This window comes from Pseudomonas sp. KH_046_1, assembly GCF_057839025.1.
Genome location: NZ_CM174481.1, coordinates 5,845,343 through 5,960,685 on the forward strand (window position 1 = coordinate 5,845,343; position 115,343 = coordinate 5,960,685).

103 protein-coding genes and 1 riboswitch (1 of these 104 cut by a window edge) are annotated in these 115,343 nt (G+C 60.7%); of the genes, 44 read left to right on the forward strand and 59 right to left on the reverse strand.

Annotated elements, in window-relative coordinates; translation table 11 throughout:
• Positions 1–18: 18 nt before the first annotated feature.
• The 3 genes from creC to rloA2 are packed head-to-tail and all read right to left on the reverse strand — an operon-like array spanning position 19 to position 2,683.
• Complete coding sequence (creC, locus tag AC3IT9_RS26835) at positions 19–1,437, reverse strand: two-component system sensor histidine kinase CreC (RefSeq protein ID WP_489271383.1); 1,419 nt, start codon at positions 1,435–1,437, stop codon at positions 19–21.
• Positions 1,437–2,117, reverse strand: a complete 681-nt coding sequence (gene creB / locus AC3IT9_RS26840) for a two-component system response regulator CreB (RefSeq protein WP_353741708.1) — start codon at positions 2,115–2,117, stop codon at positions 1,437–1,439. Before creB ends, creC begins: the two co-directional genes overlap by 1 nt.
• A 59-nt stretch (positions 2,118–2,176) precedes the next feature.
• A complete protein-coding gene (gene rloA2 / locus AC3IT9_RS26845) occupies positions 2,177–2,683 on the reverse strand; it encodes a retropepsin-like aspartic peptidase RloA2 (RefSeq protein ID WP_489271384.1) in 507 nt (168 codons plus the stop codon).
• 164 nt (positions 2,684–2,847) lie between these two features.
• Here rloA2 and yihG point away from each other — a divergent pair, with 164 nt between their 5' ends.
• Positions 2,848–3,735 (forward strand): 1-acylglycerol-3-phosphate O-acyltransferase, YihG family, encoded by an 888-nt coding sequence (gene yihG / locus AC3IT9_RS26850; protein WP_150756167.1) that lies wholly within the window; start codon positions 2,848–2,850, stop codon positions 3,733–3,735.
• A 1-nt stretch (position 3,736) separates the two neighbouring features.
• On the opposite strand, the gene AC3IT9_RS26855 is transcribed toward yihG, so the two are convergent.
• The 9 genes from AC3IT9_RS26855 to AC3IT9_RS26895 all read right to left on the reverse strand — a co-directional run bounded on the left by AC3IT9_RS26855 (position 3,737) and on the right by AC3IT9_RS26895 (position 14,682).
• Positions 3,737–4,291: a DUF2780 domain-containing protein gene (locus tag AC3IT9_RS26855; protein ID WP_489271385.1), complete on the reverse strand. Its 555-nt coding sequence runs from the start codon at positions 4,289–4,291 to the stop codon at positions 3,737–3,739.
• 270 nt (positions 4,292–4,561) lie between these two features.
• Positions 4,562–5,761, reverse strand: a complete 1,200-nt coding sequence (gene fdhA / locus AC3IT9_RS26860; protein ID WP_150725145.1) for a formaldehyde dehydrogenase, glutathione-independent — start codon at positions 5,759–5,761, stop codon at positions 4,562–4,564.
• 203 nt (positions 5,762–5,964) lie between these two features.
• Positions 5,965–6,822, reverse strand: coding sequence for a formyltetrahydrofolate deformylase (gene purU, locus AC3IT9_RS26865; protein ID WP_007981374.1), 858 nt, complete (start codon positions 6,820–6,822; stop codon positions 5,965–5,967).
• Between the two features lie 150 nt (positions 6,823–6,972).
• The gene (locus AC3IT9_RS26870; RefSeq protein ID WP_150725144.1) at positions 6,973–7,605 is read right to left on the reverse strand and encodes a sarcosine oxidase subunit gamma; all 633 of its coding nucleotides are present in this window, start codon (positions 7,603–7,605) and stop codon (positions 6,973–6,975) included.
• A 144-nt stretch (positions 7,606–7,749) separates the two neighbouring features.
• Entirely contained in the window at positions 7,750–10,767 is a 3,018-nt protein-coding gene (locus tag AC3IT9_RS26875; protein ID WP_489271386.1) for a sarcosine oxidase subunit alpha, read from the reverse strand.
• Positions 10,764–11,093, reverse strand: a complete 330-nt coding sequence (locus tag AC3IT9_RS26880; protein ID WP_046039383.1) for a sarcosine oxidase subunit delta — start codon at positions 11,091–11,093, stop codon at positions 10,764–10,766. The genes AC3IT9_RS26875 and AC3IT9_RS26880 overlap by 4 nt, the downstream gene beginning before the upstream one ends.
• A gap of 14 nt (positions 11,094–11,107) precedes the next feature.
• Entirely contained in the window at positions 11,108–12,358 is a 1,251-nt protein-coding gene (locus tag AC3IT9_RS26885; RefSeq protein WP_007947735.1) for a sarcosine oxidase subunit beta, read from the reverse strand.
• A 23-nt stretch (positions 12,359–12,381) separates the two neighbouring features.
• Positions 12,382–13,635 (reverse strand): serine hydroxymethyltransferase, encoded by a 1,254-nt coding sequence (gene glyA / locus AC3IT9_RS26890; protein ID WP_353741711.1) that lies wholly within the window; start codon positions 13,633–13,635, stop codon positions 12,382–12,384.
• 282 nt (positions 13,636–13,917) lie between these two features.
• Positions 13,918–14,682: a TraX family protein gene (locus tag AC3IT9_RS26895; RefSeq protein ID WP_423505309.1), complete on the reverse strand. Its 765-nt coding sequence runs from the start codon at positions 14,680–14,682 to the stop codon at positions 13,918–13,920.
• 132 nt (positions 14,683–14,814) lie between these two features.
• Here AC3IT9_RS26895 and AC3IT9_RS26900 point away from each other — a divergent pair, with 132 nt between their 5' ends.
• Both AC3IT9_RS26900 and AC3IT9_RS26905 read left to right on the forward strand, forming a co-directional pair.
• Positions 14,815–15,855, forward strand: a complete 1,041-nt coding sequence (locus AC3IT9_RS26900; protein ID WP_150725141.1) for a threonine aldolase family protein — start codon at positions 14,815–14,817, stop codon at positions 15,853–15,855.
• A gap of 200 nt (positions 15,856–16,055) precedes the next feature.
• Complete coding sequence (locus AC3IT9_RS26905) at positions 16,056–16,880, forward strand: SDR family oxidoreductase (protein ID WP_423505311.1); 825 nt, start codon at positions 16,056–16,058, stop codon at positions 16,878–16,880.
• Positions 16,881–17,014: 134 nt separating this feature from the next.
• Here the strand turns inward: AC3IT9_RS26905 and gbcB are convergent, their stop codons facing one another.
• On the reverse strand, positions 17,015–18,115 hold the full coding sequence (gbcB, locus tag AC3IT9_RS26910) for a glycine-betaine demethylase subunit GbcB (protein ID WP_150725139.1): 1,101 nt from the start codon (positions 18,113–18,115) through the stop codon (positions 17,015–17,017).
• Between the two features lie 283 nt (positions 18,116–18,398).
• Here gbcB and gbcA point away from each other — a divergent pair, with 283 nt between their 5' ends.
• Positions 18,399–19,694, forward strand: coding sequence for a glycine-betaine demethylase subunit GbcA (gbcA, locus tag AC3IT9_RS26915; protein WP_489271387.1), 1,296 nt, complete (start codon positions 18,399–18,401; stop codon positions 19,692–19,694).
• A gap of 149 nt (positions 19,695–19,843) precedes the next feature.
• Complete coding sequence (locus AC3IT9_RS26920) at positions 19,844–20,212, forward strand: hypothetical protein (protein ID WP_489271388.1); 369 nt, start codon at positions 19,844–19,846, stop codon at positions 20,210–20,212.
• A 261-nt stretch (positions 20,213–20,473) separates the two neighbouring features.
• Here AC3IT9_RS26920 and AC3IT9_RS26925 read toward each other — a convergent pair whose 3' ends face one another.
• The 8 genes from AC3IT9_RS26925 to AC3IT9_RS26960 form a co-directional block, all read right to left on the reverse strand.
• The gene (locus tag AC3IT9_RS26925; RefSeq protein WP_489271389.1) at positions 20,474–21,706 is read right to left on the reverse strand and encodes a retroviral-like aspartic protease family protein; all 1,233 of its coding nucleotides are present in this window, start codon (positions 21,704–21,706) and stop codon (positions 20,474–20,476) included.
• A 170-nt stretch (positions 21,707–21,876) separates the two neighbouring features.
• A complete protein-coding gene (locus AC3IT9_RS26930) occupies positions 21,877–22,443 on the reverse strand; it encodes a GNAT family N-acetyltransferase (protein ID WP_150725134.1) in 567 nt (188 codons plus the stop codon).
• 69 nt (positions 22,444–22,512) lie between these two features.
• A complete protein-coding gene (etfB, locus tag AC3IT9_RS26935; RefSeq protein ID WP_150725133.1) occupies positions 22,513–23,283 on the reverse strand; it encodes an electron transfer flavoprotein subunit beta in 771 nt (256 codons plus the stop codon).
• A 15-nt stretch (positions 23,284–23,298) separates the two neighbouring features.
• Entirely contained in the window at positions 23,299–24,519 is a 1,221-nt protein-coding gene (etfA, locus tag AC3IT9_RS26940; RefSeq protein ID WP_423505312.1) for an electron transfer flavoprotein subunit alpha, read from the reverse strand.
• Positions 24,519–26,465, reverse strand: a complete 1,947-nt coding sequence (dgcB, locus tag AC3IT9_RS26945) for a dimethylglycine demethylation protein DgcB (protein WP_489271390.1) — start codon at positions 26,463–26,465, stop codon at positions 24,519–24,521. Before dgcB ends, etfA begins: the two co-directional genes overlap by 1 nt.
• Positions 26,466–26,639: 174 nt before the next feature.
• On the reverse strand, positions 26,640–28,700 hold the full coding sequence (gene dgcA, locus AC3IT9_RS26950; protein WP_489271391.1) for a dimethylglycine demethylation protein DgcA: 2,061 nt from the start codon (positions 28,698–28,700) through the stop codon (positions 26,640–26,642).
• Positions 28,701–28,715: 15 nt separating this feature from the next.
• Entirely contained in the window at positions 28,716–29,246 is a 531-nt protein-coding gene (locus tag AC3IT9_RS26955) for a DUF5943 domain-containing protein (protein ID WP_489271392.1), read from the reverse strand.
• 213 nt (positions 29,247–29,459) lie between these two features.
• Positions 29,460–30,437, reverse strand: a complete 978-nt coding sequence (locus AC3IT9_RS26960) for a dipeptidase (RefSeq protein WP_150725129.1) — start codon at positions 30,435–30,437, stop codon at positions 29,460–29,462.
• Between the two features lie 235 nt (positions 30,438–30,672).
• Between AC3IT9_RS26960 and AC3IT9_RS26965 the strand changes: the two genes are divergently transcribed.
• The 5 genes from AC3IT9_RS26965 (at position 30,673) to AC3IT9_RS26985 (ending at position 35,198) form a co-directional block, all read left to right on the forward strand.
• Positions 30,673–31,074 (forward strand): lysozyme inhibitor LprI family protein, encoded by a 402-nt coding sequence (locus AC3IT9_RS26965; RefSeq protein WP_150756178.1) that lies wholly within the window; start codon positions 30,673–30,675, stop codon positions 31,072–31,074.
• A gap of 213 nt (positions 31,075–31,287) precedes the next feature.
• The gene (locus AC3IT9_RS26970) at positions 31,288–31,542 is read left to right on the forward strand and encodes a type II toxin-antitoxin system RelE family toxin (protein ID WP_429366804.1); all 255 of its coding nucleotides are present in this window, start codon (positions 31,288–31,290) and stop codon (positions 31,540–31,542) included.
• Entirely contained in the window at positions 31,526–31,849 is a 324-nt protein-coding gene (locus tag AC3IT9_RS26975) for a helix-turn-helix domain-containing protein (RefSeq protein ID WP_489271393.1), read from the forward strand. The genes AC3IT9_RS26970 and AC3IT9_RS26975 overlap by 17 nt, the downstream gene beginning before the upstream one ends.
• Before the next feature lie 33 nt (positions 31,850–31,882).
• On the forward strand, positions 31,883–32,299 hold the full coding sequence (locus AC3IT9_RS26980; protein WP_150725126.1) for a DUF3010 family protein: 417 nt from the start codon (positions 31,883–31,885) through the stop codon (positions 32,297–32,299).
• Positions 32,300–32,462: 163 nt separating this feature from the next.
• Complete coding sequence (locus tag AC3IT9_RS26985; protein WP_489271394.1) at positions 32,463–35,198, forward strand: RHS repeat domain-containing protein; 2,736 nt, start codon at positions 32,463–32,465, stop codon at positions 35,196–35,198.
• A 5-nt stretch (positions 35,199–35,203) separates the two neighbouring features.
• Here the strand turns inward: AC3IT9_RS26985 and AC3IT9_RS26990 are convergent, their stop codons facing one another.
• Complete coding sequence (locus AC3IT9_RS26990) at positions 35,204–36,199, reverse strand: GlxA family transcriptional regulator (protein ID WP_489271395.1); 996 nt, start codon at positions 36,197–36,199, stop codon at positions 35,204–35,206.
• A gap of 224 nt (positions 36,200–36,423) precedes the next feature.
• On the opposite strand from AC3IT9_RS26990, the gene AC3IT9_RS26995 reads away from it, so the two are divergent.
• From AC3IT9_RS26995 to AC3IT9_RS27020, 6 genes are all read left to right on the forward strand, one after another.
• On the forward strand, positions 36,424–37,368 hold the full coding sequence (locus tag AC3IT9_RS26995) for a choline ABC transporter substrate-binding protein (protein WP_489271396.1): 945 nt from the start codon (positions 36,424–36,426) through the stop codon (positions 37,366–37,368).
• 94 nt (positions 37,369–37,462) lie between these two features.
• On the forward strand, positions 37,463–38,350 hold the full coding sequence (gene cdhC, locus AC3IT9_RS27000; RefSeq protein WP_150725122.1) for a 3-dehydrocarnitine:acetyl-CoA trimethylamine transferase CdhC: 888 nt from the start codon (positions 37,463–37,465) through the stop codon (positions 38,348–38,350).
• 142 nt (positions 38,351–38,492) lie between these two features.
• Entirely contained in the window at positions 38,493–39,458 is a 966-nt protein-coding gene (locus tag AC3IT9_RS27005; RefSeq protein ID WP_150725121.1) for an L-carnitine dehydrogenase, read from the forward strand.
• 164 nt (positions 39,459–39,622) lie between these two features.
• Positions 39,623–40,099, forward strand: coding sequence for a thioesterase family protein (locus AC3IT9_RS27010; protein ID WP_150725120.1), 477 nt, complete (start codon positions 39,623–39,625; stop codon positions 40,097–40,099).
• Between the two features lie 13 nt (positions 40,100–40,112).
• Entirely contained in the window at positions 40,113–41,276 is a 1,164-nt protein-coding gene (locus AC3IT9_RS27015) for a gamma-butyrobetaine dioxygenase (protein ID WP_489271397.1), read from the forward strand.
• A 386-nt stretch (positions 41,277–41,662) separates the two neighbouring features.
• Entirely contained in the window at positions 41,663–41,929 is a 267-nt protein-coding gene (locus AC3IT9_RS27020) for a hypothetical protein (protein WP_007995656.1), read from the forward strand.
• A 110-nt stretch (positions 41,930–42,039) separates the two neighbouring features.
• Here AC3IT9_RS27020 and gbdR read toward each other — a convergent pair whose 3' ends face one another.
• Together gbdR and AC3IT9_RS27030 are read right to left on the reverse strand one after the other, a co-directional pair.
• Positions 42,040–43,143, reverse strand: a complete 1,104-nt coding sequence (gbdR, locus tag AC3IT9_RS27025; protein ID WP_007975492.1) for a choline metabolism transcriptional regulator GbdR — start codon at positions 43,141–43,143, stop codon at positions 42,040–42,042.
• A gap of 453 nt (positions 43,144–43,596) precedes the next feature.
• Positions 43,597–44,973: an L-serine ammonia-lyase gene (locus AC3IT9_RS27030; protein WP_489271398.1), complete on the reverse strand. Its 1,377-nt coding sequence runs from the start codon at positions 44,971–44,973 to the stop codon at positions 43,597–43,599.
• Positions 44,974–45,408: 435 nt separating this feature from the next.
• Here AC3IT9_RS27030 and AC3IT9_RS27035 point away from each other — a divergent pair, with 435 nt between their 5' ends.
• From AC3IT9_RS27035 to choV, 3 genes are all read left to right on the forward strand, one after another.
• On the forward strand, positions 45,409–46,356 hold the full coding sequence (locus AC3IT9_RS27035; protein ID WP_056726557.1) for a choline ABC transporter substrate-binding protein: 948 nt from the start codon (positions 45,409–45,411) through the stop codon (positions 46,354–46,356).
• 77 nt (positions 46,357–46,433) lie between these two features.
• On the forward strand, positions 46,434–47,279 hold the full coding sequence (choW, locus tag AC3IT9_RS27040) for a choline ABC transporter permease subunit (protein ID WP_150725116.1): 846 nt from the start codon (positions 46,434–46,436) through the stop codon (positions 47,277–47,279).
• Complete coding sequence (choV, locus tag AC3IT9_RS27045; protein WP_150725115.1) at positions 47,276–48,454, forward strand: choline ABC transporter ATP-binding protein; 1,179 nt, start codon at positions 47,276–47,278, stop codon at positions 48,452–48,454. The genes choW and choV overlap by 4 nt, the downstream gene beginning before the upstream one ends.
• A 197-nt stretch (positions 48,455–48,651) precedes the next feature.
• Here choV and AC3IT9_RS27050 read toward each other — a convergent pair whose 3' ends face one another.
• Positions 48,652–50,607: a BCCT family transporter gene (locus AC3IT9_RS27050; RefSeq protein ID WP_224789678.1), complete on the reverse strand. Its 1,956-nt coding sequence runs from the start codon at positions 50,605–50,607 to the stop codon at positions 48,652–48,654.
• Between the two features lie 381 nt (positions 50,608–50,988).
• On the opposite strand from AC3IT9_RS27050, the gene betI reads away from it, so the two are divergent.
• From betI to yccS, 9 genes are all read left to right on the forward strand, one after another.
• Positions 50,989–51,582: a transcriptional regulator BetI gene (gene betI, locus AC3IT9_RS27055; RefSeq protein WP_150725112.1), complete on the forward strand. Its 594-nt coding sequence runs from the start codon at positions 50,989–50,991 to the stop codon at positions 51,580–51,582.
• A gap of 64 nt (positions 51,583–51,646) precedes the next feature.
• The gene (gene betB / locus AC3IT9_RS27060; RefSeq protein WP_150725111.1) at positions 51,647–53,119 is read left to right on the forward strand and encodes a betaine-aldehyde dehydrogenase; all 1,473 of its coding nucleotides are present in this window, start codon (positions 51,647–51,649) and stop codon (positions 53,117–53,119) included.
• Between the two features lie 182 nt (positions 53,120–53,301).
• On the forward strand, positions 53,302–55,002 hold the full coding sequence (gene betA / locus AC3IT9_RS27065; RefSeq protein ID WP_150725110.1) for a choline dehydrogenase: 1,701 nt from the start codon (positions 53,302–53,304) through the stop codon (positions 55,000–55,002).
• A gap of 267 nt (positions 55,003–55,269) precedes the next feature.
• On the forward strand, positions 55,270–56,712 hold the full coding sequence (locus tag AC3IT9_RS27070) for a TldD/PmbA family protein (protein WP_150725109.1): 1,443 nt from the start codon (positions 55,270–55,272) through the stop codon (positions 56,710–56,712).
• A complete protein-coding gene (locus tag AC3IT9_RS27075; protein WP_489271399.1) occupies positions 56,712–58,049 on the forward strand; it encodes a TldD/PmbA family protein in 1,338 nt (445 codons plus the stop codon). Before AC3IT9_RS27070 ends, AC3IT9_RS27075 begins: the two co-directional genes overlap by 1 nt.
• Positions 58,050–58,218: 169 nt before the next feature.
• Entirely contained in the window at positions 58,219–59,646 is a 1,428-nt protein-coding gene (mdtD, locus tag AC3IT9_RS27080) for a multidrug transporter subunit MdtD (RefSeq protein ID WP_423505689.1), read from the forward strand.
• A 105-nt stretch (positions 59,647–59,751) separates the two neighbouring features.
• Positions 59,752–61,089 (forward strand): ATP-dependent RNA helicase DbpA, encoded by a 1,338-nt coding sequence (gene dbpA, locus AC3IT9_RS27085; protein WP_256589093.1) that lies wholly within the window; start codon positions 59,752–59,754, stop codon positions 61,087–61,089.
• A gap of 152 nt (positions 61,090–61,241) precedes the next feature.
• On the forward strand, positions 61,242–62,420 hold the full coding sequence (locus tag AC3IT9_RS27090; protein ID WP_489271400.1) for a BaiN/RdsA family NAD(P)/FAD-dependent oxidoreductase: 1,179 nt from the start codon (positions 61,242–61,244) through the stop codon (positions 62,418–62,420).
• A gap of 227 nt (positions 62,421–62,647) precedes the next feature.
• Complete coding sequence (gene yccS, locus AC3IT9_RS27095) at positions 62,648–64,831, forward strand: YccS family putative transporter (RefSeq protein WP_150725105.1); 2,184 nt, start codon at positions 62,648–62,650, stop codon at positions 64,829–64,831.
• 155 nt (positions 64,832–64,986) lie between these two features.
• On the opposite strand, the gene AC3IT9_RS27100 is transcribed toward yccS, so the two are convergent.
• Positions 64,987–65,724 carry a substrate-binding periplasmic protein gene (locus AC3IT9_RS27100; protein ID WP_489271401.1) on the reverse strand — a complete coding sequence of 246 codons (738 nt, stop codon included), beginning with the start codon at positions 65,722–65,724 and terminating at the stop codon, positions 64,987–64,989.
• Positions 65,725–65,982: 258 nt separating this feature from the next.
• Between AC3IT9_RS27100 and AC3IT9_RS27105 the strand changes: the two genes are divergently transcribed.
• Positions 65,983–66,435 (forward strand): GNAT family N-acetyltransferase, encoded by a 453-nt coding sequence (locus AC3IT9_RS27105; RefSeq protein ID WP_150759062.1) that lies wholly within the window; start codon positions 65,983–65,985, stop codon positions 66,433–66,435.
• Positions 66,436–66,557: 122 nt separating this feature from the next.
• On the opposite strand, the gene AC3IT9_RS27110 is transcribed toward AC3IT9_RS27105, so the two are convergent.
• From AC3IT9_RS27110 to AC3IT9_RS27120, 3 genes are read right to left on the reverse strand one after another with little or no spacing between them, the layout of a single operon-like run.
• A complete protein-coding gene (locus AC3IT9_RS27110; RefSeq protein ID WP_007894945.1) occupies positions 66,558–66,854 on the reverse strand; it encodes a winged helix-turn-helix domain-containing protein in 297 nt (98 codons plus the stop codon).
• A gap of 37 nt (positions 66,855–66,891) precedes the next feature.
• The gene (locus AC3IT9_RS27115; protein ID WP_102699232.1) at positions 66,892–67,380 is read right to left on the reverse strand and encodes a YgjP-like metallopeptidase domain-containing protein; all 489 of its coding nucleotides are present in this window, start codon (positions 67,378–67,380) and stop codon (positions 66,892–66,894) included.
• A gap of 45 nt (positions 67,381–67,425) precedes the next feature.
• Positions 67,426–69,549 (reverse strand): putative bifunctional diguanylate cyclase/phosphodiesterase, encoded by a 2,124-nt coding sequence (locus AC3IT9_RS27120; protein WP_423505685.1) that lies wholly within the window; start codon positions 69,547–69,549, stop codon positions 67,426–67,428.
• A gap of 322 nt (positions 69,550–69,871) precedes the next feature.
• Here AC3IT9_RS27120 and AC3IT9_RS27125 point away from each other — a divergent pair, with 322 nt between their 5' ends.
• Complete coding sequence (locus tag AC3IT9_RS27125) at positions 69,872–70,540, forward strand: polysaccharide lyase family 7 protein (protein WP_150725100.1); 669 nt, start codon at positions 69,872–69,874, stop codon at positions 70,538–70,540.
• A 94-nt stretch (positions 70,541–70,634) separates the two neighbouring features.
• Here the strand turns inward: AC3IT9_RS27125 and AC3IT9_RS27130 are convergent, their stop codons facing one another.
• The 8 genes from AC3IT9_RS27130 to tkt all read right to left on the reverse strand — a co-directional run bounded on the left by AC3IT9_RS27130 (position 70,635) and on the right by tkt (position 79,562).
• Positions 70,635–71,045, reverse strand: coding sequence for a hypothetical protein (locus tag AC3IT9_RS27130; protein ID WP_489271402.1), 411 nt, complete (start codon positions 71,043–71,045; stop codon positions 70,635–70,637).
• 264 nt (positions 71,046–71,309) lie between these two features.
• The gene (gene ltrA / locus AC3IT9_RS27135; RefSeq protein WP_151213490.1) at positions 71,310–72,731 is read right to left on the reverse strand and encodes a group II intron reverse transcriptase/maturase; all 1,422 of its coding nucleotides are present in this window, start codon (positions 72,729–72,731) and stop codon (positions 71,310–71,312) included.
• 483 nt (positions 72,732–73,214) lie between these two features.
• Positions 73,215–74,279 (reverse strand): class II fructose-bisphosphate aldolase, encoded by a 1,065-nt coding sequence (gene fba / locus AC3IT9_RS27140; RefSeq protein WP_007981624.1) that lies wholly within the window; start codon positions 74,277–74,279, stop codon positions 73,215–73,217.
• 234 nt (positions 74,280–74,513) lie between these two features.
• On the reverse strand, positions 74,514–74,843 hold the full coding sequence (locus tag AC3IT9_RS27145) for an MliC family protein (protein WP_223445441.1): 330 nt from the start codon (positions 74,841–74,843) through the stop codon (positions 74,514–74,516).
• Positions 74,844–74,899: 56 nt separating this feature from the next.
• Complete coding sequence (locus tag AC3IT9_RS27150) at positions 74,900–75,121, reverse strand: hypothetical protein (RefSeq protein ID WP_489271403.1); 222 nt, start codon at positions 75,119–75,121, stop codon at positions 74,900–74,902.
• A 34-nt stretch (positions 75,122–75,155) separates the two neighbouring features.
• A complete protein-coding gene (locus AC3IT9_RS27155) occupies positions 75,156–76,319 on the reverse strand; it encodes a phosphoglycerate kinase (RefSeq protein WP_150755134.1) in 1,164 nt (387 codons plus the stop codon).
• 12 nt (positions 76,320–76,331) lie between these two features.
• Entirely contained in the window at positions 76,332–77,384 is a 1,053-nt protein-coding gene (gene epd / locus AC3IT9_RS27160; protein WP_150725095.1) for an erythrose-4-phosphate dehydrogenase, read from the reverse strand.
• Positions 77,385–77,564: 180 nt separating this feature from the next.
• Entirely contained in the window at positions 77,565–79,562 is a 1,998-nt protein-coding gene (gene tkt, locus AC3IT9_RS27165) for a transketolase (protein ID WP_150725094.1), read from the reverse strand.
• 261 nt (positions 79,563–79,823) lie between these two features.
• Between tkt and AC3IT9_RS27170 the strand changes: the two genes are divergently transcribed.
• The 4 genes from AC3IT9_RS27170 (at position 79,824) to AC3IT9_RS27185 (ending at position 84,479) form a co-directional block, all read left to right on the forward strand.
• Positions 79,824–80,819, forward strand: a complete 996-nt coding sequence (locus tag AC3IT9_RS27170; protein ID WP_150725093.1) for an ArsR/SmtB family transcription factor — start codon at positions 79,824–79,826, stop codon at positions 80,817–80,819.
• 18 nt (positions 80,820–80,837) lie between these two features.
• Positions 80,838–82,028 carry a methionine adenosyltransferase gene (gene metK / locus AC3IT9_RS27175; RefSeq protein WP_008050251.1) on the forward strand — a complete coding sequence of 397 codons (1,191 nt, stop codon included), beginning with the start codon at positions 80,838–80,840 and terminating at the stop codon, positions 82,026–82,028.
• Between the two features lie 279 nt (positions 82,029–82,307).
• Positions 82,308–83,987 carry an NAD-dependent DNA ligase LigB gene (gene ligB, locus AC3IT9_RS27180; RefSeq protein WP_489271404.1) on the forward strand — a complete coding sequence of 560 codons (1,680 nt, stop codon included), beginning with the start codon at positions 82,308–82,310 and terminating at the stop codon, positions 83,985–83,987.
• Between the two features lie 96 nt (positions 83,988–84,083).
• On the forward strand, positions 84,084–84,479 hold the full coding sequence (locus tag AC3IT9_RS27185) for a DUF1090 domain-containing protein (RefSeq protein ID WP_150755132.1): 396 nt from the start codon (positions 84,084–84,086) through the stop codon (positions 84,477–84,479).
• Positions 84,480–84,609: 130 nt separating this feature from the next.
• Here AC3IT9_RS27185 and AC3IT9_RS27190 read toward each other — a convergent pair whose 3' ends face one another.
• Entirely contained in the window at positions 84,610–85,059 is a 450-nt protein-coding gene (locus AC3IT9_RS27190; RefSeq protein WP_150755131.1) for a c-type cytochrome, read from the reverse strand.
• 128 nt (positions 85,060–85,187) lie between these two features.
• Here AC3IT9_RS27190 and mltA point away from each other — a divergent pair, with 128 nt between their 5' ends.
• Complete coding sequence (gene mltA, locus AC3IT9_RS27195) at positions 85,188–86,372, forward strand: murein transglycosylase A (protein WP_489271405.1); 1,185 nt, start codon at positions 85,188–85,190, stop codon at positions 86,370–86,372.
• Positions 86,373–86,486: 114 nt separating this feature from the next.
• On the opposite strand, the gene AC3IT9_RS27200 is transcribed toward mltA, so the two are convergent.
• Together AC3IT9_RS27200 and AC3IT9_RS27205 are read right to left on the reverse strand one after the other, a co-directional pair.
• On the reverse strand, positions 86,487–86,870 hold the full coding sequence (locus AC3IT9_RS27200) for an MAPEG family protein (protein ID WP_008003453.1): 384 nt from the start codon (positions 86,868–86,870) through the stop codon (positions 86,487–86,489).
• A 31-nt stretch (positions 86,871–86,901) separates the two neighbouring features.
• Positions 86,902–87,735, reverse strand: coding sequence for an EamA family transporter (locus AC3IT9_RS27205; RefSeq protein WP_489271406.1), 834 nt, complete (start codon positions 87,733–87,735; stop codon positions 86,902–86,904).
• 315 nt (positions 87,736–88,050) lie between these two features.
• Between AC3IT9_RS27205 and AC3IT9_RS27210 the strand changes: the two genes are divergently transcribed.
• Entirely contained in the window at positions 88,051–89,220 is a 1,170-nt protein-coding gene (locus AC3IT9_RS27210) for an MFS transporter (RefSeq protein WP_150755128.1), read from the forward strand.
• 3 nt (positions 89,221–89,223) lie between these two features.
• Here AC3IT9_RS27210 and AC3IT9_RS27215 read toward each other — a convergent pair whose 3' ends face one another.
• On the reverse strand, positions 89,224–90,120 hold the full coding sequence (locus AC3IT9_RS27215) for a formate/nitrite transporter family protein (protein WP_150755127.1): 897 nt from the start codon (positions 90,118–90,120) through the stop codon (positions 89,224–89,226).
• A gap of 175 nt (positions 90,121–90,295) precedes the next feature.
• A complete protein-coding gene (locus AC3IT9_RS27220; protein WP_046039304.1) occupies positions 90,296–90,700 on the reverse strand; it encodes an acyl-CoA thioesterase in 405 nt (134 codons plus the stop codon).
• 198 nt (positions 90,701–90,898) lie between these two features.
• Positions 90,899–91,001, forward strand: a riboswitch (S-adenosyl-L-homocysteine riboswitch).
• A 23-nt stretch (positions 91,002–91,024) separates the two neighbouring features.
• On the opposite strand from AC3IT9_RS27220, the gene ahcY reads away from it, so the two are divergent.
• The 4 genes from ahcY (at position 91,025) to rhlE2 (ending at position 96,540) form a co-directional block, all read left to right on the forward strand.
• On the forward strand, positions 91,025–92,434 hold the full coding sequence (gene ahcY, locus AC3IT9_RS27225; protein WP_150755126.1) for an adenosylhomocysteinase: 1,410 nt from the start codon (positions 91,025–91,027) through the stop codon (positions 92,432–92,434).
• A gap of 159 nt (positions 92,435–92,593) precedes the next feature.
• A complete protein-coding gene (metF, locus tag AC3IT9_RS27230; protein ID WP_150672063.1) occupies positions 92,594–93,439 on the forward strand; it encodes a methylenetetrahydrofolate reductase [NAD(P)H] in 846 nt (281 codons plus the stop codon).
• A gap of 193 nt (positions 93,440–93,632) precedes the next feature.
• A complete protein-coding gene (locus tag AC3IT9_RS27235) occupies positions 93,633–94,448 on the forward strand; it encodes a substrate-binding periplasmic protein (protein WP_150755125.1) in 816 nt (271 codons plus the stop codon).
• Between the two features lie 223 nt (positions 94,449–94,671).
• Entirely contained in the window at positions 94,672–96,540 is a 1,869-nt protein-coding gene (gene rhlE2, locus AC3IT9_RS27240; RefSeq protein ID WP_150755124.1) for an RNA helicase RhlE2, read from the forward strand.
• Between the two features lie 177 nt (positions 96,541–96,717).
• Here rhlE2 and AC3IT9_RS27245 read toward each other — a convergent pair whose 3' ends face one another.
• From AC3IT9_RS27245 to AC3IT9_RS27255, 3 genes are all read right to left on the reverse strand, one after another.
• On the reverse strand, positions 96,718–97,305 hold the full coding sequence (locus AC3IT9_RS27245; RefSeq protein ID WP_150725083.1) for a YceI family protein: 588 nt from the start codon (positions 97,303–97,305) through the stop codon (positions 96,718–96,720).
• A gap of 32 nt (positions 97,306–97,337) precedes the next feature.
• Positions 97,338–97,889, reverse strand: a complete 552-nt coding sequence (locus AC3IT9_RS27250; protein WP_150725082.1) for a cytochrome b — start codon at positions 97,887–97,889, stop codon at positions 97,338–97,340.
• A 262-nt stretch (positions 97,890–98,151) separates the two neighbouring features.
• Positions 98,152–99,888, reverse strand: coding sequence for a flavin monoamine oxidase family protein (locus tag AC3IT9_RS27255; protein ID WP_489271407.1), 1,737 nt, complete (start codon positions 99,886–99,888; stop codon positions 98,152–98,154).
• Positions 99,889–100,112: 224 nt separating this feature from the next.
• Between AC3IT9_RS27255 and AC3IT9_RS27260 the strand changes: the two genes are divergently transcribed.
• Complete coding sequence (locus tag AC3IT9_RS27260) at positions 100,113–101,519, forward strand: adenosylmethionine--8-amino-7-oxononanoate transaminase (protein WP_489271408.1); 1,407 nt, start codon at positions 100,113–100,115, stop codon at positions 101,517–101,519.
• Between the two features lie 142 nt (positions 101,520–101,661).
• The gene (locus AC3IT9_RS27265) at positions 101,662–102,381 is read left to right on the forward strand and encodes a 16S rRNA (uracil(1498)-N(3))-methyltransferase (protein ID WP_489271409.1); all 720 of its coding nucleotides are present in this window, start codon (positions 101,662–101,664) and stop codon (positions 102,379–102,381) included.
• A gap of 122 nt (positions 102,382–102,503) precedes the next feature.
• Here the strand turns inward: AC3IT9_RS27265 and AC3IT9_RS27270 are convergent, their stop codons facing one another.
• From AC3IT9_RS27270 to AC3IT9_RS27280, 3 genes are read right to left on the reverse strand one after another with little or no spacing between them, the layout of a single operon-like run.
• On the reverse strand, positions 102,504–103,406 hold the full coding sequence (locus AC3IT9_RS27270; RefSeq protein ID WP_489271410.1) for a transporter substrate-binding domain-containing protein: 903 nt from the start codon (positions 103,404–103,406) through the stop codon (positions 102,504–102,506).
• A 29-nt stretch (positions 103,407–103,435) separates the two neighbouring features.
• A complete protein-coding gene (locus tag AC3IT9_RS27275) occupies positions 103,436–103,786 on the reverse strand; it encodes a RidA family protein (RefSeq protein ID WP_150755117.1) in 351 nt (116 codons plus the stop codon).
• Between the two features lie 27 nt (positions 103,787–103,813).
• A complete protein-coding gene (locus AC3IT9_RS27280) occupies positions 103,814–105,055 on the reverse strand; it encodes a D-amino acid dehydrogenase (protein ID WP_150725077.1) in 1,242 nt (413 codons plus the stop codon).
• A 109-nt stretch (positions 105,056–105,164) separates the two neighbouring features.
• Here AC3IT9_RS27280 and AC3IT9_RS27285 point away from each other — a divergent pair, with 109 nt between their 5' ends.
• On the forward strand, positions 105,165–106,082 hold the full coding sequence (locus AC3IT9_RS27285) for a LysR family transcriptional regulator (protein WP_150725076.1): 918 nt from the start codon (positions 105,165–105,167) through the stop codon (positions 106,080–106,082).
• Here the strand turns inward: AC3IT9_RS27285 and trhA are convergent.
• Positions 106,079–106,696 carry a PAQR family membrane homeostasis protein TrhA gene (gene trhA, locus AC3IT9_RS27290; RefSeq protein ID WP_150725075.1) on the reverse strand — a complete coding sequence of 206 codons (618 nt, stop codon included), beginning with the start codon at positions 106,694–106,696 and terminating at the stop codon, positions 106,079–106,081. The two genes, AC3IT9_RS27285 and trhA, sit on opposite strands and share 4 nt — an antisense overlap.
• Before the next feature lie 131 nt (positions 106,697–106,827).
• On the opposite strand from trhA, the gene AC3IT9_RS27295 reads away from it, so the two are divergent.
• Positions 106,828–107,742, forward strand: coding sequence for a LysR family transcriptional regulator (locus AC3IT9_RS27295; RefSeq protein ID WP_489271411.1), 915 nt, complete (start codon positions 106,828–106,830; stop codon positions 107,740–107,742).
• A gap of 111 nt (positions 107,743–107,853) precedes the next feature.
• On the opposite strand, the gene madM is transcribed toward AC3IT9_RS27295, so the two are convergent.
• The 10 genes from madM to AC3IT9_RS27345 form a co-directional block, all read right to left on the reverse strand.
• On the reverse strand, positions 107,854–108,618 hold the full coding sequence (gene madM / locus AC3IT9_RS27300) for a malonate transporter subunit MadM (protein WP_489271412.1): 765 nt from the start codon (positions 108,616–108,618) through the stop codon (positions 107,854–107,856).
• A 1-nt stretch (position 108,619) separates the two neighbouring features.
• Complete coding sequence (gene madL / locus AC3IT9_RS27305; RefSeq protein ID WP_489271413.1) at positions 108,620–109,036, reverse strand: malonate transporter subunit MadL; 417 nt, start codon at positions 109,034–109,036, stop codon at positions 108,620–108,622.
• 65 nt (positions 109,037–109,101) lie between these two features.
• Entirely contained in the window at positions 109,102–110,013 is a 912-nt protein-coding gene (mdcH, locus tag AC3IT9_RS27310; RefSeq protein WP_489271414.1) for a malonate decarboxylase subunit epsilon, read from the reverse strand.
• Positions 110,010–110,630 (reverse strand): malonate decarboxylase holo-ACP synthase, encoded by a 621-nt coding sequence (locus AC3IT9_RS27315; protein ID WP_489271415.1) that lies wholly within the window; start codon positions 110,628–110,630, stop codon positions 110,010–110,012. The genes mdcH and AC3IT9_RS27315 overlap by 4 nt, the downstream gene beginning before the upstream one ends.
• Complete coding sequence (gene mdcE / locus AC3IT9_RS27320; protein ID WP_489271416.1) at positions 110,624–111,427, reverse strand: biotin-independent malonate decarboxylase subunit gamma; 804 nt, start codon at positions 111,425–111,427, stop codon at positions 110,624–110,626. The genes AC3IT9_RS27315 and mdcE overlap by 7 nt, the downstream gene beginning before the upstream one ends.
• Entirely contained in the window at positions 111,424–112,275 is an 852-nt protein-coding gene (locus AC3IT9_RS27325) for a biotin-independent malonate decarboxylase subunit beta (protein WP_489271417.1), read from the reverse strand. Before AC3IT9_RS27325 ends, mdcE begins: the two co-directional genes overlap by 4 nt.
• Positions 112,268–112,567 carry a malonate decarboxylase subunit delta gene (locus AC3IT9_RS27330; protein WP_007975424.1) on the reverse strand — a complete coding sequence of 100 codons (300 nt, stop codon included), beginning with the start codon at positions 112,565–112,567 and terminating at the stop codon, positions 112,268–112,270. Before AC3IT9_RS27330 ends, AC3IT9_RS27325 begins: the two co-directional genes overlap by 8 nt.
• Complete coding sequence (locus AC3IT9_RS27335) at positions 112,567–113,442, reverse strand: triphosphoribosyl-dephospho-CoA synthase (RefSeq protein WP_150725067.1); 876 nt, start codon at positions 113,440–113,442, stop codon at positions 112,567–112,569. Before AC3IT9_RS27335 ends, AC3IT9_RS27330 begins: the two co-directional genes overlap by 1 nt.
• Positions 113,442–115,112: a malonate decarboxylase subunit alpha gene (gene mdcA, locus AC3IT9_RS27340; protein ID WP_489271418.1), complete on the reverse strand. Its 1,671-nt coding sequence runs from the start codon at positions 115,110–115,112 to the stop codon at positions 113,442–113,444. The genes AC3IT9_RS27335 and mdcA overlap by 1 nt, the downstream gene beginning before the upstream one ends.
• Positions 115,113–115,329: 217 nt before the next feature.
• On the reverse strand, positions 115,330–115,343 hold the final stretch of the coding sequence (locus tag AC3IT9_RS27345; protein WP_489271419.1) for a chemotaxis protein CheW. The gene runs 445 nt beyond the window's last position; only the last 14 of its 459 coding nucleotides appear in the window; the start codon falls outside the window, past its right edge; it ends in the stop codon at positions 115,330–115,332.

The window sequence follows — 115,343 nt, forward strand, 5'->3', positions numbered from 1 at the left end:
GTGGAGACTGGGCCGGTCCTAAGGTAAGTGCAATGTCACTTCCACACCGCCATCGACATTCCCGATGCTCATCGTACCGCCATGCAGCTTGACCACTTCCTCGACAAAATTAAGCCCAAGCCCGGTGCTTTTGCGCCCGCTGTCCGGTCTCGGCAACGAATAGAAACGCTCGCTCAACCGTGGCAACGCATAGTCGGGAATCGGCTCTGCCTGATTGAAAAGCTTGAACTCGACCTGCTCGCCTGCCCGTTCGGCGGTGAATCGCAGCCCCCCCTCAACAGGGGTGAAATCCAGCGCATTGTCCAGCAGATTGCCCAGTGCCTGACGCAGCAAAAACGGCTCACCGATCAGCGCCAGGTCCGATGGAATCGTTTGCTCTACGCGCAACTGTTTGCCTTCGATCCGCGCCGCTTGCGCGTTCAGCAGGCCATTCACCAACGCCGCCAATGGCACCGCCACCCGCTCCTCCAGCCCCTGGCGCTGCTCGACCTGAGCCAGATTCAGCAAGCGCTCGATCAACTGCTGCATGCGCGCACTTTCGCTGTCGATGTTGCCGACAAACCGCTGCCGTTGGGCCAACGGCATCTCGCCTTGCAGCAACTCCGCCGCACCACGAATCGCCGCCAGCGGACTCTTCAGTTCATGGGTCAAGGTGTGCACGTATCGCTCGACGTAAGCCTTGCCTTCAAGCTGCGTGCGCATCTGCTCCACCGCCGTGGCCAACTGCTCCAGTTCACCGCCGCGATAATGCGGCACTTCAACCCGCCGGCCTTCACTGACGCCTTGGGCGTACGCCGTCAATCTTCGCAGGGCACGGCTCAGCCACCAGGACAACAACGCGCCGAACAGCAAACCGAGGCCGATCAACCCGGTGCCATAAGCCAGCAACCGGCGCTCAGTACGATCCACATAAGGCTGCAACGAGCTGTTGGGCTTGGCCACGGTGACCACGCCGATGATCTGGCCGTTGTCGCGAATCGGCGCGCCGACGTGCATCACCGAAGACCCCGGATCGTTCGGGTCATTGCGCGTGGAGCGAGCGCCGTATTCGTCACGCAGGGTCAGGTAGACGTCATTCCAGCGCGAGTAATCCTGCCCCACCGCCGCCCCGCTGGAATCCAGCACGACGATGCCTCTGGCGTCGGTGACGTAGATGCGGTGGTTGACCTGATTCTTTGGCAAACCCCAGATTTTCGCTCCGGGCTGTCGCTCACCATAGGCCTCGAGCAACTCCGGCCAGCGGTTCTGGTTGAGGCTGCCGACCTTGAAATCGTCGCGCAGGATCTCGGCCATCAGGTTGGCGGTATCGACCAGGGTTTCTTCGGTGGACTGGCGAACGCCGGGGCGGATCTCTTGCATGACCGTGTTGAGCACAAAGTAGCCGGTCAGGCCGATGAACAGTGCGTAGACCAGGAAAATCCGGATTCCCAACGGCATCAGCTTTGTCCCGGGCTGTAGCTGTAGCCGAGGCCGCGGTGGGTCTGGATCGGCTCGGCGTCAGCTTTCACCAGTCGCAATTTGGCGCGCACGCTCTTGATGTGGCTGTCGATGCTGCGCTCGTAACCGGCGTCGGCGGCCACGCCCAGGGCATCGAGCAACTGCTCGCGACTGAAAACGCGCTCGGGCTGCTCCAGCAGGCATTGCAACAGACGGAATTCATGGCGGGTCAGGGTCAGCAGTTGACCGCGATAACTGATTTGCACACGTTCGCTATCGATGTGAAACAGCGTCGTCGACGGTTCGCTCATCGTGCGCGGCGCCATGCGTTTGAGAATCGCCCGGACCCGCGCCGCCACCTCCCGAGGGCTGAACGGCTTGACCACGTAATCGTCGGCGCCGATTTCCAGGCCCACGACGCGATCGATCTCGCCATCCCGGGCGCTGAGGAACATCACCGGCACTTCGCTGAAGCGTCGCAGTTGCTTGCAGGTTTCGAAGCCGCTGATGTCCGGCAGGCCGATATCGAGAATGATCAGATCCGCCGGGCTCTGGCGCTGATACTCCAGCGCCGCCGCGCCGAGGCTCAGCCATGTGGTGGTGAAGCCCTCGCCTTGCAGGGCGAATACCAGGGTGTCGGCAATGGCCGCTTCGTCTTCGACAATCAGGATATGAGGCATGGCGTCCGAGCCCGGCAGGGATGTGGGCGAACGGTGCCCCAAGCCTCACACCCCGTCAATCAGCAATCGGGCTTGTCCGCGGTAAAACGCCGCGCCGGGTTCACCGCCGCCCCGAACTCGCGCAATGCCTTGGCGCCGATCAGCAACGGATAGTTGAAGCTGCTGCGGTCAGTCAGGTTGACCTCGACCGTGCGCTTGACGTTACCCAGGCACAGTTCCAGATCGACCACCGGACGTTTGGTGGGTGCGATCACTTCGCTGTCATCCTCTTCCTCTTCGGAACGGGTCTTGATCTTGCTGATGCGCGCGATCTTGTGCTCGTAGACCTGGTTGCCAGCATCTTTGGTGGCGAGGCGGAAACGCACCCATTCTTCGCCATCGCGGGTAAAGGTTTCGATGTCCTTGGCCGACAGCGACGCGGTCAGGGCGCCGGTGTCCATCTTCGCCTTGAGGACCTTCCCGCCGATTTCCGGCAGGGCGATATATTCGTAACGCCCATAGAGGGTCGGCTCGGCGGCCATGACCGGCAGGGCAATGAGGGAGAGCACTGCAAGGAGGGATTTCACGTAATGGGTTTCCATGAGAGTGAGCAGTCGGATTTTAGACCGTCGTTCGCTTGATCGTTCCCACAAGGTTACCGACCCAAAAGTGAAACATTCGTCAGCACCGAATTGGCCTGCCGCTCGAAGCTGCTTATCATGGCGCGCCCAACCGCTTCCACGAGTGACTTATGCGCCGCCTGCTCACCGGCTGTTTCGTGACCCTGCTGCTTGTGCTCAATACCCTGGTCCTGATCGGACCGTTGATGGTGTTTGCCCTGCTCAAACTGGTTCTGCCCGGCCGCTTTCGCGATTACGCCTCTTGGTCGGTGATGTGGATCGCCGAGACCTGGTCCGAGATCGACAAGCTGATCTTCCGTGTCTGTATCCCTACCCAATGGGACATCCGTGGCGGTGACGATCTGCGTCGCGACACTTCATATCTGGTGATCAGCAACCATCAATCCTGGGTCGACATCCCGGCCCTGATCCAGACGCTGAACCGGCGTACGCCGTTCTTCAAATTCTTCCTCAAGAAAGAACTGATCTGGGTGCCCTTCCTGGGCCTGGCGTGGTGGGCGCTGGATTACCCGTTCATGAAACGCTACAGCAAAGCCTTCCTGGCCAAACACCCGGAACTGGCTGGCAAGGATCTGGAGATCACCAAACAAGCTTGCGAGCTGTTCAAGCGCCAACCGGTGACGGTGGTCAATTACCTCGAAGGCACTCGCTTCACGGCAGCTAAATCTGCCCGGCAACAGTCACCGTTCAATCGCCTGCTCAAGCCCAAGGCCGGCGGCGTGGCGTTTGTGCTGGCGGCGATGGGCGAACAGCTGGACGCGATTCTCGATGTGACGGTGGTTTACCCGCAGCAGAAGATTCCGGGGTTCTGGGACTTGATCAGCGGCAATGTGCCGAGAGTTATCATCGATATCCAGACCCGCGAACTTGACCCGGCGTTGTGGCAGGGCGATTACGAAAACGATCCGCTGTTTCGCGAAAAAACCCAGAACTGGGTCAACCAGCTCTGGATCGAGAAGGATCAGCGCATCGACGCCTTGCGCGTCGGGCGCCGCTGAATCAACTGCCGGTGCCAGCACCCCAGATCCCGCCCAGGCTGCTCAGCAGCGAACCGCCGACGCCCTGCTGGCCGAGGTATTGCAGGAGCACCGGGGTAAACAGGCCGATCATGCCGCTGTCCATGCCCAGAGCACTGAAGGCGTTGTTCAGGTCGTTGGTGTTCTTGACGTTACCCAGGGCATTGTCCAGTCCTGCAGCTTTGCCGCTGGAGCCGAGCAGACCGGCCAGTGCACCCAACTCACCGCCGCCCGAGAGCATGTCGATGCCCGGTACGCTTTTGGCCAGTTCCGAGTAGTCGGTCGAACTCAACTGGTTCTTCGCCAGCCCCAGCATTGCACCGGCGCCGCCGATGGCTTGTTGTGGGGTGATGTTCAATTCACTGAGGGTGCTTAGCAGGTCGGCTGTCGGCGGCGTCGGTTCGGCAGTCGCGGCTGCGTCACCGCCCTTCATGCCCGAAATCGCATTGGCCGCGTCGTTCAGGCTGAACTGTGCAAAAGCCGGGCTGGCGGACAGTGCCAACAGCGAAGCCAGTGCAATACCGCGTGAAATCTTCATCCAGACATCCTCTTGTGCCATGAAACCATCCGAAAACCGGCGGTAAAACTCCCGGTTTGACCGGGCATCCTCAATCATGTTCCTTGCCGCGCATCCGTTTTTACACAGGTCAGGTAGATGAAACGTGAAACACCGGATGCCACGCGATGAATGGCACGACCGGGCCGCCGACGGGGCCGGTATTGAACCAGGAACCTTGGCAGCCGTTTGAAAAAGATATCCAAACAAAAACGGCGACCCGAAGGTCGCCGTTTTGTATTACGCAAAGACTTACGCCGCGCTGAACATCTTGTGCGGATCGATCACAAACTTCTTCGGCACGCCGGCATCGAACTCGCCATAACCCTGCGGCGCCTGATCCAGGCTGATCACCTGAACGCCCACCACTTCGGCGATGTTGATGCGGTCCCACATGATCGCCTGCATCAACTGGCGGTTGTACTTCATCACCGGGGTCTGGCCGGTGTGGAAGCTATGGGACTTGGCCCAGCCCAGACCGAAGCGGATGCTCAGGCTGCCCATTTTCGCGGCAGCGTCGACAGCGCCTGGGTCTTCGGTCACGTAGAGGCCGGGGATGCCGATCTTGCCTGCCACACGCACCACGCCCATCAGCGAGTTGAGTACGGTGGCCGGGGCTTCGTGTTTCACGCCGTCATGGCCATGGCCACGGGCTTCGAAGCCGACGGCGTCGATGGCGCAATCCACTTCCGGCTCGCCGAGCAGTGCGGCGATCTGTTCGTGCAGCGGTGTGTCCAGGGACAGGTCGGCGATCTCGAAGCCCTGAGCCTTGGCGTGGGCCAGGCGAACGGTGTTGACGTCACCGATGATCACCACCGCCGCACCCAGCAGGCGAGCGGATGCGGCCGCCGCCAGACCGACCGGACCGGCACCGGCGATGTACACGGTGCTGCCCGGGCCAACGCCAGCGGTCACTGCGCCGTGATAGCCGGTCGGCAGGATGTCGGAGAGGCAGGTCAGGTCGCGGATTTTTTCCATCGCCCGGTCGCGATCCGGCAGTTTCAGCAGGTTGAAGTCAGCGTACGGCACCATGGCGTATTCGGCCTGGCCGCCGGTCCAGTCGCCCATGTCGACATAACCATAAGCGCCGCCCGGACGCGCCGGGTTGACGCTCAGGCAAACACCGGTGTGCATTTCTTTGCAGGAACGGCAGCGCCCGCAAGCCACGTTGAACGGTACGGACACCAGGTCGCCGATATTCAGGTTCTCGACGTCGCTGCCCTTCTCGATCACTTCACCGGTGATCTCATGGCCCAGCACCAGGCCGGTTTGTGCCGTGGTACGGCCGCGCACCATGTGCTGGTCGGAACCACAGATGTTGGTGGACACCACACGCAGGATGACAGCGTGTTCAATCTTCCTGCCGCGCGGGTCCTGCATTTTCGGATAGTCAATATTCTGCACTTCGACCTTGCCAGCGCCGAGATACACCACACCACGATTGCCAGACATGCTTTCACCTCGCTGTTGTTTTTATGGAACCGCGTTGCCCAGGCAGGCAGCGCGTTAAGTGCTCGGGTTATTGCCTGTGTCTTTTGTGTTGCTTGTAAGGGCCTCATCGCGAGCAAGCTCGCTCCCACAGGGTTTTGTGTCGTTCACAAATCTTGTGTCCGCCCCCGATCCACTGTGGGAGCGAGCTTGCTCGCGATGGCGATTTAAAGAACGACTGTACGATTGGCGTTCAAAAACACTCTTCTCTCAATGTGATACCCAACGGCCCGCGCCAGCGTCAGCCCTTCGATATCCCGCCCCTTGGCGATCAAATCTTCCGGGTAATGACTGTGGTCCACAGCCTCCACGCCCTGGGCAATGATCGGACCTTCATCGAGGTCGTTGTTGATGTAATGCGCCGTGGCGCCCACCAGTTTCACGCCCTTGTTGTAGGCCTGGTGATAGGGCTTGGCCCCCTTGAATCCGGGCAGCAGGGAGTGGTGAATGTTGATCGCCTTGCCATCGAGCTTGCGGCACAGCTCCGGCGACAGCACTTGCATGTAGCGCGCAAGGATCACCAGTTCGGCGCCGGACTCTTCGATGACCTGCCATACCTGACGTTCCTGGGACGGCTTGTCGTTCGGATCCAGCGGGAAGTGGTAGTACGGAATCTGGTGCCAGTCGGCCAGTGGCTTGAGGTCCGGGTGGTTGGAGACCACGGCGGCGACGTCCATCGACAACTGGCCGATGCGCTGGCGATAGAGCAAGTCGTTGAGGCAGTGATCGGCCTTGGAAACCATGATCACCACTTTCGGCCGGTAGTTCGGCGCGGTCAGTTCGAAGATCATGCCGAAGGCTTCACCGCGCTCGGCGAGGCCCGCGCGGAAGGACTGCTCGTCGAAACCGTCAGGCTGGCGGAACTCCACACGAATGAAGAAACGGCCCGAGAGCCGGTCGTCGAAGGAGTGATGCTCGGTGACGTAGCAGCCCTGCTCGAACAGAAAGCGGGTCACCGCGTCCACGGTGCCGAGCACGCTGGGGCAGTCGGCGGTCAGAATCCATGTGTCTGGGGCGCGGCTCATAGGGCGGTGACTCCTGAGAAATCGGTGGATGCCTACCGTAGGAGCGAGCCCTGCTCGCGATGGAGGCCAACGATGACGCGTACTTTCTGATTCAACGCGTTGCCTTGAAGTCCATCGCGAGCAGGCTCGCTCCTACAGTGACGGTGGTGATCAGGCCTGTACGCTCAGGCCATACTCGGCAGAAGCATCCTGCAACCACAGCCACCAGTAATCCGAGAAGCTGCGACGAATCAGCAGTTCCCAGGTGTCTTCGGCGGTGTGACGGATCATCAATTGCGATTTGGCGAACACCGTGCCGACGGCTTTGCCCACCGGGAAGTTGTTCGGGTGCACGTCGTAGCTGGTGGACTTCATCAGCACCTGGCGCACGTTCGGGCCGCTCAGTTCGAGGACCTGCTGGCCGCCGCTGACGTTGACGATTGCAATGTGCAAATCGCCCAGCGCTTTGCGCAGTTTTTGCTCCGCGGCCAGTTCTTCACCGGTCGGCACGATCAGCAGCCACTCATCCGGCCCCATCCATTGCAGGCTGGTTTCACCTTTGACGATCACGCTCAACGCGCCCGGTAACTCGATGCCCAGGGCCTTGTGCACGCCCGCGGCGAATGCGGCGTCGTGGCCATCGCCACGAATGGTCAGGTGGCCGAGGAGTTTTTTCTCACGCACGGTCACGCCGGCGTTCTTGCGGCCCTTGCCCACCAGGCTGGCAAGGTCGGCGTGATGCAGCGACGACTCGGCCTTGGCCCCGGAGGTTGGGCGTTGTTGGTAAACATTGGCTGCGGTCATAAAGCACCTTTCCTGAATTCTGTTGGTTCCTGTGGTGGCTGTTCTGCCGCTTTCGCGAGCAGGCTCGCTCCCACATTCGACCGCGTTCCCCTGTGGGAGCGAGCCTGCTCGCGAATGGCAGCCCGCCCACAGATCTCGAGGCCATTAGATGTTCTGGCGTTCGCCCTTCGGATCGAAGAACACCGAAGAAACAATTTCCGCCTCGATCACGCTGCCGTCGGCCAGCGGTGCGAACACTCGCTCGCCCATCCGCTGCAATCCGCCCTTGACCACACCCATGGCGAACGAATAGCCCAGGGAGTTGTGCAGGTAACTGGAAGTCACGTGACCAACCATGGTCATCGGGATGGCTTGCTTGGTGTTGAACACCAGTTGCGCGCCTTCCGGCAGCCATTTGTTCGGATCGATCGGCTTCAGGCCAACCAGTTGCTTGCGCTGATCACGCACGCAGTCTTCACGGTTCATGCCACGCCAGCCGATCCACGAGAACGGTTTGGTGCGACCGACACACCAGCCCATGTTCAGGTCGTCCGGGGTCATCGAGCTGTCAGTGTCCTGACCGACGATGATGAAGCCCTTCTCGGCCCGCAGCACGTGCATGGTTTCAGTGCCGTACGGGGTCAGGTTGTACTTCTTGCCGGCGTCGACGATTTTTTCCAGCACGCCCATGGCGTAGTCGGCTTGCACGTTGACTTCGTACGACAGTTCACCGGTAAACGAAATCCGGAATACCCGCGCCGGCACACCACCCACCAGACCTTCTTTCCAGGTCATGAACGGGAAGGCTTCGTTGCTCAGGTCGATGTCGGTGACTTCAGCGAGCAATTTGCGGCTGTTCGGCCCGGACAGGGTCATGGTCGCCCAGTGGTCGGTGACGGAGGTGAAGTACACCTTCATGTCCGGCCATTCGGTTTGGTGGTACAGCTCCAGCCACTGAAGTACGCGAGCCGCGCCGCCGGTGGTGGTGGTCATGACGAAATGGTTGTCGGCCAGGCAAGCCGTCACACCGTCGTCGAAGACCATGCCGTCTTCTTTGCACATCAGGCCGTAACGGGCCTTGCCCACATCGAGCTTGGTCCAGGCGTTGGTGTAGACGCGGTTGAGGAACTCGCGCGCATCCGGGCCCTGGATGTCGATCTTGCCCAGGGTCGAAGCATCCAGCAGGCCGACGCTGTCGCGCACGGCTTTGCATTCGCGCTTAACGGCGGCATGCAGGTCTTCACCGGATTTCGGGAAGTACCAAGGACGTTTCCACTGGCCGACGTCTTCGAACTCGGCGCCGTTTTTCAGGTGCCATTGATGCAGTGCGGTGTAACGCACCGGCTCGAAGATGTGCCCACAGTGACGACCGGCCACGGCGCCAAAGGTCACCGGCGTGTAGTTCGGACGGAACATGGTGGTGCCCATCTGCGGGATGGTCACGTTCAACGAGCGGGCAGCGATGGCCAGGCCGTTGACGTTGCCGAGCTTGCCCTGATCGGTGCCGAAGCCCAGGGCGGTGTAGCGCTTGACGTGCTCGACCGACTCGAAGCCCTCGCGGGTCGCCAGTTCGATGGCGGCGGCGGTGACGTCGTTTTGCAGGTCGACGAATTGCTTCGGCGCCCGTGCGGTGTTCTTTTCATGGGGCACCTGGAACAGCGCCAGGGTCGGTTCTTCGAGACGGCTCAGGGCTTTTGGCAACACGCCTTCAACCGATTGGAAGCCGGCTTCGGCAGCAGCGCGAACGCCACCTTCAAAACCGTCGGCCAGGGAATCGCCAAGGCCATAGACGCCGTTGATGCCACCGACACACACACGTTTCTGCGGTGCTTCGCCCGGTACGAAACCGAGGATGTCTTCGCGCCAGATCGGCTTGCCACCCAGGTGCGAAGCCAGGTGAACCACGGGGCTGTAGCCACCGGAACTGGCTACAACGTCGCATTCAAGCCATTCACCAGGACTGGTCACGGTGTGGGCTTTGACATCGATGGCGGCCACGCGGGCAGCGGTCACGTGCTTGCTGCCACGGGCCTCGATCACGGCGCTGCCGGTGAGGATGCGGATGCCTTTGGCGCGGGCTTCTTCCACCAGCGCTCCACGTGGATTGCTGCGGGCGTCGGCGATGGCCACCACTTGCAGGCTGGCATCGAGCCAATCCAGGGCAACGCGGTAGGCGTGGTCGTTGTTGGTCGACAGCACCAGCTTCTTGCCCGGTGCCACGCCGTAGCGGCGAACGTAAGTCGAGATGGCGCCGGCGAGCATGTTGCCCGGTACGTCGTTGTTGCCGTAGACCAGTGGACGCTCGTGAGCGCCGGTCGCCAATACCACGCGATTGGCGCGGACCCGGTGGATGCGCTGACGCACCTGGCCAATCGGTGCGCGGTCGCCGAGGTGATCGGTCAGGCGCTCGTGAATGGTCAGGAAGTTATGGTCGTGGTAGCCGTTGACGGTGGCGCGCGGCAACAGCAGCACGTCCGGGGTGTTCTTCAGTTCGTCGATGACGCTGGCCACCCACTCCATCGCAGGCTTGCCGTCGAGGCTTTCGCGGGAGTCGAGCAGGCTGCCGCCGAACTCTTCCTGTTCGTCAGCCAGAATTACACGGGCACCGCTGCGCGCAGCCGCCAGTGCAGCGGCCAGGCCAGCAGGGCCGGCGCCGACGATCAGCACGTCGCAGTGCTGGTTCATGTAGTCGTAGGTGTCCGGATCGTTCTCGGTCGGCGAGCGGCCCAGGCCGGCAGCCTTGCGGATGTACTTCTCGTAGGTCATCCAGAACGATTGCGGGTACATGAAGGTTTTGTAGTAGAAGCCCGGTGGCATCAGCTTGCCGCCGACCTTGCCGAGAATCCCCATCATGTCGTTGTTCACGCTCGGCCAGCCGTTGGTGCTGGTGGCGACCAGGCCTTGATACAGCGCCTGTTGCGTGGCGCGCACGTTCGGGATCTGCGTGGCTTCGGTGGCGCCGATCTGCAGCACCGCGTTCGGCTCTTCAGCGCCCGCAGCGAAGATGCCGCGGGGACGGGAATACTTGAAGCTGCGACCGATGATGTCGACGCCGTTGGCCAGCAGTGCAGCGGCCAGGGAATCGCCTTCGAAGCCTTTGTAGTTCTGGCCGTTGAAGGTGAAGGTCAAGACTTTGTTGCGGTCGATCCGTCCGCCATTGGACAGGCGATTGATCTGGCTCATACCTTCTCTCCCAGAGCCGTGCTGGCCGCTTTCGGGCTATCGGTCTTGTCGGTGAATTGTGGCTTGGTGCCGATCTTGTAGGTTTCGAGAATCTCGTAGGTCACGGTGTCGCGGGTGACGTTGAAGTACTGACGGCAACCGGCGACGTGATCCCACAGCTCGTGGTGCAGACCGCGTGGGTTATCGCGGAAGAACATATAGTCGCCCCACTCCTCGTCGGTGCAGGTGTTCGGATCCAGTGGACGCGGGATGTGCGCCTGGCCGGATGCGTGGAATTCCTCTTCGGAGCGCAACTCGCCGCAGTGAGGACAGAAGATATGCAACATGGGGATTTCTCCTGTTAGTGGGCAACCGCAGCAGCGCCGTGTTCATCGATCAACGCACCGTTGTGGAAACGGTCGATGGAGAAAGGTGCAGCCAATGGGTGCATTTCACCCTTGGCCAGGCTCGCGGCAAACACGTTGCCCGAGCCAGGTGTCGCCTTGAAGCCACCGGTGCCCCAACCGCAGTTGAAGAACATGTTCGGTACCGGGGTTTTCGAAATGATCGGGCAGGCGTCCGGCGTGGTGTCGACGATGCCGCCCCACTGACGGTTCATGCGTACCCGCGACAGCACCGGGAACATCTCGACGATGGCCTGGATGGTGTGCTCGATCACCGGGTACGAACCACGCTGGCCGTAGCCGTTGTAGCCGTCGATACCGGCACCGATCACCAGGTCGCCCTTGTCGGACTGGCTGATGTAGCCGTGTACGGCGTTGGACATGATCACGCTGTCGATAATCGGCTTGATCGGCTCGGACACCAGCGCTTGCAACGGGTGGGATTCGATCGGCAGGCGGAAACCGGCGAGCTTGGCCATGTGCCCGGAGTTACCGGCGGTCACTACACCGACGCGCTTGGCGCCGATGAAGCCCTTGTTGGTTTCAACGCCGATGCACACGCCGTTTTCCTTGCGGAAGCCAATCACTTCGGTCTGCTGGATCAGGTCCACGCCGAGGGCGTCGGCGGCACGGGCAAAGCCCCAGGCCACGGCATCGTGACGAGCCACGCCGCCGCGACGCTGGACGGTAGCGCCCATCACCGGGTAGCGAGTGTTCTTGGAGCAGTCGAGGTACGGAATCTCGTCGGCAACCTGTTTGGCATCGAGCAGTTCACCGTCGACGCCGTTGAGGCGGTTGGCGCTGACCCGACGCTCGGAATCACGGATGTCCTGCAGGGTGTGGCACAGGTTGTAGACGCCGCGCTGGGAGAACATCACGTTGTAGTTGAGGTCCTGGGACAGGCCTTCCCACAGTTTCATCGCGTGTTCGTACAGGTGCGCCGACTCGTCCCACAGGTAGTTGGAGCGAACGATGGTGGTGTTGCGCGCGGTGTTACCGCCGCCCAGCCAGCCTTTCTCGACCACGGCCACGTTGGTGATGCCGTGTTCCTTGGCCAGGTAGTAAGCCGTGGCGAGACCATGCCCGCCACCACCGACGATGACCACGTCGTAGACCTTTTTAGGGGTCGGCGTGCGCCACATTTTCTGCCAGTTTTCATGATGGCTGAGAGAGTGTTTGAAGAGGCCGAAGCCCGAGTAGCGTTGCATAGTCATTTACTCCAAAACCGCACTCAGCGATAAACCGGGAAGTCCGCGCACAGGGCTGCCACTTGCTCGGCGACATTGGCCTCGACATCGGCGTCGCCGAGGTTGTCGAGGATGTCGCAGATCCAGCCGGCCAGCGTGACGCACTGGGTCACCTTGAAGCCGCGAGTGGTGACCGCCGGGGTGCCGATGCGCAGGCCGGAGGTCACGAACGGCGACTGTGGATCGTTCGGGACAGCGTTTTTGTTCACAGTGATGTGGGCGCGACCGAGGGCTGCGTCCGCCTCTTTGCCGGTCAGGCCCTGACGGATCAGGCTGACGAGGAACAGGTGGTTGTCGGTACCGCCGGACACTACATCGTAGCCGCGTTTGATAAACACGCCGGCCATGGCCTGGGCGTTGTCGATCACTTGCTGCTGGTAAGCCTTGAAGCCAGGCTCCAGCGCTTCCTTGAAGCACACCGCCTTGCCGGCGATCACGTGCATCAGCGGGCCGCCCTGGGCACCCGGGAAAACTGCCGCGTTGAGCTTCTTCTCGATTTCTTCGTTGGACCTGGCCAGGATCAGACCGCCACGCGGACCGCGCAGGGTCTTGTGGGTGGTGGTGGTGACCACATCAGCGTAAGGCAGCGGGTTCGGGTACAGACCAGCTGCGACCAGACCGGCAACGTGGGCCATGTCGACGAACAGCAACGCACCGACCTTGTCGGCAATCTGGCGGAAGCGCGGGAAGTCGAGGGTCTTGGAATAGGCCGAGAAGCCGGCAACGATCATCTTCGGCTTGCACTCGACGGCCAGGCGCTCGACTTCGTCGTAATCGATCAGACCGGTCTTGGTGTCGATGCCGTACTGCACGGCGTTGTACAGCTTGCCCGAGGACGACACTTTGGCGCCGTGGGTCAGGTGACCGCCGTGGGCCAGGCTCATGCCGAGAATGGTGTCGCCGGCTTGCAGCAGGGCCAGGTACACGGCGCTGTTGGCCGAAGAACCGGAGTGCGGCTGGACGTTGGCGTAATCGGCGCCGAACAATTGCTTGGCGCGCTCGATGGCCAGCGCCTCAACCTTGTCGACGTGCTCGCAGCCACCGTAGTAGCGCTTGCCCGGATAACCTTCGGCGTATTTGTTGGTCAGGCCGCTGCCTTGCGCTTCCATCACGCGCTTGCTGGTGTAGTTCTCCGACGCGATCAGCTCGATGTGATCTTCCTGACGTTGCTCCTCGGCATTCATCGCCGCCAGCAGTGCATCGTCGTAACCCTGGATCTGGTCTTGCTTGCTGAACATCGCGTCTCTCCCAGCGGCGGTGGTGCGCCATTCGTCTCGGTGAGGCACTGGCGTTTCGGCAGTGCCCTTTGGTAGCGATGGTATGACTGGCTTGGAGTCGTCAAATGCCTACGGGCGCCACGCAAAGGTGCGTTTACGACATGACGGGAAATGGCATGCCGAACACAAACCTCAAATCAGCATGGATCCCTTGTGGGAGCGGGCTTGCTCGCGAAGAACGATTACGCGGTCTGTCTGAAATACCGCAGTGCCTTCTTCGCGAGCAAGCCCGCTCCCACAGGGTCAGGCGATGACCTGTCGCACTGCGAGCAACACCAGGAAATGCAAGGGATACAGCGCATACGCCCAGCGCCGCATCGGTGGTGGATTTACGTCCTTTGCATGTCGCAACAAGAACAGCCCGAGCCATGGCGCAATCAGGCACATGACGATGGCCGGAATCGCCGCGACATTGCCCAGGCGAGCCGCGTAATACAGCACCTGCCACTGATTGCCCGCCAGGCACACCAACCCCGCCAACAGCGCGAAGTACCAGGGCCGTTGCAGTACCAGCAGCATCGCCAGCGGCAACAGCACGCCAAAGAACCCGAACATCAATCGCTGGGAGAAAAACCCTGCCAGCAGCAATGCGCCCACCGCCAGCAGGCGCGACGCTAGCACCGGCTGCTGCCAGCCACGAATCACCAGCAAGCCCAGGGCAAGGGTGGGCAACACGTTCAAGGTGTCGGGATTGGGAATGTACATCCGGTAAGGAACTTCACTCACTGCGCTAAACAGCAACAACCAGCCCAGATAGCGCCATTGCCCACCGCTCACCACAACAGGCTTGCGCGCCAGATTGGCCGCCATCGCCAGGCAGAACCATGGAAACGCCAAACGCCCCGGCACATACAACAGATCGGCGGAATAACCGACATATCGCAGGTGATCGAGCACCATACTCAACAGCGCCAGCCACTTGAGCAGATCCAGTGCCCCGTCGCGCTGCTTTAAGTGCATGGCCTTGTGCATGCTCTTGTGCATGCTCTTGTGCATAGTCACGTGCATAATTGCCCTTCGACACTGTATTTTCCCGACAGCGACATCCTGTGCGCTCCACCTGACGATCTTGGGTACAGTGCGCACCCTCATTGACCACGGGACGCTTCACCATAGGCATCTCGACCACGGAAGCAGGCCATGACCGATAAGAGCCAACAATTCGCCAGCGACAACTATTCCGGCATCTGCCCTGAAGCCTGGGCGGCCATGGAACAGGCCAACCACGGCCACCAGCGCGCATACGGCGACGACGAGTGGACCGCTCGTGCCTCCGACGGATTCCGCAAACTGTTCGAAACCGACTGCGAAGTGTTTTTTGCCTTCAACGGCACCGCCGCCAACTCGCTGGCGCTGTCGTCGCTGTGCCAGAGTTACCACAGCGTGATCTGCTCGGAAACCGCCCACGTCGAAACCGACGAATGCGGCGCCCCGGAATTCTTCTCCAACGGCTCCAAACTGCTGATCGCCCGCACTGAAAACGGCAAGCTGACCCCGGAATCGATCCGCGAGGTCGCGCTCAAGCGCCAGGACATCCACTACCCGAAACCCCGCGTCGTGACCCTGACCCAGGCCACCGAAGTCGGCAGCGTCTACACCCCGGACGAAATCCGCGCCATCAGCGCCACCTGCAAAGAGCTGGGCCTGAACCTGCACATGGACGGCGCACGCTTCTCCAACGCCTGCGCCTTCCTCGGCTGCACCCCGGCTGACCTGACCTGGAAGGCCGGCGTCGACGTGTTGTGTTTTGGCGGCACGAAAAACGGCATGGCGGTGGGTGAGGCGATTCTGTTCTTCAACCACAAACTGGCCGAAGACTTCGATTACCGCTGCAAGCAGGCCGGGCAGCTGGCTTCAAAGATGCGCTTCCTGTCGGCGCCGTGGGTCGGGATCCTGGAAAACGACGCCTGGCTCAAATACGCCAACCACGCCAACCACTGCGCGCAATTGCTCGCAGAGCTGGTCAGCGACATTCCCGGCGTGGAACTGATGTTCCCGGTACAGGCCAACGGCGTGTTCCTGCAACTGTCGGAACCGGCCATCGCCGCACTGACCGCCAAGGGTTGGCGCTTCTACACCTTCATCGGCAACGGCGGCGCACGCTTCATGTGCTCGTGGGACACCGAGCAAGAGCGCGTGCGTGAATTGGCGCGGGATATCCGTGAAGTGATGTCCCACTAACGCCACAAACCCTGTGGGAGCGGGCTTGCCCGCGATGAGGCCCGATCATTCACCAGATCTGTTGGATGAAAGACCGCTATCGCGAGCAGGCTCACTCCTACAAAAGCCATCCGCATCCCCTGACAGTCCGCACCTGAAGACTTCGTCTACATTGTTTGTCGAGCCACCCCGCTCACATAACAACAATCAGGAGCGTCAGCATGTCATTGCAAGGCAAAACCCTGTTCATCACCGGTGCCAGCCGCGGCATCGGCCGCGAGATTGCGCTGCGGGCCGCACGCGATGGGGCCAACATTGTGATCGCCGCCAAAAGTGCCGAACCCCACCCCAAGCTGCCGGGCACGATTTTCAGCGTGGCCCGGGAAGTGGAAGCCGCAGGCGGCAAGGCGCTGGCCTTGCAGGTGGATGTGCGCGAAGAGGATGCCGTACGTGAGGCGCTGGCCCAGGCCAACGAACATTTCGGTGGCATCGATGCATTGATCAACAACGCCGGAGCGATCAAGCTCACCGGGGTCCAGCACCTCGAACTCAAGCGCTTCGACCTGATGCACCAGATCAACACCCGCGCCGTCCTGCTGTGCAGCCAGGCTGCGTTGCCGTACCTGAAGAAGTCCGGCGGCCACATCCTCAACCTGTCACCGCCGCTGAACCTGGCCACCAAGTGGTTCGCCCAGTACAGCCCCTACACCGTCACCAAGTACGGCATGAGCATGCTGACTTTGGGCATGAGTGAGGAATTCAAGAACTACGGCATCAGCGTCAACTCGCTGTGGCCACAGACAATGATCGCCACCGCTGCCATCGAGTTTCAGTTGGGGTCGAGGGAGTCGTTCAAGCATGCGCGCCTGCCTGCGATCATGGCCGATGCCGCCCATGTGATTCTGAGCAGCGCAAACCGCAGCCTGACCGGGCGTTTGCTGATTGATGAGGAGATTCTGCGGGAAAACGGTGTAACGGAGTTCGAACACTATCGGTTCGCGCCGGACAGCAGCGACAAGTTGATGACGGATCTGTTTATTGACTAAAAACCTGTGGGAGCGAGCCTGCTCGCGATGGCGGTGTGTCAGTAACATTGATGTTGACTGACACCCCCTCTTCGCGAGCAGGCTCGCTCCCACAAGTGAACAACACTGCTTTCAGAGATATATTCCCACCCGAATCAATATTCGATCCGCACATCGCCTTTCGGCACGCTGCAGCACGACAGGATGAACCCATCCGCTTCGTCTTCCTCGGTGATCCCGCCGTTGTGATCCATCTCCACCTCACCACCCAGCTTCAACACCTTGCAGGTCCCGCAAATCCCCATGCCGCACGCTTTCGGAATCATCAGGCCGACCTTGGCCGCCGCCGCATGCACGGTCTCGCCCGGGGCCACACGAATGCTCTTGCCGGACGCCGTGAACTCCACCTGGTGCAGATCCGCCACGTCGACTTCCGGTGCCTCGGCCGCTTGTTCGGCGTGTTCCACTGCGTCAGCGCGCGCCTCTGGCGGGGTCGCACCGAAGGATTCTTCGTGGTAACGCGACATGTCGAAGCCAGCGGCTTCCAGCAAGCGCTTGACCGCATTCATATACGGTGTCGGGCCGCAGCAGAATACTTCGCGCTCAAGGAAGTCCGGCGCCATCAATTCAAGCATTCTGTGGTTCAGGTAACCGCGATAACCGGCCCAGGGCTCACCCATACCGTGCTTCTCGCAGATCAGGTGCAGGCTGAAGTTGTCGATCCGCGACGCCATGTGTTCCAGCTCACGGTGGTAAATGATGTCTTTAGGCGAACGGGCGCTGTGGATAAACACCATGTCGACATTGCCGTTGGTGTCATAGAACCAGCGCGCCATGGACATGACCGGCGTGATACCAACGCCGCCGCTGAGGTAGAGCACCTTCGGCGCGGTAAAGTCCATGGCATTGAACAGCCCGACCGGCCCGTGCACCGCCAGCTCCTGGCCTTCGTGCAGGGTGTCGTGCAGCCAGTTGGACACCTTGCCGCCCGGCACGCGCTTGATGGTCACCGAAAAGCTGTACGGCACCGATGGCGAGCTGGAAATGGTGTACGAACGCATGATCGGCTGGCCTTCAATCTCCAGCTCCAGGGTGACAAACTGCCCCGGTTTGAAGAAGAACAGGATCGGCTGGTCGGCCATGAAGCAAAAGGTGCGCACATCCCAGGTTTCCTGGATGACTTTGACGCAACGGACGATGTGTCGACCATTGGCCCAGGTCTGGGTGGTTACCGGGTTCAGGAAGCTGTTGGACATGCTGATCTCCACGGCCGACTGCCGGCCTTCATGTTGGCGATTCTGCGTATAGCGCGAACCACCCATTTACCTATCTGCGACATTGACATGCTTATCGCGACCAGCCCCCAGCTACCGGGGCTTGCGCGTCGGGAACAGATTGCACCATGTCGCCCATGGATAAGGTTCCGGCCAGCGCCGGCCCCACACTCGCTTCAACAGATAACTGCTGTTTTTTGTCTTGCGTCGCACAACCGTAGCCACATTTCGCCGGCCACACAGAATGGCCATGAGGACTAAATCGATGGACGTCACTACTACCCTGAGCCTGGGCGATCCGCTGGAACCCGCACGCAAGGCCACCGCACAGATGCTGCAAGAGCGCGAGCGCACGTTCTCGCTGCCGCAGCCGTTTTACTCCGACGACCGCCTGTTTGATATCGACATGCAGGAAATCTTTCAGAAAGAGTGGTTGATCGCCGGCATGACCTGCGAGATCCCGACCAAGGGCAACTACCTGACCCTGCAGATCGGCAAGAACCCGATCATCGTGATCCGCGGCGCCGAAGGCGTGGTGCATGCGTTCCATAACGTCTGCCGCCACCGTGGCTCGCGTCTGTGCACCAGCGACAAGGGCAAGGTTGCCAAGCTGGTTTGCCACTACCACCAGTGGACCTACGAACTCGACGGCCGCCTGCTGTTCGCCGGCACCGAAATGGGCGCTGACTTCGACATGAAAGAGTACGGCCTCAAACCGGTGAACGTGAAGACCGCCGGCGGCTACATCTTCATCAGCCTGGCGGAGAACCCACCAGCCATCGATGACTTCCTGTCGACGCTTAACCACTACATGGAACCGTACGACATGGAGAACACCAAGGTGGCGATCACCACCACCTTGATGGAAAAGGCCAACTGGAAGCTGGTGCTGGAAAACAACCGCGAGTGCTACCACTGCAACGCGTCGCACCCGGAACTGTTGAAAACCCTGCTGGAATGGGACGACGTCACCGACCCGCGCGCCGACCAGGCCTTCAAGGACCACGTAGCCGCCTCCGCCGCTGCCTGGGAAGCAGAGAAGATCCCTTATGCCCACGCCAGCTTCGGCCTGCGTAACCGCATCGTGCGCATGCCGCTGCTCAAGGGCACCGTGTCGATGACCATGGACGGCAAGCAGGGCTGCGCCAAGCTGATGGGCCGCATCCAGAACCCGGACCTGGGCTCGATGCGCATCCTGCACCTGCCGCACTCGTGGAACCACTGCATGGGCGACCACATCATCGTGTTCACCGTATGGCCGATCAGCGCCCAGGAAACCATGGTCACCACCAAGTGGATCGTGCACAAGGACGCGGTCGAAGGCGTGGACTACGACGTGGAGCGCATGCGCCAGGTCTGGGACGCCACCAACGATCAGGACCGTCGCCTGGCCGAAGAGAACCAGCGCGGCATCAACTCCACCGCGTACCAGCCTGGGCCGTACTCCAAGACCTATGAGTTCGGCGTGGTGAACTTCGTGGACTGGTACAGCGAGCGTCTGCTGAGCAACCTGGGGGCCGAGCCTGCGCCGTACCTCAAGGGTGTCCCGGTTAGCGGCTAAACATCAAAAGCATCGCGAGCAAGCTCGCTCCCACACTCGATCTGTGTCGTTCACAAATCCACTGTAGGAGCGAGCCTGCTCGCGATGGCGCCCTCAGCATCAACACAGTCCTCTCGGTAATTCCTCTCTTCATTAGAACTGTACGAAATATGACCTATCTCGTTCAGGCCTATGCCCGCCGCACCTCCCAGCCTTCCGCGAACAAGTTATCCACATCTCCACCCACAGCTATTGGGGACAACTGTGGAAAGGCTGCAAAATTTCTCCACAAAACCCAAAGAAAAACCGTGACTTATCCAGAAGCATGCTTCCACGATCGAACTGATCATTTTTTGATCAGAAGCCTGGAAGGCACGGAATACAAGGCTTTCAGAGGATGGCAAACACCTTATCCACAGAAGCGCCAACAGACTTTGGGGTTAACTTCGAAGGTTCTGTGGAAAACCGCTACAACCCGCAAAAAACCGGTGTTTGCGTGGAATTCCATGGCTCAAATACACCAATTGATCACTTTTTGATCAAACCCATGAAAGCCGCTGTTTATAAGGCCTACAGCCGATAGCAAACATCTTATCCACAGAAACGCCAACAGAGATTGGGGGCAAGTCTGCATCCACAGCAGCACTTATCCCCTTGAAAAAGCTTGAAAAAACCACGAGCAAGTCTGGTTGTTTTTTGAACGACGCCTCGCAAGGCTTGATTTGTATGGGGTGTAGCGAGGGGCGAACATGTTATCCACAGAACCACCAACAGGGATTGTGGGTAAACACCGAAGTTGTTCAGATTTTATTGAGGCATGAGCGACCTGAATCCAGATCCAGGTTCAATTCAAAGTCTTTGAAAGCGCGCCATCCGAGCAATATCGACGGGACGTATTGCCCTGCTATCAGCGACGGCGGGATGGTAAAGCCCGGGTAGTATTTGTAGGTGACCGCCATGGTGTTGCCTTGCAGGGCCAATACGCCGTCGAAGCGTTGGAAACGCTTGTTGTCGTTGGTGGAAACGCTCGAGCTTCCGGGTGTCAGCGCCTGCACAACGCTGAGCTGCCTGCCGGGCGACGAGGCCGTCAGGTAATCGACATTTCCGGTATCGATGATGGCCTGCGTTGCCCGACGATCCAGCTGTGCGGCCACCACCAACCGTTGATTGAGATCCAGGCGGCTAATGACAATCGACGCATCACAGCGTGTGGCAGGCGGCGGATTCAGCTCCAGTGTTCCGCTGGTTATCTTCAAGCGCCCCAGCTTGCTGATCAGATCCAGCCCCAACAGATTGTCCCGGTCGCTGACAAAGACCAGGATGTTCCTGAACTCGCGGGTGCCGACTTTCAACGACCGGAGAATTCCCAGCCTCGCGGCCAAGCCCTTTTCGCCATAAAACGTGCTGTAGCGATAAAAAGCATCGGGCAACAACTTGATGCCCATCTGTTTCGCAGTGTCGATGTTGACCCTGGTTTGCGGTGCGCCGGTGTCCAGTACAAAACGCGCCGAGACACCATTGGCCGCGCCGACCTCGATAAATGGCAGCACTTGTTCAGCGAGGTAGAAGTCGTCGGCATACGGATGGAGCGGCAGCACCTCATGCCGCACCGAACCGCTGACCGAGAAATCGCCGGTCGCCGCCAGGACAGCCAGTGATTTGCTGCCAAAGGTGGAGAACAGGGGCTTCAGATAGGCGTTGGCCGCAATCGCCTGGGCATGCCTGGCCTTGATCGCCAGATAGTATTCGGGGAGTTGGTTGGCGACCTTGGCTTCGAGCATTCTGGCGAAGACCGTCACTGAACAGCTGAGGTGTCTATCGGCATCCAGTACCTTGTCGCACTGTAGCCGCAGTTGCGCCAGGGACGCGCTGCGCCCCTGTTCGGAATCTATCCAGCGATAAAAATCCTGATCAGCCTCAGCCGGTGCCATGGGCACTTTTGTCTGGGCAGCAGAGATCAATCCTGTGTATAGCCACATGGCCAATGTAAGGAGCGCCAAAAGAGCGATAGTCTTCATATTCAGGCCAGTCATAAAAATCAGGTTTTATGAGTCAGCGCTGAATGTCTGAAAGCTCCCGAAAGCGTGCCGCACCCTTGATCAGCGCATAGGAAACTGTAGTTCACCGCCCTCGTCAGCGTGGGACGAGAGTTAGGGTTCGTGGCGTTGTGGATAACCGTCGCCGGCCGAGCGCTCGAGCAAGCTCAGGGCCTGTGCATAAGATAGGCGTCACCGATGACGCGAATCATTGGATGGGGGGTGACCTGGCAGGTCTTGATGATCCCGAAACCGTGCCGCTCGTAAAAACGCCGGGCGCCAGTGTTGGCGGCATAGTCGATCAGGCTCAGGCCATTGAGCCCCAGTTGGTCGGCACGTTCTTGAGCATGGGCGAGAAACTGCACGCCCAGCCCCCGGTTGCGCCAGCCTTCATGCAGGGCCAGGCTGGAGATGTACAGGGTATCGGGTACCTCCATGTCGGCGTAAGGCGCCAGTACCGGGTCGGTCGTCGGCACCGCCAGTGGATCGTGGCGCATCACGTAGCTGTGCATCATGCCAATGACCTGACCACCGGCCTCGGCAATCAGGCAGTTCTGGTAGGAGAAATCCACGTCGTCCCGGGCGTATCGAATGGCACCTACATCCAGCAAGTCCTGACCGGGCTCGGCCAACTGGCTCCAGATGTAATCCGAAGCGCCCTCTGAGGAAATCTGGAACAGACGCGCAATCGCGCGCGCGTCTGCACGCACTGCCGAACGAAATTCAACTGCCATTGTTTTTTCTCTGCCAGATTTATCCAGTCCACATGAAGGAGCAGCCTGCGGCAGCTCCTACAGAAAGCGTTAGCGGACCACACCTTCTTCAATCAGCAATTTGAGGATGGCCTCGGCCCCGGCTTGCGCCGTGACACCCTTGAGCACCTGCCCGCCTCCACCACTGGCCTTGGCCGTCGCGGCTTTCATGCGGTCGGCACCGCTCTTGGCCTTGATCACCTTCAGGCGCTTGGGCCGTGGCTTGGCCGGTTGCAGGGTGGCGACCGCGAGCAGTTCATCGTCGACGACCTCGACGTCCTGCGCTTGCAGCACGCCGCGTCGGGCCGGGCCGTAAGCGCTCTGTCGAGGCTTGGGGGCGGCGTTATCCACCGTCGCCAGAAATGGCAGACGCACCTTCAGCCGACGGCGTTGACCGCGGGGCAAGGCTTGCAGCACCAGCGCCGAACCGCCATCGATGGACTCGACCTGCGCCAGTCCCACCACCAGCGGCCAGCCCAGGCTTTCGGCCAGCAGGAAGGGCAACATGCCCGAGCCTTCACCGGTTTCCGCCTGGCTGCCGGTCAACACCACCTGCGCCCCGGCATCGCGCAAATAGTCGGTCAACGCCGGCAGTGCGTCGGCGCCTTGCGGTTGTTCCAGCACATGCAGTTGCTCAAGCCCCATACCCAGGTAAGCGCGCAAGGCAGGCTCGGCGATGTCGCCGGCATGCAGCACTTGCAGGTTATCCCCAGCCAGTTGCAGGCCCAGTTCAACCGCCCGCGCATCCTGCTCCGCGCGACGCGGCCGACCGGAGGTCGGGTGGGCGCCAATGGACACCAGGCTGATGATTTTCGTGCTCATAACCCTTTCCTTCCCTTAAGCCGCATCGCGCTTGGCTTCGTTGCGGTAAGCCTCTACCGCCTCGATCAAGGCTTGAAGAATCTCCGCGCTCTCACCGATCACCGAGAGGTCCGCACGCTTGATCATGTCGCAGCCGGGGTCAAGGTTGATCGCCACCACCTTGTCGCAGGCACCAATGCCCTGCAGGTGCTGGATCGCCCCGGAAATCCCCACCGCCACATAGACCCGTGCGGTGACCCAGGTGCCGGACGCGCCGACCTGACGGTCGCGGGCCATGAAGCCGTCGTCCACCGCCACCCGCGAGGCGCCTTCGGTCGCGCCAAGGGCTTCGGCTGTCCTGTGGAAAAGTCCCCAGTCCTTGACCCCGTTGCCGCCGGAGAAAATGAACTCGGCTTCGGCCATGGGAATTGCCGCCGGATCGACGGCCACCGCGCCCAGATCTTCGATCCGCGACAGGCTGCGCGCCACGGTTGTGGATAACTCCACCGGCAAGGCTTCGTGACGGGTTTCGCTGACTGGTTCGGCGCACTCGGCAGCCGCCAGAATCAATCGCGCCAGCGGACGGGCAAGGTCTTGCAGACCCGCGCCAGCGCGGCCGATGCACTCCTGATCCTTGACCTGCCAGACCCGTGTGGCCGGGCGCTCGCCCAGTGCTGCGGCAAAACGTCGGCCGAGTTCACCACCGCCACTGCGGCTGTCCGGCAGCAACCAGTGACGCGGGCTGAACTGGTTATCCACAGCCCGCAGGCCCTGGACCCGTTGTTCCGGTGCATAACCGTTGAATTCTTCACCTTCCAGCACCAGCAGGCGATCGACGCCCGCCGTGGCGAAAGCGTTTTCCTTGTGTTCGCCGAACACCACGGCCAGCACTGCGCCGTCCTTGCCGGCCAATTGATGGGCCAGACCCAGCAGGTCGCGGTCGTGACTGCTCAAGCGACCACCGACCATGTCCGGCACCACGCTGATGTAAAACGCCGGCGCGGCCACCTGATGCAGCGGCAATTGCACTTCGACGGCCGCCGAGCGCTTGGTCGCCCCGCCCTGCTGGGCGCCACTGCGGTCGATGCGCTTGATGCCGTTGGGGCCAATGAACCCGATGCCATGAGGATTCTTGCGGATGACGCCGTTCGGCCCCATCCAGCTGTGTTGCGCCGGCTGCATGGCCGCGTGCAGCGGGTGCAGACGGTTGCGGGCAATCCATTCGGCCCGAGGGTCGCGGCGGATAATGTCGCTCATCAGTGCACCTCCGCGGGTTCACGTTGGGCCGGTGTAGAGGGTTTGGACGCGGCTTCTTCCAGCAACGCGTCGGCCACCAGCTCGGCAATGTCCTTGATCATCGGCCGGGGTTCGACCACGCCTTCGAGCATCGCGGTGCATTGTGGGCAACCCACGGCCACCAGTTCGGCGCCGGTTTCGCGGATGTCTTCCATGCGCATGTCGGGAATGCGCTGCTTGCCGGGAATGTCGGTGATCGGCGCGCCGCCACCACCGCCACAGCAGCGCGAGCGGAAGCCGGAACGTTGCATTTCTTTCACTTCGATCCCGAGGGCGCGTAACACCTGACGCGGTGCCTCGTATTCGCCGTTGTAGCGACCGAGGTAGCACGGGTCGTGGTAGGTCACGCTGTCGCCTTTGTGCTGACCGAGGTTGAGCGCGCCAGCATCGATGATTTCTGCCATGTAGGTGCTGTGGTGCTGCACCAGGTAGTTGCCATCGAAGGCGCCATATTCGTTTTTCAGCACGTGGAAACTGTGCGGATCGCAGGTGACGATGCGGTTGAAGCTGTACTTGGCCAGGGTCTGGATGTTGCGCTTGGCCAACAGCTGGAAGGTCGCTTCGTCACCCAGGCGCCGGGCCACGTCACCGCTGTCGCGCTCTTCGAGGCCGAGCACGGCGAAGTCGATTTTCGCCGCCTTGAGCACTTTGACGAACGCGCGCAGGGTGCGCTGGTTGCGCATGTCGAAGGCGCCGTCGCCGACCCAGAACAGCACGTCGGTGGATTTCTTTTCGCTGAGCAAATTGAGGTTCAAATCCGCCGCCCAGTTCATCCGCCCGCCCGGCGCGAAACCGCCCGGGTTGTCGGTGGCGATCAGGTTTTCCAGGACTTCCGCGCCCTTGTTCGGGGTCGCACCCTTTTCCAGGGTCAGATGGCGGCGCATGTCGACGATGGCATCGACGTGCTCGATCATCATCGGGCATTCCTCGACGCAGGCACGGCAGGTGGTGCACGACCACAGGGTCTCGGCATCCACCAGACCATTGACGATCGGTTGATGCGGATTGCCCGCGTGCTCGCCAATCGGTTTGCCGGGATACGGGCTGCCAGCGAACTTGGCATCGGTGCCACCGGCCAGGCCGACGACCATGTCCTGAATCAGTTTTTTCGGGTTCAGCGGCTGGCCGGCAGCGAAAGCCGGGCACGCTGCTTCGCATTTACCGCACTGCACGCAGGCGTCGAAGCCGAGCAATTGGTTCCAGGTGAAATCCTTGGGTTTTTCCACGCCCAGTGGCGCGGTCGGGTCGTTCAAGTCCAGAGGCTTGAGGCCCGTGGAACGACCACCGCCAAAGCGTTCGGCGCGACGGTGCCAGGCCAGGTGCAGCGCACCGGCGAAGGCGTGCTTCATCGGCCCGCCCCAGGTCATGCCGAAGAACAGTTCCGACACGCCCCACAACACGCCAACCCCGAGAACCGCCGCCAGCAGCCAGCCCCCGAAGTTTTCCGGCAGGATCCCGGCCACCGGCAGGGTCAACAGGAAGAACGAGGCCGAGAACGCCAGCAGGCTTTTCGGCAGGCGCATCCACGGGCCTTTCGACAGGCGCGACGGCGGGTTGCGCCGACGCAGGTAAACAAAGATCGCACCAACGAACATGATCGCCGTCATCAGCAACAGCGCATAGCCGAGGAAGCGGTTATGCAGGCCGAAACCATGCACCAGAATCGCCAGCACGATGGACGCCACCGCACCACCCGCCGTGGCGACGTGGGTGTTGGCAATGTATTTGTCCCGCGCGACCACATGGTGCAAGTCGACCATGTAGCGCTTGGGCATGGCGAACAGGCCGCCGATCAGGTCGACTTTCGAAGCCCGGCCCCGGCGCCACATGGCCACCCGCCGCAACGCGCCCAGGACACCTAGGCCAAGGGCGGCGAACAACAGGATTGGAAGAAGGGTGTTCAACATAGGTGAAGCTCCCAAAGACATCGGGCTTAACTATCTGGATGCCTTGCTTGATCCCTTGTAGGAGCGAGCCTGCTCGCGAAAAACCTGAGAACACCGCGTTGAATCAGACTCCCCGCGTTATCGTTCACGTCCATCGCGAGCAAGCTCGCTCCTACAAGGGTTATCCACAAGCTCTTAGAAATCCTTGCACAACCGCAGCGCGTCATAGATCGCAGCATGTGTATTGCGCTGGGCCACGCAGTCGCCGATACGGAACAGCAAGTAGCCGTCGCCCGTGGTGCTCAGCGAAGGTTGCGGCTTGATCGCGAACAAGGCTTCGATGTCCATCTGGCCTTTGTTGCGCGAGCCTTCCTTCAGCGAGTAGTAGATTTCTTCGTCCGGACGCACGCCGTTTTCCACCACCACCTGGTCGACCACCCGCTCCTCTTTGGCGCCGGTGTATTCGTTCTCCAGCACCGCCACCAGCTTGTCGCCTTCGCGGTAGACCTTCTCCAGCATCATGTCGCCGGTCATGATCACTTCTTTGGGGTACATGCTGCGGTAGTAAGTCGGGAACGACGTACCGCCGATGGCCACACCCGGCTTGATGTCGTCGGTGACGATCTCGACCTGGCTGCCTTTGTCCGCCAGGTAGTCGGCGACCGACATCCCGGTGAACTCGCAAATGGTGTCGTAGACCAGCACGTTCTTGCCCGGCGCAACCTTGCCATCGAGCACGTCCCAGCTGCTGACCACCAGGCCTTCAGCCGCGCCCCAGTGTTCGTTCTGCTCCAGGAACGGATGACCGCCGACGGCGAGCACCACCACGTCCGGACGCAGGTCCATGATGGTCGCCGCATCCGCCGCCACGCCCAGGCGCAGGTCCACTTTCAAACGCGCCAGTTCCAGCTGGAACCAACGAGTGATACCGGCGATCTGATCCCGCTGTGGAGCTTTCGAAGCGGTAGTGATCTGCCCGCCGATGAATTCTTTCTTCTCGAACAGGGTCACGTCGTGGCCACGTTCGGCCGACACGCGAGCCGCTTCCATCCCGGCAGGACCGGCACCGACCACCACGACTTTGCGCTTCACACCGGTCGACTTCTCGATGATGTGCGGCACGCCCATGTATTCACGGGAGGTCGCGGCGTTCTGGATGCACAGCACGTCCAGGCCCTGGTACTGACGGTCGATGCAGTAGTTGGCGCCGACGCACTGCTTGATCTGGTCGACCTGGCCCATCTTGATCTTGGCGATCAGGTGCGGGTCGGCGATGTGGGCGCGGGTCATGCCGACCATGTCGACGTAGCCGCCCTCCAGAATACGGGTCGCCTGGTTCGGGTCCTTGATGTTCTGCGCGTGCAGCACAGGTGCCTTGACCACTTCCTTGATACCGGCCGCCAGGTGCAGGAACGGCTCCGGTGGATAACTCATGTTGGGGATAACGTTGGCCAGGGTGTTGTGGGTGTCGCACCCTGAACCCACGACACCAATAAAATCGATCATGCCGGTGTCGTCGTAGTACTTGGCGATCTGCTTCATGTCCTCATGGGACAAGCCATCCGGGTGGAATTCATCACCGCACAGACGGATGCCGACGCAGAAATCCGGACCGACTTCCTTGCGCACAGCCTTGATCACTTCCAGGCCGAAACGCATGCGGTTCTCGAAGCTGCCGCCCCATTCGTCGGTACGCTTGTTGACCCGCGGGCTCCAGAACTGGTCGATCATGTGCTGGTGCACGGCCGACAGTTCGACGCCGTCCAGGCCACCAGCCTTGGCCCGCGCCGCAGCGCTGGCGTAGTTGCCGATCACCCGCCAGATTTCTTCCGGCTCGATGGTCTTGCAGGTTGCACGGTGCACCGGTTCACGGATGCCCGACGGCGACAGCAGGGTTGGCCAGTGCTCGCCGTCCCAACGGGATCGACGGCCCATGTGGGTAATCTGGATCATGATCTTGGCGCCATGCTTGTGCATGGCATCGGCCAGGTTCTGGAAGTGCGGAATGATCCGGTCATCCGCCAGGTTCACCGACTTCCACCAGCCTTGCGGGCTGTCGATGGCCACGCTGGAGGAGCCGCCGCAAATCGCCAGGCCGATCCCGCCCTTGGCTTTCTCTTCGTAATACTTGACGTACCGGTCGGTGGTCATGCCGCCGTCGGTGGCATAGACCTCGGCGTGCGCGGTGCTGAGCACGCGGTTGCGGATGGTCAGTTTGCCGATCTGGATCGGCTGGAACATTGCTTCGAAAGCCATGGCGGGTTCCTCGACTTACAACGGCTTGACGGTGAACAAGCCGTCTTCGTGGCCCTCTTCGGAGCCACCGTAGACTTGTTCGGCCACGGTGCGGATCTTGCTGCCGCGAGCGGCGAGGATCTGATCCATGGCCCCTGCAAACCAGCCAGTGAACATGTAGTCGACCTTGCGCCCGACCTTGCCGTACACATAGACGAATGCCGAGTGTTCGAGCTTGACGTTGGCGGTGCCTTTGTCGAGGTCGATGTCCTGGATCTTGAACAGGCCCCAGCCGCGCTGCGACAGGCGCTTCATGTAGTGCTCGAACACCGCGACGCCTTCCAGGCCATGGCATTCGGCTTCTTTTTCACACCAGTGCCAGGCGGACTTGTAGCCGGCCTTGTAGAGGATTTCGGCATAGGCTTCAGCGCCCAGCACTTCCTCGATGCCCATGTGGTTGTTGACGAAGAAATGCCGTGGCACATACAGCATCGGCAGGGCGTCGGAGGTCCAGACACCGGTTTCGCTGTCGACTTCGATTGGCAATTGCGGGGCGATCTTAGCCATGGAAACTTAACTCCAGAAAATTCGTGGTCAGTGCTTAGCAAAGCTTTTGCTTTGCTCTTATAAACAAGCCGTGTGAATGACTTTGGAGCCGTAGCGAGCACGTCGAGAGCAAGGAAGGACCGGAGCGACAAGCGAGACAGTACGGGACGTACGGCGAGCTTGGCGCGAGGACCTGACGCAGCTATCGGCGAGCGGAGTAGGCTCCAGAGTTATTCACTCGCCCCAGACGTCTTTCAGGACGCTTACCCAGTTCTCGCCCATGATCTTGCGCACCACGCGCTCGGAGTGGCCGCGCTTGAGCAGGGTCTCGGTCAGGTTCGGGAACTCGCCCACGGTGCGGATGCCCAGCGGGTTGATGATCTTGCCGAAGCTGGTCAGACGGCGGGCGTAGCCCTTGTCGTGGGTCAGGTATTCGAAGAAGTCCTGGCCGTGGCCCTGGGTGAAGTCGGTGCCGATGCCGATGGCGTCTTCGCCGACGATGTTCATCACGTACTCGATGGCTTCGGCGTAGTCGTCGATGGTCGAATCGATGCCCTTGGCCAGGAACGGCGCGAACATGGTCACGCCGACAAAGCCGCCGTGGTCGGCAATGAACTTGAGCTCTTCATCGGACTTGTTGCGCGGGTGCTCCTTGAGCCCCGACGGCAGGCAGTGGGAGTAGCAGACCGGCTTCTTCGATTCGAGGATGACTTCTTCGGAAGTCTTGGAACCGACGTGGGACAGGTCGCACATCACGCCAACCCGGTTCATCTCGGCGACGATTTCGCGACCGAAGCCCGACAGGCCGCCGTCACGCTCGTAGCAACCGGTGCCCACCAGGTTCTGGGTGTTGTAGCACATCTGCACGATGCCGACGCCGAGCTGCTTGAACACCTCGACATAGCCGATCTGGTCTTCAAAGGCGTGGGCATTCTGGAAGCCGAAAAGGATACCGGTCTTGCCCTGCTCCTTGGCCTTGCGGATGTCGGCGGTGGTGCGGACCGGAATTACCAGATCGCTGTTCTCGCGGATCAGCTTCTGGCTCGCGGCGATGTTGTTGACGGTGGCCTGAAAGCCCTCCCACACCGACACGGTGCAGTTGGCTGCCGTCAGACCGCCCTTGCGCATGTCTTCGAACAGCTCACGGTTCCATTTGGCAATGATCAGACCGTCGATAACGATGCTGTCGGCGTGTAATTCGGCTGGGCTCATCAGGCTGTCCCCTATTAGCGATTCATGCGCCGAATCGTCTGCCGGCGCTTTGGGGCCAGCATATGCCTCGGTGCGGGGGCAGCCGGGTGCAAAAACGACAGGGGGTTTGCCGAAAGCGTCAATCCGCGACAAAGGGTCGTCGCCAGGCACAATCACCGACCTGTTCAAGGCCTTCGGCTTGGGCCAGAATTCGCCGCATCACTGGATGCTTCACTGGACAAGAGCGGCGACGATAATGAAATCGATCATTCTGGCAATGGCACTGATTGCGACCGGCGTACACGCAGCGGAGGTGTCCGACGACAACCCGTGCGACAAAGTCGAAAACGACGTCCAGACACTGGAATGCTCGGCCTTCAGCAAAACCTCCGCCGAAGACCTGCTCAAGGAGAACCTCCAGGGCCTGACCGAGCGCATGCAGTCGCAGTACGGCAAAACCCCGTCGCAACTGGCCGACATCACCGCCAAGATCAAAGCCGCCCAACAGCAATGGCTGAAGACCCGCGACGCAGACTGCGCCGTCGAAGCCTTCCCGGCCACCGCCGGCAGCAAGGCGCTCACCATTGCCCAGAACGATTGTGTGGCGCGGATGAGTGATGAACGGTCGGAGTTTTTGGAGTCGATTGGGCAGGAATAGTCCTGAATGTCCCGCTGAAAGCTGGCACTACCACCAGCTTTCAATCGCCAAAAAACCCTTTTCCCACAAAGCACTCTGATCTGACCTACAGCTTCTTTCCATAGCCGCTGCTCTGCGGACTTTTCACGCAACATGCCGACAAATGTTGTTGGTAGTCGCCCGAGAAAATATAAGCAAAGATTCGCAAATCTTATAAAAGACTTATATTCTTCCATGAACAGCATTCACTGGACTCGAAAGGCCGTTAAGCAACTCTTGCGATTGCATTCCGTTCACCAGATTCAGGTTCGTGATGCCATCACCGCGCTCGCTGACATGCCTGATGTGAGTCAGGTCAAGGCACTCGTTGGTCATGACTACGCTTATCGACTGCGCGTCGGTAACTACAGGGTCATGTTCAACTGGGATGGCGCGATCAAAGTGGTCAGTATTCAAGAGGTCAAAAAACGCGATGAACGCACCTACTGACGTTCAAATCATCAACGACGAAAACGGCAACCCCGCATTCGTGGTCATCCCCTATGCGCAATATGTCGCGCAAAGGATTGAGCCAGGCCTGATCCCCCACGAGGTGGTCAGCCGTATCGTCGATGGAGCCACTCCCATCCGCGCCTGGCGCGAACACTTGAACCTTACCCAGGATGAAGTAGCCAAACGCATGGGTATTTCTCAACCCGCATTCGCCCAACAGGAAACAGTCGCCAAGCCCCGTAAAGCCACTCGCGAAAAAATCGCCTCGGCGTTTGGCATCACCGCCGGTCAACTCGAGCTGTAAGCTGCATGCCATCAGCCAGTAAAGGGATTCAACATGAAAGTCTGCGGCATCGAAATCAAAGGCAGCGAAGCGATCATCGCCGTGGCCATGCTGGACGGTCAGGCGCTGGGCCATGTCGCGCTCGCCACCAAGAAAATTGCCCTGGACGATGACGACGAGGCCGCTAACGTCAAACTGTTCGCCGCTCAGGTCGCTTCGTTTGTCCGTGAGAATTCCATCGACCGCATTGCGATCAAGAAGCGCAGCAAGAAAGGCGAGTTCGCCGGCGGGCCGACGACGTTCAAGATCGAAGGGGTTTTCCAGTTGCTGGAGAATTGCGAGGTGATCTTGCTGTCGCCGCAGACCATCAATGCCCAGGCCAAAAAGCACAATTTTGAGCTCCCAGGGACACTGAACAAGTATCAGCATGAGGCGTTCAAGGCGGCGTGTTCGGCGTTGATGAAGAAGTAAGCAGACTCAAAAAAATCCATCCGGCGCCAGATCCACGCTGGCGCCCTCTTGTACCGTCCCCCACCGCTGCTCTTAAACAGACGCAACCCTGTCATTTATGATAGTTAGCAGGCTAAAAACCAAGCGCATACATTGGAACTTTCCATGAGCGCTCGACAATCACATGACTGACCTCCTGCAGACCAACATTCACCACGCCACCCCAACCCTGATGGCACAGGACCCACGCCGCCAGTCGATTCGTAGCGTGGCCTACTACCGTGCCCACCTGGAACAAACGCCTGAACCGCGAATCAATCGCCAGGCTTACAACCCGAACGGGCACCTGAGCGCCGGCTGGGACCCACGACTATGGCCGACGCAAGGCCAACCTAATCTGACCATGGTGTACGGCCTCTCCGGCGAGCCATTACTGAGCAGCAGCGTTGATGCCGGCTGGAGAGCAAGACTGCCGGGAGCCAGAGGCGAGCTTCGATTCGAGTGGGATGGTCGACAGAATCAACGTCAGATCGAGTACGACAACCTGCTACGCCCGATCGCCATCTCAGAGCAAGCTGTCAACGCTGCCCCTGCCACGACTGAGCGGATGGTCTATGCCGACAGCCACGCCGAGTACAGCTCACATAATCAGTGCGGACGCCTGATTCGCCACGACGACACGGCTGGCTGCCTGCATCTCAATGAATACAACCTTGCGGGCACCCGGCTAAGCGAATCCCGGCAATTCATGAACGACCTGTCAGTTGCCAATTGGCCAGAGCGCTTGACTGACCGCGACAACAAACTCGAAGCCGAAAATGAAACCACCCAATGGCGCTTCAACACCCTGGGCGACCTGTTGACCCAGACCGATGCACGGGAGAACCAAAGACGATTGGACTATGACGTCGCAGGCCTGCTCACACAGATAATCCTCAAACGCAGGCATCTGCCGGCCAAAACGCTACTCAGGAACAGGCGCTACAGCGTCAGTGGTCAGATCGAACACGAAACTGCGGGTAATGGTGTGACGACAACCCGCCGTTATGACGCTCTAAGCGATCGCCTGCTGCAACTCACCTCAAGTCGTCCAGGCCATGCGCTCCAGGACCTTGCCTACGCCTACGACCCTGTCGGCAATATCACCCGTATCCGGGACTCGGCCACAGCTATACGCTTCTTCAGGAACCAGCGTACTGACCCCGCCAACCACTATCGATATGACACGCTCTCTCAATTGATAGAGGCAAGCGGTCGAGAATCCGTTGCCACAAGCCAGGGTCCCTTAACGCGCCCGTCGCAATCGACAGTGACAAATAGCTACAAACAGACATTCTCATATGATCCCGCAGGAAACCTACAAACCCTCATCCATGAAGGTCTTCGAAGTTACACCCGTGAGATGGTGACCGAATCTTCAAGTAACCGCAGCTTGCCAAAACCGCAGGCAGGTGAGCCGGACTTCATCAAGAGCTTCGACAGCAACGGCAACTTGCTGGTCCTGTCAGCCGGCTTACAGGCCATGCATTGGGATAGCCGCAACCAATTGAGCAAGGTCATCCAAGTCATCAGAGATGGGGCACCGAATGACGATGAATGCTATCGCTACGATGCCCACGGCCAGCGGCTACGCAAGGTGCTCCATCGCAAAGCAAAATCTGTGACCTTGGCCAGCGAAGTACGTTATCTGCCCGGGTTGGAGATCCATTACAACGGTCGCGAAGAAGTACGATATGTCATGAATGCTGACGCCGGAGATTGCAACGCGCGGGTTTTACATTGGCACGAAGATCCGCCCGAAGGCATTGCCAATGGCCAGATCCGTTACAGTTTGGGCGATCACCTCGGCTCCTGCACGCTGGAACTGGACGAGGATGCCGCGCTGATAAGCCAGGAAGGTTACTACGCCTTCGGTGGTACTGCCTGGTGGATTGCTCGAAGTGACGCCGAGGCCAGTTACAAGACCATTCGGTATTCAGGAAAGGAACGGGACGCTACCGGACTTTATTACTATGGACTTCGTTATTACGCACCCTGGTTACAGCGCTGGATCAACCCGGATCCGGCGGGTGATATCGATGGGCTCAACCACTACAGGATGGTTCGAAACAATCCGCTGCGATTCAAGGACAGCCAGGGGCTTTCGCCGGTTGAGCCTATCAATGAATCGGAACAGGAAATGATCGCCTCTGGGCAGACAATACTTTATCGACGTGCCGATGAATTGCCGAAAAAACAGAAGCGGGAATTCGAGCAAGATTTCTCGGCTGCTATAGACCTCACGAATAATGCGATTTCGTCTCTCAGCGAACCCAACCTATCCGCAGAGACAATACTCAAGCTAAGAAATGTTTATGGTCAAAGGGGCAGCAGACAATATCTAGAGCTGGCGGCAAACGCTGCTAAAGAGAAACTCGAGAAAATTCTATCTGGTGCATTGGAGGATTATGTCAGCGGTACCCGCTTTGTCTTCACTGCGAACAACCCACACGCCCCTGATGAGCGGGCATTTTCATTCCCGTCGGAATCTAAAGCGAACAAGTTTATTTACTTGAATGCCAAGGCCCGCGAACAGTCAGCTATATACCGGTCAGGGACGATATTTCACGAACTCAGTCACGTATATGCAGATACGCGTGATTATTGGGATTTGTTTGCCAGTACCTCGCGTAACGACACAGAGGCGGTCAATGAAGCCAACTTCAATGAGGACATCGAGGCCTCCTTCCAGATTGCCAAGGATGGCCCGAATCTTTCAGGGATACCCGATAGGCACAAACTCGCCGTACAGGAACATATTCGCCAGGCAATGCGTACGCATCAAACAACAGAACATCAACAGTGGGCTGCGCAAATAACTATAACCACTGACAACGCTGACAGCCTGACTGCACTGGCCCTCCAGTTCAGGTCCCGGTAGGAACACTAAATAACCGGTGCCTCTGTGGGCGGGGGTTGCGGCACACCGGCACCTTGCCGACCGCCAACACTGCGCCGATCCTCCCGCGGGCACCGATCATACTTCGCCCGATAACTGCGGGTGAAGTACGACGGCGATTCAAATCCGCAGGCAATGCTCACCTCCAGCACGCTCATGTCCGTCTGGCGCAACAACTGCCGGGCCTTTTCCAGCCGTAAGCGCAGGTAGAAATTACTCGGTGTGTCGTTCAGATGCAGGCGAAACAGGCGCTCCAGCTGTCGCCGCGTCACCTTGATCGATTCCGCCAGTTCCAGCGTGCTCAGCGGCGGTTCGCTGTGCTGTTCCATCTCACCGATCACATGCACCAGTTTCTTGTTGCTGATGCCGTAACGCGTGGCGACTTCCATGCGCTGGTGGTCTTTGCGCGGGCGGATGCGGCCGAGCACGAATTGCTCGCTGACCTGGATCGCCAGATCGGGGCCGTGGGCCTGGGCGATCAGATCCAGCATCAGATCAATAGAGGCGGTGCCGCCGGCGGAGGTGATGCGACGGCGGTCGATCTCGAACAGCTCCTGGGTGACGCTGAGCTGTGGATAGGATTCCTTGAAGGCGTCAATGGCTTCCCAGTGCAGGGTCAGGCGATGGCCATCGAGCAGGCCGGCTTCCGCGAGGATGAAACTGCCGGTGTCGATGGCGCCGAGGGTCACGCCTTCGTTGTCCAGCCGGCGCAGCCAGTGTTCCAGTGCTGGGGTGGTGAACTTCAGGGGTTCGAAACCGGCGACCACCAGCAGTGTCGCGCCTTTCTTGAGCGGCTCCAGCGCCGCATCGGCGTTGACCGACATGCCGTTACTGGCCAGCACCGCCCCGCCATCCGCGCTCAGCACATGCCAGCGATACAGCTCGCCGCGAAAGCGATTGGCGACCCGCAACGGCTCGATGGCCGAGATAAATCCGATGGCCGAGAAACCCGGCATCAACAAGAAGTAGAAATCCTGGGACATGGAGCGCACTCGCTTAGCAGGTAACAAGAGGCAAGGTAACGAGAGGGCGGGCAGCGTAGAGATGTTGATACGCCAGTTGCGAGCGGCATTCAAGAGCACAGGTCGCTGCAGTGCAAGAGCTGGTCGCCGCAGTGCGCTTCCATCGGTGCTTTGCTGCGTAACTTGGCATCACCGGCGCACCAGACACCGGAACTCACAATAAACGAACTGCCGAGGAACCTGAGATGAAACGACTGATCAGCAGCTGTGTTCTTGCACTCAGTGGTACCGCTTTGCTGAGCGCCAGTGTCATGGCCGCCGAACCCGCCGCATGCCAGAACGTGCGCATGGGTGTAGTGAACTGGACCGACGTGATCGCCACCAGTGCCATGACCCAGGTATTGCTCGATGGCCTCGGCTACAACACCAAACAAACCAGCGCCTCCCAGCAAATCATCTTCGCCGGGATCCGCGACCAGCGTCTGGACCTGTTCCTCGGCTACTGGAACCCGCTGATGACCCAGACCATCACCCCGTTCGTCGACGCCAAACAGGTCAAGGTGCTTGAAGCGCCAAGCCTGCAGGACGCCCGCGCGACCCTCGCCGTGCCGACCTACCTCGCCGACAAGGGCCTGAAAACCTTCGCGGACATCGCCAAGTTTGAAAAAGAACTGGGTGGCAAGATCTACGGCATCGAGCCTGGCTCGGGCGCCAACACCCAGATCAAGGCGATGATCTCCAAGAACCAGTTCGGCCTCGGCAAGTTCCAGCTGGTCGAATCCAGCGAAGCCGGCATGCTTGCCGCCGTGGATCGCGCCGTACGTCGCAACGAAGCCGTGGTGTTCTTCGGCTGGGCGCCGCACCCGATGAACGTCAACGTCAAGATGACCTACCTCACCGGCAGCGACGACGCCCTCGGCCCGAACGAAGGCAAGGCCACCGTGTGGACCGTCACCGCGCCGACATACACCGAACAATGTCCGAACATCGGTCGTCTGCTGAGCAACCTGACATTCACCGCCGAAGACGAGAGCCGGATGATGCAGCCGCTGCTGGATCACAAGGACGCTTTCGAGTCGGCCAAGCAATGGATCAAGGATCACCCGCAGGACAAAAAACGCTGGCTTGAAGGCGTCACCACCTTCGATGGCAAACCGGCCGCTGAAAACCTGAAACTGACCAGTAAATAAACCGAACGAACCACCGACTCGCAGCCCCAACGGGCTGCGAACGGGACCACCACGCCTGGCCAAAGCCAAAAACTCGCCTGTAAGGAACCGCCAAATGAACCACGACGTCATCATCACCTGCGCACTCACCGGTGCTGGCGACACGACCAGCAAGAGCCCCCACGTGCCGGTCACCCCGAAACAAATCGCCGCTGCCGCCGTGGAAGCCGCCAAGGCCGGTGCCACCGTGGTTCACTGCCATGTGCGCGACCCGCAAACCGGCAAGTTCAGCCGTGACGTGGCGCTGTACCGCGAAGTGATGGAGCGCATCCGCGAGGCGGACGTCGACATCATCGTCAACCTCACCGCCGGCATGGGCGGCGACCTGGAAATCGGTGCCGGTGAAAATCCGATGGAGTTCGGCCCGAACACCGACCTGGTCGGCCCGTTGACCCGCCTGGCCCACGTCGAAGAACTGCTGCCGGAAATCTGCACCCTCGACTGCGGCACCCTGAACTTCGGCGACGGTGACACCATTTACGTCTCCACCCCGGCCCAGCTGCGCGCTGGCGCCAAACGCATCCAGGAACTGGGCGTGAAAGCCGAGCTGGAAATCTTCGACACCGGCCACCTGTGGTTCGCCAAGCAGATGATCAAGGAAGGCCTGCTGGATAACCCGTTGTTCCAGCTGTGCCTGGGTATCCCTTGGGGCGCTCCGGCGGACACCACCACCATGAAAGCCATGGTCGACAACCTGCCGGCCGACGCGGTTTGGGCCGGCTTCGGTATCGGTCGCATGCAGATGCCGATGGCGGCGCAAGCGGTGTTGCTCGGCGGCAACGTACGGGTCGGGCTGGAAGACAACCTGTGGCTGGACAAGGGCGTGCTGGCGACCAACGGCCAACTGGTCGAACGTGCTGGCGAAATCCTTAGCCGGCTCGGCGCCCGCGTCCTGACCCCGGCTGAAGGCCGGGCAAAAATGGGCCTGACCAAGCGCGGTTGACCCTTACACACTTTCCCCCTGTGGGAGCGAGCCCGCTCGCGATAGCGGTTTACCTGCCTCAATTGATGCATCGGATGTACCGACGTCATCGCGAGCAGGCTCGCTCCCACAGTTTTTTCCGAGCCAAATTCAGGAAATTGCCATGAGCTTTATCACCGAAATCAAAACCTTCGCAGCGTTAGGCAGCGGTGTCATCGGCAGCGGTTGGGTGTCCCGCGCCCTCGCCCATGGCCTGGATGTAGTGGCCTGGGACCCGGCCCCCGGCGCCGAAGCCGCCTTGCGCAAACGCGTCGCCAGTGCCTGGGGCGCGTTGGAGAAACAAGGCCTGGCGCCGGGTGCATCGCAGGATCGCCTGCGCTTTGTCGCGACCATCGAAGAGTGCGTGCGCGATGCCGATTTCATCCAGGAGAGCGCCCCGGAACGGCTGGAGCTGAAACTGGACCTGCACAGTAAAATCAGCGCGGCGGCCAAGCCCAATGCATTGATCGGTTCCAGCACCTCTGGCCTGCTGCCGAGCGAGTTCTACGAGAGTGCCACGCACCCGGAACGTTGCGTGGTCGGTCACCCGTTCAACCCGGTTTACCTGCTGCCGTTGGTGGAAGTGGTCGGCGGCAAAAACACCGCCCCTGAAGCAGTGCAAGCGGCGATGAAGGTCTATGAATCCCTGGGGATGCGCCCGCTGCACGTGCGCAAGGAAGTACCGGGTTTCATCGCCGACCGCCTGCTCGAAGCGCTGTGGCGTGAGGCGCTGCACCTGGTCAACGACGGCGTGGCGACCACCGGCGAAATCGACGATGCGATCCGCTTCGGCGCGGGCTTGCGCTGGTCGTTCATGGGCACGTTCCTGACCTACACCCTGGCCGGTGGCGATGCCGGCATGCGCCACTTCATGGCCCAGTTCGGCCCGGCGTTGCAGTTGCCGTGGACCTACTTGCCGGCGCCGGAGCTGACCGACAAACTGATCGACGATGTGGTCGATGGCACCAGCGATCAACTGGGCAAACACAGCATTTCGGCGCTGGAGCGCTATCGTGATGACTGCCTGCTGGCGGTGCTGGAAGCGGTGAAGACCACCAAAGAGAAGCATGGGATGGCTTTCGCCGAGTAACCCCCAGGCTTTGGGCCAGCAGCACTGGCCCCATCGCGAGCAAGCTCGCTCCCACAGGGGATCTGCTGAGTGACATAGATTGTATTCACACTGCAAATCACTGTGGGAGCGAGCTTGCTCGCGATAGCGGCAGTCCAGTCACCACACAAATTGGATCAGAAACCATGCCCACCCTCACCACCTACCAAACCACCATCATCCCCGACTGGGTCGACTACAACGGCCACCTGCGCGACGCCTTCTACTTGCTGATTTTCAGCTACGCCACCGATGCCCTGATGGATCGCCTGGGCCTGGACAGCAACAGCCGCGAGGCCAGCGGCAACTCGCTGTTCACCCTCGAACTGCACCTCAATTACCTGCACGAAGTGAAGCTCGACGCCCAGGTCGAAGTGCACACCCAAATCATCGCCCACGACAGCAAACGCGTGCACCTCTATCACAGCCTGCACCTGGTCGGTGATGCCCAGGAACTTGCTGGCAACGAACAGATGCTGCTGCACGTGGATCTCGCCGGGCCGCGTTCGGCGCCGTTCAGCGAACTGTCCTTGAGCCGACTGCAAGCCATCATCGCCGAACAGGCGGACCTGCCAATGCCCGACTATATTGGCCGAGTGATCGCATTACCGCCAAAAAAATAACAAGGAGATCACCATGAACACCGCCGCTGCATTTGCCGACTTTCGTACCTATCCGTTGATCAGCGCGTTGACTGGCGTGCAGACCCTGGCGGACCGTGTTCTGGTGAAGTGGGCCGACAATCGTGTCAGCCCTTTCCACCATCAATGGCTGCGGGATAACTGCCCGTGCCCGCAGTGCGTCTACACCGTGACCCGCGAACAAGTGCTGGAAATCGTCGATGTGGCTCAAGACCTGACGCCTGAACAAGTGCACATCGACACCGAAGGTTGCCTGTCGGTTGACTGGCAGGACGGTCACAGCAGCCGCTTCGACCCCGGCTGGCTGCGCGCCCACGCCTATGACGACGAGTCCCGCGCCGAGCGTCAGGCACGCAAGCCAAAAGCCAGGCTCTGGCACAGCGATTTACAGCTGCCAGTGTTCGAGTATCAAGCACTGATGAACGACTCCGACGCCTTGTTGCAATGGTTATTGGCAGTACGGGATGTCGGATTGACCCAGGTCCGAGGCGTGCCCACCGAACCCGGTTCTCTGAAGCTGATCGCCCAACGCATTTCCTTCATCCGCGAGAGCAATTTCGGCGTGCTGTTCAATGTGCAATCCAAGGCCGACGCCGACAGCAACGCCTACACCGCCTTCAACCTGCCGCTGCACAGCGATTTGCCGACCCGGGAGTTGCAACCGGGGCTGCAATTCCTGCATTGCCTGGTCAATGACGCCGAGGGTGGCGAGAGCGTTTTTGTCGATGGTTTTGCCATTGCCGACGCCTTGCGCCGGGAAGATCCGGAGGCTTTCAAAAGCCTCTGCGAAATCCCCGTGGAGTTTCGCAACAAGGACCGTCACAGCGACTACCGCTGCCTGGCACCGATCATTGCCCTGGATGCCTTGGGGCAGGTGTCGGAAATCCGCATGGCGAACTTTCTGCGCGGGCCGTTCGATGCCTCGGCGGAGCAAATGCCCAAGCTCTACCACGCCTATCGGCGCTTTATCGCGATGACCCGCGAGCCTCGATTCAGGTTGATGCAGCGGCTCAATCCCGGGGAGCTGTGGTGCTTCGACAACCGCCGCACCCTGCATGCCCGCAACGCCTTCGACCCCGCCACCGGGGCACGGCATTTCCAGGGCTGCTATGTGGACCGGGATGAGTTGTTGTCGCGGATTCTGGTGTTACAGCGCTAGACCGCATCATCGTTCATCGCGAGCAGGCTCGCTCCCACAGTTGATCGGGTTCTCCCATGGGAACGCGGTTGAATGGGGGAGCGAGCCTGCTCGCGAAGGCGTCGGCCCAGTCACTGCATAACTCACCGATTCACAAGCAAAAAAAAGCCCCGATCAAGCCGTGACAGGATCGAGGCAGAGGGTACTGTTGAGGAGCTGCCGTGCGAGGGTGACCAAACCTTCGTGAAGCGAGCTGAGTCCAGTGTGCCCACTCCCCCGCGAACCAGGTTAGCCGAAAACGACATGTTCATAACCAATTGAGCCATTGCGACAATTCGCCCTTGCCGACACCCGGCACCCCCACCAGAATCGAACCACGACACCGTTCCCTGAAGAAGGATTGCGTCATGATGCACGCCGATTTGATAGACCAGGAAGACCTGTTGGGCCAGCTCAAGTCGTTGGGATTCGAAGTGCCCACCGGCGCCACCGCCGAGCAAGCTTGCGAATGCGCGGTACGGGGTTTGAACGATGTGCGGGCGATGACGCTGCGGACCATGGTCAAGCAGATGTACACCAGCAGCGCGACCATTTTGCCGGCGGTACGCCAGGCGATCGACAAGCAGTTGTTGCCTGCGTTGGCGGAGTATCAGCAGAGCCACACAGGCCGATAAAAAGCCTTCGCGAGCAAGTCGGATCGCCGCACCGCCGCTCCCACATTGGTTCTGTGAACGACACAGATCAAATGTGGGAGCGGGCTTGCTCGCGAATGCAGCGCCTCGGTCTAGAGCCTTACACTGGCAAACGTCGACTCATTGCGCGCCTGGCTCAGCGCCGACAACGGGCCGGACAACGGTGACAGCACCAGCGCCTGTGGCAAAGGCATCATTGCCACTTGCTGGGTGGTGTTGGACCCTACGCGCTCGTCACGCGGCGGAATGCCGAAGTATTCGCGGTAGCACTTGGAGAAGTGCGGCGTGGACACGAAGCCACAGACCGACGCCACTTCGATGATCGACATCGGCGTTTGCTTGAGCAGCTGGCGCGCACGGATCAGGCGCAGCTTGAGGTAGTAACGCGACGGCGAGCAGTGCAGGTATTTCTGGAACAGCCGCTCGAGCTGACGACGGGACACCGCGACATACACTGCCAGTTCGTCCAGATCGATCGGTTCTTCGAGGTTGGCCTCCATCAACGCGACGATTTCCTGCAACTTCGGCTGGTTGGTGCCGAGCATGTGCTTGAGCGGCACACGCTGGTGATCCTGCTCGTTGCGGATGCGCTCGTAGACGAACATTTCCGAAATGGCCGCCGATAGCTCACGACCGTGATCGCGGCTGATCAAGTGCAGCATCATGTCCAGCGGCGCGGTGCCGCCGGAGCTGGTGAAACGGTTACGGTCGAGGGTGAACAAGCGGGTGCTCATCGCTACACGCGGGAAAGCTTCCTGCATCGCTGCCAGACATTCCCAGTGCACACTGCAATCAAAACCATCGAGCAGGCCGGCGCAGGCCAGGGCCCAGCTGCCGGTGCACACCGCGCCGAGGCGGCGGGACTGGCGGGCCTGGCTTTGCAGCCATGACACGTGTTCGCGGGTAACAGTGCGCTGGATGCCGATACCGCCGCAGACGATGACGGTGTCCATTGGCGGGGCTTTGTGCATGGAGGCGTCGGGGGTGATCTGCAGGCCGTCACTGGCCCAGACCTGGCCGCCATCGACGGTGAGGGTGGTCCAGCGATACAGCTCGCGACCGGACAATTGGTTGGCCATGCGCAGGGGTTCCACTGCGGAGGCCAGAGAAATCAGCGTGAAATTGTCCAGCAGCAGAAAGCCGATGGATTGAGGCGCACGGTTCTGGGGTTGGGCCCCGGAGTTGAACGTCGTCATCGCGGTATCTCCTCACACAAAGCGGGTGATGGCCTCAGGCGGAGGCTCTTTTTATTGCCATCGTTCTCGCGTGGGAGACGGGCTTTGTAATGACAGAGCAATTGCCATGCCTAAATTTGAATGCGCGTTCAATAACTCCTAAAAACGACGTCGGAATGTGTCTACATATGTCTTGCAAGGCAGGGGGATTTAAATGGCCATCAGGACTGGCAAGCGCCCCGGCCCACAAGCCGTGAGCAATTCGGTAGCACTTGTGGGAACGGCGTTGCGCCGCGATGGAAAGGAGTGTCACCGCAGGCACGGGTGACAGGCGGTCGAAGGCCGGTTGGCCCCCGATCAGTGGCAAGACGATTTATCTGTGAGCGACGCGCCAAAAGGTGGCGCGTTTTCGAGCGGATGTTCACTTAGCGCGCAGTTTTGACTGGTCTGCTGTGGCGAGGGGTCGATGCGATCTCAACACTCCACCGCACTCACCGCCAACCCACCCCGCGATGTCTCCTTATATTTGTCATGCATGTCGGCACCGGTATCGCGCATGGTGCGGATCACCCGATCCAGCGAAATAAAGTGCTGGCCATCACCGCGCAATGCCATTTGCGCGGCGTTGATCGCCTTCACCGCGGCAATCGCGTTGCGCTCGATGCACGGCACCTGGACCAGCCCGCCCACCGGGTCGCAGGTCAGGCCGAGGTTGTGCTCCAGACCGATCTCCGCCGCGTTGCACAACTGCTCTGGTGTGGCGCCAAGGATTTCCGCCAGCCCCGCCGCCGCCATCGCGCAGGCCGAACCGACTTCGCCCTGGCAACCGACTTCGGCACCGGAGATCGAGGCGTTCTTCTTGCACAGGATTCCCACCGCCGCCGCGCCGAGGAAGTAGTCGACGACATTGGCGTCGGTCACGGCCTCGCTGAATTTCATGAAGTAGTGCAGCACCGCCGGAATGATCCCCGCCGCGCCGTTGGTCGGTGCCGTAACCATGCGCCCGCCGGCGGCATTTTCTTCGTTGACCGCCAGGGCGAACAGGTTGACCCATTCCATGGCGCTCAAGGTCGAGCCGATCACGTTGGGTTTGTTCAGTTCCTGCAGGCTGCGATGCAGCTTGGCCGCGCGGCGGCGTACGTTCAGCCCACCGGGCAGGATGCCTTCGTGTTTGAGGCCCTGTTCGACGCAATCCTGCATGGCGCGCCAGAGCTTCATCAGGCCGCTGCGGATTTCGTCCTCGCTGCGCCACACCCTCTCGTTAGCCATCATTAATTCAGCTACGCGCAGATTGTGCTTTTTACATAGCTCCAGCAGCTCGGCAGCGCTGGAAAAGTCATAAGGCAACACAGTGCGGTCGAGGTCGACGACACCGCTGGAGGCCTGAGCCTCATCGACGACAAAACCGCCGCCGACCGAATAGTAGGTGTCGCGATACAACTCGCCGTCATCACCCTCGACAATCAGGGTCATGGCGTTGGGGTGGAATGGCAGGTTCTCGTCGATCAGGCGCATGTCCCGGGCCCAGATGAAGGGCACCGGCAAGCGACTGTCGAGCAGCAGCGTATCGGTCTCGCGCAGGGTGGCGATACGAATGCCGATTTGCGACGGATCGATCGCATCCGGCCACTCGCCCATCAGGCCCATGATCACGGCATTGTCGCTGCCGTGGCCGATACCGGTGGCCGACAACGAGCCAAACAGCTGGACTTCGACACGCCGCACCTGCTCAAGCAGCCCGCGCTCGCGCAGGCCCTGCACAAACAACGCCGCCGCCCGCATGGGCCCCACGGTGTGTGAACTGGAAGGGCCGATGCCGATTTTGAACAGGTCGAAAACACTGATAGCCATTACTGCCGAACTCCTGGATGGGCCCACTGCGCACGCGAAAGCGCACGGTGACGGAGCTGCTACGCTCAAGCTGCAATCCGCCGAGATGACCGCATCATCAAGCTTTTATCCAGTTGTTCGACGTCTCTAACCGACGCACTCATGCCCACCAGCGCCGCGTGTCTTTTACGCCGTGTTTTCGCCGTTTTTTTGCGGTTCAGAGGGAGAAAACGGGCTGAAAAAATCTGTAAACGACGTCACCGACACTGGATGCGACCATCCCTGTACTGGATACGACGCACCCTGTAGGCGTCAGATTTTCACTGGTACATGATCATATCGACTCGATTGCAAGGCGCCGCGGTAGAGCTGTCTCCAGAACGCCATCCAACCGCAACCTATAAGTGCGGTGGTCCAGTCGGAACACTGCCAAAAAAAACACCAAGGAGTCCATCCATGAAAGGTTCCCCGTCGTTGTTGTTGGCCGCCATGCTTAGTCTGCCGGTTCTGGCGCAAGCCGCAGAACCGGCCCAATGCAGCACCGTAAACTTCTCCGATGTCGGCTGGACCGACATCACCGCGACTACCGCGACCACCAGCGTCGTGCTCAACGCCCTCGGCTACAAGACCAAGACCACCATGATTTCCGTGCCCGTGACCTACAAGTCCCTGGCCGACGGCAAGAACATGGACGTGTTCCTGGGCAACTGGATGCCGACCATGGAAAACGACATCAAGGCCTACCGCGATGCCGGCACCGTGGAAACCGTGCGCACCAACCTCAAGGGCGCCAAGTACACCCTCGCCGTCCCTCAGGCGCTGTACGACAAGGGCCTGCATGACTTCGCCGATATCGCCAAATTCAAGAAAGAGCTCGACGGCAAGATCTACGGCATCGAGCCTGGCAACGACGGCAATCGCCTGATCCAGAGCATGATCGACAAGGATGCCTTCGGCCTGAAGACCGCCGGTTTCAAAGTCGTCGAATCCTCCGAAGCCGGCATGCTGTCGCAGGTCGACCGTGCACAGAAACGCGACACCGCCGTGGTATTCCTCGGCTGGGCGCCGCACCCGATGAACAAGCGCTTCAAGATTCAATACCTGACCGGTGGTGATGACTTCTTCGGCCCGGATTTCGGTGCCGCCACCGTGGCGACCAACACCCGCAAGGGCTATGCGCAGGAGTGCAGCAACGTCGGCCAGTTGCTCAAGAACCTGGAGTTCACCGTCGACATGGAAAGCGAACTGATGGGCAACATCCTGGACGACAAGATGAAGCCTGACGCGGCCGCCAAGGCCTGGCTGAAAAAGAATCCACAGGTGCTCGATACCTGGCTCGCTGGCGTGACCACCATTGACGGTAAACCTGGCCTGGAGGCCGTGAAAGCCAAACTGACGCCTTGAATTAGGGAGCATCGTTTATGCCGGGCAGGTTCGCCTGTCCGGGCTGTTAATTACCTTGCATGCGGACGTTCACTACCATGCTGATTGATCAGAAAATACCCTTAGGCCAGTACATCGCAGGCTTCGTTGAATGGTTGACGCAACACGGCGCCAACACCTTCGACGCCATCGCCGTGACACTGGAAACGATGATCCACGGCGTGACGTTTGCGCTGACCTGGTTCAACCCGCTGGCATTGATCGGCCTGATCGCACTACTGGCACACTTCATTCAACGCAAATGGGGTCTGACCGCATTTGTCGTTGCCTCCTTTCTGCTGATCCTCAATCTGGGGTACTGGCAGGAAACCATGGAAACCCTCGCCCAGGTGCTGTTCGCCACCCTGGTCTGCGTGCTCATCGGTGTGCCATTGGGCATCGTCGCCGCGCACAAGCCGATGTTCTATACTGTAATGCGTCCGGTACTCGATCTGATGCAGACCGTACCGACCTTCGTGTACCTCATTCCTACCCTCACCCTCTTCGGACTGGGTGTGGTCCCGGGCCTGATCTCCACGGTGGTGTTCGCGATTGCCGCGCCTATCCGCCTGACCTACCTGGGTATCCGCGATGTTCCGGAAGAATTGATGGACGCCGGCAAGGCCTTTGGCTGCTCGCGACATCAGCTGCTCTCGCGAATCGAACTGCCCCACGCCATGCCAAGCATCGCGGCCGGTATCACCCAGTGCATCATGCTGTCCCTTTCGATGGTGGTGATTGCGGCACTGGTGGGCGCCGATGGCCTGGGCAAACCGGTGGTCAACGCACTGAACACTGCTGATATCGCCTTGGGCTTCGAAGCAGGCCTGGCGATCGTACTGCTGGCGATCATGCTCGACCGTATCTGCAAACAACCCGACGCCAAAGTAGGGGGTGACGCATGAGCATTATTCGCTTCGAGAACGTTGACGTTATCTTCTCCAAGGATCCACGCGAGGCGCTCAAGCTGCTGGATCAAGGCATGACCCGTAACGAGATCCTGAAAAAGACCGGGCAGATCGTGGGGGTCGAAAAGGCCAGCCTGGATATCGAAAAAGGTGAAATCTGCGTACTGATGGGCCTGTCCGGCTCCGGCAAGTCCAGCCTGCTGCGCTGCATCAACGGCCTCAACACCGTCAGCCGCGGCAAGCTGTTCGTCGAGCACGAAGGCAAGCAGATCGACATTGCCTCGTGCACGCCGGCAGAACTGAAAATGATGCGCACCAAGCGCATCGCGATGGTGTTCCAGAAGTTCGCCCTGATGCCCTGGTTAACCGTTCGCGAAAACATCAGCTTCGGCCTGGAGATGCAGGGTCGTCCCGAGAAAGAACGGCGCAAACTGGTGGATGACAAGCTTGAGCTGGTGGGCCTGACCCAGTGGCGCAACAAGAAACCCAACGAGCTGTCCGGTGGTATGCAACAACGCGTGGGCCTGGCTCGCGCACTGGCGATGGACGCCGACATTCTGCTGATGGACGAACCGTTCTCGGCACTCGACCCGCTGATCCGCCAGGGCCTGCAAGACGAACTGCTGGAACTGCAACGCAAGCTGCACAAGACCATCGTCTTCGTGAGCCACGACCTTGATGAAGCGCTGAAACTTGGCAGCCGTATCGCGATCATGAAGGACGGCCGGATCATCCAGTACAGCAAACCGGAAGAAATCGTCCTCAACCCGGCGGACGACTACGTGCGGACCTTCGTAGCCCACACCAACCCGCTGAACGTGCTGTGCGGCCGCAGCCTGATGCGCAGCCTGGACAACTGCAAACGCATCAACGGTTCGGTATGCCTCGATCCGGGCGGCGATTCGTGGCTGGACCTGGCTGAAGGCAACACCATCAAAGGCGCACGCAAGAACGGTTCGAACATGGACCTGCAGAACTGGATGCCGGGGCAAGCCGTTGAAGGCCTGGAACGCAAGCCGACTCTGGTGGACTCCAGCATCGGCATGCGCGACGCGTTGCAGATTCGTTATCAGACCGGCAACAAACTGGTGCTGCACGATAACAACAAGGTGGTGGGGATCCTTGGCGACAGCGAGCTGTATCACGCACTGCTCGGCAAGAACCTGGGGTAAGGCAACAGATGCAAAAACGCCGCGAGAGAATCGCGGCGTTTTTGTTTATGGGATATCGGGTAATGCAGCTTTGATGCTGATGACCCCTTCGCGAGCAGGCTCGCTCCCACCTTGGAATGCATTCCCCTGTGGGAGCGAGCCTGCTCGCGAAGAATGCGACGCGGTGCTTCTGACTGAAACACCGCGCCACTCACACCTTAGCTATAAACCCGGCCGAGGAGCTGCCGATGGCTTTCAAACTGATCGAGCACGTCACGGGTGATCTGATCCTGGGTGAAACCCATCAAGTCGTAGTCCTGGCTGCCGTTGTGCAGGTACACCTCGGCGCGATAGAAACGCTGACGCGCTTCATCGGCCCGCACCTCATCGACCTGCGCCGACTCGGTCGGCGTGGCCAGGTAGCCGTCCAGGCTCACTTCGTAGACGAAAGGGTTGCCCTCTTCCATCTCCACCCGTACGCCCATGCAGCGCTTGGACTTACCCAGCAGTGTCTGCACTTGCAAACCTTGAGCACGCATTTGCGCCGTCGCATCTTCCAGCGCCGGGCTCACGTGCTTGTCCATGAAGCGCTGCACCACCGACTGGCTCGGTTGCAGGTCCAGTTGGGTCAAGCGCTCGCTGAAACCACGGCGACCGCGTGCCGCCAGTTCCGCTTGCTCCTGTTCGATCTGCACGTCCTGGCGCATGGCCTTGTGCAGGCCGAACATGAAGAACACCAGCACCACCGAGAACGGCAGACCGGCCAGCACCACCATGGTTTGCATGGCTTCGAAGTTGCCGGCGAACAGCAGGCCGATGGTCACCAGGGTGATCACCGCCGACCAGAAGATCCGCAGCCAGTGCGGCGCATCCTCATCGACATTGCCACCCTTGCACGAAAGGTTGGCCATCATCACCGCGCCGGAGTCCGCCGGGGTCAGGAACAGCACAAAACCGACAAAGATCGACACGCCGATCACAACCTTCGACGCCGGGTAATGCTCAAGCAACTGGTAGATCGCCATGGACGGCTGTTCCAGCGCCGTCTTCCCGAGCTCCACCGCCCCATGGTTCATCACCAGGTCCAAAGCCGAGTTACCGAAGATCGACAGCCACGCCAGGGTGAAACCCAGCGGAATCAGCAGCACGCCGGCTACCAGTTCGCGCACGCTGCGACCACGGGAAATACGCGCGATGAACATGCCCACGAATGGCGCCCAGGAAATCCACCAGGCCCAGTAGAACAGGGTCCACAGGCCCAGCCAGCGGTCGGACTTCTCACTGTCGCCTTCGTACACATAGAGGTCGAAAGTCTTCAGCACCACGCCATTCAGGTAGTCACCGACGTTCTGTACGAAGCCGTTGAGCAGGTGCAGGGTCGGGCCGAACAGCAGGACGAAAATCAGCAGGCCGCTGAACAGCACGATGTTGAGGTTGGACAGGCGACGGATGCCGTTTTCCACGCCCGACACGGCAGCGATGGTCGCCACGGTGCTCATCACGATGATCACGATCAGCAGGTTGGTGTTGCTGTGTTCCATACCGAACAGGTTTTCCAGCCCCGACGACACTTGCAGCGAACCAATCCCCAGGTTCGTCACCAGCCCCAGCAGGGTCACGAACATGCCGAAGCCGTCCACCGCATGCCCGGCCGCGCCCTTGACCCAACGCTCGCCCACCAGCGGATACAACGCCGAACGCAACGCCAGCGGCTGGTTATGCCGGTAGGCAAAGTACGCCACGGCCAACCCCACCAGCGCGTAGATCGCCCAGCCATGCAGGCCCCAGTGCAGGAACGTCAGCTGAACCGCCTGACGTGCCGCGAGGTTGCTGCCTGCCACGCCTTCCGGCGGATTGAAGTAGTGGTCCAGCGGCTCCGACGCGCCGAAGTACAGCAGCGAGATGCCGATACCCGACGAGAACAGCATCCCCGCCCAGGCGCCGTAGCTGAAGTCCGGGGTGTCGTCCTTGCTGCCCAGTTTCAATTTGCCGTAGGACGAAAACGCCAAGCCGACGACAAAAATCAGGTAGGCGGCGATCACCACCATGTAGTACCAGCCGAAGCTGCGGGACAACCAGGCTTGCGCCGTACCCAGCATTCTGCCGGCCTCTTGCGGGGCGATGATCAGAATGGCGGTCAACAACAGAATCAACGCGGTAGAGGTGTAAAACACCCAACCGTTGACCGTCACCTTCTCGGGTGGGGTCTTTATTAGCGAGGCAGAACTCATGGCACGGATGCTCCGGGCAGTGCGAGAGAAGAACGCAAGGCAAACGAGTTACCCGACCAATCGGTTAGTGGGCAGCCGACCGGCGGGTGATATAAAGACAGCCCGAAAAAAGCCCGAAACCCCTGGAGCGCCGCAGCGCGTAGGTTTCGAGCAGTTTCGGAAGTCGTTTTTTCCGCCGCTACATGTAGGAAAAATCTGTAGGCAGCGACGATTTGTCGCAGATCTTATTCTTTGTTGATTGAACGTTCAATCAAAACAAAATAGACTGGCCTTCAACCCGGTAGCCGTTCCACGTCCACCGGAAGGCCTAAGGAGATGTGCAAGATGCCCAAGGTCGGTATGCAACCCATCCGCCGCCAGCAATTGATCGAAGCCACTTTGCAGGCCGTCGATCAGGTCGGAATGGGGGACGCCAGCATTGCGCTGATCGCCCGTTTGGCCGGTGTCTCGAATGGCATCATCAGTCACTACTTTCAGGACAAGAACGGCCTGATCGCTGCCACGGCGCAGTACCTGATGAGTGTCCTGAGCGAGAACGTCACCCTGCGCCGTCAGGCGCTGAAAGATGAAAGCCCCCGGGCGCATCTGCAGGTGATTATCGAAGGCAACTTCGACGCCAGCCAGGTCAATGGCCCGGCAATGAAAACCTGGCTGGCCTTCTGGGCCACCAGCATGCACCACCCGTCTTTGCACAGGTTGCAGCGGATCAACGATCACCGTCTGTATTCCAACCTGTGCTGTCAGTTCCGCCGTGTGCTGCCGCTCGATGACGCGCGCAGCGCCGCCCGGGGCCTGGCCGCATTGATTGACGGTTTGTGGTTGCGCGGCGCGCTGTCGGGAGATGCTTTCGACACCGGGCAAGCGCACCAGATTGCTTACGAATACATGGATTTCCAACTGGCCAAGCGGGTGAGTTAGAGCACACATAGAAACGCTCAACCCACGAACCGCGCCAACCACTTAATGCACTTGCGAGGACTTTATGGCCCGTTTCGAACTGCAAAAACTCTACATCGATGGCGCGTACAGCGACGCCAGCAGCGACGCCACTTTCGAAGCCATCAACCCGGCTAACGGTGAAGTCCTCGCAAAAGTGCAACGTGCGACCCAGTCAGACGTCGAACGCGCCGTCGTCAGCGCCGAAAAGGGCCAGAAGATCTGGGCCGCCATGACCGCCATGGAGCGTTCGCGCATCCTGCGTCGCGCCGTGGAAATCCTGCGTGAGCGCAACGACGAACTGGCCGCCCTGGAAACCCTGGACACCGGCAAGGCCTACTCCGAAACCCGCTACGTAGACATCGTTACCGGCGCCGACGTGCTGGAGTACTACGCAGGCCTGGTACCGGCCATCGAAGGCGAGCAGATTCCGCTGCGCACCACTTCGTTCGTCTACACCCGTCGCGAGCCGCTGGGCGTCGTGGCCGGTATCGGCGCGTGGAACTACCCGATCCAGATCGCCCTGTGGAAATCCGCACCAGCCCTGGCGGCCGGTAACGCGATGATCTTCAAGCCAAGCGAAGTCACCTCGCTGACCACCCTGAAACTGGCCGAGATCTACACCGAAGCCGGCGTGCCAAACGGTGTGTTCAACGTCCTGACCGGCAGCGGCCGTGAAGTCGGCACCTGGCTGACCGAACACCCGCGCATCGAGAAAGTCTCGTTCACCGGCGGCACCGACACCGGCAAGAAAGTCATGGCCAGCGCTTCGAGCTCTTCGCTCAAGGACGTGACCATGGAACTGGGCGGCAAGTCGCCGCTGATCATCTGCGACGACGCCGACCTCGATCGCGCCGCCGACACCGCGATGATGGCCAACTTCTACAGCTCCGGTCAGGTTTGCACCAACGGCACCCGCGTGTTCGTACCGGCCCACCTGAAAGCCGCTTTCGAAGCCAAGATCGCCGAACGCGTTGCACGCATCCGCATCGGCAACCCGCAAGACGAAAACACCAACTTCGGTCCGCTGGTCAGCTTTGCGCACATGGAAAGCGTGCTGGGCTACATCGCCAAGGGCAAGGAAGAAGGTGCCCGCCTGCTGTGCGGCGGTGAGCGCCTGACCGACGGCGAGTTCGCCAAAGGTGCGTTCGTAGCGCCGACCGTGTTCACCGACTGCACCGACGACATGACCATCGTCCGTGAGGAAATCTTTGGCCCGGTGATGGCGATCCTGTCCTACGAAACCGAGGAAGAAGTGATCCGCCGCGCCAACGACACCGACTTCGGCCTGGCCGCCGGTATCGTCACCAAGGACCTGAACCGCGCCCACCGCGTGATTCATCAGCTGGAAGCCGGTATCTGCTGGATCAACGCCTGGGGCGAGTCCGATGCGAAGATGCCGGTTGGCGGCTACAAGCAGTCGGGTGTCGGCCGTGAGAACGGGATCAGCTCGCTGAACAACTTCACCCGCATCAAATCGGTACAGGTCGAGCTGGGCGATTACGTCTCGGTGTTCTAAGACCCGAGACCTGTATTGCTCGCGAGGGCCTCTTCGCGAGCAAGCCCGCTCCCACAAGGGACCAGTGGCGGACACAGATCCTGTGTACACCAGAGATCAAATGTGGGAGCGAGCCTGCTCGCGAATCGAGTGCGCAGCACTCGCCAGGCCTGACCTGACCAACATCAAAGAGGGTGCATTCAATGTCCCAAGAATTCGACTACATCATCATCGGTGCCGGCTCCGCCGGTAACACCCTGGCGACCCGTCTGACCGAAGACGCAGGCGTCACTGTCCTGCTGCTCGAAGCGGGCGGCCCGGACTACCGTTTCGACTTCCGCACGCAAATGCCGGCCGCTTTGGCGTTCCCGCTGCAAGGCCGTCGCTACAACTGGGCCTACGAAACCGATGCTGAGCCACACATGGACGGTCGTCGCATGGAATGCGGTCGCGGCAAGGGCCTGGGTGGTTCCTCGCTGATCAACGGCATGTGCTACATCCGCGGCAACGCCATGGACTACGACGGCTGGGCGAAACTGCCAGGCCTGGAAGACTGGTCGTACCTGGACTGCCTGCCGTATTTCCGTAAAGCGGAAACCCGTGACATCGGCCCGAACGACTACCACGGCGGTGACGGCCCGGTCAGCGTGACCACGCCGAAAGCCGGCAACAACCCGCTGTTCCATGCCATGGTTGAAGCCGGCGTACAGGCCGGTTACCCGCGTACCGAAGACTTGAACGGCTACCAGCAGGAAGGCTTCGGCCCGATGGACCGCACCGTGACCCCGAAAGGTCGTCGTGCCTCCACCGCCCGCGGTTACCTGGACGTGGCCAAGAAGCGTTCGACCCTGACCATCGTCACCCACGCCCTGACCGACAAGATCCTGTTCGAAGGCAAGCGTGCGGTCGGCGTGCGTTACCTGATCGGCTCCGCTGAAGAGCGCGTTGAGGTCAAGGCACGCAAGGAAGTGCTGCTGTGCTCCGGCGCCATCGCTTCGCCGCAGATCCTGCAACGCTCTGGCGTCGGCCCGGCCGAGCTGCTGAACAAGCTCGACATTCCGGTGGTTCACGACCTGCCGGGCGTCGGTGAAAACCTGCAGGATCACCTTGAGCTGTACCTGCAATACGCCTGCACCCAACCGGTGTCGCTGTACCCTTCGCTGCTCCTGCACAACCAGCCGGCCATCGGTGCCGAGTGGCTGTTCAACGGCACCGGCATCGGCGCCAGCAACCAGTTCGAAGCCGGCGGTTTCATCCGTACCCGTCCGGAATTCGAATGGCCGAACATCCAGTACCACTTCCTGCCGGTAGCGATTAACTACAACGGCAGCAACGGTGTGAAAGAGCACGGTTTCCAGGCGCACATGGGCTCCATGCGCTCGCCAAGCCGCGGGCGCATCCAGGCCAAGTCCAAGGACCCGCGCCAGCACCCGAGCATCCTGTTCAACTACATGGCCACCGAGCAGGACTGGCAGGAATTCCGCGACGGCATCCGCCTGACCCGTGAAATCATGCAGCAACCTGCACTGGATGCCTTCCGTGGTCGCGAGATCAGCCCGGGCATCGATGTGCAGAGCGACGAGCAACTGGACAAGTTCATCCGCGAGCACGCCGAAACCGCGTTCCATCCGTCCTGCTCGTGCAAGATGGGCACCGACGAAATGGCCGTGGTCGATGGCGAAGGTCGCGTGCATGGCATGCAAGGCCTGCGTGTGGTCGATGCGTCGATCATGCCGATCATCACCACCGGTAACCTCAACGCACCAACGATCATGATGGCCGAGAAAATCGCCGACAAGATCCGTGGCCGCAAGCCGTTGCCGCGCAGCACCGCCACTTACTATGTGGCGGGTGAAGCGCCGGTGAAAGGCAAGCCAGTGCGCGAAGTGAGCCAGATCGCTTAAGGCGTTACACCGCGTTACGGCTATTCGCGAGCAAGCCCGCTCCTACAGTTGATCGCGCTCCCTCATGGGAATGCGGTTGAATGTAGGAGCGAGCCTGCTCGCGATGAGGCCAGACCAGACACCACCCCTCCCAAAGTATCTCCGCTCTAGACCGCTCCACCCTTGATCCTCCCCCCCTCGCAGGCCTAATCTAGCGCCACGCAATCGTTTCACCCCTCCCCCTCGCAGCACCGCTCCACCACCACTCCATACTCAGGAGGTTCACGAATGTTCGATTTCTACCCCCAGCTCAAGCAGCGCTTCGCTGCCTTGCGCACGGGTGCTGAATTCTTTTCCCTGCGTTATGTGCGCGAATCCGGGCAGTACCTGTCGGTGCGCAAGAACGTCGCCGAACCGCCGAGCCTGAGCCGTGACGAAGGGGCGATGCTGACCGTGCGGGTCAATGGCGTCGAGGCCTATGCGGCCACCAACGATTTGTCGCAACAAGGCCTGCAAGCCGCCCTCGAACGCGCCGAACTCCAGGCCCGTCGACTCAAGCCCCACGCCTTGCTGGACCTGCGCGAGCAGGCTGTTTCCAGCGACCGCGCCGATTACTTTTCACCCAACCTCGACCAAGCCTTCCCGTCCCTGAGCGACTGCTACCAGTTGCTCGGCGCCGAATCCGCCGCCGTACCCAAGGACGACCGCCTGGTGAACTGGCAGGTCAGCCTCGGTATCACTCACGTCGAGCAGATCTACCTCAACAGCGCCGGTGCCGAACTGCGCCAGGCCCAACGCTTTGTGTACCCCGGACTGGACGTCACGGCCTACGACGGCAACGACAGCCAGACCCGCAGCCTTGGCCGCGAGAACTTCGGCCAGCAAGGCGCGGCGGACGTCATCAGCCGCTGCGGCCTGATCGGTGCCGGTGCCCAGGTGGCCGATCAGGCCCTGCAATTGCTCCTGGCGCCGAACACCCCGCAAGGCAAGCGCGACCTGCTGCTGATGCCCGACCAGATGATGCTGCAAATCCACGAGTCCATCGGCCATCCGCTGGAGCTGGACCGCATCCTCGGCGACGAGCGCAATTACGCGGGCACCAGTTTCGTCAAAGCCAGTGATTTCGGCCGCCTGCAATACGGCTCCGGCCTGCTCAACGTGACCTTCGACCCGGACATCCCCGAGGAGCTCGCCAGCTACGGCCATGACGACGACGGCACGCCCGCCAGCAAACAGTTCCTGATCCGTGAAGGCCTGTTGCTGCGTCCGCTGGGCGGTGCGTTGTCGCAATTCCGTGCTGGCATGGACGGCGTCGCCAACAGTCGTGCCTGTGGCTGGAACCGCCCGCCGATCGACCGCATGGCCAACCTCAACATCGAACCGGGCGATCAGTCCATCGAGCAGTTGATCGGCGGTATCGAACACGGCGTGCTGATGTCGACCAACCGTTCTTGGTCGATCGACGATGCGCGCAACAAATTCCAGTTCGGCTGCGAGTGGGGCCAACTGATCGAAAACGGCGAACTCAAGGGCGTGGTGAAGAATCCCAATTACAGGGGCATCTCCGCGCAGTTCTGGAAAAGCCTCAGCGCCGTCGGCGATGCCAGTACCCTCAAGGTCCTCGGCACACCGAACTGCGGCAAGGGCGAACCGAACCAGGTGATCCGCGTCGGCCACGCATCACCGGCCTGTGTGTTCAGCAACGTTGATGTATTCGGAGGAGACGCCTGATGAATCCTTCAAACAGCCAGTCCGCGTCGTTCAAGGCGCTGGTCAACAGCCTGCGTGAAGCCCTGCGCGAGCCCGAGCAGTTCACCCTCAGCTACGCCGCAGAATCGTCGGCCTTCGTACGTTTCAACCATGCCAAGGTGCGTCAGGCCGGTCAGGTGCAGCAGGCGAGCATCGGCCTGAAACTGATCAACGAAGGCCGGCATGCCGACCTGAACATTACCCTGGCCGGCGATCCCCAGGTTGATCTGCGACGTTTGACCGAAGGCCTGCAACAGCTGCGGGAAACCTTGCCGCTGCTGCCTCAGGATCCTTATTTGCTGCTCAACCACAATGGCTGGCAGAGCAACAACGTGCAGTCGCATCCGCTGCCGGACACTGAAGAGGTGGTCGCGCAAATCACCCAGGCCGCCGAAGGCCTGGATCTTGTCGGTTTCTACGCTGCCGGCCCGATCAGTCGTGGCTTTGCCAGCTCTTCGGGCGCCTTCGGCTGGCATCAGGCCAACAGCTTCAACTTCGACTTCAGCCTGTTCCACGAGAACGGCCAGGCCGTGAAAGCCAGCTACGCCGGGCACGACTGGAACAGCGAAGGCTTTGCCAAACGCTTCCAGCAAGCTCGCGAGCAGCTTGAGTTTCTGGGCCGGCCGCTGCGCACTTTGCCGCCCGGCCAGTACCGCGCCTACCTGGCACCGGCGGCGCTGGAAGAAATCATGGGCATGCTGTGCTGGGGTGGTTTCTCGGCACAGTCGATTGCCAGCAAAAGCAGCCCGCTGCAAAAGCTCTACGGTGGCGACAGCGCGTTCAGCCCGCTGGTCTCGCTGGATGAAAAAGTCAGCGGTTCGCTGAGTCCGGCGTTTTCCGATGAAGGTTATCCGCGCAGCGATCTTAAGTTGATCGTCGACGGCAAGGCCGGGGCACGACTGGTCAGTTCGCGCAGCGCCGCCGAATACGGCTTGACCGCCAATGGCGCCAGCGGCGGTGAATCGCCGAGCGCGCTGAATATGAAAGCCGGGGCATTGCCTGACGCGGACATCCTCAAGCAACTGGGCACGGGGTTGTACATCAGCAACCTGTGGTACCTGAACTTCTCGGACCAACCGGCCGCACGCCTGACCGGCATGACCCGGTTTGCCACGTTCTGGGTCGAGAACGGCGAGATTCAGGCTCCGGTCAGCACCATGCGTTTTGATGACAGTGCTTTCAGCCTGCTCGGTTCGCAACTGGAAGCGTTGACCGAGGAGCGGGAGTTGCTGTTGTCGGCGAGCACTTACAGCCAGCGGGCGACGGCTTCGGCGTTGTTGCCGGGGGCGTTGGTCAGCCGATTGACTCTGACGCTGTAAACACAAGTCTCAAGTGCACAGCAAACCTGTGGGAGCGGGCTTGCTCGCGAATGCAATCTTTCAACTGATCTATTTGGTGACTGATACACCGCTTTCGCGAGCAAGCCCGCTCCCACATGAATCTCGACCCACCATGACCTTGCATTAACTTCATCAATCCAGAGGTCCCATGCCCAACCGCCCACCTCTCGACGCTGTAACCGCCCGCTGGATTCCCTGGGTTGTCGCCATTGCCTTCTTCATGCAGTCCCTCGACGGGACGATCCTCAACACCGCCCTGCCCGCCATGGCCCGGGACCTGGCCGAAGATCCATTGCGCATGCAGGGCGTGATCATCGCCTACATGCTCACCGTCGCCTTGCTGATTCCCGCGTCCGGCTGGATCGCCGATCGCTTCGGCACCAGGAAGATCTTCTTCAGTGCGATTCTGCTGTTCAGCCTCGGCTCGCTGCTCTGCGCATTGTCGACCAGCCTGACCCAGTTGATCGGCGCCCGGGTGATTCAAGGCCTGGGCGGGGCATTGATGTTGCCGGTCGGGCGGCTGGTGGTGTTGCGTGCCTACCCGCGCTCGGAACTGGTGCGGATCATGGGCTTCATCACCATTCCCGGGCTGCTTGGCCCCTTGATCGGCCCAACGATGGGCGGCTGGATGGTGCAATACCTGACCTGGCACTGGATCTTCCTGATCAACCTGCCGGTGGGGCTGGTCGGTTGCTACGCCGTGTGGAAATTCATCCCCGACCTGCGCGGTTCCGAGCGCACGCGCTTCGATAGCCTGGGCTTCGTGCTGTTCGGCGCGGCGATGATTCTGATCACCATCGCCATGGAAGGCCTGGGCGAACTGCACCTGCCGCACCTGCGGGTGATGTTGCTGCTGTTCGGTGGCATGGCGTGCCTGGCGGCGTACTGGTTGCGCGCCGGGCATATCGAGAACCCGTTGTTTGCGCCGTCGCTGTTCAAGACCCGGACCTTTGCCGTGGGCATTCTCGGCAACCTGTTCGCTCGCCTCGGCAGCGGCGCCCTGCCCTTCCTGGTGCCATTGCTGCTGCAAGTGGCGCTGGGCTATTCGCCGTCCCAGGCCGGGATGAGCATGCTGCCGCTGGCGGCGGCGGCGATGATCGCCAAGTGGGTGGCGCGGCCGCTGATCGAGCGTCTGGGTTACCGCATCGTGCTCACCGGCAACACCCTGGCGCTGGGGATCATGCTGGCGAGCATGGGACTGGTCAGCGAGCAAACGCCGTACTGGCTGCTGCTGTGCTTGCTGGCGATCCTTGGCGCGATCAACTCCTTGCAGTTCACCGCGATGAACACCGTGACCCTGATCGACCTCGACGATGCCAGCGCCAGCAGCGGCAACAGCCTGCTGTCGGTGGTCGCGCAATTGTCCCTGAGTCTGGGGGTTGCGTGCGCGGGGGCATTGCTCGGTGGCTTTACAGCGGAGATTGGCAATGATGGCGTGGACACTGTTTTGGGGGCATTCCAATTGACCTTCGTGACCGTAGGAATCATGGCGATGCTGGCCGCTACGATCTTCTCGCAACTGTCAAAAAATGACGGACGGCGAGTTAAGCGTCCGGAAGAACACATAGAGCCTTAGGGCGAATGGCCACCGGACTGGTACACTGCGCGACATTTTGTTTTGCAGGCCAGTCCCGTGACCACCATCGCCACCGAATTTAATACTTTGCCGCTGTCCGCCGCCATGCTGGCTAACCTCGACTCCCTCGGTTATGCCCAGATGACGCCGATCCAGGCGCAAAGCTTGCCGGTGATCCTCAAGGGGATGGACCTGATCGCCCAGGCCAAGACCGGCAGCGGCAAGACCGCCGCGTTCGGCATCGGCCTGCTGAACCCGATCAATCCGCGCTACTTCGGTTGCCAGGCGCTGATCCTGTGCCCGACCCGCGAGCTGGCTGACCAGGTCGCCAAGGAAATCCGTCGCCTGGCCCGTGCCGAAGACAACATCAAGGTCCTGACCTTGTGCGGCGGCGTGTCCCTCGGCCCGCAGATCGCTTCGCTGGAACACGGCGCGCACATCATCGTCGGCACCCCAGGGCGCATCCAGCAGCACCTGCGCAAGGGTTCGCTGGTGCTCCACGGCCTGAACACCCTGATCCTCGACGAAGCCGACCGCATGCTCGACATGGGTTTCTACGACTCCATCGAAGAAATCATCATGCAGGCCCCGGAGCGTCGCCAGACCTTGCTGTTCTCCGCCACCTACCCGGTAGGCATCAAGCAGTTGGCCTCCAAATTCATGCGCAACCCGCAGCAGGTGAAGGCCGAGGCGTTCCACGACGACACGCAGATCGAGCAGCGCTTCTACGAGATTTCCCCGGATGACCGCATGAGTGCGGTGACCAAGGTTCTTGGCCACTTCCGCCCGGCCTCCTGCGTGGCCTTCTGCTACACCAAGCAGCAGGTTCAGGAAACCGTCGACCACCTGACCGCCAAAGGCATTTCCGCCGTCGGCCTGCATGGCGATCTGGAACAGCGTGACCGCGACCAGGTGCTGGCGATGTTCGCCAACCGCAGTACTTCGGTGCTGGTAGCGACCGACGTCGCAGCACGCGGCCTCGATATCGATTCCCTGGACATGGTGATCAACGTCGAACTGGCCCGTGATTCGGAAATCCACATCCACCGCGTCGGCCGTACTGGCCGCGCCGGTGAGAAAGGCCTTGCGATCAGCCTGGTGGCGCCGTCCGAAGCACAGCGCGCCCAGGCCATCGAGCAATTGCAGAAGACCCCATTGACCTGGGATCAGGTGGACAACCTCACCTCCAAGGGTGGTGGCCCACTGTTGCCGCAGATGAGCACCCTGTGCATCGCTGCCGGCCGTAAGGACAAGGTTCGTCCGGGCGACATTCTTGGCGCACTGACCGGTGACGCCGGCATCCCCGGTGCCCAGGTCGGCAAGATCGCGATTTTCGACTTCCAGGCCTATGTGGCCGTGGAGCGCGGCGTCGCCAAGCAGGCCTTGCAGCGTTTGAACGACGGCAAGATCAAGGGCCGTTCGTTGCGCGTACGTATTTTGTAAGCGATCTTCGACCCGAAGAAGATCCCCTGTGGGAGCGAGCCTGCTCGCGATAGCGGACTGTCAAACAACATCTATGTTGAATGTGCAGCCCCATCGCGAGCAGGCTCGCTCCCACAGTTTGTTTTGTGGTGGAACACTAAGAGGACACCGTTTTGCGCTCTACCGAAGTCGTGATCATTGGCGCTGGCGCCGCAGGGTTGATGTGTGCACTGACCGCCGCCGGGCGCGGGCGCAAGGTGTTGTTGCTCGACCATGCCAACAAGGCCGGCAAGAAAATCCTGATGTCGGGCGGTGGCCGCTGCAATTTCACCAACATGTACACCGAACCGGGCAATTTTCTCTCGCAGAACGCGCACTTCTGCAAATCCGCCCTGGCCCGCTACACCCAGTGGGATTTCATCGGCATGGTGGCCAAGCACGGCGTGCCGTACCACGAGAAAAAACTCGGCCAGTTGTTCTGCGATAACAAATCCAGCGACATCCTTGAGATGCTGCTCAACGAGTGCGATCAGGTCGGCGTCAGCCTGCACCTGGACACCTCGATCCAGACCATCGAGAAGCTCGAAAGCGGCTACCTGCTGGACACCACGCTCGACCAAATCACCTGCGAATCCCTGGTGATCGCCACCGGCGGCCTGTCGATCCCGACCCTCGGTGCCACCGGTTTCGGCTATCAAGTGGCCAGGCAATTCGGCCACGAACTGCTGCCGACCCGCGCCGGCCTGGTGCCGTTCACCATCACCGATCAGCTCAAGGCCTTGTGCACTGAGCTGTCCGGTACATCGGTGGATTGCCTGGTGAGCTGCAACGACCAGAGCTTCCGCGAGAACATCCTGTTCACCCACCGCGGCCTCAGCGGCCCGGCGATTTTGCAGATTTCGTCGTTCTGGGAGTCCGGCGATACCGTGGAGATCAACCTGTTGCCGGATCACGACGTGCCGGGCTGGCTGCAACAGCAACAAGCCGAACGCCCCAACAGCGAGCTGAAAACCCTGCTCGGTGAAATCTTCACCAAGAAGATGGCCAACCTGCTGGCGGACGACTGGTTCGTCTCCAAACCGATGAAGCAGTACACCCACGCGGAACTGGCCGATATCGCGGAAAAACTGGCGAGCTGGAAAGTCGTGCCCGCCGGCACCGAAGGCTATCGCACCGCCGAGGTGACCCTGGGCGGCGTCAACACCAATGAAGTGTCGTCCAAGACCATGGAATCGCTGAAAAGCCCGGGGTTGTACTTCATCGGCGAAGTGCTGGACGTGACCGGGCATCTGGGCGGGTTCAATTTCCAGTGGGCGTGGGCTTCGGGCTACGCGGCTGCGCAGTACGTCTGATTCAAAAATCAACACCCCCCCTGTGGGAGCGAGCCTGCTCGCGAAAGCGGTGTGTCAGTCAACTTAAAGGCTAACTGACAGATTGCATTCGCGAGCAGGCTCGCTCCCACATTGACCGCGTGTGGCATCAAGGAACAGATTTTGCTGTCTGATGTGATCGACGCCATTGCGTCGGCGTCATTAGTGGCTCAATTTAGCGTCATTGCCTCGGAAGGCCTTCGCATTTCATGTCATCGACTTCGTTCCGCCAGTCTCTGCGTCGCCTTTGGGCGCTGGATAAATTCAGCTACAGCGTGCGGGTATTCATTGCCCTGACCGGCACCATGGCGCTGTGTTGGTATCAGGATGAAATGGGCCTGCTGATCCCGTTGTTCCTGGGGATTATCGCCAGTGCCCTGGCCGAAACCGACGACAGCTGGCAGGGCCGTATCAACGCGCTGGCCGTGACGCTGGTGTGTTTCGCGGTTGCCGCCCTGTCTGTCGAACTGCTCTTCCCCTACCCCTCGCTGTTTATCATCGCCTTCGCCCTGGCCGCGTTCTGCCTGACCATGCTCGGTGCCCTCGGCGAACGCTATGGCGCGATTGCCTCAGCGACGCTGATTCTGTCGGTCTACACCATGATCGGCGTGGACCAGCGTGGCGGTGCGGTCAGCGACGTCTGGCACGAGCCGTTGCTGCTGGTGGCCGGTGCTGCCTGGTACGGCTTGCTGTCGGTGCTGTGGCAGGCGCTGTTTTCCAATCAGCCGGTGCAGCAGAGCCTGGCGCGGTTGTTCCGTGAGCTGGGCTTTTACCTGAAGCTGAAATCCTCGCTGTTCGAGCCGATCCGGCAGATGGACGTGGAGGCGCGGCGCCTGGAACTGGCCCAGCAGAACGGTCGGGTGGTGGCGGCACTGAACGCCGCCAAGGAGATCATCCTGCACCGGGTCGGCAACGGTCGCCCGGGGTCGAAAGTCAGCCGCTACCTCAAGCTGTACTTCCTCGCCCAGGACATCCACGAACGCGCCAGTTCTTCGCACTACCCTTACAACGCCCTGGCCGACGCCTTCTTTCACAGCGATGTACTGTTCCGCTGCCAACGCCTGTTGCGTCAGCAAGGCAAGGCCTGCCGGGCCCTGGCCGAATCGATCCAGATGCGCCAGCCGTTCACCTATGACGCCAGTTTCGCCGAGGCCCTGAGCGACCTGGATGCCTCCCTCGAACACCTGCGCATCCAGAGCAACCCGGCCTGGCGCGGCTTGCTGCGTTCACTGCGGGCACTGGCGGCCAACCTCGGTACTCTCGACCGCCTGCTCAGCGATGCCAGTAACCCCGACGCCCTGGCCGACGCCACCGACAGCAGCCTGCTCGACCGTTCGCCGCGCAGCCTCAAGGACGTGTGGCTGCGCTTGCGCACGCAGCTGACGCCGACCTCGCTGCTGTTCCGCCATGCCCTGCGATTACCCCTGGCCTTGAGCATCGGCTACGCCATGGTGCATTTGATTCATCCGTCCCAAGGCTACTGGATCATCCTCACTACGCTGTTCGTCTGCCAACCGAACTACGGCGCCACTCGCCGCAAACTCGGTCAACGGATCATCGGCACCGCCATCGGCCTGACCTTGGCCTGGGCGCTGTTCGACCTGTTCCCGAACCCGCTGATCCAATCGTGTTTCGCCATTGCCGCCGGGGTGGTGTTCTTTACCAACCGCACCACCCGCTACACCCTGGCGACGGCGGCAATCACCCTGATGGTGCTGTTCTGCTTCAACCAGGTGGGTGACGGTTACGGGCTGTTCCTGCCACGGCTGTTCGATACCTTGCTCGGCAGCCTGATCGCCGGGCTGGCGGTGTTCCTGTTCCTCCCGGACTGGCAGGGCCGACGCCTGAACAAAGTGCTGGCCAATACCCTGGCCTGCAACAGCATTTACTTGCGCCAGATCATGCAGCAATACGCCGCGGGCAAAAGCGACGACCTGGCTTACCGCCTGGCCCGCCGCAACGCGCACAACGCCGACGCGGCGCTGTCGACCACGCTGGCCAACATGCTGATGGAGCCGGGGCATTTCCGAAAAGAGGCGGACGTTGGCTTCCGCTTCCTGGTGCTGTCGCACACGCTGCTCAGTTACCTGTCGGGCCTGGGCGCGCACCGGGAAACCCAACTTCCGGCGGACGTGCGCGAGCATTTGATCGATGGGGCCGGGGTGAAACTGGCCGCCAGCATCGACGCGATCGCCCAAGGGCTGGCGAGCAAGTCTTCGATCGAGATTCAGAGCGATGAAGAAGAAGCACTGGCCAATGAACTGGAACAGATGCCTGATGAAATCGATGAGGGGCAGCGGTTGGTGCAGACACAACTGGCGCTGATCTGCCGGCAGTTGGGGCCGTTGAGGACGCTGGCGGCGCATCTCATCAAGGACACCAGCGAGGATTGAGATCCCGGCTGAATGTACCGGCCCCTTCGCGGGCAAGCCCGCTCCCACAGTGGGCGAAGGTGAACACAAATCTTGTGACCATCAGATAACCCTGTAGGAGCGGGCTTGCCCGCGAAGAGGCCATCACTAACAGCACAGTATCTGGATCAACTCACTTACATCCCATGCTGCCTCATCAACTTGTCATAACTCCCGTCCGCCTTCATCGCCGCGATCTCGCGGTCGAAACCGGCAACGATCCGTGCATGCTCAGGATTCTTCAGGCTGACCATGATATGCAGGCTGTTCTCGCTTAATGGCTTGGGCAGGAACTCCACGGCGTTTCGCACCTTGGGCGACTCACGAGCCAGGTAGTAGCGGGCGACGAACTCATCTTCCAGCGTCAGCTTGACCCGATCGGCCGCGAGCATGCGCACCGCCATGGCAAAGCTGTGCACAGGGATTTTCTGCAACGACTCGTCGTTGTCGAACGGAGGCGAATACGCGTATCCACGTACGATGGCGATCGGATAAGTGTGCAATTGCTGCAGGTTATTGAATTCGATGGGCGCGTCTTTGCGCTTGAGAAAGCGCACGCGATTGAGCAGGTACTCGCCGGAAAACTGGCCAAGCCTGGTCCGCTCCTCGGTGTACCAAGCGTTGACCAGCACGTCGTATCGGCCCTCGCCCAACCCCATCAAGGCCCGTGCCCAGGGTACCTGCTCGAACTCACTGGCATAGCCGGCCCTGGCAAGCGCGGTACTGACAATGTCCGTGGCCAAACCACCGTTTACAAGCGTGGCGTCGGTAAAGGGCGGCCAGGCATCAGCGACCAAGCGCAGTTTTTCTGCCGCCGCCCCCTGAACCAGCAACAGCAATCCAATCAAGGCCAAAGCTCGATGCAATCGCGGCATGCCAGGAAATCCTTAGCGGGCGGGTTGCCCGACGTGTTTTCAGCCAAAACCCCAAGGTCCCTGTACCGGCAAGACCCGGGTACTCAACATTAGCTCATCGACGCCACAGCACAGCGCTTCGATCCAGATTACACAAAGAAGACATCCGCGCGAGAAATGAATGATGGCATTTTGGCCTATGTCACAGATTCTTCCGCCATAAAGACTTCTGGCGTGAGTGCGCTTAGTATCGGAACGACGTTTTCAGGGAATCAAAACATGACAGTCGATTGGATCTGCAAACACCACAGCGACCTGGGCAAGGAGCAGCTGTACGCCATTTTGCAGTTGCGTGCGCAAGTGTTCGTCGTTGAGCAGCAATGCGCTTATCAAGACGTGGATGGCCAGGACCTGGAAGGTGACACTTGTCACTTGATGGCCTGGGACAGCAATCAACTGGTGGCCTATCTGCGGCTGCTCGACCCGGAACTGCAAGGCGGGGACGTAGTGATCGGTCGGGTGATCATTGCTCCACACGCACGAGGCGCCGGGCTTGGACATGAGTTGATGGACCAGGCGTTGAAGCAGATTGAAGAACGCTGGCCGGAAACGCCGATCTACCTCTCGGCCCAGACGCATTTGCAGGGGTATTACGGGCGGTACGGGTTTGTCGTGACGGGCGAGGAGTTTATCGAGGATGGCATTCCACACATTGGCATGCGTCGTTCCTGAAGGCCCTATCGCGAGCAGGCTCGCTCCCACACTGGATTGTGTTAACAACTCAAATCAACTGTGGGAGCGAGCCTGCTCCGGGCGGCGTTCCGACGATGGCGTCAGCTCCGGCAATGCAGATCTCAGGGATACTCCAGCACCGCCTTGATCTGCCGCAGATTACGCTCGATCCACCCGCGATCGATCGCCCCCCACTCGCGAATCCGATAGCGCCCCGCATGGTTGCGCGCGCCCTCTTCCTGCTCGAACTCACAAACGATATCCAGATCCGCCAACGCCGCGATGGTGTCCTGCGCCGTGCGCCGGGGCATGCCGGTGACCTCGGTCAGCGCCGGGACACTGCTGGCCAGCCCGCTGTCGATCAGGTACGCCACGTACAACCGGCGATAGAAGCTGCTCTTGGTCTTGCTCACGTCCATCCAATGCTCCTTAAAAGATCGCAGCCTGCGGCAGCTCCTACAGATCCCGCCACGTCAGGTACACCCGCACATCAAATTCCACCTGGTGATAACCCGGCAGCATGTGCTCGCACAGTTTGTAGAATGCCTTGTTGTGGTCCGATTCCTTGAAGTGCGCCAGCTCATGCACCACGATCATTTTCAGGAACTCGCAAGGCGCTTCCTTGAACAGCGACGCGATGCGGATTTCCTTCTTGGACTTGAGCTTGCCACCCTGCACCCGGGAAATCGTGGTGTGCAGGCCAAGGGCACGGTGGGTCAGGTCCAGGCGGTTGTCGAACAGCACCTTGTCGATGGCCGGGGCATTACGCAGGTATTCCTGCTTGAGGTCCAGGGCATAGGTGTACAGCGCCTTGTCGCTCTGCACCCCGTGCTTTTGCGGGTAACGCTGGCTCAGGTAATCGCCCAGCCGACCGTCGGCGATCAGCTGGCGCACCTGATCCTGCAAGGTAGCGGGATAAGCCTGGAGATATTTCAACACGGTCATCGGGGCGGCAATACAGGTCACTAAAAGGTCGCCAGTGTAGCGAATTCAGCGGGCCAGCGCGCTCCAGTCAAACGGCTGGACAAAGACCCCGGTGTCTTCGGCCATCATCGGCCGGGCCACCAGAAAGCCTTGCACATATTCACAGCCATTGGCTTGCAGCCATTCATACTGCGCGACGGTTTCAACCCCTTCGGCAATCACCAGCATCCCGAACTGTTTGCACAGGTCGATCACACTGCGCACCAGCGCCGCATCCCGTACCGACTCCGGCAACCGGGCGATCAAATGGCGGTCGATCTTGAGGGTATCCAGCTCCAGGTCGCGCAAGAGCGACAGCGAGCAGCGTCCGGCCCCGAAGTCATCCAATGCCACTCGTACGCCCAGATTGTGCAGCAGGCGCAATTGCTTACGGGTTTTTTCGGGGTTGTGCATCAAGGCCTCTTCCGTGACCTCGACTTCCAGATGACGCGGTTGCAAGCCATGGCGCTCCAGCACCTGGCGCAACTCGGTGACCAGGTTGGGCATGCCGAACTGCGTACTGCTCAAGCTGACGCCGAGCACCAGGTCCTCGGTAAACAGAGACCCCCAGGCTTTGCGTTGCCCGATGCTGCGATGGTAGATCCAGCTGCCCAGGCGACTGATCAGCCGCGCCTCCTCCAGCAATGGCAAAAACAGCCCCGGGGGGACATCGCCAACGCTCGGATGCTGCCAGCGCAACAAGGCCTCGAAGCCACGAAGCCGCCCGTCGGCAATCGCCACCTGAGGCTGATACACCAGATTGAAATCCCGGTTCTCGATGGCTGTGCGCACACTTTCTTCCAGCATCAGCCGCGTGCGCGCCCGGCCGTTCATTTCATGATCGTAGAAGCGATATTGCTGGCGGCCGGCACGCTTGGCTTCGTACATGGCGATGTCGGCCGCCCGCAGCATACCGTCGAGATTGGCGCCACAATCAGGGAACGTGGCGATGCCAATGCTGGCACCCAGCACGATATCGAGGCCATCGACCTGCTGACAGATCGACACTCGCTCGATGAGTTTCTCGGCAATCTTCGCCGCCTGCTCGGGGAACTCCAGATCCAGCAGCACAGTGAATTCGTCGCCGCCCATCCGCGCCAGAATGTCGAAGGGCCGCAGGCAAGCCTTCAACTGTTCGCAGACCCAGCGCAGCACCCGATCGCCGGCATCGTGCCCGAGCGAATCATTGACTCGCTTGAAGCCGTCGAGGTCCAGGTACATCAAGACCCAGGAACTGTCGGAACGCTCACCGCGCAACAGCAGGTTCTCTACTGTCTGATAGAGCCCCCGGCGGTTGAGCAATCCGGTCAGCGGATCGGTGACCGCCTGAAACTCCAGTTGCTGATGCAGATGGCGCACCACCGACATGTCCAGCACGGTCACTACCATCGCCTGTTGCTCGGCGGGCAATGGCGCGCAGGACAAGGCCACCGGCACCTGCTGGCCGGGCGCCGTTCGTAGCAGGGCATCGTGCAGGCGCAGGGTTTCGCCGCGTTTGTATCCGGCCAGCAACTCGGAATCGGCCCAGATCGGGATATGCGGTTTTTGCAGGTAGTCCACAAACTCCTTGCCTTGCAGTTCCTGCACCGTGGCATTGAGCAACCGTGACATCGCCGGATTGGCAAAACGAATCAGACCGTCCTCCCCCAATACCAGAATGCCTTCGGCAGCGTTATCCAGCACCGACGCATTAAAGGCACGAGCCGCTTCCAGATCATGACTCAGGCGCTGCAAGGCTCGGCGGTTACGCTGGTGTTCGAGCAACACCTGGACCCTGGGCGTGAAGATCTGCGGGTCGAACGGCTTGAACAGGTAATCCACCGCACCACTGGCATAGCCCTTGATCATGGCGTCCCGGGACTGTTCGTTGGCGGTCAGGAAAATGATCGGCGTGAGACGGGTCCGCTGGCTACCGCGCATCAGGCGCGCCACTTCATAGCCGTCCATGCCCGGCATCTGCACATCCAGCAGCACCAGGTCGATGTCGTGTTCAAGTAACAAGCCGAGGGCCTCGAAACCCGAGGCGGCAGTAATGACCCGCCAGTCCTGGCGCTGTAACAACGCGCGCATGCTGATCAGGTTCTCAGGGTAATCGTCGACGACTAAAAGGGTTGAGCCGCCGTCTACTGGCGTGGGTTGCGCGCATTCCATGCTGCTTCTCTAATTGCGGGGTGTCAGGCCGGCTTCTCGTGAAAACCGGACAAATACGGTGCCATCACTCTAGACCCGGTTCTGCAAAAGCAGAAGGTGTCAGTAGGCCACCATCTAATCATTGTGTCTTTTTACCGACTAACGGTCGATGGTTCAGCTCCATGAAAACCGGGAAGATGGCATTTCGACAGGATGTTGACGTCAACCACCCGTCAGGCGGGCGTTAACAAAATCTCCCGCTACGCTTATAAAGGCCGCCCCAAAGGCGCGGCCTAGAGCTTCTTGCACGCCCGTGCAGCATCAATCAAGTGGAAGAACCGACATGATCGATCTCGCAACCTGGAACCTCAGCGTTCCCGTCGGCAGCCCGCCGTACACCGTCGAAACCGCCAAACTGGTGGATGGCTTCAAGGATCAATACTTCCATTCAGATACTGGCACATTGTTTTTCTGGACGCCCGTGACCGGCTCCCGTACCGAAAACGCGATTTATCCGCGCACCGAATTGCGTGAAACCTACAGCAACGGCACGTTGAAAAACTGGTATTACCCGGAGGCCGACAATTTGTTGTATGCCACTCTGGCAGTGAACCAGGTGCCGAGTTCCGGGAAGATCGTCATCGGCCAGATCCATGCCTATCAAAGCCAGAAACCAATGGTGAAGGTCGAATACCAATACAAAACCAGTACAGGCACCGGCAATATCGTTGCCAAGGTCCGGATGCATCCCGATGACGATACAGGGCGGGTGATCACCGTTGCGACGGGGGTGAAACTCGACCAGGAGTTCAACTACCTCATTCACCTCAGCCCCGGTGGCGCCTTGGGCATCAGCGCGGCAGGTTATCAGTGGGATACGCAAATCAGCACAACCTGGCGCGACAAACCGCTGTACTTCAAGGCCGGGGTGTATGTGCAGGACAACACCGGGTACACCACTGAAGGCGGCAAAGTGACCTTCAGCAAGCTGGATATCGATCACAACCAGTAGGCCCTTGAGCGCCTCCGCTACATTTGACTTCCAAAAAGAAAAACCGTCCACGACGGTTTTTCAAGTCAACTTAGCTCATTGGCAACGCGTAAAATCACCTCATACACATCAACATAAAACTCTTCGAAGGGTCATAATCCTTCTCCGCACTACCAACCAAATGAGTAATAACTTTTACGCCGCCAGAACTTGGCGTACCGGCCAACTTTGCATGAGCATAAAAAATATCATCAAATGTATCAACATCCGTTACAGAGACAGCACAAAATGCCGGAGCACTTTTAAAAACCCCTGTTTTGAAAACGACCTTATAAATGGAATAATATCCTGTACGAGGATCGACCTTTACAGCAGAAATCCATTCTGATGATTTTGCCAGTACCTTACCCCGGCTATCGATCGAAGCAGTAAAAATGCCATCCTCCGATGCAGCTGAGCCCATGCTCGGCAAAATCAGCAGAAAAACACTGCTACAGAAACACCTTAATATTTTACTTAATAACATCAGCATCTCCTTTCATCCATGAAGTTATGCACGACTCACGTACGAATTAATTTAAATATCAAAACCCCACAGCAATCAACCAAGCAACAAAAATAAAGAATAACACTTCGCACACACTCTATTTTTCCTACAGAAACCCGAACCACAAAGAACTCTCAAACGCCTTATTTCTCACAATAATAAATATTACAGAATCGAGTAGGAGGCGGCTTCACAGCCGCCGTCCTCTCACACCACCGTACGTACGGGTCCGTATACGGCGGTTCAGGTTATGCGGTTAAGCCGTTTTATCGTATCCAGTATTGGGACCAGCCCCAGGCTGTCCCACAGCTTCTTCGGCAGCGCGTGATTCATATGTGACGCTCCCGAATTCCACCATGGCCCGCGCCCGTTGAACGCTGATTTGCAGGCGCGTGCTTCGCTGATCCCCAGACGTATCAGGTTGCGCGCCCTCGTTGGGCGCTGCTTCCATTGACGCCAAATGACACAGCGAAGTTTACGGCGCATCCAGCCATCCAACTCCTCAAGGGGGCGGTTGCTCTGGCTGAGCTTGAAGTAACCCGCCCAACCACGTAGCACCGGGTTAATCCGTTCAATGACGCTTGCCATCTTGTGGCCCCGCGCTCCGCGCAGCAGTTCTCTGAGCCGATCGCGCAAGCGATTCAGGCTCATCGTAGCTACTTTCAGCCTCGGCTGTTTATGCAGGCTCATCCCGTAACCCAAGTAATCACACGCCCACGGCCGTGCTACTCGGCTCTTTTCTTGATTCAACGTCAGTTTCAGGCGTTGATTCAGGAAGCGCTCAACCCTGACCAGCACTCGCTCGCCAGCACGACGACTGCGCACATAAATGTTGGCGTCGTCGGCATAGCGTACAAAACGATGGCCCCGCCGTTCCAGTTCGCGGTCGAGTTCATTGAGCAGGATGTTCGACAACAACGGTGAGAGCGGGCCGCCTTGCGGCGTCCCTTCCTGCCGTCGGCTGGCGATCCCGCCCGACATCATTCCCGCCTCGAGATAACGACGGATCAGCATAAGCACACGTTTATCTTCGATTTGACGCTCGATGTAGGCCATCAATACATCGTGGTTGACCCGATCAAAGAACTTCTCCAGATCGAGTTCCACGCACCAGCGGTGGCCCGCCGCCACATGGGCGCGGGCGGTTTCGATGGCTTGATGAGCGCTTCTGCCCGGACGAAAGCCGTAGCTGTAGTCCGAAAACAGCGGATCGAAGATTGGCGTGAGCTGTTGCAGCAGCGCCTGCTGGATCAGGCGATCCACGACGCTGGGGATACCCAGCTGTCTTGTACCGCCTTTGGGTTTGGGGATATCGACGGCGCGTACACCTTGCGGGTGGTATTCGCCGGCCAACAGCCGAGTCTTGAGGATCGGCCAATACTGTTTCACGTAGCCCGCCAGCTGGTCGACCGTCATGCCATCGGCACCCGGTGCGCCCTTGTTGCTGACCACGCGTTGATACGCACGCTTGAGGTTGGCGGGTGCAAGCACCCGCACCATCAGCGTGTCCGGCTCCGCGTTCGTCCACGCCACAGACGCCGTCGATGTTTGCGCCCTGTCAGCCTTCATCCTCGGATACCGTCCAGGACCTGGGGTAACAGTTTTCTCTTGGAGAATATTCTGCGTTTCAACATTCGACGAGACTCTGACGCCTACTGGCGGCATAACCTGTTCGGCCCTTGGTGACGCGGTAATCCGCCACTTACTACGGCCTCAGCTGACTTCTGTGGGCTCATCCCGTCGCCTCTCGACGCTCGGTAGCACAGTGGCAAACCCACAGATCTCCCAGGGTAATTCGCGCGACCTTCCTGCTTATGCCTGTCGGATCTACGTCACAGCGTTCCGTGCAAGTATTGGGCTTTGAAGATATTGGCCTTCTTACCCCGCTGCGCCGCCTCTATCCGCTTCCTGTTCGTCAGGCCAGCATTTTGCCTCGGGCTTCCTTCAGATTCGCAGTCGCCCGCGACACCCTTGCCTCTGGCTAACACTTCCCCTTGCCGGGTGTGTAGAGGACTTACACCTCCAAGTCACCAGCGAGGCCACCACAGCCAAGCTGGTTGCGCTTCGCGCAACGCGCCATGCCTGGCGCACCAATAAAAAACCCGCATCGCTGCGGGCTTTTTAATTCAACATTAACGCGCTGAAAACTTAGTTGACCTTGGCGTTCAACTCACCCTTCAGGTAACGCTGGTACATCCCTTCCAACGAGATCGCCTTGATCTTCGAAGCATTGCCGGCAGTGCCGAAGGCTTCGTAGCGAGCGATACACACGTCGCGCATGGCAGTGACGGTCGCGCCAAAGAATTTACGCGGGTCGAACTCGCTCGGGTTGGTAGCCATCAGGCGACGCATTGCGCCAGTGGATGCCAGACGCAGGTCGGTGTCGATGTTGACCTTGCGCACGCCGTGCTTGATGCCTTCGACGATTTCTTCAACCGGTACGCCGTAGGTTTCCTTGATGTCGCCGCCGTACTGGTTGATGATCGCCAGCCACTCTTGCGGAACCGAAGACGAACCGTGCATCACCAGGTGAGTGTTCGGAATGCGCTTGTGGATTTCCTTGATGCGGTCGATGGCCAGCACGTCGCCGGTAGGCGGCTTGGTGAACTTGTACGCGCCGTGGCTGGTACCGATGGCGATGGCCAGGGCATCCACCTGAGTGCGTTTTACGAAGTCAGCGGCTTCTTCCGGGTCGGTCAGCATCTGGCTGTGATCCAGAACGCCTTCGGCGCCGATGCCGTCTTCTTCACCGGCCATGCCGGTTTCCAGCGAACCCAGACAGCCCAGCTCGCCTTCTACCGAAACGCCGCAGGCGTGAGCCATGGCCACGGTTTGTTGGGTAACACGCACGTTGTAGTCGTAGTCGGTCGGGGTCTTGCCGTCTTCGCCCAGGGAGCCGTCCATCATCACCGAGCTGAAGCCCAGTTGGATGGAGCGTTGGCAGACGTCAGGGCTGGTGCCGTGGTCCTGGTGCATGCACACCGGGATGTGCGGGAACTCTTCGATGGCTGCCAGGATCAGGTGACGCAGGAACGGTGCGCCGGCGTATTTGCGAGCACCGGCCGAAGCCTGGACGATCACCGGGGAGTCAGTCTTGTCAGCGGCTTCCATGATGGCGCGCATCTGCTCAAGGTTGTTGACGTTGAAGGCTGGAACGCCGTAGCCGAACTCGGCTGCGTGGTCCAGCATCTGGCGCATGCTGATAAGTGCCATTGTGTATATCTCTCCCGGTTGAGGGTCGTTAATCGTGCCAGCCTGCCGTAGCGGCGGCGGCTATTCAAGTTTTTGCAGATCGGGGGTTGGCCCGGGCTGCGGATTCGGTGTTGCATCAACTCTAAAACGTCGGTCCCTCTGTGGGAGCGAGCTTGCTCGCGATGGTGGCCCAGACAACGCGGGCATTCAGGCACCCAGCGTCATCGTTAACGACCATCGCGAGCAAGCTCGCTCCTACAGGTGACAACCACGGCCAATCAAATCATTGGTGGCGACCCAGTAAACCAGGCCTTCCTCACCTTTTATGTGAAACGCCAGCATGTCATTGCTGTACAGCGAACCCGATGCACCCGGTTCCTGCTTCAAGCGGTAGACCTGATCGGCACCGCCCAGGCGCACGTCGACTTCCCTAAGGCTGTCGTCGGTGTAGCGCCACAGCACTTTGGCCTGGCTGTCGCAGGTCCAGGTGGTCCAGTTATCCACAGGCGCGGACGACTGGAACAGGTTCAACTGAGCACAACCCGCCAACAACGCCAATGCCGCAACTGCGATAAAACCTTTCATCCGTGCCCCTCGACTGACGGCGCACGCCGCCAGCCCTGAGTAAAGAGTCAGACCCGTCAAGGACAGCCATGTTCCTTGGCGGGTGCCTGGGTCTCGTATTTGTCCAGGCCCTCGGGACCTGCGCGCTTGTTGAGCACCGGATTGGTTTCCGCCTGCCAGTCGGCCTGGTAGCAACCGCTCTGTGGCGCAGACGGCGCAGGTTCCGGCGTGGCTTTCGGGTTACTCCCGCAAGCCGTCAGTGAACCCGCGACGATCAATAGCGCTAGCGTCTTGACCATTTCAACACTCCCTGCCTGGTCAAACGGGCAGCCCTCAGGCCTTGGCCCGGCTTTCCAGGACTTCAACGGCTGGCAGCACTTTGCCTTCGACGAATTCGAGGAACGCGCCACCGCCGGTAGAAATGTAGGAGATCTGCTCGGCAACGCCATATTTGTCGATGGCCGCCAGGGTGTCGCCGCCGCCAGCGATGGAGAACGCCGCGCTGTCCGCGATGGCCTGGGCCAGGACTTTGGTGCCGTTACCGAACTGATCGAATTCGAACACGCCGACCGGACCGTTCCACAGGATGGTTTGCGACGACTTCAGCAGCTCGGCGAAATTCGCCGCGGTCTGCGGACCGATGTCCAGGATCATGTCGTCGGCAGCAACGTCAGCGATCAGCTTGACGGTCGCAGCGGCGCTTTCAGCGAACTCCTTGGCAACCACCACGTCCACTGGCAGCGGTACGCTGACCTTGGCGGCGATGGCGCGAGCAGTGTCGAGCAGGTCCGGCTCGTACAGCGACTTGCCGACCGGGTGACCGGCAGCGGCCAGGAAGGTGTTGGCAATGCCGCCGCCAACGATCAACTGGTTGCAGATCTGGCTCAGGCTGTTCAGCACGTCGAGTTTGGTCGACACCTTGGAGCCGGCGACGATGGCCGCCATTGGCTGGGCCGGGGCGCCCAGGGCTTTGCCCAGTGCGTCCAGTTCAGCGGCCAGCAGCGGGCCGGCAGCAGCGACTTTGGCGAACTTGGCCACGCCGTGGGTCGAACCCTCGGCACGGTGAGCGGTGCCGAAGGCGTCCATCACGAACACGTCGCACAGGGCGGCGTATTGCTGGGCCAGTTCGTCGGCGTTCTTTTTCTCGCCTTTGTTGAAGCGCACGTTTTCGAACAGCACGATGTCGCCCGCTTTCACGTCAACACCGCCCAGGTAATCGGCCACCAGCGGCACTTCACGCCCCAGAGCACGGCTCAAGTAGTCAGCGACTGGCTTGAGGCTGTTCTCGGCCGAGAACTCGCCTTCGGTCGGACGGCCAAGGTGCGAGCAGACCATCACGGCCGCGCCTTTTTCCAGGGCCAGCTTGATGGTCGGCAGCGAGGCCAGGATACGCGCATCGCTGGTGACAACACCGTCCTTGACTGGGACGTTGAGGTCTTCGCGGATCAATACGCGCTTACCTTGCAGATCGAGGTCGGACATCTTCAACACGGTCATGGGTCGCACTTCCTACGGTTTTTTTGAAATTGCTGTTTGCAGATAGTGTTCTGCAACGTCCAGCATTCGGTTGGCAAAACCCCATTCGTTGTCGAACCAGGCCAGGATGTTCACCAGCCGTGGGCCGGAAACGCGGGTCTGACTGGCATCGACGATGGCCGAATGTGGGTCATGGTTGAAATCACAGCTTGCGTGGGGTAGCTCGGTGTAGGCCAGCAGGCCTTTGAGCGGGCCGCTGGTGGCGGCTTCGCGCAGGATACGGTTGACCTCGGTGGCGTCGGTCGCGGTGGCGGTCTGCATCGTGATATCGAGGCAGGACACGTTGACCGTCGGCACCCTCACGGCTTTGGCCTGAATTCGTCCGGCAAGTTCCGGCAGCAGGCGTTCGATACCACGCGCCAGACCGGTGGACACCGGAATCACCGACTGGAACGCCGAACGGGTGCGGCGCAGGTCTTCGTGGTGATAGGCATCGATGACCGGCTGATCGTTCATCGCCGAGTGAATGGTGGTGATCGACACGTAGTCCAGGCCAATGGCCTGATTCAGCAGGCGCAACAGCGGCACGCCGCAGTTGGTGGTGCAGGACGCGTTGGACACCAGCAACTCGTCGCCGGTCAGGCAATCCTGGTTCACGCCATAGACGATGGTCGCGTCGACGTCCGTCTCGCTGGCCATCGGCTGGGAAAACAGCACACGCGGGGCGCCGGCGTCGAGGAAACGCTGGCCATCTTCGCGGGTGTGGTAAGCGCCGGAGCACTCCAGCACCAGATCGACGCCCAGGGACGCCCAATCGATGCCTTCGGGGGTGGCACTGCGCAGGACCTTCACGCAGTCGCCATTGATATGCAGACAATCGCCGTCGACCTTCACTTCGCCGGGGAACCGGCCATGGGTGGAGTCGAAGCGTGTCAGGTATTCGATGCTGGCCATGTCCGCCAGATCGTTGATCGCGACAATCTCGAACCCGGCCTTGTCGCCTCGCTCGAACAACGCACGCAAGACGCAACGACCAATCCGGCCGTAGCCGTTGAGTGCAACTTTGTAAGGACGCGGTTGAGGCATGGGGTTCTCGATTACCGTGGTGAATCCGTTAGTGCGATGGCGCCTGGACCATCGCTTTCGCGAGCAAGCCCGCTCCCACAGGGGATTTGTTGTGAGACACAAATAGTGCTCACAACATTGACCCCATGTGGGAGCGGGCTTGCTCGCGAAGACGTCAGTCCAGTCGACATCTTTTCGGGATCAGTCTTCCAGCAGCTCTTCAGCCTGACCCAGGATGTTTTCCAGGGTGAAGCCGAACTCTTCGAACAAGGCCGGCGCAGGCGCCGACTCGCCGTAGGTGGTCATGCCGATCACGCGACCTTCCAGGCCCACGTACTTGTACCAGTAGTCCGCATGGGAAGCCTCGATGGCGATACGGGCGCTGACCTGCAACGGCAGGACCGATTGCTTGTAGCCGGCTTCCTGGGCATCGAACACGCTGGTGCACGGCATGGAAACCACGCGAACCTTGCGGCCCTGCTCGGTCAGTTTGTCGAAGGCCTGAACAGCCAGACCAACTTCGGAACCAGTGGCAATCAGGATCAGCTCAGGCTCGCCCGCACAGTCCTTGAGCACATAGCCACCACGGCTGATGTCGGCGATCTGGCCGGCGTCGCGGGTTTGGTGCTGCAGGTTTTGACGGGAGAAGATCAGGGCCGAAGGACCGTCCTTGCGCTCCAGCGCGTACTTCCAGCTCACCGCCGATTCAACGGCGTCGGCTGGGCGCCAGGTATCGAGGTTCGGCGTGCAGCGCAGGCTGGCCAGTTGCTCGATTGGCTGGTGAGTCGGGCCGTCTTCGCCCAGACCGATGGAGTCGTGGGTGTAGACGTGGATCACCCGCTGCTTCATCAGGGCCGACATGCGCACTGCGTTGCGAGCGTATTCCATGAACATCAGGAAGGTCGCGCCGTAAGGCACCAGGCCGCCGTGCAGGGCGACGCCGTTCATGATCGCGGTCATGCCGAACTCGCGCACGCCGTAGTACATGTAGTTGCCGCTGGCGTCTTCGGCGGTGACGCCTTTGCAGCCTTTCCACAGGGTCAGGTTGGAACCGGCCAGGTCAGCCGAACCGCCGAGGAACTCAGGCAGCAACGGGCCGAACGCGTTCAGGGCATTCTGGCTGGCTTTACGGCTGGCGATGGTTTCGCCCTTGGCGGCCACTTCGGCGATGTAGGCCGAGGCTTTTTCCGAGAAGTCAGCCGGCAGGTCGCCGCTCAGACGACGTACCAGTTCGCTGGCTTCGGCAGGGAATGCTGCGGAGTAGGCAGCGAAACGCTGGTCCCACTCGGCTTCCACGGCTTTACCTGCTTCCTTGGCGTCCCACTCGGCGTAGATATCGGCCGGGATTTCGAACGGGCCGTGATTCCATTTCAGCGCTGCACGGGTCAGGGCGATTTCCGCGTCACCCAGTGGGGCGCCGTGGCAATCTTCCTTGCCTTGCTTGTTCGGCGAACCGAAGCCGATGGTGGTCTTGCAGCAGATCAGGGTTGGCTGATCGCTTTTGCGCGCAGTGTCGATCGCCGTCTTGATCTCTTCCGGGTCGTGACCGTCGACGTTGCGGATCACTTGCCAGTTGTAGGACTCAAAACGCTTCGGCGTGTCGTCGGTGAACCAGCCTTCGACTTCGCCATCGATGGAGATGCCGTTGTCATCGTAGAAGGCGATCAGCTTGCCCAGGCCCAGGGTACCGGCCAGGGAAGCGACTTCGTGGGAAATGCCTTCCATCATGCAGCCATCACCCAGGAACACATAGGTGTGGTGGTCGACAATGTTGTGGCCAGGACGGTTGAACTGCGCTGCCATGACTTTTTCAGCCAGGGCAAAACCCACGGCGTTGGCCAGGCCTTGGCCCAGTGGGCCGGTGGTGGTTTCTACGCCCGGGGTGTAGCCGAGTTCCGGGTGGCCCGGGGTGCGGCTGTGCAGTTGACGGAACTGCTTCAGGTCGTCGATCGACAGGTCGTAGCCGGTCAGGTGCAGCAGCGAGTAGATCAGCATCGAGCCATGGCCGTTGGACAGCACGAAGCGGTCACGGTCGGCGAACGATGGATTGCTCGGGTTGTGCTTGAGGTAGTCGCGCCAAAGTACCTCGGCGATATCCGCCATACCCATCGGGGCACCGGGATGGCCGCTGTTGGCTTTTTGCACGGCATCCATGCTGAGGGCACGAATGGCGTTGGCACGCTCACGACGGCTAGGCATCGCTGTTCTCCTGGGGGCTTGAATAAAACGAATCGGAAAAAAGGCGAGCATTTTCCCTCACCGGGCCGCCTCGGGGCAATGACAGATAGTCATCTGGAGGCGTTTTTCCAATGGATAACGACGTATTAACGTGATGAAACCTTTCTGCTCTGGCTTTGTTGACTGAACCTAACGTCAAGAAGTGCCACCTATCGAGCAATATCAAAACTTTTTGATATTGCTCTTGCGATGCTTTCGGCTCGTGACTAGACTGCCGGCCTTATGAATTTACGCGTGCCCTCCATTCAACATGACGATTGCGATGAGCTGGCGGCCTTGTGCAAGGCTGGTGGCGATCCCCTGCGTTTGAATGTTTTGCGCGCACTGGCCAACGATTCGTTCGGTGTGCTGGAGCTGGCGCAGATCTTCGGTATCGGCCAGTCAGGCATGAGCCACCACCTCAAGGTACTGGCCCAGGCCGACCTGGTGGCGACGCGCCGCGAAGGCAATGCGATTTTCTACCGTCGCGCCCTGCCCCACACCGAACTGCTGGGCGGCAAATTGCACGCAGCCCTGCTCGAAGAAGTGGACAACCTGACGCTACCGGCCGACGTACAGTCGCGTATCGCCCAGGTCCATGGGCAACGGGCGGCCGCCAGCCAGGACTTTTTCTCACGGGTTGCGGAGAAGTTTCGCGCCCAGCAAGACTTGATCGCCGGCCTGCCGCAATACCGCGAAAGCGTGGTGGCCCTGCTCGACAAGCTGAGCTTCGACAAAGACGCCACGGCCATTGAAGTCGGCCCCGGCGATGGCGCATTCCTGCCAGAACTGGCGCGCCGCTTCGCGCAGGTCACGGCGCTGGATAACAGCAGCGCAATGCTCGAACTGGCGCGCCAGGTCTGCGAACGCGACAAGCTGACTAACGTTAGCCTGCAACTGGCCGATGCATTGAACGGCGTCAGCCTCAAGGCCGATTGCGTGGTACTGAACATGGTGCTGCACCATTTTGCCGCGCCGGCCGATGCGCTCAAGCACATGGCCAATTTGCTGCAATCAGGCGGTAGCCTGCTAGTGACAGAGTTATGTAGCCACAACCAGAGTTGGGCCAAGGAGGCCTGCGGTGATCTCTGGTTGGGGTTTGAACAGGACGATCTGGCCCGTTGGGCCACCGCTGCGGGACTCGTTCCCGGGGAAAGCCTCTATGTAGGCTTACGTAATGGTTTCCAGATCCAGGTCCGCCATTTTCAGCGGCCGGCTGGCGACACTCACCATCGGTAATTTCAGGAAAACATCGAGATGAGCGAATACTCCCTTTTCACCTCCGAGTCCGTGTCTGAAGGGCATCCGGACAAAATCGCCGACCAGATTTCTGATGCGGTGCTGGACGCCATCATTGCTGAAGACAAGTTCGCCCGTGTGGCGTGCGAGACTCTGGTGAAAACGGGCGTGGCGATCATCGCCGGCGAAGTCACCACTTCCGCCTGGGTTGATCTGGAGCAGATCGTTCGTGACGTGATCACCAACATCGGCTACACCAGCTCCGACGTCGGCTTCGACGGCGCGACCTGCGGCGTGATGAACATCATCGGCAAGCAGTCCCCTGACATCAACCAGGGTGTCGACCGTGCCAAGCCTGAAGATCAGGGCGCCGGCGACCAGGGCCTGATGTTCGGCTACGCCAGCAATGAAACCGACGTGCTGATGCCTGCACCGATCACTTTCTCGCACCAGCTTGTACAAAGGCAAGCCGAAGCCCGTAAATCCGGCCTGCTGCCTTGGCTGCGTCCGGACGCCAAGTCGCAAGTGACCTGCCGTTACGAAAACGGCAAGGTTGTCGGTATCGACGCCGTCGTTCTGTCGACCCAGCACAACCCTGAAGTGTCGTACAACGACCTGCGCGAAGGCGTGATGGAGCTGATCGTCAAGCACGTGCTGCCTGCCGAACTGCTGAGCAAGGACACCCAGTTCCACATCAACCCGACCGGCCAGTTCATCATCGGCGGCCCGGTGGGTGACTGCGGTCTGACCGGTCGCAAGATCATCGTCGACAGCTACGGCGGCATGGCCCGTCACGGCGGTGGCGCGTTCTCCGGCAAGGATCCATCGAAGGTTGACCGTTCGGCGGCCTACGCCGGTCGTTACGTGGCCAAGAACATCGTCGCTGCCGGCCTGGCCGAGCGCTGCGAGATTCAGGTGTCCTACGCCATCGGCGTTGCCCAGCCGACGTCGATCTCGCTGAACACCTTCGGCACCGGCAAGATCAGCGATGACAAGATCGTCAAACTGGTCCGCGAAGTGTTCGACCTGCGTCCATATGCAATCACCACCATGCTCGACCTGCTGCACCCGATGTATCAGGAAACCGCAGCGTACGGCCACTTCGGTCGCACCCCGGCAACCAAGACCGTGGGTGACGACACCTTCACCACGTTCACCTGGGAAAAAACCGACCGCGCCGACGCTCTGCGTTCTGCTGCTGGCCTGTAAGACTTCCCCGCAACACCCGAAGCCCCGCACGGTTCGCGCCTTGCGGGGCTTTTTATTGCCTTGCTTGAGACCGCGTAGCCGCAATCGCGAGCAGGCTCGCTCCCACAGTTGATCTTTGGCGTGACTGATACCTGTGGGCAAACGCAAATCCCTGTGGGAGCGAGCCTGCTCGCGAAGAGGCCCGCCCAGTCACCAGAAACACTCGGTAAAAACCCCACCCGCTACGCCAACTGATACTGACCTAGCCTTCACGCACCTCACCGAGCAAGGACGCTCAAGATGCTTCCCGACCTGCGCCTGTTTTTCGCCGTTCTACTGACCTTTGCCCACCTGACCGCCAACGCCACCGAGTGCCCGGACTGGTCATCCGAACGCGCCCAGAACGAAGTCGGCAAACTGCAACAACAAATCGACCTCTGGGACGACAGCTATCACCGTCAGGGACGCTCACTGGTTGCCGATGAACTCTACGACCAGTCCCGCGCGCGACTCACCCAATGGCGCCACTGCTTCAATCTGAGCCCGTCCGCAGACCCCTTGCGCACTGCGCGTGGCACGCTGCCCCACCCCATCGTCCACACCGGCCTGGACAAACTGCACGATCGGCCCGCCGTGGAAAAATGGCTGCGTGACCGGGTGGACGTCTGGGTCCAGCCTAAAATCGATGGTGTGGCGGTGACCCTGGTTTACCGCAACGGTCTGTTGGCCCAGGCAATCAGCCGCGGCGACGGCGAGAGCGGTCAGGACTGGACGGTTCCTGCGCGGCAGATTCCGGCCATCCCGCAACGGCTATCGCAGGCCCGGGACTTGATCGTGCAAGGCGAACTGTATTGGCGACTGACCGATCATGTGCAGGCCCGGGCCGGTAGCCTCAATGCTCGTGGCTCGGTAGCCGGCCTGATGGCGCGCAAGATCTTGAGCACCGAACAGGCCACCAACATCGACTTGTTTGTCTGGGACTGGCCCCAAGGGCCGGCGAGCGTGCCCGCGCGTGCCGTGGCGCTGACTGCGCTGGGCTTCCCGAGTACCACGGCATACAGCCAGCCAATCGCCTCCGTCGTCGATGCCGAACGCTGGCGCGAACACTGGTATAACTCCGCCCTGCCCTTTGCCAGCGACGGCGTGGTCCTGCGCCAGAACCAGCGCCCAGCCGCCGAACGCTGGCAGGCCAGGTCACCCTACTGGGCCATCGCCTGGAAATACCCCTTCGCCCAGGCACTGGCCAATGTCCGCAAGGTTCATTTCAGGATCGGCCGGACCGGGCGAATCACTCCGGTACTTGAACTGACCCCGATAAAGCTCGATGACCGGCAGATCAAACACGTCAGCGTCGGTTCGTTGCAGCGCTGGCAGGCGCTGGACATCCGTCCGGGTGATCAGGTCGCCATCAGCCTGGCCGGGCTGACCATTCCCAGGCTCGATAGCGTTGTATTACGCAGCAGCGAGCGCGCCGAATTGAACGTGCCGCTGGCAGCAGACTTCCATTTATTGAGTTGCTGGCAACCGACTCCGGGCTGCGAGAGCCAGTTTCTCGCGCGCCTGACCTGGCTCAGCAGCAAACAGGGTCTGGCGCTGCCCAATGTGGGTCCGGGTACCTGGGAAAAACTTCTTGCAACAGGTCGCCTGAACAGTCTGCTGGATTGGTTGACCCTCGACGCCCAAGAGCTTGCTACCATTGACGGTTTCGGCGAGCGCAGCGCGGCTCGCCTTGCAGACAGCTTCAACCGAGCCCGGCAACGCCCGTTCGCGCACTGGCTCAAAGCCCTGGGATTGCCGCCGACAGGCCAGGCGCATCTCGGCGATTCATGGCAGGTACTGGCGCAGCGAGACATCGAACAATGGCGGGCCGAGGCCGATATCGGGCCAGGACGCGCGGCGCAACTCAACGCATTTTTCCGCGATCCGCAGGTTCTGGCCTTGAGTGAAACGTTACGTGATGCGGGGATTGACGGCTTTTAGCTGTCGGCCCTGCGCCCACCGGGAACCCCAAGGGACCGCTGGGCTCCAACAAGCCATTGCCACACCGGCTTGCTTGCTTTCCTACATGGAGCTTTTATGAAATTTCTTTCACCGCTCGCCCTGTTGACCCTTTGCAGCGTGCTGGCCACCCCGTTGATGGCGGACGAGGAAGCGCCGGGGCTGACCGGTTGCGCCGCCAAGAAGCAAGGTATCGTCAACCAGATCGAATTGGCCAAGGTCCACGGCAATGCCGACCAGCAGGCCGGCCTGGAAAAGGCCCTGAGCGAAGTCGAAGCCAACTGCACCGACGCCTCGCTGAAGAAGGAACGGGAAAACAAGGTGCTCGACGCCAAGCACGAAGTCAGCAAGCGTCAGGCGGACCTCGACAAGGCCATGAGCAAAGGCGACGCTGACAAGATCAACAAGCGCAAGGACAAACTCGCCGATGCCCGCAAGGAATTGCAGAACGCATTGGATGAGCTGGATAAATAAAAACAGATAACGAACATAGATTTCGGTGTTGCCGAAGCAGTCTTCGCGAGCAGACTCGCTCCTACAGGGTCATGCGGTCTCCTGTGGGAGCGAGCCTGCTCGCGAAGACGTCAGACCGGGCACCGCTGGGTCAATGATCCCGAAACGCCTTATGACAAGCACTGCAAGCATCTTCGACTTTCTGCACCGCCGGCCCCAGGTTGCTGGCCTTGTAGGGTTGAACCTGGCTGGCGATCACCAATTCACCGGTGGCGCTTTCAAGGTCGCGGGCCATTGCCTGAAAGCGTGTCTGCTGCTCCCAGACATCGCTCTTGGCGCTGGTGTGATCTTCCTCGCGCACTTGCGGAAAATGCTGCCACGGCTCACGGGACAACGCATCGAGTTTCACCGCGCCTTCGGCGAACTTCGGGCCATCGAACGCAATGCGCCCACGCAACATGCCGCCCAGGTCTTCGCCAGTATTGAGCATCTGCTTGAAAATGGCCTTGCGCTGGCCGAGCGGCGAGTTGGGGTCGATGCCGCCACAAGCGGACAACGTCAGGCAGGCCAGCAATACAACAGAAAGTCTTTTAAGAGTCATGGTGGTTTCAGGTCACGGGAAACGGCGGCCAGTATCCTCGCGTCATCGGCAAAGACCAATAGCCCTATTATCAACAAGGGTTGTTTGAACGCATGGAGCGCTCAGGCAACCGGCAAAGGAATCACTCCATGAACAGCCGTTTCAAGGCATGGCGTCACAGCCTGGCCTGGACCCTGCCGATGGTGGCCCTGCTCGCAGGCTGCACCGGTGGTGACAACCAACAACCGAAAACCCACGCCTTGGCCACCTACTCCAGTGCCACATGGGAAGCGCTGCCGGCGGTGTCCGACAGCGACCTGGTCGCCGGCTTCGGTTCGTGGCGCAGCGCCTGCACCCGACTCAAGGCCGACCCGGTCTGGGGTGGTACCTGCGCCGCGGCCGCCAACGTGCCGCAAACCGCCAGCGACATTCGCGGTTTTCTCAAACAGAACCTCGATGTCTATGGCCTGCGCGCCGCCAACGACAGCCCCAACGGCCTGATTACCGGCTACTACGAACCGGTCTATCCCGGGAGCCTGACCCAGACCGGCGTTGCCAGTGTCCCGGTCTATGGCGTCCCCGAGGACATGATCATCGTCGCCCTCGACAGCATTTACCCGGAACTCAAGGGCAAACGCCTGCGCGGTCGACTCGAAGGTCGCGTACTCAAGCCGTACGACGATGCGGCAACCATCGAAACCAAAGGGGTCAAGGCGCCGGTCGTGGCCTGGCTGACCGATCCGATGAACCTGCAGTTCCTGCAAATCCAGGGTTCGGGTCGTATCCAGCTCGACAATGGTCGCCAGTTGCGCATTGCCTACGCCGATCAGAACGGCCATCCGTATCGACCGATCGGCCGCTGGCTGGTGGAACAGGGCGAGTTGAAAAAAGAAGACGTGACCATGGGCGCCATCAGCACCTGGGCCAAGGCCAATCCGTCGCGGATTCCCGAACTGCTCGGCAGCAACCCCAGCTACGTGTTCTTCACCCGCAACCCGGATAGCAACGAAGGTCCGCGCGGCTCGCTGAACGTACCCTTGACCGCCGGTTACAGCGCGGCGGTGGATCGCAAGGTGATTCCGCTGGGCAGCCTGTTGTGGCTGTCCACCACCAGACCGGACGGCACGGCCCTGGTTCGCCCCGTGGCAGCACAGGACACCGGCGGCGCCATTGCCGGCGAGGTTCGGGCGGATCTGTTCTGGGGCACCGGCGATGCGGCCGGGCAACTGGCCGGGGACATGAAACAGCAGGGGCAGATCTGGATGCTCTGGCCCAAAGGTGCTGCGCTGCCACAAGTGCCGCAGGTGGCCGATGCAGAGAAGACAAAACCCTAAACCAGCGGTGGCTGCCAGATAGCTATCGCGAGCAGGCTCGCTCCCACATTGGAACGCACACTCCTGTGGGAGCGAGCCTGCTCGCGATGAGGCCCGCAAATACCCTGAAGATTTTTAGACCGACACCACAAAAAAACTCACAATCAACGCCATCCCCACGAACCACACCAGCGACCGCAGTGTCGCCCAGTCCGCCAGGTAGCAAATGATGTAGAGCAGGCGGCTGGTAATGAACAGCACGGCCAGCACATTGATCGTCACCAGTTCGGCATTGCCGGCCAGGTGCGCCACGATCACCGCCGCAGCGAACGCCGGGGTCACTTCAAAGCTGTTCAATTGCGCCGCATTCGCGCGCCTGCCCAAGCCGTCCAGCGAATCGAGAAAATCCCGGGGATCATGGTTGTCTCTCAACCTGAACCCGCCACTGATCTTGGCCACGCCCACACACACATACGGCAGGAAGATCGCGATCAAAATGCACCACAGAGCAACCGTCATAAAGCAGTCCCTTCTTCAAATTTCACAGCAGTCAGAATTTCATCACCAGTATGCCGACCAGCACCAGCCCACAGGCTAAGAGGCGCGGCCCGCCAAAAGGTTCTTTGAGGTAACGCATACCAAACAGCACCACCAGGATCACACTGATCTCGCGCAACGCCGCTGCCTCTGCAATCGAGCCCAATTGCATCGCCCACAGCACCAGAGCGTAGCTGAACAACACGCAGAACCCGACGGCCAGGCCCAGTCGCCACTGCTCGCGCCAGAACAACATGAACGCGGGCCGTTTGCGCACCAACGCCAACAGCGGAAACGGCCAGGCACTGAGCAAGGTGACCCAGACCAGGTAATCCAGTGGATGGGACCAGCGCCGTAATGCCTGCCCGTCGATATAGGTGTAGCAACCGATGCACAGGCCGATCAATACCACCACCGGTAGCATCGACCATGGAAGGCGCGCTCCGCCGCCGCCCTGCCAGAGCAGGCACAGCATGCCGAACGGGATCAGCAGGATGCCGAAAATCTGCTGATGGGTCAGTACTTCCCCGGCAAAGATCAGCGTCAGCGCCAGCACCACCAACGGTGACAGGCCGCGCATCAATGGATAGACCAGCCCGAGGTCGCCGACCCGATAGGCCTGGATCAGCAAATAGCGATAGAGCAACTCGAATGCCGCCGATGCCAGGATCCATGGCCAGATCTCCAGTGGCGGCACGCTCAGGAACGGCAACATCAGCACGACAAAGAGCAGCGCCACGCTGTCCATGCAGGCCACCACCAACAACCGCTCCGCACTGAACTTGATCAGGGTATTCCACGCCGCATGCAACAGCGCTGCCACCAACACCAACGCCGTCGCAAGCACGGCCTACTCCTTTTTTTGACCCTACCCTTTGTAGGAGCGAGCTTGCTCGCGAAAAACGTGAGGGCACCGCAGCCAACCAGTGAATACACGTCTTCGTTCACGTCCATCGCGAGCAAGCTCGCTCCTACAGGGGCCAGGTACAGAATTGATTCGCCATATTTCAGTGGCTGTTTATACTGCAAGCGACCACGCCGCACTCAGTTGCGCACAGACTAATTCCTATAAAAATTCTGCCCGGCCCGCTCTCGTCGAGAACGGTCGTCGGCCTGCGTATGCCTGATCACAGCGTCAAGACTACCGACAGAGACCTTGCGCATGCCACTCGCTTTGCTTGCCCTCGCTGTTGCCGCCTTCGGCATCGGCACCACTGAATTCGTCATCATGGGTCTTTTGCCCGATGTCGCCCGCGACCTCAGCGTGAGCATTCCCGATGCCGGATTGCTGATCACCGGCTACGCCCTGGGCGTGGTGTTCGGTGCACCGATCCTCGCGGTCGGCACCGCCAACATGCCACGCAAGGCCACGCTGTTGGGCATGACGCTGATGTTCATCCTCGGCAACATGCTTTGCGCACTGGCGCCGAACTACGCCACGCTGATGGCCGCGCGAGTGATCACGGCACTGTGCCACGGCGCATTTTTCGGCATCGGTTCGGTGGTGGCTGCCGGGCTGGTGGCCCCCAACAAACGGGCTCAGGCGATTGCCATGATGTTCACCGGCCTGACCCTGGCCAACGTGCTCGGCGTGCCACTGGGCACCGCGCTCGGGCAATACGCGGGCTGGCGCTCGACCTTCTGGGCGGTGTCGGTGATCGGGGTTCTGGCGGCGATTGCGCAATGGGTCTGGCTGCCGAAAAACATCGCGATGGATAAAGCCAACCTGGCCAGCGAGTTCAAGGTGCTGGGCAAGGCCAACGTGCTGCTGGCCCTGGGCATGAGCGTGCTGGCCTCGACCAGCCTGTTCAGTGTGTTCACTTACATTGCGCCGATCCTGCAGGACATCACCGGTGTCAGCCCCCACGGCGTCACCATCATGCTGCTGTTGTTCGGCGTTGGCTTGACCGCCGGCAGCATGCTCGGTGGTCGTCTGGCGGACAGCCGCTTGCTGCCTTCGCTGGTGGGCATGGCACTGGCGGTGCTGGTGGTACTGGCGGCATTCACGCAAACCAGCCATTCGGTGATCCCGGCGGCAATCACGCTGGTGTTGTGGGGGACGTTTGCCTTCGCCCTGTGCCCGATCCTGCAACTGCTGATCATCGATCAGGCCCACGAAGCACCGAACCTGGGTTCGACCCTGAACCAGAGCGCCTTCAACCTCGGCAACGCCGCCGGGGCATGGATTGGCGGCCTGGTGGTGGCCAGCGGCGCGGACCTGGCGGACTTGCCGTGGACCGGTGCACTGGTCAGCGGACTGACCGTGTTGACTGCACTGTTCTTTATCTATCGCCAGCGTCGCGGTGCGGCTGCACTTGATGTGACGGGATGAGGATCAGCTTGATTGTTTTTTGATCACCTGCGGATCGGGCGCTTCGCTCTGATCCGCTGATTTCTTCGGCGGCCCACTTTCGCTGCGAATCTGCGCATGGCTGATCAGCGCGAAAATAAAACTGCCACCGATGATGTTCCCCGCCAGTGTCGGACCGGCGAACACCAGCCAGAAATCACTCCACGGTAACTCGCCGGCAAATACCAGATACGAAACCTCCAGCGAACCGACCACGATGTGGGTGAAATCCCCCAGTGCCATGAGGTAGGTGATGAGGATGATGATCCACATCTTGGCGCTCTCCATGGACGGGATCATCCAGACCATGGTGGCGATCATCCATCCGGAAATGATGCCCTTGGCGAACATCTGGCTGGCGTGGTTTTCCATGACCTTGCGGCCGATATCGAGGAAGGCGACATCGGTCTTGCTGTCGAAAATCGGCAGCTCCAGCATCACGTACGCCACCAGCAAGGTGCCACAGAGGTTGCCGACCAGCACCACCGTCCACAGCCGTAGCAGCCGGCCGAAGTTGGTCAGCGTCGGTTTGGTCATCACCGGCAGCACGGCGGTCAGGGTGTTTTCGGTGAACAGTTGCTGACGGGCCAGGATCACGGCGAGAAAACCGGCGCAGTAACCGAAACTCGCGATCACCTTGAATCCTTCGCCATCCGGCAGACGCGAATTGAGCAACCCCATGCCCATCAGCGACAGGCCCATGGTCAACCCCGCCGCCAGCGCCGACCACCACAACGCGGCAATGCTGCGCTCCAGTTCCTGGTCGCCCTGGGTACGGATGATCTCGTGCAGCACCGCGGCGCGGGGCGGCTGGCTCTTTTCGACTTCGTGCTCTTCTTGCGCCGAAAGGTTCGGGGTCTTGCCGTCTTGTGCCGAGTTCATGGGATGCGCAACCGGTGGCGGGCTATTTAGCTACGACACGCGGGGTTCACAGCTGTTCAGTGCCCAGACAAATCTCCGGGATCAGCAGATCGCCTTCGCGAGCAAGCCCGCTCCCACATATGAAACGCATTCCAATGTGGGAGCGGGCTTGCTCGCGAAGAAAGCGACGCCGATCTCACTGACCGGCGTCATCATCCTTGAACTGGTCCTTGACGTATTTGATCTCGGTCCGGCCGTGAGGCGCCGGCAAGCCGTCTTCACCGAGGTTCACGAACACCATCTTTTCAACGGTGAGGATGCTCTTGCGGGTGATCTTGTTGCGCACTTCGCACGTCAGCGTGATCGAGGTGCGGCCGAATTCGGTCGCCGTGATGCCCAGTTCGATGATGTCGCCCTGGCGCGAGGCGCTGACGAAGTTGATTTCGGAAATGTACTTGGTGACCACACGCTGGTTGCCCAACTGAACGATGGCGTAGATCGCCGCCTCTTCGTCGATCCAGCGCAGAAGGCTGCCGCCAAACAGCGTGCCGTTGGGGTTGAGGTCTTCGGGTTTTACCCATTTGCGGGTGTGGAAGTTCATGTTCACTCCTGAGCGTCTTGCCGAATGATGCTGACCATCATGGCAGAGCCCGACCTAGAGCTCTATTGAGCATCGTCTATGGTCTCGATTACCGTTCGGACATTGACCGACAGAAACGCTTTGGAAGATCGGCATAGCCCGCTATAATCGCCACCGTTTCAAAACGGTAACCTCTACTTGATACCGTTTTCCCGCCACCTGTCCGAGGGGCGCTGCAGCAGGTTCGACCTGTCAGGCTCGGATGGGGCGTTACCTGGCCTTCACTGGCTGGACACTAAACGCACAACGGCGCCCATTCGCATACATTACGAATGGAGGCTCTTCATGAGCGCTGTTATCACGCCTGCAGATTTTAACGATTACAAAGTCGCCGACATGTCCCTGGCTGCCTGGGGCCGTCGCGAAACCATCATCGCCGAATCCGAAATGCCAGCCCTGATGGGTCTGCGTCGCAAGTACTCCGAAGAGCAACCGCTCAAGGGCGCGAAGATCCTCGGCTGCATCCACATGACCATTCAGACTGCCGTGCTGATCGAGACCCTGGTTGCCCTGGGTGCCGAAGTGCGCTGGTCGTCCTGCAACATTTTCTCGACTCAGGACCAGGCCGCCGCTTCCATCGCCGCTGCCGGCATCCCGGTTTTCGCCTGGAAAGGCGAGACTGAACAAGAGTACGAGTGGTGCCTGGAGCAGACCATCCTGAAGGATGGCCAGCCATGGGACGCCAACATGATCCTCGACGACGGCGGCGACCTGACCGAGCTGCTGCACAAGAAGTACCCACAGGTTCTGGATCGCGTCCACGGCGTGACCGAAGAAACCACCACCGGCGTTCACCGCCTGCTGGACATGCTGGCCAAGGGCGAGCTGAAAATCCCGGCCATCAACGTCAACGACTCGGTGACCAAGAGCAAGAACGACAATAAGTACGGCTGCCGTCACAGCCTGAACGATGCGATCAAGCGCGGTACCGACCACCTGCTGTCCGGCAAGCAAGCGCTGGTTATCGGCTACGGCGACGTGGGCAAGGGTTCCGCTCAGTCCCTGCGTCAGGAAGGCATGATCGTCAAGGTTTCCGAAGTCGACCCGATCTGCGCCATGCAAGCCTGCATGGACGGTTTCGAACTGGTTTCGCCGTTCATCGACGGTATCAACACCGGTACCGAAGCAAGCATCGACAAGGCGCTGCTGGGCAAGATCGACCTGATCGTGACCACCACCGGCAACGTCAATGTTTGCGACTCGAACATGCTCAAAGCCCTGAAGAAGCGTGCTGTTGTCTGCAACATCGGTCACTTCGACAACGAAATCGACACCGCTTTCATGCGCAAGAACTGGGCATGGGAAGAAGTGAAGCCGCAGGTTCACAAGATCCACCGTACCGGCGCTGGCGATTTCGATCCGCACAACGACGACTACCTGATCCTGCTGGCCGAAGGCCGTCTGGTTAACCTGGGTAACGCAACCGGCCACCCGAGCCGCATCATGGACGGTTCGTTCGCCAACCAGGTTCTGGCTCAGATCTTCCTGTTTGGCCAGAAGTACGCCGACCTGTCGCCAGCCCAGAAGGCCGAGCGCCTGACCGTTGAAGTACTGCCGAAGAAACTCGACGAAGAAGTGGCCCTGGAAATGGTCCGCGGCTTCGGCGGCGTCGTGACTCAACTGACCAAGACCCAGGCCGACTACATCGGCGTGACCGTCGAAGGTCCGTTCAAGCCGCACGCTTACCGCTACTAACAGTCGCTGACTGTTCGCTTTCCCTGTGGGAGCGAGCCTGCTCGCGAAGAGGCCATGACATTCAACATCTGAGTTGACTGTTTAACCGCTTTCGCGAGCAGGCTCGCTCCCACATTGGAAAGCAGCGCCTCGATGGTTCTTGTTTCCAAGGATATGACCATGTCCCAAGATCGTCGCTACAGCTTCGAGTTCTTCCCTACGAAGACCGATGCTGGGCAAGAAAAGCTGCTGGCCACTGCTCGCCAGTTGGCCGCCTACAACCCCGATTTCTTCTCCTGCACCTATGGCGCCGGCGGTTCGACCCGTGATCGCACGCTGAACACCGTGTTGCAGCTCGAAAGCGAAGTCAAAATCCCTGCCGCTCCGCACCTGTCCTGCGTGGGCGATAGCAAAGCTGACCTGCGCGGCCTGCTGGCCCAGTACAAGGCCGCCGGCATCACGCGTATCGTCGCCCTGCGCGGTGACCTGCCTTCGGGCATGGGCATGGCCAGCGGTGAAATGCGCCACGCCAATGACCTGGTTGAATTCATTCGTGAAGAAACCGGTGATCATTTCCACATCGAAGTCGCCGCTTACCCGGAAATGCATCCGCAAGCGCGCAATTTCGAAGACGATGTGGCCAACTTCGTGCGCAAGGCCAACGCTGGCGCCGACAGTGCGATCACCCAGTATTTCTTCAACGCCGACTGCTACTTCTACTTCGTGGAACGCGTGCGGGCATTGGGTGTGAACATCCCGATCGTGCCGGGCATCATGCCGATCACCAACTACAGCAAGCTGGCGCGCTTCTCCGATGCCTGCGGTGCGGAAATCCCGCGCTGGATCCGCAAGCAACTGGAAGCCTACGGCGACGACACCCAGAGCATTCAGCGCTTTGGCGAACAGGTCATCACCGAGATGTGCGAACAACTGCTACAGGGTGGTGCTCCAGGGCTGCACTTCTACACACTGAACCAGGCTGAAGCGAGCCTGGCGGTGTGGAACAACCTGAAGTTGCCGCGTTAAAAGTCGTTAAAGCAAGATCAAAAGATCGCAGCCTGCGGCAGCTCCTACAGAGAAATGTGTATTCCCTGTAGGAGCTGCCGCAGGCTGCGATCTTTTGCTTTCAACGCACTATTAATGTGCGGCAATCCACGGAGTTAGAGCATCTGCGGTCAGTTTCTGGCTCTTTCCGGTTTCTCGTCGTAATCTCAAGCCCATGCCTTTGATCACGCAGTTAGTCGCCGTGCTTGTATTCACTTGCCTGAGCTTCGCCGCCCGGGGCGAGAAGCTGCGCATTGTCACAGAGCCGTGGGCGCCTTATGTGTACGAAGACAACGGCAAATCCCTGGGCCTGGACTACGAAACCACCGCCATTGTCTTCAAGCGCCTGGGCATCGAAGTGGAGTGGCAGTTCCTGCCCTGGAAACGCTGCCTGTCGATGCTTGAATCAGGCCAGGCCGACGGCGCGCTGGACATTTTTCACAGCGACGAACGCGATGCGACCCTGCTCTACCCCAGCGAACCACTGTCTGAAGTCCAGTTCGTGATGTTCTACGCCAATGAACGGCCCCATCCGTTTCGCACCCTCGATGACCTGCAAGGCCTGACCATCGGCACCTCGCCGGGTTACCTGTACAGCAAGGATTTCAGCGATTCGACGCTGTTCACCCGCGAGCCGGCCCCCACCCATGAAGCCAACTTCGGCAAACTGGTACGCGGGCGGATTGATCTGTTGATTACCGACCGCCGGGTCGGCCAGCATTTGCTCGACGAGCTGGGCATCCGCGACAAGATCACCGAAAACCCCACGATCATCAGCCAGCAAAGCCAGTTTCTCGCGGTGCGGCGCAATGCGGGCATGGATCTGCTGGTGCAGCGTTTCGGCGCCGAACTCAAACGCTTCAAGCGCGAGCCCGCCTACGCTGAACTGAGTGCCCGCTACGGCGCGGAACCGGCAGCCAGCGTGAAGACTGAAAAGACCACGGCCGCCACGGAAAAAACCGTTGAGCAGCAGGAAAGCGGCGCACAGTGATTGCTCTGTTATACTCCGGCCTTCCCGCCAGGCTCACGCCCGGACGCTCGGAATCGTTAAAGGCATCTCAACCCCGCTACTGCGCAGCTTTCAGCCCGCGCGAGCGCTTGCAGACGAGCCTTCGAGACCCAGCAGGACCGGACGGGATTGCGTCCTCTTAAACGCCATTCGCGCCAGGCAAGACTCCCATTGGGCCAAGCCCTAACTTAAAACAGGATTACTCATGTCCTTTGCTTCCCTCGGTCTCTCCGAGGCTTTAGTCCGCGCCATCGAGGCAGCGGGCTATACCGAGCCTACTCCGGTGCAACAGCGGGCCATTCCCGCCGTGTTGCAAGGTCGCGACCTGATGGTCGCGGCACAGACAGGTACTGGTAAAACCGGCGGTTTCGCCCTTCCGATCCTGGAGCGGTTGTTCCCCAACGGTCACCCGGACAAATCCCAGCGTCACGGTCCGCGCCAGCCGCGCGTACTGGTCCTGACCCCGACTCGCGAACTCGCAGCCCAAGTGCATGAAAGCTTCAAGGTCTATGCCCGTGACCTGAAGTTCGTCAGCGCCTGCATCTTCGGCGGTGTCGGCATGAACCCGCAGGTTCAGGCCATGTCCCGCGGCGTAGACGTGCTGGTGGCCTGCCCTGGCCGCCTGCTCGACCTGGCCGGCCAAGGCAGCGTCGACCTGTCCCACGTGGAAATCCTCGTGCTGGACGAAGCCGACCGCATGCTCGACATGGGTTTCGTCCATGACGTGAAGAAAGTGCTGGCGCGTCTGCCGGCCAAACGCCAGAACCTGTTGTTCTCGGCGACCTTCTCCAAGGACATCACCGACCTCGCCGGCAAGCTGCTGCACAACCCGGAACGCATCGAAGTCACGCCGCCGAACACCACGGTCGAGCGTATCGAACAGCGCGTATTCCGCCTGCCGGCCAGCCACAAGCGTTCGCTGCTGGCGCACCTGATCACCGCCGGCGCCTGGGAACAAGTGTTGGTGTTCACTCGCACCAAGCACGGTGCCAACCGCTTGGCCGAGTACCTGGACAAGCACGGCCTGAGCGCCGTCGCGATCCACGGCAACAAGAGCCAGAACGCCCGCACCAAAGCCCTGGCCGACTTCAAGGCCGGCACCGTGCGCATCCTGGTTGCCACCGACATCGCCGCTCGCGGTCTGGACATCGACCAGTTGCCACACGTGGTCAACTTCGAGCTTCCGAACGTCGATGAAGACTACGTGCACCGCATCGGCCGTACCGGCCGAGCCGGTCGTTCGGGCGAGGCGATTTCGCTGGTAGCCCCGGACGAAGAAAAACTGCTGAAAAGCATCGAACGCATGACCCGGCAGAAAATCGCCGACGGCGACCTGATGGGCTTCGATGCGAGCGCCGTGGAAGCCGAGAAACCTGAAGTGCGCGAGCGTCCGGACATGCGTAACCCACGCAATCCACGTGGCCCGCGCGGTGACGGTCCGAACGGCAGCGGTGGTGGTGGCGGTCGCAAGGACAAAGGCAAGGACAAGGGCAAGGAAAAACCGGCCGGCGAACGCGGCGAGCGCCCTGCCCGCCAGCAAAAGCCACGTGAAGGCACTCCGGCTCGCGAACAGCGTCCGTCGCAGCCTCCTCGTGCCGCCGCTGACCGTGCCCCGGACGAGTTCCTGGACGACGATATCGATAACTTCGGTAACCGCGTCGACTACGTGCCGCAGCAGAAACCCGCGCAAGGTCGTGGTCGTCGTCCAGGTGCTCCGGCACAAGGCACCGCGGCAGGCTCGGGCGCTCCACGCTCCGGCAAGCCACAAGGTCGCCAGAACGGTCCGCGTAACAGCGATGGCGCCAGCACCGGCACCCCACCGGCCAAGCGTAGCGGCCCTCGCAGTGGCGCACCGCGCGACGGCCAGGCTCGTCGCGAAGACTCGCGCAATCGCCGTCCGGCCCGTGACGACCAGCCGCGTTCGGAACCTGCCGTACAGAACCCGCGCGGTCCGGCACCGAAGATCATGCACAAGGAGTCGAAGGCTGACCGCTTCCCGACACCTGAGCAGCTGGATCAACTGCCAAGCCGTCCTCGTGGCGAGAAACCAGCGCTGCTGACCCGCAATCGCTGAGTTATCGCTGTAATAAAAAATGCCCCGGTTCGTGAGAACCGGGGCATTTTTTATGGCTGATGAAATCCTGTAGGAGCGAGCCTGCTCGCGATGGTCGTCAACGATAACGCTGGAAGCCTGATGCTCCGCGGCGCTCTCAGGTCTATCGCGAGCAGGCTCGCTCCTACAGTCTCAGCATTACTTCGCTTTTACACCTTCAAAGGTCACGTACATCTCAACCGCATCGGATGATGGGCCCAGGTCTTTCTGCTTGCCGAAATCGGAACGCTTGAGGCTGAAAGTACCCTCAAAGCCTGCACGGTAGCCGCCCCATGGATCCTTGCCCTCACCCAGGAACGTGGCCTTGACCACGATTGGCTTGGTTACACCGAGGATCGTCAGGTCGCCAGCTACGTCAGCAGTGTCCTTGCCAGCGGCGTTTTTGCCGGTGGGTTTGACGCTGGTGGAAACAAACGTGGCTTTGCTGGCGTTCAGGAAGTCTTTGCTGGCGATGTGCTTGTCGCGCTCGGCGTTGTTGGTGAACACGCTGGCGGTGTTCACGTTGAACTCGATCTTGCTGTCTTCAGGCTTGGCAGCGTCGAAGCTGAACTTGCCGTCGATGTCCTTGAAAGTACCGGTGATGAAGCTGTAGCCCAGGTGGCTGACCTTGAAGTCAACAAAGGCGTGCTGGCCTTCTTTGTCAACCACGTAGTCAGCGGCCATTACGTTACCGGCGGACAACAGGGCGGAGCCGATTGCCAGAGCGGCCAGAGTCTTTTTCAACATGCTTTGTTTTCCTTTGGAGTCGAGGTTGAACTTCAGGAGTTGCGACCCAGCATTCGCTTGAGGGTCACATCACGATCGATAAAGTGGTGCTTCAATGCTGCCAACGCATGGAGGCCGGAAAAAATTACCAGCACCCATGCCAGGTAGAGGTGAATCTCGCCAGCGGTATCTGCCTGGTCCGGCAGTCCGGATACCAGCGCAGGGACTTCAAACAAGCCAAACACCGGGATACCGACACCTTCTGCGGTGGAAATCAGGTAACCGGCAATCAACACGGCAAACAGACTGATGTACAGAAAGCCATGGCCGAACCTGGCGCCGAGGCGCGTCATGCGGCTGTAGCTGGACAGGGTCGGTGGCGGCGGACTGATGAAGCGCCACAGCACCCGCAGCAACATCACACCCAGCAACACCAGGCCGATGCTCTTGTGCAGGTCCGGCGCGTCTTTGCGCCAGGTGCTGTAGTAGTCGAGCCCGACCATCCACAACCCAAGCGCGAACAGACCGAAGACCGCCAGTGCCACACCCCAGTGCATGACGATACTGACCCAGCCGTAGCGGGAGGTAGAGTTACGTAGCTGCATTGCCTAGATCCCTGTAAGTGCTGGCCCAAGACTATCGAGTTATCTATCGAATTAAAGCGGAAAATTTTGCTTTGAAATATCGAGAAATACGATCAAGAGTCTGAAACAGGCGAATTAAGGAAAGATTAAAGTCGAAAGTGTCAGGAAAAGTGAATACAAACCGAAGAACACCTGTATCAAATGTTTTATTCGATTTTTGCTCCGGCTTTCTTCAGGCATAAAAAAACGCGGCATTTACGCCGCGTTTTTTTGATCCCAGGGCTTACTGCGCCTTGGTATCCGTTGCCGGGGTTGCCGCAGGTTTGACTGCCAGCTTCTTCTCCGGTTCGGCTTTCTTGGCCGGGGCTTTTTTCGCCTCGGTCTTGGCAGCCGGTTTCGCCGGAGCCTTTTTGGCCGCCTCGGTTTTTACCGGGGTCGCAGGCTTCGGTGCTTCCACCGGTGTCGGCGCGACGGCCGGGGCTGGAACCGGAGCAGGCGGGGCAACTGGCTCAGGTGCCTTGACCGGCTCTGGTTTCTTCTCGTCATCCGAACCGCCGAACAGATTGCTGAAGAAATTGCCTTTCTTCGCCACCACCGCACCAGCGCCCACCGCTGCGGCAGCCGGACCCACTTTCGCCGGTTCGAACGACTTGCCTGCCGCCAGGTCTTCAACCTGACTGGCTGCACGCTGACCGGTACGCAGCGCGCCTTCCAGGGTGCCCGGATACAGGGTATCGGTGTGTTCGCCAGCGAAGGCTACGCGCTGAATCGGGCGTTCCCACAGGCGCCAGAACTTGCTGATCTGGCCCGGACCGAAGGCCAGGTACGCGCCCCCCATCGACGGGTCGGTGCTGTAGCGACGGATTTCATAACCGGTGAACGAGCCACGGGCCTGTGGATAGAACGCGTGCAGGCGGATCAACACCTGATCGACCATCTGTTTGTCACCGAATGCCTGCATCACCCGCGCGTTGTCGCCGGACAGGTTGATCACCACGTTGGCACCGCCCTTCAGGGCAGGCTCGACCCACAACATCCCCAGGCCAGTGTTGCTGTAGATCTCGCCGGACATGCGCGCCTTGCTTTCCCACACCGGCGTCTTGAACTTCAGCATGATCTGGTCGCGCCAACCGTAGTTGGTGCCCTTGATCGCCGCCAGGTGCTGGGCGTCCAGCGCCGGGGTCATCTGGATCTTGTTCAGGGCGCGCAGTGGCACGGCCAGCACCACGTAGTCAGCCTGATAGCTGACGTTGTCGACTTTGACGGTCACGCCGTCCTTGTCCTGAATGATCGACGAGACCCGGGAATTGGTCTTGATGGTTTTCAACTGTTTGACCAGGGCCTGGGCCAACACCGGGCTGCCGCCGACCAGGCGCGAAGCACGCAGGTCACGATCGGAGACGCCACGGTAGACGCGGCTCTGCTGCGCGAAGTACAGCAACGACAATCGCGAAGGTTCGTCATAGCGGGTGCGGATCTGCTGGTTGATCAACTGGCGAGCGGTGGCCGGCAGGTTCTGCTTGTCGAGCCAGCTCGACACGTTCATCTGGTCCAGCGCATGCAGCGTGTTGTTGGCGGCCGGGTTCTGCGGATCGTCGATCGAGCGCGCCAGGTCGTCCACGGTCTTGTCGAAGCGCTTGAGCGCCTCGGCGGTGGCCGGCTGCTTGGTCGCCAGGTCGGCGGCGGAGAAATACTCGCCATCGATCAGGTAGCCTGGGGTCCGCACGAATTCAGGGGCCGGCGTGGTGCTCAGCTTGAAGGTCGATACGTACTTGTTCAAAACCGGTTGGACCTTGTCGTTGCCGATCCACTCGCTGGTGGCCATGCCGGAACGACCGCCCAGGCTCGACTTGGCTTCCAGCAAGGTGACTTGCCAGCCCTTGTTCTGCAGCTCATACGCGGCAGTCAGGCCCGACAGGCCACCGCCGATCACGATCGCGGTTTTATCCTTGGCCAGCGCAGACACGCTGAACAGCCCCAACATCACCAGCGCACAGGCGCGCAGCCAACCGACAGACATTCAGCGAACTCCGGAATTACACGAGGAAAACAGCAGTTTTTTGCGAGCCGAACGGCTCAAGAACCGCGAAGAATACGTCAGCCATCAAAGCGCCGCCAGCAACGTCTATCGACCTGGATAAAGTAGCTCATTCGACACAATGGGTTGTCCCCGTGGCACGCATTGCATAGGCTTGCGCGATTGTTTGTCCGCGCTGGTCACGGACCGCCTCCAGGAGAGTGAAAATGGGCCTGAATAATCAGTGGATGCAACGCGATCTCGCCGTGTTATGGCATCCCTGCACCCAGATGAAAGATCACGAACAACTGCCGCTGATCCCGATCAAGCGCGGGGAAGGCGTGTGGCTGGAAGACTTCGAAGGCAAACGCTACCTCGATGCGGTCAGCTCCTGGTGGGTCAATGTGTTCGGCCACGCCAACCCGCGGATCAACCAGCGCATCAAGGACCAGGTCGATCAGCTCGAACATGTGATCCTTGCCGGATTCAGTCATCAACCGGTGATCGAACTGTCCGAGCGTCTGGTGAAGATGACGCCGGAAGGCCTGACCCGGTGCTTCTACGCCGATAACGGCTCGTCCTGCATCGAAGTCGCGCTGAAAATGAGCTTTCACTATTGGCTCAATCGCGGCACGCCTGCCAAGAAGCGCTTCGTCACCCTGACCAACAGCTATCATGGCGAAACCATGGCGGCGATGTCGGTGGGCGACGTGCCGCTGTTCACCGAGACCTACAAGGCGCTGCTGATGGACACCATCAAGGTGCCGAGCCCGGATTGCTACCTGCGCCCCGAAGGCATGAGCTGGGAAGAGCACTCGCGCAACATGTTCGCGGCCATGGAGCAAACCCTGGCCGAAAACCACGACACGGTCGCGGCAGTGATCGTCGAGCCACTGATCCAGGGCGCCGGTGGCATGCGCATGTACCACCCGGTGTACCTCAAGCTGCTGCGAGAAGCCTGCGATCGCTACGGCGTGCACCTGATCCTCGACGAAATCGCCGTCGGCTTCGGCCGCACCGGGACGATGTTCGCCTGCGAACAGGCCGGCATCCGCCCTGATTTCCTGTGCCTGTCCAAGGCCCTGACCGGCGGCTATCTGCCGCTGGCGGTGTGCATGACCACAGACGAAGTCTACAGCGCGTTCTACGACGACTACCCGACCCTGCGCGCCTTCCTGCATTCCCACAGCTACACCGGCAACCCGCTGGCGTGCGCGGCGGCCCTGGCGACCCTGGATATTTTCGAAGAAGACAACGTCATCGAGAACAACAAGGCCCTGGCCCAGCGCATGGCTTCGTCGACGGCGCATCTGGTCGACCACCCGAACGTGTCAGAAGTGCGCCAGACCGGCATGGTGCTGGCCATCGAGATGGTCAAGGACAAGGCCAGCAAGGAAGCTTACCCATGGCAGGAACGTCGTGGCCTGAAGGTGTTCCAGCACGCCCTGGAGCGCGGTGCTTTACTGCGCCCATTGGGTAGCGTGGTGTACTTCCTGCCGCCGTATGTGATCACCCCGGAGCAGATCGACTTCCTTGCCGAAGTGGCCAGCGAAGGGATCGACATTGCGACCCGTGACAGCGTCAGCGTGGCAGTGCCGAAGGACTTCCATCCGGGGTTTCGTGATCCGGGTTGATTGATTTCACCTAAGCTTCAGCGCTGACCGGACTACCGTCATCGCGGGCAAGCCCGCTCCCACAGGATTGCGCTGTACCTGTGGGAGCGGGCTTGCCCGCGATGGGGCCGACAGATACTTACACCTTTTACCGAGACCCAGCATGAGACTGTCCCGCTTCTTTATCGACGCCCCCCTGAGCATCGGCGAGCACGAGCTGCCCGAAGCCCAGGCCCATTACATCAGCCGCGTGCTGCGCATGGCCGAGGGCGATGCGTTGCAGTTGTTCGACGGTTCGGGCCAGGAGTTTCGCGCCGCACTGGTCGAAGTCGGCAAAAAGCGCGTGGTGGTGCAGATCGATGAAAGCTTCGCCGGGCAGATCGAGTCGTCGCTGCAAATCCATCTCGGCCAGGGCCTGTCCCGGGGCGAGCGCATGGACTGGGCGATCCAGAAAGCCACGGAACTGGGCGTCACAGAAATCACCCCGATCTTCACCGAGCGCTGTGAAGTCCGGCTCAAGGACGAGCGCGCCGACAAACGCCTGCTGCACTGGCGCCAGGTGGCGATCAGCGCTTGCGAACAGTGCGGTCGCTCGCGAGTGCCGGTGATTCATCCGCCGCTGTTACTGGCTGACTGGCTGAAGCAAACACAAGCCGAGTTGAAGCTGGTGCTGCATCCGGTGGCCGAACCGTTGGTAAGCCATGCCAAGCCTTCAAGGCTGGCATTCCTGATCGGTCCGGAGGGTGGTTTGTCCGATGCCGAAGTCGATCAGGCCAAGGCCAGCGGCTTCCACGCCGCCCGCCTCGGTCCACGGGTGCTGCGCACTGAGACTGCGCCGGTAGTGGCATTGGCGGTGGCCCAGCAGCTTTGGGGTGATTTCTAGGGCCTCATCGCGAGCAGGCTCGCTCCCACAGTAGATCTCCAGTGATCACAAAATTTGTGAGCACCACAGGTCCAATGTGGGAGCGAGCCTGCTCGCGAATGGCCACGACACGGTCTGGATGACTACTGCACCGGATCACTCACCGGTTTGGCAATGATCGCCTTGAGTTCGCTGGTCATCGGGAACTCAAGGTTCAAACCCTTCGGCGGGATCGGCTGCTCGAACCAGCGTTTGTAGATGCCATTGATCTCGCCCGAGCTGTACAGGTCCGCCAACGCGCCGTTGACCAGCGCCAGGAACTGCGGATCGTCCTTGTGCACCATGCAGCTGTAGATCTCCCGCGATTGCTCCTCCCCGACCACCACCCACTTGTGCGGGTCATTGGCCTTGGCGCGCTCGCCGTAGAGTAGCGCGTCGTCCATGTAGAACGCCGCCGCCCGGCCCGACTGCAGCATCTGGAAGGCTTCGCCGTGGTCCTTGGCGCTGATCACGAACATGTCGATCTTGTGATCGACGTTGTAGCTTTTCAGGAAGCGCTCGTTGGTGGTGCCGGCGGTGGTCACCACGTTCTTGCCGCGCAGGTCGGCGAAGCTCTTGATCCCGCTGTTCTTCGCGGTCAGCAACTGGCCTTTGACGTAGATGAAGCCATAGGAGAACGCCACCTGCTTCTGCCGTTCGGCGGTCACGCCGGTGGAGCCGCACTCCAGGTCCACGGTACCGTTCTGCACCAGTGGAATGCGGGTCTGCGAGGTCACCAGATTGTACTTCACCTTCAAGTCCGGCAGCGCCAGTTGCTGCTGGATGCGCTCAACGATCTTACCCGCCAGATCCACCGAGTAACCCATCGGCTTGCCGCTGTGATCGCCCACGTAGGAGAACGGCACCGAAGCATCGCGATAGCCCAGGGTGATGCTGTTGGCGCTGGCGATCTTGCTCAGGGTGCCGGTCAGCGGCGCTTCATTGGCCTGAACCTGACTGCCGAGCAACAGGCCAAGCGTACAAGCGAGCAACGTGATTTTTTGCATTGTTATTCTCCGTTGTGGGTGTTGGTTTATCAGACGCGTGCAGCGATGACGGTGATTTCCACCAGCACCTGCGGGCGGGCCAGTTCGGCCTGCACGGTGGTGCGGCTCGGGGCCTGCCCGGGCGACAACCAGGCCGACCAGACCTCGTTCATCGCGGCGAAATCCTCGGTGATGTTCTTCAGGTAAATGGTCGCACTGAGCAGATGATCCTTGTCGCTGCCCGCCTCGGCCAGCAAGGTATCGATTTTCGCCAGCACTTCGTGGGTTTGGCCGCTGGCATCCCGGGCATCGCCCGGCACCTGCCCGGAGAGAAACACCAAGTCGCCAAAGGTCACGGCGCCAGACAGGCGCGGGTTGCTGTGCAGTCGGGTAATGGTCATTGCAATGTCCTCTTCAGAAATCGGTGTTCAGGCAGCCCGGTGGTTGAAACCGCGCAGGTCGATGGAAGGCCTGCGCTCGCCGATCAGCTCGCTGAGCAAGCGCCCGCTGCCGCATGCCAGGGTGAAACCCAGCGCGCCGTGGCCGAGGTTGAGCCACAGGTTGCGATACGCCGTCGCGCCCAGCAATGGCACGCCGCTGGGGGTGGCCGGGCGCATACCGGCCCACTCGACGGCTTCGTCATAGGCGCCGGCATTTGGAAAGGTGTCATGGGCCTGACGCTTGATCAGCGCCAGGCGCTTGGGGTCTAGCGCAGGGTCGAAGCCGACGATGTCGACCATCGCCGCCACTCGCAATTGCTTGCCGATGCGGGCGTAGACGATCTTGCGGTCGTAGTCGGTGATGCTCACGTCCGGCGCCCGGTGACCGGCGCCGATCGGCACGGTCAGGCTGTAGCCCTTGAGCGGATAAAGCGGCAGTTGCAGCCCGGGAAGCGCCAACAGCGGACTGCGATGACCGGCGGCGATCACCAGTTGATCGACCGGCAGCACTTGCTCACCCAGTTCGATGGCGTTGACGCTGCCGTTGCTGTGGCGGATGCCGGTCACCGCTTGTCCGAGACGAAACTCGCAACGGCCGGACGCTTGCAGCCGGGCGGCCAGTTGCTGGCAAAAGCCGTGGCAGTCGCCCACCTCTTCGTCCGGCGTGTAGATCGCCCCGACAAACGGCGCATCGATCAGCGCCGGTTCCAGTTGCGCGCATTCGGCCGGCGACAACACCTGCTGTTGCTGCGGGTCGGCCAGGCCCTGGCGCGCATGCTCGAAGCTGCTGTTCCGGCGGAAAGTCACCAGTTTGCCATTGCGCCGCCACTGGAATCCCGCCAGTCCATCGTCCTCGCGCCAGGATTTCAAGGTGTCCTGGCTGAACAGCGCCAGGCGCAGCAAGTGCGCGGCGTTCTCGCGGTTGACCGAGCGACGGCAGGCGCCGAGGAACGCCGCCATCCAGCGCCACTGGGCCGGGTCGAAGCGCGGGCGCAGCTTCAGCGGTGAGTCGCCGCGCAGCATCCAGCCGATGGCTTGCAAAGGCACACCGGCGTCGGCCAGGGGCGCGACATAGCGATAGGACAACTGGCCGCCGTTGGCGAAGCTGGTTTCGCTGCCCAGCGAGTCCCGTGCCTCGATCACCGTCACCTCAAAGCCGTCGCGCACCAGCGCATAGGCCGTTGCCAGGCCAATCACGCCGCCACCGATGATGCACACACGCTGAGCCATGTCCGTCCTTAAAAATGTTGTGAAGACGAGGCCAAGGTTAGAGCCAGGTGACAGACGCTGAACAATGCATAAAGATAGCAAACCCATAAACAAAGGTTATGGACTTGCCATGCGCCTTCGCCATATCGAGATTTTCCAGGCTATCCGCCAGACCGGTTCGATCAGCGCTGCCGCGCAATTGCTGCACGTCTCGCAGCCGGCGGTGAGCAAGGTGTTGCAGCACGCCGAGCAACAATTGGGTTTTCCGCTGTTCCTGCGGGTGCGCGGCAAGTTGCAGGCGACGCCGGAAGCGCTGGAACTGGAGCGCGAAGTGGACAAGGTCAGCGAAAGCCTGCAAGGCGTGCGGCGCCTGGCGCAGAGCCTGCGCCGCGAACCTGGCCACAGCCTGCGCATCGGTGCCACCCCGGCGCTGGCCCTGTCATTGCTGCCACCGGCCATTCACGAATGGACCGGGCGTTACCCGGACATCGTTTGCGAACTCTCCAGCGCCCACAGTCGCGAACTGGTGCAGAACCTGTTGATGCGCGAAGTGGATGTCGCCCTGACCCTGCAACGCCCGGATCACCCGGGGCTCAAGGCCCAGGCGCTGGCGTCCGGCGTGCTGGTGGCGCTGGCGCCGAGGGGTTACTGGCCTCAGGAAGAGGTGGGTAAACCGTTGCCGCTGATGGCACTGGCGGATGCGCCGCTGATCGGTTTATCCAGCGCCGATCCACTGGCCGCGCGGCTCGACAGTTATCTGGAAGCGGTCGAACCGCCGCCCCGGGTACGCATCGCCGTGCAAACCTACTCACTGGCACGGGCGATGGTGGAATCCGGCGCGGGCCTGGCGGTGATCGACCCGTTCACCGCCCTTGGCGCCTCTCCCGTCACCACAACGATCCGCCCTCTGGCACCGCCGCTACCCATCACCCTGTACGCAGTGACCCGCGCCGCCGAACCACCGCCCCACACCTTGAACGACCTGTTGCAGGTGTTCAGCCGTCGAGCCCGGGAGCAGTTGGATCGCCTGGTCCCGGTACAGCCTTAAAGCACATAAAAGAATATCGCCACAAAGTGCAGCAAGCTCCCGGCGATCACGAACAGATGCCAGATCCCGTGGGCATGGCGCAGGCGATGATCGAGGGCAAAAAAGATAATCCCGACGGTGTACAGCACCCCGCCCGATGCCAGCCACGCAAACCCGGCGGGGCCCAGCGCCGCGAGCAGCGGCTTGACCGCCACCAGCACGATCCAGCCCATCACCGCATAAATCACGATCGACAGAATCCGCGCTTCCGAACGCGGCTTGATCTCCTGCAGGATGCCAATCAGCGCCAGCCCCCAGACAATCCCGAACAAGGTCCAGCCCCACGGCCCGCGCAGGGTCACCAGGCAGAACGGCGTGTAGCTGCCGGCGATCAACAGATAGATCGAAAAGTGATCGACCTTCTGCATGATCGCTTTCTTGCGCCCGCGCACGCTGTGGTACACGGTCGATGCGCTGTAGAGCACCAACAAGGTAAAGGCGTAAATCGCCATGCTGACAATTTTCCACGGGCTGCCGTCGAGACTGGCCAGCACAATCAGCCACACTCCGCCGATAAACGCCGCCACAGCTCCGAGCAGATGCGTCCAGGCGTTCAGTCTTTCCCCGTGATACATGCGTTGCTCACCTCGAATTTCATTGTCGCAGAGCGCAAGGCTCAGGCTTGAAGCGTAAAAGCGCAATGTTTCTGTACGACGGGCCCGGCGTAATTGGGCACAATCGAGTCATTCCAAAAAGAGTCCGCCCCATGCTGATCGATGAAGAGTTGACCCTGAAAAAACTCGAGGTGTTCCTGGCCTTCATGCGCACCGGCAACCTGGCGCGGGCCGCTGCCGAGTTGCAGACCAGTAACGTCAGCGTACATCGGGCGATCCATTCCCTGGAAAGCGCCCTGCGCTGCCCCTTGTTCAAGCACGAAGGCCGCAGCCTGACGCCGCTGGAAAGCGCTTATGTGCTGGAAGAGCGGGCGCAGAAGCTGATTCAGGACGTCGTCGAAAGTGTGCGCCTGACCCGCGAAGCCGCCGGGTTCTCGGCCGAACGTTTCAAACTCGGCTCGCTGTATTCACTGACGGTGAAGACCGTACCGCAGCTGATCATGGGTTTGAAGATCCGCCGCAGCGAGCTCAACATCGACCTGATTCTGGGCTCCAATATCGACCTGCTCTACAAGCTCAAGAACATGGAAGTCGATGCGGCCCTGGTGTCGCTGGACGAGAGTGTCAACGATCCGGATTGCGAGCAGATCCCGCTGTTTTCCGACGACATCTTCCTCGCCACACCCGCCGACTCCAAGTTTGCCCAGCGAACCGAAGTCGACCTGGCCGAGGTCCGCGACGAAACCTTCATCACCCTGACCCAGGGCTTCGCCACCCATCAGGACGGCAAGCGGGTATTCGAGCAGGCGGGGTTTGAGCCGAAGGTGGCGATGCAGGTCAACGACATCTTCACCCTGCTGAGCATGGTCAGTTCGGGTGTGGGTTATGCGTTGCTGCCGGGGCGGATTGCGGCGGTGTACGAGAACCGGGTGAAGCTGATCCCGTTGCAGGAAAAGTACCGGTTGCAGCAGCACATTGGCCTGGTGTTCCTCAAAGCCAAGGAGCGTGATCCGAATCTGCTGGCGTTGCTGGCGGAGTGTCGGATGTATGCCAATCGGCAGGTCTGAAACCGCGTCGTCCCCATCGCGAGCAGGCTCGCTCCCACAGGAGAATGCATTCCAGTGTGGGAGCGAGCCTGCTCGCGAAGGCGTCTGAACATTCAATGACGATGTGGCGGGCTACCCAACAATCCCGCGCACAATGAAGTACAACAACGAAGGTCCCAACAAGCAGCCCAGCCCGGTGTGGAACGTCGCGGTCAACGCGCCATAAGGTACCAGACGCCGATCCGTCGCCGCCAAACCGGCGGTCACGCCACTGACCGTCCCGGCCAACCCACCGAACACCATCGCCGAGCGCGGGTTATCCAGGCCCATCCAGCGCGCCGCCATCGGCGTGCCGACCATCACCAGAATCGCCTTGATCAGGCCGGTGGCAATCGACAGCGCCACCACATCGGAACTGGCACCGATGGCCGCGCCGGTCACCGGCCCGACGATGTAGGTCACCGCACCGGCGCCAATGGTGGTCATGCTCACCGCATCGCGATAACCGAATGCCCAGGCCATGCACGCGCCGACAATAAACGGCAGCACCGTGCCCAACAGCAGCGCGATCACGCCAATCAAACCGGCCTTTCTCGCTTCCGTGGCCTGCACCTCGAACGCCGTGGCGACGATGGCGAAGTCCCGCAGCATGGCGCCGCCCATCAGCCCGATGCCGGAAAACAGCGTCAAGTCCGCCAGGCCTTTTTGCCCGCCGGTCATCGTACCGCCGACCCAGGCCAGTACCAGGCCGATGACGATGGCAATCGCCGAGCCGTGGATACGCCCGAAGGTCAGGCGTTTGGAGATCACCACTGACACCCACATGATCACGCCGACAAAGGCGAATGCGGTGACCAGGCCGTTGTGTTCCAGACCGTTCTTGATGAGATCCCACATATCAGCGACCTCCTGCCGGTGTGCCAACCAACGTTACATCCACCGGTTCATCGGGCAAGGGTTCGCCTTTGTGGGTCCGGCTGATCAGGGCAATGGTGCAGCCGCAGATCACCACCGAACCGATCGCCGCCAACACCGCCACCGGACCACCGTGCAGCGCCGTGACCACGTTTTGTTGCGCCGCCATCGCCACCACCACCGGGATGTACATCGCACCCCAGAAACCGACGCCCAGCTCGCAATCCTTGGTCATGCCGCCACGGTTGTGCATCCACAACCGTGCGCATATCAGCAGGATCATCGCGATCCCGACACCGCCGACGTTTGACTTCACTCCCAGCAACACACCGAGCATGTCACCCATGATCACCCCTGCCAGCGTACAGATCGCCAACAGCGCCACACCGTAAATAATCATTGTTGTAGTCCTCAAAGTGCATTTCGAATGTTGTTTTTGTTGTTCGAAGCCTTAAGTCCGATGGTCTAGGAGTGACGGTTGCCCTCCTCACGCATCAACGCCTGCAAGGTATCGAGGCGAGCACCGTCGAAGGCAATCACGGTGCCCTGCTCGAACACCCGGCGCGCCAGCCCGGTCAGCACCGCACCGGGCGGCAGTTCGATCTGTAGACGTACGCCGCGCTCGTAGGCGCTTTGTACCGTGCCGCGCCAATCGACGATGCGGCACATGTTGAAGGCCAGGTCGTCACGCAAGGTTTCAGGCTTGATCAGCGGACGCGCGCGACTGCCGCTCAGGTAACCGATCTTCGGAGATTGCAGTGGCACTTTGGCGAAGGCTTCGGCCAGTCGTTGCGCGGGAGCCTCAAGCAATGGGCAATGGGACGGCACGCTCACTGCCAGACGCTTGACCAAGCCAGCTCCGCAACCCTTCGCCAACTCGGCCACCGCTTTCATCGCCGCGTCGCTACCGGCAATCACCACTTGGTTATCGGTGTTGATATTGGCCAGATAAACCGGCATTTCTTCGCTGTGCACCCGGGCCAGCAATCCTTCCACCGTGGCCAGGTCCAGACCGATGATCGCGGTCATGCCGTAGCCCTGTGGATAAGCCTGCTGCATCAACTCACCGCGCAGGCTGACCAGATGCAACGCATCGCTGAAACCCAAGGCGCCAGCCACCACCGCTGCCGGGTAAGCGCCGATCGACAAGCCGGCCACGTAATCCGGGGTCATGGCCAACTGACGTGAAGCGGCGACGCCGGCGATCAGCAGGCAAAGCTGAACCGCCCTCGTCGACTGCAACGCCTCGGCAGAATCCAGCTGCGTCACATCTTCACCGAGCAGGTCGCTCGCCTCGTTCAACGTTTCCCGAGGCAAACGCGCCAGCATTCCGGGTTGTTGCGCGCCCTGGCCGGGGAACACCAGCAAGCGGCTCATGCTGCTTGCTCCTGCGGATTCCACGGATCAGTAACCAGAGTCGCTTGAATGGCATTCTTCAGCAGGACCCGCGACGAAGTACCAGCCCATTCGCGCAAGGAAATGGCGCCCGACGGTGTCTGCAATTGCAGGTCCACGCGGCACACGGCGGTATCAAGAATCGCCACCAACGCCTGGGCGTCGACACGACTCAACGGACGTGGCGTACGCAGGATCAGGTCGAGATCGCTGCCCTCATGCAAAGCGGAAAACCCACTGGCCAACTCGAACCCGGCGCTGCCGCTGACGCCCCAGACCCAACCACTGTCATCGAGGTGCGAGCGCAGTTGCGCCAAGGCCCGTAGCGCCGGGAAATCGCGCTGGCCTTGAACATGGCAGAGTTCTTCCGGCCGCACCCGCCGCGTGACGGCAGCGACTGCCATCACCGCTGCAAATCGCTGTTCGCGCAACGTCCCGCGCACGCCCACTGCCACCTGCCCCGCCGCGCTCAAGGCACGACGGACCACCACCGGCTGGCCGGCACTGATCGACTCGATCACCCAGGCAGGCGCATCCGCCGGCAACTGCTGCGGGGTCATGCCCCACAGCAGGTCGTGAGCCAATAGCGTGCTCACCACTGCGCTCTCAGCAATTGGCGAACCTTGCTCGACGCCGCCCGATTGGCCGCACCCAGGCGACCGCTCAGATCACGGCCAGCGGCGGCCGCATCACCAAATGCCTGATGCAGGCACTCGGTCACCCGCGCCAGATCCGCCACCGTCGGCTGCTCGATCTGTTCCACCGACAAGGTTTCCCACAACAGCCCGAGGCTGGCGTAGCTGTCGATGTCATAGGCCATCGGCGGCACGCTTGCAGCCAGGGCTTCGAGCTCTTCGACGCTGCGCAAGGTCACCCGCGCCGCCGACGCCTTGCCCATGGCGTGCACCATCACCCCCGGATCGCGCAGGGCGATCAAGCGGTTGGCCTGATAGCCGTGGGCCAGAAACGCCCCGGACATTGCCTTGCCCACCAACAAGCCGATCACCGCATGACCGGCCAGACGGGCACGGGCATAACTGCCCGCCGCAGCGGCCAGCGCCTGATGAATGCCGAGGGCTTCCTCCCGTCGACCGTAAGCCTGGCTCGGCACGTCGACGATGGCGATCAGGGCGCGTTTACGCGCCTTGTTCTGATCGGCAGCGATGACTTCATCCACAGCCTTGGCTAGGCCCCAGCCTTCGAGCAACCCCACTTCGCCGTTGCGTGCACGGACGAAGCGGTTTTCCGGGTCGGCCACCACTGCGATGAAACGCACAGGCTGATCGCCCAGCGAACCGTCCGCGACCTTCAGCGAAGCCGGCAAACCCTCGACCGCTTTCGCCCCGGTACTCAAGGCGTTGAACCAGTTCAGGCCTCGCAGGGAATACGAACTCATGGACGTTCTCCTTGGTACAGATCGCGAACCACGGACGGCTCGATTTGCGGTTCGGCATCCAGACGCGCCAACCGTTGCAGGAACAGCTCGGCCTGTTGGCTACGTGGTTGTGCCGGCAAACCTTGCTGGAGCAACTCACCTACCTGCTGTCGGATCTGCGCCACGTCGTCGGTAACATAGCGATCCACCAGGCCACTGGCGAAGCGCTGCTCGCCACCGGTCAGGCTCCAGATAAAGGGCCGGTCGCGGGAGTCGTACTCCTCGAGTCCGGCTTCCTGTTCGATCACCTGCGGGCCGTTCAGGCCGAGTCGCGCTTCCTGGGTCACCAACAGATAGCTGCACAACCCGGCGGCAATCGACATGCCGCCAAAGCAACCGACGCTGCCCGCCACCACACCGACCACGGGTTGGTACTGCTGCAAATCGACAATCGCCGCGTGGATGTCGGCAATGGCCGCCAGGCCGAGGTTGGCTTCCTGCAAGCGCACGCCGCCGGTTTCCAGCAGCAGCACGGCGCAGGTCGGGATGCCGTTGCGGTTGTCTTCGGCGGCCAGTTCCAGTGCGCCGGCAATTTTTGCTCCGCCGACTTCACCGAGGCTGCCGCCCTGGAACGCACCTTCGATGGCCGCGATCACCACCGGCAAACCATCGAGATTGCCCTTGGCGATCACCACGCCGTCGTCGGCTTGTGGCACCACGCCCTGGCGCGACAGCCACGGCGACATGATCCGTTGAAAGGGGTCGAGCAGTTCGCGGAAGGTGCCGGCGTCGAGCAAGGCCTTGGCCCGTTGCCGGGCACCGAGTTCGACGAAGCTGTGTTTGTTGAGCAGGGATGCGCTGTCAGTCATGGCCGATCTCCTCGAAGCCCTGTTCCAGACGCAGGCGCACCACGCCGGGTGTCGCGCCGAAATCGTGGATATCGATATCCATGGCCGGTGGCGTCTGGCCGTCGAACATACGTGCGAACAGATGCTGCCAGCGTTGTTCACTGCCATTGACCGAGGTCTGCACATTGATCGTCAGCTTGCCGGCCTGGCCCGGTTCGATCAGCACTTCCAGATCACCCGAGCCGACACAGCCCACCAGGGTGCGACCGCGTGGCGGCTGCCCGGCGGGGAATTCAAAAGATAAGGTTTCCATCAAAACGCTCCCTGGATAAGGCCGTCGTCCGAGCCGATACGGTCGATGAACAGGCAGGCTGCGAGCAGGTCGGCAGCACCGCCGGGCGAGGCATTCAACGCGATGAGTTGTTGGTCCAGCTCATGCAGGCGGCGACGTCCGCCGAGGCTGGCACTGCCACCCGCATCGAGCACCGCCCGGGCGCCCAGTTGCATGGTGTTCAGGCCTTCTTCACCGGCGCGGTAAAGCACACAGGTGTCGGCCAGATTCGTCATGATCGCCAGCAGCGCATCGAGCCGGGCGTTCTGTTCGCCATGGCCGGCGGCACGGCTGCGCAGCAGTTGTGGCAGGGCACGTTGGGTCACCGCCGGAAAACCCAGTTGCGCTTCTTCACGGGCACCGCGAGCGCCGTAGCGCTGGGCGACTTGCGCACCGTGACTGAGTGGACGTGGTGCAAAACGGTCGTCGAGCAAAGCCAACCGCGCAGCCCGTAACGCCACGCTATTGGCGCTGCAGGATTGAGGTTCCAGTGCAGCGGCAGTGATCAACAATCCCAAGGCCCAGATCGCCCCACGATGGGTGTTCACCCCACCGGTGGTGTCGAGCATCGCCTGCTCGCCTTCGCGACCGATGCGGCCCACGGCTTCGCGCAGGGGCAAGCCGATTTCGCCGAACTCGATGGCGGCTTCCGCCATTTCTTTAAAAGCCGGCCACAAGGACAGCGCCGAGGCGTGCATCAGCCCCAGGTGCAAATCGGTGTGGGCGCCTTTGCCGCGACGGTCGACCAGTGCCGGTTTTGGCGACAGATCAGCCTCATCGATCAGTGCGTCCACCGCCAGGTCCGCCAGCCGTTCGGCCAGGCTCAAGCTTTTTGGTTGCAGGTTAAGTGCGTGCATTACCAACTCCTGAACTTGGCGGGCGGGTTGTAGAGGCCACCGGACCATTCCACCAGATCGGCCACGCTTTTCGCCGCGAGCAGTTCGCGAGTGGCGTCGGTGCGGCGGATGCCGAGGTCTTCGGGCAAGGCGATCAGGCCTTCGCGGCGCATCCGCGCGGTGTCTTTGGGGTTGTGGCGCAGGCCGATGGCGGTCACCCCGGCGACAGCGGCGATCATCGCCTGGCGTTCTTCCAGCGAGCGCGCCTTGTACAGGTAGGCGATGCCTTCTTCGGTCAACAGGTGGGTCACGTCGTCGCCGTAGACCATGATCGGTGCCAATGGCATGCCGCTTTTCTTCGCCACATCGACCGCATCGAGGGTTTCCACGAAAGTCGGTTTGCCGCCCTCCTGGAAGGTTTCGACCATCTGCACCACGAGCTTCTTGCCACGTTCGAGCATCGGCTCTGCCACGTCGGTGTTGCGCATGTCGAGCCAGGCCGGTGTGCTGTGACGACGGCCGCGCGGGTCGTGGCCCATGTTCGGTGCCCCGCCGAAACCGGCCAGGCGCCCGCGCGTCACGGTGGAAGAATGACCGTCGCCATCGACTTGCAAAGTCGCGCCGATGAACAGGTCCACGGCGTATTGCCCGGCCAGTTGGCTGAACATCCGATTGGAACGCAGGGAGCCGTCGCGCCCGGTAAAGAACACATCCGGCCGCGCCGCAATGTAGTTCTCCATCCCCAACTCGGTGCCGAAGCAATGCACGCTTTCGACCCAGCCGCTTTCGATGGCGGGAATCAGGGTTGGGTGCGGGTTGAGCGTCCAGTTGCGGCAGATCTTGCCTTTGAGGCCGAGCGATTCGCCATAGGTTGGCAGGATCAGTTCGATAGCAGCGGTATTGAAACCGATGCCGTGGTTGAGGGATTGCACGTTGTGTTTTTCGTAGATTCCGCGGATCGCCATCATCGCCATCAGCACGTGCACGGGCTTGATGTGCCGAGGGTCGCGGGTGAACAGCGGTTCGATGTAGAACGGCTTGTCGGCCACCACCACGAAGTCGACCCAGGAGGCGGGAATGTCCACCCGCGGCAGGTCGCTGACGTCGTCCACCAACTGGTTGACCTGGACGATGACGATGCCGTCGCTGAAGGCCGCCGGTTCGATCAGCGCCGGGGTGTCTTCGGTGCTCGGCCCGGTGTAGATGTTGCCGGCGCGGTCGGCCATGAACCCGGCCGAAAGCACGACGTTGGGAATCAGGTCCACCACCAGCCGTGCGTAGAGTTCGATGTAGGTGTGGATCGCGCCGATTTCCAGCAGGCCGTCTTCGAGCAACTGGCTGATGCGCAGGCTCTGGGTGCCGGCGAAGGAGAAGTCGAGCTTGCGGGCGATGCCGCGTTCGAACAGGTCCAGATGCTCGGAGCGTCCGACGCTGGGCATGATCATGTGCAGGTCATGCAGCTTCGCGGGGTCGGCCTTGGCCAGGGAACGTGAAAGAAAATCCGCCTGCTTCTGGTTGTTGCCTTCGAGCACCACGCGGTCGCCAGGCAGGATCAGCGCTTCAAGCGCCGCGACGATGTTGTCGGTGGGCAACACCACACCGTCGGCCAGGCCTCGCACCAGCTCGAGGCGCCGCTGCTTTTCGCTGCGCCGCCGCGTCCATCGCGAGTCGGGGGATATTGTTGTTGTCATGACCACTCCACGGGTTCGCTGTCGTGGAGCTACCTTAGGAGTGTTGGGCGTAGCGTATCAATCAAGCAGAGTGGTGGATCGTTACGCTCAGGGTAATGGTTATAGTTGAGATTTTCGTCGACGCGCAAGACGCCATCGCGAGCAAGCTCGCTCCCACAGTGGATCTGCTGTGTACACAAAACCCTTGTGGGAGCGAGCTTGCTCGCGATGGGGCCCTTCAGCCGAGCCCCG

Excerpts from the sequence above, each read along its gene's own strand:
- creC (WP_489271383.1), bottom strand. The coding sequence starts at position 1,437 with ATGCCGTTGGGAATCCGGATTTTCCTGGTCTACGCACTGTTCATCGGC.
- creB (WP_353741708.1), bottom strand. The coding sequence starts at position 2,117 with ATGCCTCATATCCTGATTGTCGAAGACGAAGCGGCCATTGCCGACACC.
- yihG (WP_150756167.1), top strand. The coding sequence starts at position 2,848 with ATGCGCCGCCTGCTCACCGGCTGTTTCGTGACCCTGCTGCTTGTGCTC.
- AC3IT9_RS26855 (WP_489271385.1), bottom strand. The coding sequence starts at position 4,291 with ATGAAGATTTCACGCGGTATTGCACTGGCTTCGCTGTTGGCACTGTCC.
- fdhA (WP_150725145.1), bottom strand. The coding sequence starts at position 5,761 with ATGTCTGGCAATCGTGGTGTGGTGTATCTCGGCGCTGGCAAGGTCGAA.
- purU (WP_007981374.1), bottom strand. The coding sequence starts at position 6,822 with ATGAGCCGCGCCCCAGACACATGGATTCTGACCGCCGACTGCCCCAGC.
- AC3IT9_RS26870 (WP_150725144.1), bottom strand. The coding sequence starts at position 7,605 with ATGACCGCAGCCAATGTTTACCAACAACGCCCAACCTCCGGGGCCAAG.
- AC3IT9_RS26875 (WP_489271386.1), bottom strand. The coding sequence starts at position 10,767 with ATGAGCCAGATCAATCGCCTGTCCAATGGCGGACGGATCGACCGCAAC.
- AC3IT9_RS26880 (WP_046039383.1), bottom strand. The coding sequence starts at position 11,093 with ATGTTGCATATCTTCTGTCCTCACTGCGGCGAGTTGCGCTCCGAAGAG.
- AC3IT9_RS26885 (WP_007947735.1), bottom strand. The coding sequence starts at position 12,358 with ATGCAACGCTACTCGGGCTTCGGCCTCTTCAAACACTCTCTCAGCCAT.
- glyA (WP_353741711.1), bottom strand. The coding sequence starts at position 13,635 with ATGTTCAGCAAGCAAGACCAGATCCAGGGTTACGACGATGCACTGCTG.
- AC3IT9_RS26895 (WP_423505309.1), bottom strand. The coding sequence starts at position 14,682 with ATGCACGTGACTATGCACAAGAGCATGCACAAGAGCATGCACAAGGCC.
- AC3IT9_RS26900 (WP_150725141.1), top strand. The coding sequence starts at position 14,815 with ATGACCGATAAGAGCCAACAATTCGCCAGCGACAACTATTCCGGCATC.
- AC3IT9_RS26905 (WP_423505311.1), top strand. The coding sequence starts at position 16,056 with ATGTCATTGCAAGGCAAAACCCTGTTCATCACCGGTGCCAGCCGCGGC.
- gbcB (WP_150725139.1), bottom strand. The coding sequence starts at position 18,115 with ATGTCCAACAGCTTCCTGAACCCGGTAACCACCCAGACCTGGGCCAAT.
- gbcA (WP_489271387.1), top strand. The coding sequence starts at position 18,399 with ATGGACGTCACTACTACCCTGAGCCTGGGCGATCCGCTGGAACCCGCA.
- AC3IT9_RS26920 (WP_489271388.1), top strand. The coding sequence starts at position 19,844 with ATGACCTATCTCGTTCAGGCCTATGCCCGCCGCACCTCCCAGCCTTCC.
- AC3IT9_RS26925 (WP_489271389.1), bottom strand. The coding sequence starts at position 21,706 with ATGACTGGCCTGAATATGAAGACTATCGCTCTTTTGGCGCTCCTTACA.
- AC3IT9_RS26930 (WP_150725134.1), bottom strand. The coding sequence starts at position 22,443 with ATGGCAGTTGAATTTCGTTCGGCAGTGCGTGCAGACGCGCGCGCGATT.
- etfB (WP_150725133.1), bottom strand. The coding sequence starts at position 23,283 with ATGAGCACGAAAATCATCAGCCTGGTGTCCATTGGCGCCCACCCGACC.
- etfA (WP_423505312.1), bottom strand. The coding sequence starts at position 24,519 with ATGAGCGACATTATCCGCCGCGACCCTCGGGCCGAATGGATTGCCCGC.
- dgcB (WP_489271390.1), bottom strand. The coding sequence starts at position 26,465 with ATGTTGAACACCCTTCTTCCAATCCTGTTGTTCGCCGCCCTTGGCCTA.
- dgcA (WP_489271391.1), bottom strand. The coding sequence starts at position 28,700 with ATGGCTTTCGAAGCAATGTTCCAGCCGATCCAGATCGGCAAACTGACC.
- AC3IT9_RS26955 (WP_489271392.1), bottom strand. The coding sequence starts at position 29,246 with ATGGCTAAGATCGCCCCGCAATTGCCAATCGAAGTCGACAGCGAAACC.
- AC3IT9_RS26960 (WP_150725129.1), bottom strand. The coding sequence starts at position 30,437 with ATGAGCCCAGCCGAATTACACGCCGACAGCATCGTTATCGACGGTCTG.
- AC3IT9_RS26965 (WP_150756178.1), top strand. The coding sequence starts at position 30,673 with ATGAAATCGATCATTCTGGCAATGGCACTGATTGCGACCGGCGTACAC.
- AC3IT9_RS26970 (WP_429366804.1), top strand. The coding sequence starts at position 31,288 with ATGAACAGCATTCACTGGACTCGAAAGGCCGTTAAGCAACTCTTGCGA.
- AC3IT9_RS26975 (WP_489271393.1), top strand. The coding sequence starts at position 31,526 with ATGAACGCACCTACTGACGTTCAAATCATCAACGACGAAAACGGCAAC.
- AC3IT9_RS26980 (WP_150725126.1), top strand. The coding sequence starts at position 31,883 with ATGAAAGTCTGCGGCATCGAAATCAAAGGCAGCGAAGCGATCATCGCC.
- AC3IT9_RS26985 (WP_489271394.1), top strand. The coding sequence starts at position 32,463 with ATGACTGACCTCCTGCAGACCAACATTCACCACGCCACCCCAACCCTG.
- AC3IT9_RS26990 (WP_489271395.1), bottom strand. The coding sequence starts at position 36,199 with ATGTCCCAGGATTTCTACTTCTTGTTGATGCCGGGTTTCTCGGCCATC.
- AC3IT9_RS26995 (WP_489271396.1), top strand. The coding sequence starts at position 36,424 with ATGAAACGACTGATCAGCAGCTGTGTTCTTGCACTCAGTGGTACCGCT.
- cdhC (WP_150725122.1), top strand. The coding sequence starts at position 37,463 with ATGAACCACGACGTCATCATCACCTGCGCACTCACCGGTGCTGGCGAC.
- AC3IT9_RS27005 (WP_150725121.1), top strand. The coding sequence starts at position 38,493 with ATGAGCTTTATCACCGAAATCAAAACCTTCGCAGCGTTAGGCAGCGGT.
- AC3IT9_RS27010 (WP_150725120.1), top strand. The coding sequence starts at position 39,623 with ATGCCCACCCTCACCACCTACCAAACCACCATCATCCCCGACTGGGTC.
- AC3IT9_RS27015 (WP_489271397.1), top strand. The coding sequence starts at position 40,113 with ATGAACACCGCCGCTGCATTTGCCGACTTTCGTACCTATCCGTTGATC.
- AC3IT9_RS27020 (WP_007995656.1), top strand. The coding sequence starts at position 41,663 with ATGATGCACGCCGATTTGATAGACCAGGAAGACCTGTTGGGCCAGCTC.
- gbdR (WP_007975492.1), bottom strand. The coding sequence starts at position 43,143 with ATGACGACGTTCAACTCCGGGGCCCAACCCCAGAACCGTGCGCCTCAA.
- AC3IT9_RS27030 (WP_489271398.1), bottom strand. The coding sequence starts at position 44,973 with ATGGCTATCAGTGTTTTCGACCTGTTCAAAATCGGCATCGGCCCTTCC.
- AC3IT9_RS27035 (WP_056726557.1), top strand. The coding sequence starts at position 45,409 with ATGAAAGGTTCCCCGTCGTTGTTGTTGGCCGCCATGCTTAGTCTGCCG.
- choW (WP_150725116.1), top strand. The coding sequence starts at position 46,434 with ATGCTGATTGATCAGAAAATACCCTTAGGCCAGTACATCGCAGGCTTC.
- choV (WP_150725115.1), top strand. The coding sequence starts at position 47,276 with ATGAGCATTATTCGCTTCGAGAACGTTGACGTTATCTTCTCCAAGGAT.
- betI (WP_150725112.1), top strand. The coding sequence starts at position 50,989 with ATGCCCAAGGTCGGTATGCAACCCATCCGCCGCCAGCAATTGATCGAA.
- betB (WP_150725111.1), top strand. The coding sequence starts at position 51,647 with ATGGCCCGTTTCGAACTGCAAAAACTCTACATCGATGGCGCGTACAGC.
- betA (WP_150725110.1), top strand. The coding sequence starts at position 53,302 with ATGTCCCAAGAATTCGACTACATCATCATCGGTGCCGGCTCCGCCGGT.
- AC3IT9_RS27070 (WP_150725109.1), top strand. The coding sequence starts at position 55,270 with ATGTTCGATTTCTACCCCCAGCTCAAGCAGCGCTTCGCTGCCTTGCGC.
- AC3IT9_RS27075 (WP_489271399.1), top strand. The coding sequence starts at position 56,712 with ATGAATCCTTCAAACAGCCAGTCCGCGTCGTTCAAGGCGCTGGTCAAC.
- mdtD (WP_423505689.1), top strand. The coding sequence starts at position 58,219 with ATGCCCAACCGCCCACCTCTCGACGCTGTAACCGCCCGCTGGATTCCC.
- dbpA (WP_256589093.1), top strand. The coding sequence starts at position 59,752 with ATGCTGGCTAACCTCGACTCCCTCGGTTATGCCCAGATGACGCCGATC.
- yccS (WP_150725105.1), top strand. The coding sequence starts at position 62,648 with ATGTCATCGACTTCGTTCCGCCAGTCTCTGCGTCGCCTTTGGGCGCTG.
- AC3IT9_RS27100 (WP_489271401.1), bottom strand. The coding sequence starts at position 65,724 with ATGCCGCGATTGCATCGAGCTTTGGCCTTGATTGGATTGCTGTTGCTG.
- AC3IT9_RS27105 (WP_150759062.1), top strand. The coding sequence starts at position 65,983 with ATGACAGTCGATTGGATCTGCAAACACCACAGCGACCTGGGCAAGGAG.
- AC3IT9_RS27110 (WP_007894945.1), bottom strand. The coding sequence starts at position 66,854 with ATGGACGTGAGCAAGACCAAGAGCAGCTTCTATCGCCGGTTGTACGTG.
- AC3IT9_RS27115 (WP_102699232.1), bottom strand. The coding sequence starts at position 67,380 with ATGACCGTGTTGAAATATCTCCAGGCTTATCCCGCTACCTTGCAGGAT.
- AC3IT9_RS27120 (WP_423505685.1), bottom strand. The coding sequence starts at position 69,549 with ATGGAATGCGCGCAACCCACGCCAGTAGACGGCGGCTCAACCCTTTTA.
- AC3IT9_RS27125 (WP_150725100.1), top strand. The coding sequence starts at position 69,872 with ATGATCGATCTCGCAACCTGGAACCTCAGCGTTCCCGTCGGCAGCCCG.
- AC3IT9_RS27130 (WP_489271402.1), bottom strand. The coding sequence starts at position 71,045 with ATGTTATTAAGTAAAATATTAAGGTGTTTCTGTAGCAGTGTTTTTCTG.
- ltrA (WP_151213490.1), bottom strand. The coding sequence starts at position 72,731 with ATGCCGCCAGTAGGCGTCAGAGTCTCGTCGAATGTTGAAACGCAGAAT.
- fba (WP_007981624.1), bottom strand. The coding sequence starts at position 74,279 with ATGGCACTTATCAGCATGCGCCAGATGCTGGACCACGCAGCCGAGTTC.
- AC3IT9_RS27145 (WP_223445441.1), bottom strand. The coding sequence starts at position 74,843 with ATGAAAGGTTTTATCGCAGTTGCGGCATTGGCGTTGTTGGCGGGTTGT.
- AC3IT9_RS27150 (WP_489271403.1), bottom strand. The coding sequence starts at position 75,121 with ATGGTCAAGACGCTAGCGCTATTGATCGTCGCGGGTTCACTGACGGCT.
- AC3IT9_RS27155 (WP_150755134.1), bottom strand. The coding sequence starts at position 76,319 with ATGACCGTGTTGAAGATGTCCGACCTCGATCTGCAAGGTAAGCGCGTA.
- epd (WP_150725095.1), bottom strand. The coding sequence starts at position 77,384 with ATGCCTCAACCGCGTCCTTACAAAGTTGCACTCAACGGCTACGGCCGG.
- tkt (WP_150725094.1), bottom strand. The coding sequence starts at position 79,562 with ATGCCTAGCCGTCGTGAGCGTGCCAACGCCATTCGTGCCCTCAGCATG.
- AC3IT9_RS27170 (WP_150725093.1), top strand. The coding sequence starts at position 79,824 with ATGAATTTACGCGTGCCCTCCATTCAACATGACGATTGCGATGAGCTG.
- metK (WP_008050251.1), top strand. The coding sequence starts at position 80,838 with ATGAGCGAATACTCCCTTTTCACCTCCGAGTCCGTGTCTGAAGGGCAT.
- ligB (WP_489271404.1), top strand. The coding sequence starts at position 82,308 with ATGCTTCCCGACCTGCGCCTGTTTTTCGCCGTTCTACTGACCTTTGCC.
- AC3IT9_RS27185 (WP_150755132.1), top strand. The coding sequence starts at position 84,084 with ATGAAATTTCTTTCACCGCTCGCCCTGTTGACCCTTTGCAGCGTGCTG.
- AC3IT9_RS27190 (WP_150755131.1), bottom strand. The coding sequence starts at position 85,059 with ATGACTCTTAAAAGACTTTCTGTTGTATTGCTGGCCTGCCTGACGTTG.
- mltA (WP_489271405.1), top strand. The coding sequence starts at position 85,188 with ATGAACAGCCGTTTCAAGGCATGGCGTCACAGCCTGGCCTGGACCCTG.
- AC3IT9_RS27200 (WP_008003453.1), bottom strand. The coding sequence starts at position 86,870 with ATGACGGTTGCTCTGTGGTGCATTTTGATCGCGATCTTCCTGCCGTAT.
- AC3IT9_RS27210 (WP_150755128.1), top strand. The coding sequence starts at position 88,051 with ATGCCACTCGCTTTGCTTGCCCTCGCTGTTGCCGCCTTCGGCATCGGC.
- AC3IT9_RS27215 (WP_150755127.1), bottom strand. The coding sequence starts at position 90,120 with ATGAACTCGGCACAAGACGGCAAGACCCCGAACCTTTCGGCGCAAGAA.
- AC3IT9_RS27220 (WP_046039304.1), bottom strand. The coding sequence starts at position 90,700 with ATGAACTTCCACACCCGCAAATGGGTAAAACCCGAAGACCTCAACCCC.
- ahcY (WP_150755126.1), top strand. The coding sequence starts at position 91,025 with ATGAGCGCTGTTATCACGCCTGCAGATTTTAACGATTACAAAGTCGCC.
- metF (WP_150672063.1), top strand. The coding sequence starts at position 92,594 with ATGTCCCAAGATCGTCGCTACAGCTTCGAGTTCTTCCCTACGAAGACC.
- AC3IT9_RS27235 (WP_150755125.1), top strand. The coding sequence starts at position 93,633 with ATGCCTTTGATCACGCAGTTAGTCGCCGTGCTTGTATTCACTTGCCTG.
- rhlE2 (WP_150755124.1), top strand. The coding sequence starts at position 94,672 with ATGTCCTTTGCTTCCCTCGGTCTCTCCGAGGCTTTAGTCCGCGCCATC.
- AC3IT9_RS27245 (WP_150725083.1), bottom strand. The coding sequence starts at position 97,305 with ATGTTGAAAAAGACTCTGGCCGCTCTGGCAATCGGCTCCGCCCTGTTG.
- AC3IT9_RS27250 (WP_150725082.1), bottom strand. The coding sequence starts at position 97,889 with ATGCAGCTACGTAACTCTACCTCCCGCTACGGCTGGGTCAGTATCGTC.
- AC3IT9_RS27255 (WP_489271407.1), bottom strand. The coding sequence starts at position 99,888 with ATGTCTGTCGGTTGGCTGCGCGCCTGTGCGCTGGTGATGTTGGGGCTG.
- AC3IT9_RS27260 (WP_489271408.1), top strand. The coding sequence starts at position 100,113 with ATGGGCCTGAATAATCAGTGGATGCAACGCGATCTCGCCGTGTTATGG.
- AC3IT9_RS27265 (WP_489271409.1), top strand. The coding sequence starts at position 101,662 with ATGAGACTGTCCCGCTTCTTTATCGACGCCCCCCTGAGCATCGGCGAG.
- AC3IT9_RS27270 (WP_489271410.1), bottom strand. The coding sequence starts at position 103,406 with ATGCAAAAAATCACGTTGCTCGCTTGTACGCTTGGCCTGTTGCTCGGC.
- AC3IT9_RS27275 (WP_150755117.1), bottom strand. The coding sequence starts at position 103,786 with ATGACCATTACCCGACTGCACAGCAACCCGCGCCTGTCTGGCGCCGTG.
- AC3IT9_RS27280 (WP_150725077.1), bottom strand. The coding sequence starts at position 105,055 with ATGGCTCAGCGTGTGTGCATCATCGGTGGCGGCGTGATTGGCCTGGCA.
- AC3IT9_RS27285 (WP_150725076.1), top strand. The coding sequence starts at position 105,165 with ATGCGCCTTCGCCATATCGAGATTTTCCAGGCTATCCGCCAGACCGGT.
- trhA (WP_150725075.1), bottom strand. The coding sequence starts at position 106,696 with ATGTATCACGGGGAAAGACTGAACGCCTGGACGCATCTGCTCGGAGCT.
- AC3IT9_RS27295 (WP_489271411.1), top strand. The coding sequence starts at position 106,828 with ATGCTGATCGATGAAGAGTTGACCCTGAAAAAACTCGAGGTGTTCCTG.
- madM (WP_489271412.1), bottom strand. The coding sequence starts at position 108,618 with ATGTGGGATCTCATCAAGAACGGTCTGGAACACAACGGCCTGGTCACC.
- madL (WP_489271413.1), bottom strand. The coding sequence starts at position 109,036 with ATGATTATTTACGGTGTGGCGCTGTTGGCGATCTGTACGCTGGCAGGG.
- mdcH (WP_489271414.1), bottom strand. The coding sequence starts at position 110,013 with ATGAGCCGCTTGCTGGTGTTCCCCGGCCAGGGCGCGCAACAACCCGGA.
- mdcE (WP_489271416.1), bottom strand. The coding sequence starts at position 111,427 with ATGAGTTCGTATTCCCTGCGAGGCCTGAACTGGTTCAACGCCTTGAGT.
- AC3IT9_RS27325 (WP_489271417.1), bottom strand. The coding sequence starts at position 112,275 with ATGACTGACAGCGCATCCCTGCTCAACAAACACAGCTTCGTCGAACTC.
- AC3IT9_RS27330 (WP_007975424.1), bottom strand. The coding sequence starts at position 112,567 with ATGGAAACCTTATCTTTTGAATTCCCCGCCGGGCAGCCGCCACGCGGT.
- AC3IT9_RS27335 (WP_150725067.1), bottom strand. The coding sequence starts at position 113,442 with ATGCACGCACTTAACCTGCAACCAAAAAGCTTGAGCCTGGCCGAACGG.
- mdcA (WP_489271418.1), bottom strand. The coding sequence starts at position 115,112 with ATGACAACAACAATATCCCCCGACTCGCGATGGACGCGGCGGCGCAGC.